The sequence below is a fragment of the Streptomyces sp. NPDC093018 genome (assembly GCF_040684035.1).
Classification (GTDB): Bacteria; Actinomycetota; Actinomycetes; order Streptomycetales; family Streptomycetaceae; genus Streptomyces; species Streptomyces murinus.
Genome location: NZ_JBFBFF010000004.1, coordinates 448,903 through 563,135, shown reverse-complemented (window position 1 = coordinate 563,135; position 114,233 = coordinate 448,903). Strand labels below are relative to the sequence as shown.

Sequence of the window (114,233 nt, the reverse complement as noted above, 5' to 3'; positions counted from 1 at the left end):
CGAGGTCGCCCGCGCCTTCCCCCCGGCCCGCCCCCTGGAGGGCACCGCCCCGACCCGCTGGGGCCTCGCCTTCACCGCGCCCGACCGGGACGGCGTGCCCCACGACATGGTCGCCGAGTTCACCTGGGGCCTGCTCCAGCGCACCGCGCGCGTCAGCTGAGGCGCCGCGCCCGGGTCGGATCGGGTCGGGTCGGATCGGATCGGATCGGATCGGATCGGGAGGGCGTGCCCCGGCGGTCTCTAGGCCGTCGCCTCGGTGAGGATCGCGGCTGCCGTCCGGGGCAGGGAGTCCGGGTGCAGGAAGAGGAAGAGGTTCGGTTCGACCAGTTCGAGTTCCATCAGCCGGGGGGTGCCGTCCGGGCCGTCGGCGAGGTCCACGCGGGCGTACAGGAGGGGCGCGGCGGAGCCGGGTACGGCCGCCAACGCCTTTTCCGCCACGGCGAGTTCGGCGTCCGTCGGCTGCCAGGGGGTGAGATCGGGGTGGGCGACCTTGTCGGCGTCGTACGGGGTTCCGGGAGAGAGGACGGCGCCCTTGCGGCTCGCGTGCAGCAGGCGGCCGCCGAAGAACTGGAGGGCGCGTTCGCCGGTGACGTCGATGCCCTGGAGGTAGGGCTGCACCATCGCGGTGAAGCCCTCGGCGTGCATCCGCGCGAGGTGCCGTACGGCCGTCTCGTGCTCGGCGGGCGTGTAGCGGGCGGCGAAGCGGGCGCCCGCGCCGGAGGTCGGCTTGATGACGTAGTCGTGGTCCGTGGGCAGGACCTTGGCGCCGTCCTCGCCCGGGGCGAGATAGCTGGTCGGGACGGTGGGGACACCGGCGGCGGCCAGCTCGCCCAGGTAGCGCTTGTCGAGGTTCCAGCGGATGACCTCGGCGGGGTTGGCGATCCGGGTCGCGCGGGCCACCCGCTCCAGCCAGGCCGTGAACTCCGCCGCGCGCCAGCTGTAGTCCCAGGTGGAGCGGACGACCACGAGGTCGTACGCCGACCAGTCGATCTCGGGGTCGTCCCAGTAGGGGGCGTCGGCCTGAGCGCCGGCGTCGTTCAGCGCCCGCACCAGCACCGGCAGGTCCGCGTCCCTGCTCGGGGCGGTGCCGGGGTCGTAGGTGGCGAGGGCTATGCGGGGCACGGCGGGACTCCCTGTCGTACGACATTCGAACACCCGCGAGGCTAACAAGCGGCCGGAACCGGGACAGGGGGTTTGACCTTCACCTTTGGTGAAGCCCCAGCATCGGTGGTGGACGACGAGAGACGGGGGAGCGATGGAACTGCTGACGATCGGGGCGTTCGCCAGGGTGAGCCGGCTGTCGCCGAAGGCACTTCGGCTGTACGACGAGCTGGCCCTGCTGCGACCCGCCCGGGTCGACCCCGAGACCGGCTACCGGTACTACGCCGTCGGGCAGTTGGGGCGGGCACGGCTCGTGGCCTGGCTGCGGCGGCTCGGGATGCCGCTCGCCGAGATACGCGCCGTGTGCGCGCTGGAACCGGGCGCGGCCGCGCGGGAGATCGGCGCGTACTGGGCGCGGGTCGAGGCGGAGACGGCGGCACGGCGGGATCTCGCGGCGTTTCTCGTCGACCAGCTGACCGGCACGATCGACACATCGGGAAGGGAACCCATGACGATGCTGGAACTGAGGCACTCCGCGGGCACCGACCGCGGGCTCGTCCGCCCCGCCAACCAGGACACCCTCTACGCGGGCCGCAGGCTGCTCGCGGTCGCCGACGGGTTCGGGCCCGCGGGTCTCGCGGCGAGCGGGGCGGCGGTGGCGGCGCTGCGATACCTGGACGAGGCGGAGACGCTGCCCCTGGACGGGGAACTCGGGGAGCTGGGGGTGCTCGGGGCGCTGGAGGACGCGGTGCGGTCCGCGGGGCTGGCGGTGGCGGATCTCGCGGGCGGTGCGAACGGCACCACGCTCACGGCGCTGCTGTGGACGGGGTCCCGGCTGGCGCTCGCGCACATCGGGGACTCGCGGGCGTATCTGCTACGGGACGGGGAGCTGCACCGGATCACCCAGGACCACCGGGTCACGCCCCGGGACCTGCTGCTGTCCAAGGCGCTGGGCGGTGGCGTGGATACCGTGCCGGACCTGCGCCTTCAGGAGCCGCTGGAGGGGGACCGGTATCTGCTGTGCTCCGACGGTCTCACGGAGGCGGTGCCCGATGCGCTTATCAGGGAGCTGCTGGTGGCGGGGTCCGGGCCGCGGGAGCTGGTGGCGGCGGCGTTGGCGGCGGGCGCGCCGGACAATGTGACGTGCGTCGTCGCCGACGTGGCCGTCGCGGCGGGGTGAGGGGGGCCGGCCTTTTTCCCACCCGCCCGCCCGACTCGGTCGGCTGAGGGGCCGGGCACGGGGACGGCGTACCCCCGCATCGGCGCTCGGTGCTGGCGTCGGCCCTCTTCTCCCGCCCGCCCACCCGACTCGGTCGGCTGAGGGGTGGGCCACGGGACCGCACGCCCTCGCATCGGCACCCGGCGCCGCCCCCGACCACCTTTTCCCACCCACCCGCCCGAAACAGTCGGCTGAGGGGTGGGCCTCCGGGGGTGGGGTGGGCCTCCGGGGGTGCGCCGTCAGCCGCGACCGTGCCCGGCGTCTCCGCCCACCATGCCTACATCCACATCCACATCCACGCCCACGCCCACGCCCACGCCGACATCCACACCCGTGCCCACATCCACGCCCGTGCCCACATCCACGCCCGCACCCGCGCACACACGCCCACCCGGCTCCGCACCCACTCGTAACCGGGTGGGCGAACCTCGCACCCGCGCCCACCCGGGCACGCGCACGCGGACCCACGCCCACATCCACACCTACGTCCACACCCTCACCCGCACACGCCCGCACCCCCACCTCCCCACCTCGCCCCCACCCCCCGCCGAGGCACAGTCGTCCGCCGGTCGATCCTGGTGTAGGAAGGGGCTGAATGGTCGCGAGCGTGAAGGGGTGCGTGGGGTGTCGTCACTTTTTCCTGGGCTGGTCGGGGGGTCGCGGGAGCGGGCCGCGGTGGGGTTCGACGGACGTTCGCTGACGTACGGCGGGCTCGCGGGCGCCGCCGGGGCGGTGGCGCGGCGGATCCGTCGGGGCGACCGCGTGGCCGTGTGGGCGACGCCCGAGCTGGAGACCGTGGTCGCCGTCGTCGGCGTACTGCTCGCCGGTGCCGCCGCCGTGCCGCTCAACCCCAAGTCCGGGGAGAAGGAGCTGGCCCATATCGTCTCCGACAGCGCCCCTTCCCTCATCCTCGCGCCTCCGGGTACTCAACTGCCGTCATCCCTGGGTGACTTGGAACGCGTCGATGTCGACGTCGACGCCCGCGCGGACCTCCCGCACGCGCACCCCGAACTCCCGGAGGACGCCCCTGCCCTCGTCGTCTACACCTCCGGCACCACCGGCCCACCCAAGGGCGCCGTACTCCCCCGCCGGGCCCTCACCTCCACCCTGGACGCGCTCGCCGACGCCTGGCAGTGGACCGAGGCCGATGTGCTGGTGCACGGACTGCCGCTCTTCCATGTGCACGGACTCGTGCTCGGCGTCCTCGGCCCGCTGCGCCGCGGCGGCTCCGTGCGGCACCTGGGAAGGTTCTCGACGGAGGGCGTGGCCCGCGCGCTGGCCGACGGCGCGACCATGCTGTTCGGGGTGCCGACGATGTACCACCGCATCGCCGAGGCCCTCCCCGGCGACCCCGAGCTGGCCAAGGCGCTCGGCGGGGCCCGGCTGCTGGTCTCCGGCTCGGCCGCGCTGCCGGTCCACGACCACGAGCGGATCGCGGCGGCCACCGGACGCCGGGTCATCGAGCGGTACGGCATGACCGAGACCCTGATGAACACCAGCGTCCGCGCGGACGGGGAGGCCCGCGCGGGAACGGTCGGCGTGCCGTTGCCCGGTGTCGAGCTGCGGCTCGTGGAGGAGGACGGCAGCGAGATCGGCGCCCACGACGGGGAGACCGTCGGGGAGATCCAGGTCCGCGGGCCCAATCTGTTCACCGAGTATCTGAACCGGCCGGACGCCACCGCCGCCGCGTTCACCGCCGACGGCTGGTTCCGTACCGGCGACATGGCCGTGCGCGAGCCGGACGGCTATGTGCGGATCGTCGGGCGCAAGGCCACCGACCTCATCAAGAGCGGCGGTTACAAGATCGGCGCGGGCGAGATCGAGAACGCGCTCCTGGAGCACCCGGGCGTCCGGGAGGCGGCGGTCACCGGGGAGCCGGACGCGGATCTGGGCGAGCGGATCGTCGCCTGGATCGTCCCGGCCGATCCGGAAAGCCCGCCGGGGGCGGCGGAGTTGGCCGACCATGTGGCCCGCCGGCTCGCCCCGCACAAGCGGCCCCGCGTCGTGCGCCATCTGGACGTCCTGCCCCGCAACGACATGGGGAAGATCATGAAGCGGGCCCTCACCTCTGCCGACACCGATACCGGCACCGCTACCGATGCCTGATCAGCGGCGCACCGCGCGCGAGGTGCTGGCCCTCGTCACGGACGACGGCAGCTTCACCGAACTCCCGCCCCCCGCGCGGGTGTCCAGGCCCGACGGCCCGCTCGGCTGGCAGGGGTACGACGCCTCGCGCGCCCGCGCCGCCGAGCGCACCGGTGAGGAGGAGTCCGTCGTCTGCGGCACCGCGACCGTCGGGGGCACCCGTGCCGTGCTGATCGCCTTCGAGTTCGGCTTCCTCGGCGGCTCCCTGGGCGAGCGCACCGGGGACCGGCTGGAGGGCGCGTACGCGCACGCCCGTGAACACCGGCTGCCCGTCGTGCCGTTGATCGCGACCGGGGGCAGCCGGATGCAGGAGGGCATGGTCGCGCTGACCCAACTCCAGCGGGTCGCCCGCCAGTCGGCGCTCACCCGGGCGGCGGGCCTGCCCCAGATCGCCGTGCTGCGCGACCCCACCACGGGCGGCGGCTGGGCCACCCTGGGCGCCGGTGCGGATGTCGTCCTGGCCCTCCCCGGTGTCCAGGTGGGCTTCGCCGGGTCCCGCGTCCGCCCGCCCGACGCCGACCCGGCCGCGTACACGGCCGAGGCCCAGCTCGCGGCGGGAGCGGCGGACGCGGTCGTACAGCCGGAGGACCTGAAGGGAACCCTGGGGCGGTGGCTGCGGCTGCTGTCCGGGACGGATGACCGGACCTCGCCCGCGCCCGTCCCCGCCCCCGTCCCCGCGGCCCTCGCCGCCACCGACCTGCCCGCCACCGGCTGGGCCGCCGTCCAGCGCGCCCGCTCCCCTAAACGCCCGCGCGCGGACGCCTACTTGGACGCCTACTTCACCACCCGCGTCCACATCGGCGGCGACCGGTGCGGCGGCACCGACCCCGACGGCATCCTCTGCGGATTCGGTGAACATCGCGGTCGTACCGTCGCGTTCGCCGCGCAGACCGGGACCGGGACGCGGCCCGCCGGGTACCGGACGGCGGCGCGGCTGATCCGGCTGGCGGACCGGCTCGGGGTGCCGGTGCTGACGCTGGTGGACACCCCCGGCGCCGCGAACGACGCGGAGGCCGAGCGGCAGGGGGCCGGTGCGGCCATCGCCGAGGTGTTCGGGGCGGTGGCCGGGGCGCGGGTGCCGGTGACCACCCTGGTGATCGGCGAGGGCGGCTCCGGCGGCGCCCTCGCCCTGGCCGCTCCGGACAACACCTGGGCCACGCCGGACAGTTACTTCTCGGTGATCGCCCCGGAGCTGGCGGCGGCCATCCTCAAACGCCCGAAAGAGGAGATCGAGAACACCGCCGACCAGCTCCGCATCCGCCCGCAGGACCTGGTGGAGCTGGGGGTCATCCGGGGCATCGTGCGGAACTCCGGGCAGCAAGGCGCCCCTTGAGGGGCTACCGCACCCCCACCGCCCTGATGGTCTCCTCCGACACCGACCCGCCCTTGTCGTCCCGGGCCGACGCCCGCAGGGAGACCGACGTGGCCGTGCCCGGCACCTCCAGCGTCCCGTGCCAGGACGCCCCGGCGCCCCGAAGAGCCACCGTCTTCCATGTCGTCCCCTCGTCGTACGACACCTCCAGCCGGCCCCCGCCGAGCGTGCCCGTCCCCGTGGCGCCCGCCATATAGCTCGCGGCCAGCGTCACCGGCAGCCGCCGTCCGCCGGGCACCGTGCCCGCGAGGTCGGTGTCCAGGCCGTAGGAGAGGTTGATCAGCGGCAGCGTCGTCGCATGGTCGTCCGGTGTCCGGGCCGACCGGAACGTCCACTCGGTGTGCCCCCGTGTCGTGAGCGTCCAGTGGTCCGCGTCGAGGGCGGTGTCGGTCACCACCCGGTACGTGTGCTCGTCGGCCGGGGCGTCCCAGACGAACGCGGTCGAGCCGGACTCGCTGTCGGCGAGGGTGCCGTCCTGGTAGACGGAGGTGGTCTGGGTCATACCGCTGTCGCCCCACACATCGCCGAACCCGGTGTGGTCGGGTCCCGAGTCGCCCCAGCCGGGCGTGTTCAGCTGGATCTGGTTCCCGGTGCGCTGCTCGCCCCAGCCGAGGCCGGTGCCGAGCCAGGGGTGCCACACCGGCTGGAACCAGTGCAGCTGGGACCGGCTGCCGCCCTGGTAGCGGACCAGGCCGCTGCGCTCCTCCAGGGTGCCCATGCCGATCGTGACGGACTCGGACCACAGCTGGCCGGGGCCGGTGGAGACGTAGTCCGTGCGCTCGGCGGGCAGATCGATGTTCTCCTGGAAGCCGATGCCGACGGGGAACGTGTCGGTGACGGAGTAGCGGAACTCTCCGCCGCTCGCCGGCCGTGCCGCGTGGAACGAGACGTGCAGGGCGGCCAGTTGGCGCGGCGAGGGCCGGTAGGTGAGGTCGTGGTCGGGGATCGACCCCGTGTGGCCCTCGGACAGGTCGTACACGTAGGGGGAGTCGGGGGTGCCGGTCATGTCGACCGTCGAGGACGCCCGCAGCCGGGCCGCGTCCGCCCGGTTCACCGTGGCGATCAGCAGCGGGCGATCGGTGTTGTCGTCGTTGCCCCACCAGTCCGTCAGCCGCCCCGGTGCGTCGTCCGTGACGAACAGCGCCTCGGCGCCCGCGTCCTGCGCGGCGCGGGCGAGGGCCTGCGGGTCCGCGCCGTCGGCGAGGTGGGCCAGCACCGCCTTGCCCGCGGCGGAGGCGGGCACGGGGCCGTCGCCGACGTCCACCAGCGGGAGTCTGCGCCGTCCGGAGGTCAGGGTGCCGCCCGACTGGACCGTCGCCTCGCCGATCCCCTTGACCTCCAGCTGCGGCTTCGCCAGCCGCCACACCGTGCGGTACTCGAAGCTGCCCCGGGTGACCCGGGGTGTGGGTGCGGCGAAGACGCTGTCGTAGGTGAGGGGCACCTGCACCGCGCCGGTCAGGTCGGCGCCGTTCGCGGCGCGGTCGTACTCCATCAGGAGCTGGTGGGTCTCGGTGCGGCGCGGGACCGCCGCCCTGATCTCGCGCAACTTCGTGCCGTCGAGGGTGACTTCGCTGTCGTGGTCGAGGGTGACCTCGGGCGCGGAGAGGAAGCCGAGGCCGAGCGAGTCGGCGCCGTGGCTGCCGTGCACGTCGAGGAAGGAGGTGAGGGCGTAGGTGCCGGGCTTGAGGCGGAGCTTGAGGGTGCCGGAGTCGCCGACGTGGTCGGACTCGGGGTCGGCGTTCGCCGCGAGTCGCTGCACGGTGAGGTCGGCGGCCGTGGGAGCGCCCGTGCGGTCCTTGACATGGACCGTGAGGGTGTACCGCTCGTCCTCCTTGACCAGCCCGAACACGGTGTGCGCGCGCACCGCTCCGGTGTCGTCGGTGGCCACGATCTGCCCGCTGGTGGTGCCGACCGGCGCCTTGGAGCCGTCGCCGGTGACGGTGGTGGTCGCGGTGCCGTGCGCGGGGACGGTGAGGGCGGAGTCGGCGAGGGTGGCGACGCCGTCCGGGGCGCCCTGGGCCGCGAGGGTCAAGTGGACCGGCCGGTCGGCCGAGTTGGTGTAGGTCAGGGTCCGGGTGACCGGCTTGTCCGCGGGGTAGGGCCAGCTGTAGAAGCCGAGGTCGGCGCTGCCGGTGGCGGTCACCGTGGCCTGTACGGCGTCCGGGACGCTCACCCGTCCGGCGCCCACCGTGTAGGCGGAGAAACCGAGTTGCCGGGACGTCGACATCAGCGCGTCCTTCAACCGCGCGCCGGTCCAGTCGGGATGCTCCTGCGCGAGCAGCGCGGCCACCCCGGCGACATGCGGTGTCGCCATCGACGTACCGCTCATGGTCGTGTAGTAGCCGCTGCCGTCGGTGAGTTGGGAGCGGGCGGCGAGGATGTCGACGCCGGGGGCGGACAGATCGGGCTTGAGGGCGTCGTCGCCCGTGCGGGGGCCCGCGCTGGTGAAGTAGGCGGGCTGGTCGCCGGAGTCGACCGCGCCGACGGTCAGGGCGGCGTCGGCGGCGCCGGGCGAGCTGATGGAGGAGGGCGCGCCGGTGTTCCCGGCGGCCACGACGAAGAGCGCCCCGGTCTCCTGGGAGAGGCTGTCGAGGGCCTGGGACATCGGGTCGGTGCCGTCGCTCGGGTCGCTGGAGCCGAGGCTCATCGAGACGATCCGGGCGTGCACGTCCCGCGCGGCCCACTCCATCCCGGCGATGATCTGCGACTCGCTGCCCGAGCCCTCGTCGCTGAGCACCTTGCCGACCGCGAGGGTGGCGTCCGGTGCCACGCCCTTCTCCTTGCCGTCGGAGGCGGCGCCGCTGCCGCCGACGGTGGAGGTGACATGGGTGCCGTGGCCGTCGCGGTCGGCGACCTCCTCGCCGTCGATGAAACTCCTGGACTGACTGATCCGGTCGACCAGGTCGGGGTGGGTCAGGTCGGCGCCGGAGTCGAGCACGGCGACGGTGACGCCCTTGCCGGTCAGCCCCGCGTCCCAGGCGGCCGGTGTGCCGATCTGGGCGTTGCTCTCGGCCATGTCGGCCTTCACCCGTCCGTCCAGCCACACCTTGTCGACGCCGTCACCGCGCGTGAACGACCGCCAGAACGTACGCCCCTTGCCCGCCTCGACGGCCGCGCCGCGCAGGCTGGGCAGGCTCCGGGTGCGGGTGGTGCCGGCCGGGGCGGCGGCGGGGACGCGGGTGTCCTTGCCGTAGCCGACGATCAGCGGCAGGGAGGCGGCGCGGGTGTCGGCGAGGCCCTGCCGGATCAGCGCGCTCACGTCGAACAGCCGCCGGTCCAGCTTCCCGGAGCGCAGATACGGCAGCGCCTCGTCCGGTACGACGGTCAGATCGCCGTCGCTCGTCTGTGTCCGTACGGCCCCGGTGGCGCCGGGCGGCCGCTCGACGGTCGCGGTCTCCTTGCCGTGTCCGAGGTCGGTGACGGTCACCTTGTCGCCGGTGACCAGGGTGACGGTCTTCGGGGCGGGCCCGGTCCGCTTCCCCGGCGCGGCCTGCACCACCGGTGCCGCCCCCTGCGCGGCGACCGCCCCGGGTACCGGCACCGCGGCCAGCACGAGCCCTGCCGACAGCAGCGCCGCCCGGCGTCCGACTGGTCCTCTGCTCATCCACGCCCTCTTCCACGTGCTCGTTCAGCTGCTCGCTCAGGTGCTGGTTCAGGTGCTCGCTCAGGTGCTCGTTCAGGTCCGGATCGCGCGCCGGGACGGCCCGCCGGCGCTGTCGTGTACATGCTCTGCGTGCAGAGAAGAGTGTGGTGTGCGCGCCGGGAGCGCACAGGGGGCCGGGCGTGGCGGGTTGTCACAGTGGCGGGTTCTCGCCACGCCGCACCGATTGACCCGCCGGTGCGTCATGGGTGGGACGGGCGAAGCACCGTCCGTACCATGGGGGTTGCTCATGGACCTGCTACGGGACAGGTCCTCTACGAGGGGGAGCGGGCGGCGGCATGGACCAGTTGGTGGAGTTCACGACCGAGGACGGCGCGCTCGTCGTGGTGGAGGGGGCCGGTGCCACCTCCCGGCCCGGCACCCGGCTGGTCTCGCGCGGCGACGAAGTGGTGCGGGCGGCCCGCACCTTCGAGGGCGCGCTGGACGGCGTGCGGGCGGCGGCGGAGGCCGCGCTGCGGGTCTTCCGGGACGGCGCCCTGCGGCCCGACGCGGTGGAGATCGAGTTCGGCGTGAAGATGTCCGCGGAGGCCGGCGCGATCATCGCCAAGGGCTCCGCGGAGGGCCAGCTGGTCGTCAAGCTCCACTGGACACCGGGGAGTTCGGCAGGGGACGCGCTGCCCGCCGTACCGGGCCAGGCCGCCGCCGGGCCGGAGTCCGCCGAGCGCCCATGAACAGTGCCGCCTGGCATGCCCGGGTCCACTGCGGCGATGAGGTGGGCGCGGGCTTCCTGATCACCGCCCGCCGGGTGCTCACCTGCGCCCATGTCGTCCGCGCCGCCGGACCGGACGCGGTGACCGTGGTGTTCCCGCACGCCAGGGAGCTGGGCGAGGTGTCCGCGTCGGTCGTCGCGCACGGCGGCTGGGCGGGCGGCCTCACCGACCCCGGCGATGTGGCCGTGCTCGAACTCGACCGGGACATCCCCCTCGCACCGGCCGGCTTCGCACCACCGGAGGCCGCCTACACCGAGCCCCGCCCCCGGCTGGTCGCCTATGGCTTCCCGGCGGGCTACGACGAGGGCACGCTCGCCGAATACCGCGCCGTCTCCGGGCAGTTGATCGCGGGCGAGTGGCTGGAGCTGGTGGCCTGGCAGGGGCACGGGCAGCCGATCGTGGCCGGGTTCAGCGGGGCGGCGGCGACCCTGCCGGACGGCCGCGTGGTCGGCATGGTCACCTCCGCCGCGGAGGCGCCGGACGTGCGCAAGGGCCGGATGCTGCCGCTGGACGTACTGGCCCGCCACTGGCCGGAGCTGGGCGAGCTGGTGCCCACCCCGGGTCATCGCACCGACGTCCTGCGGGAGTTGTACGAGCTGCTGCGGCACGCCCCGGGCGTCCCGGACTGCGATCCCGACCGGCTGTACGTGGACGCGGTGGGCGCCTTCGGGCCGCCGCTGCCCGAGGGCGGGTTCGCGACGCTCCAGGCGGCCGCCGCGTATGTGCAGTGGGAGGTGCCCGACCCGGCGGCGATGGACCGGCTCGCGGGGCGGCTTCGGGAACTGGTGGGCGCGGGGCCGGCGGTCGCGCCCGCCCCGCCGCTCGCCAAGGCCTCGACGGCCGCACAGCTCGCGCAGGGCACTCAGGGCACGCAGAGCACGCAGGGCTCGGAGATCGCGCAGGTCACGAAGGTCGCGCGGGTGTCGCCGCCCTGGGCACCGGTCGTCGTGGAGATCGACCACAGCGGCGCCGGTCCCGACCAGGTGACCGTGGAGGTGTCGGCGTACCGCGACGGGCAGCGCCGCCCGGTGGGCACCCGGCGGCTGCCGCGCTCGGGCGTACGGTCGTACGTCCAGCACCGCATCGACGAGGCCGTCGCCCATCTCGACCCGGACGCCGAGGAACTGGTGACCTTCGTGCTGCCGCGCGAGTGGCTCAACGAGGCGGTGGCGCACTGGGAGTGCGGCGCGGACGACAGCACCCCGCTCGGCTGCGCCTACCCCCTGGTGGTGACCGACCGCGCCCGGCACCGCAGCAACCGGCTGCGGCACCAGTTGCGCAAGAAGTGGCAGAAGCTGGACGCCGGGCGCGCGGCGCCGGTGCACCGTGTGGAGTGCGGCAGCCAGGAGCGGCCGCCGAGCCTGCGCAAGCGGCTGTGGGACGGCGACGCGGGGCTCGCCGGGTTCGCGGTCCCGCCGACGGCGGCGCGGGCGTACTTCGAGATCGGCCTCACCGTCCCGGTCCCGGTCCTGCTGTGGTCCCGTACGGGCTGCCCCGCCGGGGAACACGACGAGCCGCGGTGCGCCGGGGCGGGGCGCGGCCGGGGCGGGTCCGAGGATCCGCCCCGGGCCTGGAGCGGCCCCCGGGACCCGGCCGCCGGTACCGCGACCGCCGCCCGGCCCCGCGCCGAGGCCGCCGCCCCCTGCCCCGGGACCGCGTTCCTCGATCAGCTCGCCGCCGCCGTCGCCGAGGTACCGCCCGCCGAACTCCCGCGCCACATCATGTCGTTACGGGTGACCGCGGACGCCGCCGACGAACCCGACCGGCACTGGGCCCGGGACCTCCAGCTGCTCTGGGACGACCCCCGCTGCTTCCCCGAGCCCGCCGCCAGCCTGCGCTCCCCCGTCGACTGACCGCCCGCACCCCCACCACGGAGAAGAAGAAGCCATGCCCCTGTGGCCCGTCTACACCGGTACGAGCGCACCGCACGACGGCATCGCGCAGCTGCCCCCGCCGCCGCCCTGGCGCGCCTTCGACGGCGGTCCCCTGCTGGATCCGCCGGAGGCGGCCGCCGACCGCTCGGCCGTCTCCCCCGACCGGGTGCACCGCGCCGAGACGTACCGGGCCACCGAGGACACGGTGCAACTGGTCAACGCGGCCCTGTATCTGCGCCGCCCGCTGCTGGTCACCGGCCCGCCCGGCACCGGCAAGTCCTCCCTGGTCTACGCCGTCGCGCGCGAGCTGCGGCTCGGCCCGGTGCTGCGCTGGAACATCACCAGCCGCAGCACGCTGCACGACGGGCTCTACAGCTACGACCCCCTGTCCCGCCTGTACGCGGCCCGGCAGCAGGCCGCGCAGCAGGCCGCACCTCAGGAGACCGGGCCCGAGGAGACCGGGCCCGGGACGCCGGACGAGACGGGCATCGAGCACCATCTGCGGCTCGGCCCGCTCGGCACCGCCCTGCTGCCCTACGCCCGCCCCCGCGCGCTGCTCATCGACGAGATCGACAAGAGCGACCTGGACCTGCCCAACGATCTGCTGAACGTGCTGGAGGAGGGCCAGTACCAGATCCCCGAGCTGGTGCGCGCGGCCCGGCTCTCCCCGGACGGCACCGCCCGGGTCCCGGCCGACGGCACCGGCGAGGCGGTCCCGGTGGTGCGCGGCCAGGTCCGCTGCCGTGCCTTCCCGTTCGTCGTCCTCACCAGCAACGGCGAGCGCGAGTTCCCGCCCGCCTTCCTGCGCCGCTGTGTCACGCTGCGTCTGCGCCGCCCGGACGACGGGCATCTCGCCGACATCGTCCGCGCCCATCTGGGCGAACCGGACGCCTACGCACAGGAGTTGATCGGCCGCTTCCTGGACCGCACCAGCGCCGGGGACCTGGCCACCGACCAGCTCCTGAACGCGATCTATCTGGCCCGCACCAGCAATCTGGACAGCGGGTCCCTGGACCGGCTGGCCGAGCAGTTGATGCCCCACCTGGGACAGGGCGCGGGGACCGATGTCTTCTGACACCCCGGCCTCCCGGGACTCCCCCGCCGCCCCGGACTCCCTGGCCCGCCTCGCCGCCGTACTGGCCGAGGCGGCCCAGGGCGTGCCCCCGACACCGCGCGAACTGGCCGAACTGCTGTGGCTGGCCGGACACATGGGCGCCAGGGACGCGACGGGGAGCCGGGACCACGGGAACACCGGGGACACAGCCGAGGAGAGCGGGGGCCCCGGCGACACCGACAGCACGGAGGACCCCGAGGACATCGAGGACCCCGAGGACTCCGGTGGCGGCGGGGCCGCGGAGCCGGGGCCTCCGCCCGGCCCCGCCCGCGACCCCCGGCCGCCCCGGGGCCCGCGCCCCACCCCGGACGCCCCCTCCCGCATCCCGCTGCACCTCCCCTCCCCCACCCCGTCCCCGGACCGCGCGCCCCACACCACCCTGATGGCCCCCGCGCCCCCGATGCTGCGCCACCCGCTCGCCCTCCAGCGCGCACTGCGCCCGCTGCGGCGCCGGGTGGACGCGCCGGTGGGCCAGGAGCTGGACGAGCGGGCGACCGCCGACCGTATCGCCCGCCTCGGCGCCGATCCCGGCCGCTGGCTCCCGGTGCTGCGGCCCGCCCGGGAGCGCTGGCTGAGCCTCAACCTGGTGTACGACGCCGGTCCCACGATGCCGGTCTGGCAGCCCCTGATCCATGAACTGCACACCACGCTGGCCCAGTCGGGCGCCTTCCGCACCGTCACCCGGTACCGCGCCGGCGCCGACGGCTCGGTTCACGGCCCCGACGGACAACTCCCCGCCGACGGCCGTACCGTCACCCTGCTGATCAGCGACTGCATGGGCCCGCAGTGGCGCCAGGGCCCCGCGGGCACCCTGTGGTACGCCACCCTGCACCGCTGGGCGCGCCGGATGCCGCTGGCCGTCATGCAGCCGCTGCCCGAACACCTGTGGCGGGAAACGGCGTTGCCCGCCACCCCCGGTCGGCTCTCGGCCCCGCATCCCGTTGCGCCGTCGGCCGCGCTCACCTTCGCGCCGTACGACACCCCGGAGTTCGACGCCGGGCCCGGCGCGGTGGTCCTCCCGGTGCTGGAGCCCGAGCCCCGCTGGCTGGCGAACTGGGCCGGGCTGATCAGCACGCCCGGCGGTACCCGGTTCCCGGCCGCCGCGGCCCGGTTGACGCGTCCGGTGCCCATCGACGCGGAGGACCGTACGGACGTCGGCCGGTTGTCCGCCGAGGAGTTGGTGCTGCGGTTCCGGGCGACGGCGTCCCCGGAGGCGTTCCGGCTGGCCGGGCATCTCGCGGTGGGGCGGCCCGATCTGCCGGTGATGCGGCTGGTGCAGGCCGCGGTGGAACCGGAACCCCGGCCCCGGCACCTGGCCGAGGTGGTGCTCAGCGGCATGCTGACCGCGCTGCCGGGGGCACCGGCCGGGTCGTACGCCTTCCGGGAGGGCGTACGGGAACTCCTGCTCCTCGGACTGCCCCGCACCGAACGCAACCGCACGGTCGAACTCCTGGACCGCATGGGCGAGTTCATCGACGAGCTGGCGGGGCGGGCGCCGGGCGGGTTCCGGGCGGTGGTGCCGTCCTCGGGGGGCGCGCCCCTTCCGGTGGAGCGGGAGCCGGTCGCCACGCTCAGCGCGGAGAGCGTGCGCAGGCTGGCGGTGGCCGGTGCGGAGGGGCTGTTCGCGGGGCGGTACCGGCTGGTGCGCAGGTCCGAGGCGGGGGACCGGGGCTGGGTCGCCGTGGACACCCGGGACGGGGACGCGCCGGTCGTCGTGTGCCGGTACGCGCCGGGCGAGCTGCCGGCGCCCTTCGAGCCGCTCTGCCGGGACCTCATGGCGGTCACCGGCCCGGGGATCGCGCGGATTCTCGGCCATGGGACCGATGGCGAAACCGCTTATCTGGTGCGGGAGTTCGTCGAGGGACCCACGCTGTTCCAGTATCTGGCCGAGGCGACGGAGATGACGCCCCTCGACGAGGCGAAAGCCCTGGTGCGAAAGGTCGGCGACGCGATCTTCGCCCTGCACGCGCAGGAGGGGCCGCGCGGCGAGCTGAACACCCGTTCCGTGGTCCTCTCCCCGACCGGGCCGGTCCTGACCTGCCTGGACGGCGCGCCGGTCGTCCGGGGCAGCCGCGCCGAGGCCAGGGCGGTACTCGCGGACCTCCTGGACACCCTGGTGGGCCGCCCGGACGTGCTCTTCACCACCGGCGATCTCACCGGCCGCCCGGAGACCCGCATCACCCTCGAAGCCGCCGTGCACGAGGTCTTCTCGCGCTCGCTGCCCCCCGGCCGGTTCCGGGTGGAGGCCCGCCCGGACGGCTACCGGGTGCGCACCGCCCCCGACGCCTATCTGCTGCCGGTTCTCGTGGCCGTGCTGCGGGAACTCCCCGTCAAGCTGGCCGGTTCGCACGAGCCGATCCGGTTGCGGGTGGTGTTCAGGGCATCGAACGGCCGGCTGCCGGAGGCCGCCACCGGTGTCGACATCGCCGTACCGCCCGCGCTGTACGACGAGTTCGCCGCCAGCTCCGCCGCCGGGGACGCGCCGCCCTTCGAGCCGGTCTACCCGGACGACGCCCCGGACGCGCCGCCCGTGGCCTGGTACTGCCCGCTGACCGTCGCGCGTCCCGAACGCGAGCTGGTCCAGGGCCCGTTCATCACGAGGGACCTGCGCGAGCTGGGCCTGCCCACCCCGGGTCGTACGGCCGTCGTGCACACCCGTCCCGACGGGCCGCTCACCGTGCTCGACCCGATCCGGCCCTACAGCGGGCGGGCGCCGCGCGCCGAGACGTACTACCTGGTCGACCTCACCACGCAGCAGGCGCGGCGCGAGCTGTCCCTGCCCAGTGCCGGGAAGGCCGAGTTCACCGCCGCGGCGGAACTGAGCTGGCAGGTCACCGATCCGGTGGCCTTCGTACGGTCCGGCGCGGCCGAGGTCTCCGCGCCGCTGTCGGCGCATCTGCGCGAGGAGGCAGCCCGCATCACCGCCCGGCACCCGGCGCGCCGGACGACCGCCGCCGAGCGCGCGGTCAACGGCGGGGTGCGGGACTGGCCGGTGCCGGGGCTCACCGTGTCGTACACCGTGCGGCTGGGGCAGGTCGGCGCGCCCGGCCCCGGGGCCGCCGCCACCCCGTCTCCGGCGACCGTGCTCACCGCGGCCGACTGCGTCCTGATCGGCTACGACGGCCCGCTCGCCCGGCTGTTCACGGCGCACAGCGCGCGGGCCGCCGTCCTCGATCTGCTGACCGTCGTGGCCGAACACCGCGCTCCCGACGACGCGTTGGCGGGACGGCCGCCGGTCGCTGGGCCGGTGGGCCGGGAGGCCTTCCCGCACCCGCTGGATCTGCTGCGCGCGTTCTCCCACGACCGGCTCGGGCCGCTGCTGCGGGACCGGCTGGAGGAGCTGGAGCTGGCGGCCGTACCGGACGCGCCCATGACGCATCGTTCGCTGGCGCTGGTGCGGGCGCTGCACAAGTCGGGGCGGCGGGTGAGCGTGGTGTCGGACGTGAGTTCCCGGGCGGTGCAGCAGGGTGTGCAGTCGTACCGGCTGCCGCTCGCCGGGGTGCACGGGCGGCGCGAGGACCTCCGGCTGCTGACGCCGGACCCGCACTGCCTGCTGCGGGCCCTGGAGCACCTCGGCACACCGGCCGGGCGCGGGGTGCTGCTCGGTTCCTCGGTCGCCGAGCTGACCGCGGCCCAGCGCCTCGGCCTGCCCTTCGTCGGGTTCTCCGCCGCGGCCGCCGGGCGCCGGCTGCTGCGCGAGGGCGGCGCGAAGGCGGTCGTCTCCTCGCTGGAGCAGCTGCTGGAGGCCGTGCGGACCGGCTGACCGGGACCGCGCTGCGCCACGTGACCCGGAGGCCCGGCAGGCCACTTGACCCGGCGACACTCCGGGGACCCGGGTGATTACCCCCGTTCGGCGGCGCCCCGCCCGGCCCCCCAGAAAAGGCGGCCGGAGCCGCGTGCCGCGCAGGATACGGAGAGCAGGAAGAGCCGAATCCCGCGCCCGGAAGGAGCTGCCATGTCTGTCAGCCTGGAGCAGTTGCGCCGCTGTCACTTCGCCGTCGACCTGGGCGCGGCCCGTACCCGGGTGTATGTGAAGGGCGCGGGGCTCGTCGTGGACCAGCCCTCGGTCGCGGCCGTGAACGTCCGTTCCGGCTCGCTGATCGCGGTGGGCGACTTCGCGGAGCAGATGACCGGCCGCACCCCCGACTACATCAGGGTCGTACGGCCCATCTCCGGTGGCACGGTGGTCGACATCGACATGGCCCAGCGGATGCTGCGGCATCTGATGGGCGACAAGATGCGCCGGGCGCTGCGCCGCAAGGCCCGGCTGCGCGCCGCCGCGTGCACCCCGCACGACGCCGATCCGCTGGCCCAGCGGGCGACGATCGAGACGCTGCTCGGGCTCGGCGCACGCCGGGTGGAGCTGGTGGACACGCTGATCGCGGCGGCGGTGGGCTGCGGACTGCCGGTGGAGCGGCCCGAGGCCACCATGATCATGGTGTGCGGGGCGGCGGCCACCCAGGTCGCGGTGCTGTCGCTGGGCTCGATCGTCACGGCCGAGCGGATCCCGGTGGGCGGGGAGGCCGTGGACCACGCGATCGTGCAGTACCTGCGGCACACCCATGAACTGCTGCTGCCGAGCCAGTCGGTACGGCCGCTGCAACTGGCCCTGTCCGGCAACGGGCTGACCCCGCAGGGCCCGGACCAGACCGAGATCAACGGCCGGGACGTGGCCACCGGGCTGCCGCGCACGGTACGGGTGGACACCTCGGCGGTGCGGGAGGCGATCCAGACCCCGCTGACGGCCGTCCTGGACGGCATCGGCAAGGTGCTGCGCGAGTGCCCGCCGGATCTGGTGGCCGATCTCGCCGACCGCGGGATCATCATGGTCGGCGGTTCGGCGCTGCTGCCCGGCTTCGACCAGATGGTGCGCGAGGCCACCGGGATGCCGGTGCTCATCGCCGAGCGCCCGGACGTGTGCGCGGCCCGGGGGCTCGGCGAGATGCTGGAGGGCCGGATCGAACCGCTGATCCTGGACCCACTGGCCGCCTGAACCCCCCTTCCTTCCAAGGGCGTTCAGTAGGCGTGGTCGGCCGTGATGTCCGCCGACAGATCGAGATGGCGGCGCGCGATCTCGGGGCGCAGGCCCATCAGGAGGTGGGTCAGGGCGTCCACCGCGGCGAGGTGGGCGATCCGGCTGGCGGAGGTCTCCAGGCCGAACACGAGGTCCTGGCCACCGGCGACGAGCACCTGGCTGCTGGTCTCGCTCAGCGGTGAACGGGCGTAGCTGGTGAGCGTGACGACGGTGGCCCCGGCCCCCCGGGCGCGCCGGGCGGTGTCGACCGTGGTGCGGGTGGCCCCGGTGTGGCTGATCGCGAAACACACGCCGTCCGGCGGGAGTTGGGCGGCCGCGAGCTGCGCGGTGAGGGGGTCGGGCGGGGCGTCGACCTGGCAGCCGAGGGCGCGCAGCCGGTAGGCCACGTCGAGGGCGACCGCCCCGGAGAGCCCCGCGCCCACGACGACGACCCGCGACGCCGTGTGCAGGGCCTCGGCCGCCGCGGTGAGCGCGCCGGTGTCGAGGGTCGCGGCGACGCCGTCCAGGGCGTCGCGGGAGGCGTGCAGCGTGGCGGCGAGCGCGTGCGCGGCGGGCTCGTCCACCGGTGGCGGGGGCGGTTCGGGCGCCTGCCGGGCGGCCTCCAGCTTCAGCTCCTGGAACCCCCGGAAGCCGAGTCGCTGGCAGGTGCGTACGACGGTGGAGGACGCGGTGCCGGCCAGCGCGGCCACATCGCTGACGCTGAGGTGGACCAGCGCGGCGCCCTGGTCGAGCACCACCTGCGCCACCCGGGCCTCGGTCTCGCGCAGCTCGGGCAGACGGGCCCGGATCCGGGCGGAGAGGGCACCGGTGGAGCCACTGGGACCACTGGCGGAATTCTGTTCCATGGACATAGCGTACCGTGGAATCCAGTTCCACAATCAGCTCCACAGCCGCGTCCCCGACCCCTCACCGCCCCCTCCCCTCCCGCTCGCACCTCCCCGCCAGGAGTCGCTTCGCCATGCCAGGAACCATGTCCGCCCCCGTGCTCACCGCCGTCCTGACGGCCGCGGTGCTGCACGCCGTCTGGAACTCGATCGCCCACCGGATACCGGACAAGCTCATCGGATTCACGCTGATCAGCGCCGCGTGCACCGGCTGCGCGGCCGTCCTGGTCTGCCTCACCCCGCTGCCCCCCGCGGGCGCCTGGCCGTTCCTCGCGGCCTCGGCCGCGCTCCAGGTCACCTCGCAGCTGTTCCTGCTGCGCGCCTACCAGCTGGGCGACTTCGGGCAGATGTACCCGCTGGCCCGCGGCGTCGCCCCGCTGCTCGTGGCCATCGCCTCGGTGACCCTGCTCGGCGGCGCGCTCACCACGCTCCAGGCGGCCGGCGTACTGCTGGTCTCCGGGGGCCTCGCCACCCTGGCCCTGGCCTCCGGCCGCATCCGCCGCGCCCAGCTGCCGGCCCTCGGCGCCGCGCTCGGCTCGGGCACGATCATCGCGTCGTACACCCTGGTCGACAGCCTGGGCGTACGGCACTCACCCGACGCCCTCGCCTACACCGCGTGGCTCTTCCTGCTCCAGGGCCCGCTCATGCCGCTGATCGCGCTGACCAGGCGCCGCGGGCGGCTGCTCACCCAGGTACGTCCGGTCCTCGGCATCGGGCTGCTGGGCGGGGTGCTGTCCATGACGGCGTACGGCCTGGTCGTCTGGGCCCAGGCGCACGGCGAGGTCGCGGCGGTCGCGGCGCTGCGGGAGACGGGCATCCTGGTCGCCGCGATCATCGCGACGCTGCTGTTCCGGGAGCCGTTCGGACGGCTGCGGCTGGTGGCGGGGGCGGTGGTCCTGACCGGGATCGGGCTCATGCGCTGAGGCGGCGGACGTCGTCGTACGGCGGCTCACCGTACCGGCGGGACTCATGCGCCGAGGTGGCAGCGGATCGTCGTACCGGCCGGGCTCGTGTGCGTGCGCACCAGGTCGGACAGCAGATTGACCAGGAGCAGGCCGGGACGGCGCCCGGCCAGCGGATCGGTCAGCCGCCCCCGGTCGCGCACCTCACACCGCACCCGGCCGGCGTGAGGTTCTCCAGCGCCGCACCGGCGAGCCCGAGCCCCGCGCCGTGGCGCGTGGCCGAGTGCCGTACCGCGGACAGCCGTTCGGCGTCGAACGCGACATGGAGCACACCGGGACCGGCGGCGGGGGCGGGCGGCAGCGGCAGGTTGTGGCGGGCGACGGCGCCCTCCGGGTCGTAGGCCGCGCTGGGCCGCCGCTCGGCGCCCTCGATGACGACGGGATGGGTGGTCCGGGCGTCGGCCGGCGCCCGCGGATGCGGCGCGGCGGTGTCGTACGGGCACAGGACGGTGACCTCCCGGCCCAGGAACGCGGAGTTGATCAGCGCCTCGTGCTGGAAGCAGGCGGGGCATTCGGCCGGGCCCCGGCCCGGCCGGACCGGCTCGCCGATGATCCGGGTGCGCAGGCCGGGCGGCTGGGCGTCGGCGAAGGCGCACAGCACACCGGGGATGATGCGGCCGGGGTTGCGTCCGGCCTCCCGCATGTCGAGAAACCGCACCCCGTCCCGCTCGGCGCCCAGCGCGTCCTGGATCAGCGCCAGTTTCTCCCCCGGCACGGCGACCGGCTCCCCCGCGGCCGGCGCGGCACGGACGAAGGGGACGGTGCCGTCGAGGTAGGCCCGCCGGTCGCCGTAGAAGAGCGCGGGACGCGCGAAGGGCTCGCCGCTCATGAGACACCTCGCTTCCCGGCAGCGTGAACCACGCCCGCACCTTCCCTCGGCGGCACGAACCATGCGGCACCTTTTCCCCCGCGCGATTCGGCCATCCTTTCGACCACGGGGGGTGTAGGCGTCCATACGCAGGGCAGGCGACCGCATGGTGCCCAAGGACCGAGCGGGAGGGGAGACATGACCTCAGCGGGACTCGCAGCCCACACCATGCGACTGAACGCCCTGGTGATCGACGCCCGGCGGAAGGGACGGTGTGCCCTTCTGACGGCCCGTGGCGAACTGGTCCACGGAGGCACGGACACCCTGGGCGACGCCCTGGCCGCACTGCCGCCGGGCATCACCACGATCGAACTGGACCTGGCCGGCGTGTCCTTCCTGGACACGACGGGCCTGACCTGCCTGGATCTGCTCAGCGACTACGTCGGGCAGCACGGCGTACGGGTCACCACGCACGGTTGGCGGGGCCAGCCGCGCCGCGTCCTGGAACTGGTGGGCCTGGACACGACGGACCCGCTGCGCACCCGTGGGTCCGGAGCCGCCGGCCTCCCGGCCCGCACCGCCTCCGCGGTCGCACGGGAACGCGCCGAGCAACTGGACCTGCTGCGCCTGGAGATCGCGCAGCTGCGGCAGGCCCTGGACTCCCGGCCGGTGATCGACCAGGCCCGCGGCGTCCTGATGGCCGCCCATGGCTGCACCCCCGACCAGGCCTGGGAGATCCTGCGCGAGGCCTCCCAGCACTCCAACACCAAACTCCACCGCATCGCCGCCGCCGTCACCGCGAGCGCGACCCTCGACGGCCCGCCGCCACCGGAGCCCCTGCGCCGGGCCCTGCGCACGGCGGCGGCCCATCACGCCCCGTGAACGGCCCACGTGAGCGGGGTCCAGCCTTCGGGTGAACCTTCCCCGACGGCCCCGACCGGGGACGGGCGGCGCCCTGCCTTCGCAGCGTCCGGACACGACGTGGCCGGCGAGAGGAAACAGAAGGTTCGCCACGTTCCTGCCGCGTGCCGCCGCACCCTGCGCGATGGCGGCGGCGTCAGCCGTACCGCCCGCGTCGGCGCAGGCGGCGCCCGCCCGGCGGCCCGCTACCGGCCGCCGCCTTCCGGATCCAGAACAACGCCGGAAACTGCGTCGACATCACCCGGGACGCAGATCGCTTCGGTCGGCCGCCACCCTGCTCTTCCGGCTCCCGCCGGTCCAGCCGACCCGGGGCGCCGCCGCGGCCGTGCGGCCTCAGTACGGCAGCACACGCCCCGACGGCGTCCTGCGATCGATCTCCTGCTCCCGCGGCGCGACGGGCCGCCGGCTGACACGTACCCGGATCCGACGGTCCATGACGCCTCCTCCTGCCGACTTCGGTAGGAGGTCCGTGCCCACGAGAGGGATACTTCAAGCCCCTTGGGACGCCGCGCTTTCCGTCCCGGGCCGCATTCGGTGTCGCGCCCGCCGGTGAGCGGTGCGCACCGCGACAGGCAGCCGGCCACCGATGAGGCGGGCCGGACCCGGCTGTCACGCGGGCCCGAACCGGGAATTCGAACCGTAGCCGCTCGCCGATCACCGATGACGGATCCCTGCGCAGCCGCCAGTGCAGAACTGACCATTCCCGACCGCTATTAACCGGGGGATTGCGCAGGCGTTCGACGGCCCTGGGCCCGACCCGGGACGTTGTACGGTTCTGAGCAACGGCCCTTCTCCATCAAGGGGTTGCCCCACCCGGTGGTAGGACATCGGGCGGGGCGAGCGGGTCGATCACGGAAGATGAGGCGCATCCATGCATGACCGACCCTCCCTGGAACAGGCAGGCCTCCCCCAGGTGGTTTCCCACGCTAGCAGGGGCGGCAGCACCTTCACGGGATTTCGCCACCCGCGCGCCACCCCGATTCGGGCTCAACTCGGCATCCGGTAAACGCCGTTCGCACTCATCTGAGCAGTGCATGAGTTCTGGATCAGCCCCCTCCGAGCGGACCGATACCTTCCCCGCCCAAGCATTCGGCACCGGAACATCACACGCGGGGAAATGGCTGAACACCGGCCCCCGCTCAAGGCGTTCACCCCGCCCTGCGCTTTTTCGCCCCTCCACCATCTGATTGCCTTTCGCACACCCACAGCTCGACACCGCACGGGAGGCACGATGCCCAGTTCACCCAGGCCCTCGACGAGCCCCGTCGACTACATGGCGTTCGTCCAACTCCACCGCCGCGACTACGAGATGTACGCCGGCGCCCGCCTGGGCAACAGCAAGCTGGCCACGTCGGTCGTGGCGGAGGTCCTGCGCAGGGCCGAACTGAACTGGAACACGCTGATGCTCCGCGAGAACCCTCTCGCCCTCACCTGGCGGGCGCTCCACGACTCGGTCACGACGGCCCGGACCGAGGTGCACGACTCCCGAGCCGACGGCCTGCACCGCACCCTCCCCGGCCAGCCCGCCGATGCCGTGCTCTTACGCGAGGGGCTCGGCATGGACACCAAGGCCGCGGCAGCCCTCATGGGCATGGAAGAACCCGAACTGCACATGCAGTTCCAGGCCGCCCACAGGCTGCTGGCCCGCCTGGACCACGGTCGGTAAGGAGCCGCCGGCACTCCCACCCCTCGAACGCCGCCTTCAGCGTGGCGCACCCGCACGCCCCCGGGCGCAGGTGCGCCACAGTTTCGGCATGCCGTGTTACAGGTTCACCCGTCAGGGTAGTTTCAACCGAGAATCCTGCAACCTGGCGCATCCCCGACCACCACAATTGCGTGCTGGTAGGAGCTTTCGGCGAACGTAGGGGACGACGTGAACGACGAAACAGCCGATTCACAAGATCAAATTGACATGCACACGCCGAGCGCGGCGCGGATGTACGACTATCTCCTGGGCGGACACTATAACTATCCGTCCGACAGGAGCGCCTGTGACCAATTGCTGACGACCGCGCCCAGCACTCGGGAGCTCGCGGTCAACAACAGGGCGTTCCTCGTACGTGTGGTGCGGCACATCGCCAGCCACTACGGCATCAGGCAGTTCATCGACCACGGGTCCGGCCTCCCCACCCAGAGCAACGTGCACCAAGTCGCGCAAAGCGTCGATCCGAGCTGCCGAGTGGTCTACGTCGACAACGACCCGATGGTCCTCGGCTACGGCCGCGCGTTCCTGGAGGAGAACCAGAACGTCCTCATCCTGCCCTCGGACATGCGGAAGACCAAGAAGATCGCGGCCGACGCCGCACAGATCATCGATTTCAGCCAACCGGTGGCAGCCCTGTTCGTCTCCGTGCTGCACTGCGTCCCCGACGACAGCCTGGGTAATCCACGCAGGATGATCGAGGACACGGTAAGTCTGCTCGCCCCCGGCAGCGTCGTGGTGATCTGCCAGCTCGTCAGCGAGGAAGCCCGAATCCGCGACGAGGTGACGGAATTGATGCGGGAACAGACGGGCGACCGCTGGGGTCGCGTACGGACGAGGGCCGAGGTGAACGACTTCTTCACCGTGCCCCGCCTGCGTATCGAGGAAGAATTCGGCTTGTGCGACGTCACCGACTGGCGGCCGGACACCGACCTGGTCCGCCGCCAGGAGACCCAGGAATGGATCGAGTACGGCGGTTTGGCCACGGTCGGCTGAATACGCGAAGACGGATGCCCCTCCTGTCCGTTTCCGGGGAGGGGCATCGGTACCGGTATACGCTTGAACGAAATCAGAGACGGTCGAGGTGCCAATCGAGCGCATCGGCGATCAGCTTGCGGCTCTTCGCCAGTCCGGGAGCCTGTTTGATGACCGTGTCACTGAGATCCTGGTAGTCGAGATAGTCCGAGTCTGCTTCTTCACCGGCGAGCGGACCCCGGTGAAACTCGGCACGCGCACCGGCCTCGGTATAGATGACATCCGGCGCGGCGAACGAACCCTTCGCGAAGCTGAGCCGAATCAAGGCCGTGACCTGGATCGCGAGCGGATTCACCGCCTCGATGACACGGATGGCGACCGGAGACTCCTTGTCGTCCACATAGCGCAGCAAGAGCTTCAGCTGCTCGACCATCATCTCGGTCTGGCCGAAGTCGGCGTAAAGGGCGCCGCAGCGAATGAAGAAGGTGGACCTCGGCTGGGCGGCCGCGAACTGCTCAGCGCGCCGGCGTCGGACATCGATGATCCGATCGGCCAGCCTCCGCTGGCCGGCCAGCAGCGTCTTGGCCGTGACCACCTCGCGGTACCTCGGAGTCTGGAGCACTCCCGAGATCACGTTGGTGTCGATGACCAGCTGCCGCTCCGCCCATTCCTCCAGGCTCGTGAGGCGGAGCATCGAGTCCGACACGGCCTCGCGGTACGCGACGCCTGCGCGGGAGCGGACAGTGTTGGCCCAGCCTTCCGCAGAGGCGTCGTGGGCGAGCCGGAGAAGGTCCTGCCGCCGCGGTCCGGGGCGGACTCCGAGAGCGTCCAGCAGGACCTCGACCACAGCGGGCTTGTCGATCCGCGTCTCGCCGTTCTCGATCCGGCTGTAGACCGATGCGGATACCTTGACCCTGGCCTTCTGCAATACCTGGCGTTGTGTCAGACTGCCGCGCTCGATCTTCATCTCCGCGCCCAGCAGCAGAGCGGGCACGCCCCAGGAACCCGGAGGGTCGGCCGCCGGCCGCCCGAACTGCACCACACGATCTTCCACGGCCACAAGGCCCCCCTGGGCAAAACTCGAATCACCCGAATGGTCGGGTCAAGCATCACACAAAGGGGGCGCTGCGGTCACGCCACGCCGCTGGAGATGGGCGTTTAATCTACGTCTCAATTCGCCATGTGGTCGAATTCGCCGCCCTTGACCCCGGACAGGAGCGCCTCGACCTCCGGCACGGTGAAGATCAGGGCGGGCCCGTCCGGGAAACGGCTGTTCCGCACGGCCACCTGACCGTCGTTCAGCTTCCTCATCTCGACACAGGCACCGGCACCCTGGCTGACCCGGGCCTTCTGCCAGCACCCTGCGGCCTGAATCACGTCCGACCGCATCCCATTGAAGTACTGACTCATGATCGCCTACCTTCGTTGTCCGATTCCTGTACCCGCTCTCCCGATTGTCATACTTATAGAGAAACCTCCTGGTTGTGCGTCCAGGAAATCCCGTGCGGGAATTCTCAGAGCGGGCGAGTTGAATCATTCACCTTGGAAATCGAACAACACCACTCCCTGATCGAGTGATTACCACTCCGCTCCTGAACACTCGCGATCGAAATCTGATAACACCATCAGAAAGATTTGATCACCTGCTACCTGTCCGACCTGCCGCGCCGGGCCGGCGCCTGCGGGCCTGGCAGCAACTCGCCGCAGGCCCCACCGACGCCCCGTCCGGTACGGCGTGGACCTCGCCGCGGCACTCACCGGCACAGGTATCCCGCCGGGCTCAGCGCGAACGCGGTGATCCCGTGCGAGCCGATCGGCCCCCGGGACATTCGCCGAACGCGCCGCCGCCACCACGGCGGGCCGGCGTGTCCTTCGCCCGCCCGGAGCGGTTGAACATGCGCGTACCCCAGCCTCCGCAGGAGTGACCGTGCCCACCGAGGTCGTACCCGAGCGCCACTGCACCCGTCACGAGCAGCGGGCTGCCGCCCCGCACCGCTCCAACCCCCGTGCCGCTCACCGGGAGTTGGCCACTCTCGATGTGTGCGAGGGCATGGATGTGGTGAAGTTCGGCAACCGTCAGGAGGCGGCGTCAGGGGCGCTGAGTCTTGCTCTGAACGACTGAACGGGGGCCGCCCTGGTCGAGTGGCGGCCCCCGTTCCCACGCTGTCGCAGGTAGAAACGGTCCTGCGGTGACGTGCGGTGGTGGGGCGGGTGGGACTCGAACCCACGGCCGACGGATTATGAGTCCGCTGCTCTAACCGGCTGAGCTACCGCCCCATAGCGGCGTGTCGCGTACAAGTGTGCGCGCCGTCTGCCGCAGCATAGCCGCTCATACGATCTCCTGCTTCGGATGGTCGGCTTCCGCTCTGCTCACGTCGATGAGGACATCCGTGCAGGCTCGGCGGTTCCCGCGGACATGAAAAAGGACCCCTGAGGGGCCCTCGTTCAGCGTGCTCCCCCGACTGGACTCGAACCAGTAACCTGCCGGTTAACAGCCGGCTGCTCTGCCAATTGAGCTACGGAGGACCGAAGCTCCCCCGACTGGACTCGAACCAGTAACCTGCCGGTTAACAGCCGGCTGCTCTGCCAATTGAGCTACGGAGGATCGCCTCGATTGCATCGAACGCGCCTCCCTGGGTATTCGCCGGGGGGCGGTTGCTCGCTGCGACACATACATTAGCGCAAGCAGGGGGGTGCTCCGCCAATCGGTACCCTCCGGATCCTGCGCCGCACCAGACACCTACACACGGGAAGGGTGGCAGCCATGCGCTACCGGCTCACGTTCATCGCCGGACTGGCCCTCGGTTACGTACTCGGCACACGGGCCGGACGCGAGCGCTACGAGCAGCTGAAGAAGTCCGCTCGCCAGTTCGCCCAGAACCCGGCCGTCCGCAACACCGCCGAGACCGCCGCCCAACAGGGCCGCACCTACGCGGGCAAGGCCGTGCACACGGTCGCGGACAAGGTGGGCGACCATGTGCCCTCCTCCGTGGCCCAGCGGGTCCGTGACCTGCGTGACCGCACCGCGGGCGGCTCGGCGGGCGACGACTGGGGCACCAGCAACACCTAGCCCCTCGCGCATGCGGCAATATTCTCCGCATGGGGATAGTCGCCGGTTTGGACAGCTCACCTGATTTCACCCGCATCGTGGTCTGCGACACAGACACCGGTGCCGTACTCAGGCAGGGGTACGCCCCCCACCCGGTCGATCCCCCCGAGGGCGGCCGCCCGAGCGACATCGATCCCCAGGCCTGGCTGCTCTCCCTCGGGGAGGCGGCCGGTGGCGGCCTGCTGGAGGGCGTCCAGGCCATCGGCGTCTCCGCCCAGCAGCACGCGCTGATCCCCCTGGACGCCCACGGCAACACGGTGCGCCCGGCCCTCGTCGGCGGTGACCGGCGCGCACAGGTCGCCGCCGCCGATCTCGTGGACGCCCTGGGCTCCCGGGAGGCCTGGGCGCACGCCGTCGGCTGTGTGCCGGGGGCGGCGCAGCCGGTCACCAAGCTGCGCTGGCTCGCCAAGAACGAGCCCGAGAACGCCCAGCGCACCGCCGCCCTGCTCCAGGCCCACGACTGGCTGGTCTGGCAGCTGCTGGGGCGCCCGGCGCGCCGTACCACCGACCGCGGCGGGGCCTCCGGCACCGGGTACTGGTCGGCGACCACCGGCGTCTACCGCCCCGATCTGGTCGAGCTGGCGCTCGGCCACCAGGCGATGCTGCCGGAGGTGATCGGCCCCTCCGAGGCGGCCGGTACGACCCCCGAGGGGCTGCTGATCTCGGCCGGCACCGGGGAGACCATGGCGGCCGCGTTCGGGCTCGGGATCGGGCTCGGGGACGCGGTGGTGTCCCTCGGCGCCTCCGGCTCGGTGATGGCCGTGCACCCCGAGGCGCTGGCCGACCAGTCCGGGATGATCACCTCGCTCGCCGACGCCACCGGCATGCACCTGCCGGTCGTCACCACCCTGAACGCCGTACGCACCCTGCGCGGCACCGCCGAACTCCTCGGGCTGCCCGATCTGGAGAGCCTGTCCGAGCTGGCGATGAAGTCCACACCGGGCGCGCACGGCCTCGTCCTGCTCCCCTACCTGGAGGGTGAGCGCACCCCGAACCTGCCGCACGCCGCGGGCACCCTCACCGGGCTGCGGCGCGAGTCGATGAAGCCGGAGCACCTGGCGCGGGCCGCGTTCGAGGGCATGCTGTGCGGGCTCGCCGACGCGCTGGACGTGCTGCGCGGGCGGGGCGTGGAGGTACGGCGGATCTTCCTGCTGGGCCCGGCCGCCGAGCTGCCCGCCGTACAGGCCGCCGCGCCGTCGCTGTTCGGCGCGCAGGTCGTCGTACCGCAGCCCGCGGACTACACGGCGATCGGCGCGGCCCGGCAGGCGGCCTGGGCGCTGGGGGTCTCGGGGGGCACCCTGGACCCGCGCACTCCCCCGGCCTGGCGGGGCGCGGCGGCGCAGGTCCTGGAGCCGGGCGAGGAGCTGGCCGCGGGGCAGGCGGTACGACAGCAGTTCACGGCGGTGCGGGAGCAGACCCACCCGGGTGCGTTCCAGTGAGCCGTACCACCAGCAGGTCGTACAGAACGCCCCAAAACATCCCGCAATACCCGGCACCCAGAAGGCCGTACAAAAATCCGCTGTTGGGTTAATCAGTTGAGGTAACGCGGGTGGAGTGTCCGACGATAGGGGCCAAGGGCACACCGTCCTGCCCCTGCCGCCCACTCCGAGAGACGTAGCGTGCTCATACGACTTCTACGGACCTATCTCAGGCCCTACAAGAAACCCATAACCGTGCAGGTCCTGCTCCAGTTCCTGCAGACCTGCGCCACCCTGTACCTGCCCACCCTGAACGCCCACATCATCGACAACGGCGTCGTGAAGGGGGACACGGGTTACATCCTGTCCTTCGGCGCCCTGATGATCGGCATCTCGCTGGTGCAGGTCGTGTGCAACATCGGCGCCGTCTATCTGGGTGCCCGCACCGCCTCGGCGCTCGGCCGGGACATGCGGGCCGCCGTCTTCGACCGGGTGCAGTCCTTCTCCTCGCGTGAGGTGGGTCACTTCGGCGCGCCCTCCCTCATCACCCGCACCACGAACGACGTCCAGCAGATCCAGATGCTGGTCCTGATGACGTTCACGCTGATGGTGTCGGCGCCCATCATGTGCGTCGGCGGCATCGTGCTGGCGCTCGGCCTGGACGTGCCGCTGTCCGGGGTACTGATCGCGGTCGTACCGGTGCTGGCCATCTGTGTGACGCTGATCGTGCGCAAGCTGCGGCCGCTGTTCCGCACCATGCAGACCCGCCTGGACAAGGTGAACCAGGTGCTGCGCGAGCAGATCACCGGCAACCGGGTGATCCGCGCCTTCGTCCGCGACGAGTACGAGCAGGCCCGCTTCGGCCGGGTGAACGGCGAGCTGACCGAGATGCAGCTGGCCACCGGGCGGCTGCTGTCGCTGATGTTCCCGATGGTGATGACCGTGGTGAACGTGTCCTCCATCGCGGTGGTGTGGTTCGGCGCGCACCGCATCGACAGCGGCGGGATGCAGATCGGCGACCTGACGGCGTTCCTCGCCTATCTGATGCAGATCGTGATGTCCGTGATGATGGCCACCTTCATGTTCATGATGGTGCCGCGCGCCGAGGTGTGCGCCGAGCGCGTCCAGGAGGTCATGAACACCGGTTCCAGCGTGCTGCCGCCGCTCGCGCCGGTCACCGAGCTGCGCCGGCACGGGCATCTGGAGATCCGCGAGGCCGGCTTCCGCTATCCGGGCGCCGAGGAGCCGGTACTGCGCTCCGTCGCCCTGGAGGCCCGGCCCGGCGAGACCACGGCCGTGATCGGGTCCACCGGCAGCGGCAAGTCCACGCTGCTCGGGCTGGTCCCGCGGCTGTTCGACGCCACCGAGGGCGAGGTCCTGGTGAACGGCGTGGACGTCCGCGAGGTCGACCCGGTGCTGCTGGCACGGACGGTCGGACTCGTGCCGCAGAAGCCGTACCTCTTCGCGGGCACCGTCGCCACCAATCTGCGCTACGGCAATCCGGACGCCACCGACGAGGAGCTGTGGCACGCGCTGGAGGTGGCGCAGGCCAAGGAGTTCGTCTCCGAGCTGGAGGGCGGCCTGGACGCGCCGATCGCCCAGGGCGGCACCAATGTGTCGGGCGGTCAGCGCCAGCGGCTCGCGATCGCGCGCACGCTCGTGCAGCGCCCGGAGATCTATCTGTTCGACGACTCCTTCTCCGCGCTCGACTACGCCACCGACGCGGCCCTGCGCGCCGCGCTGGCGCAGGAGACCGCCGAGGCGACCGTCGTCATCGTCGCCCAGCGGGTGGCGACCATCCGGGACGCCGACCGGATCATCGTCCTCGACGAGGGCCGGGTGGTCGGCTCCGGCCGGCACCAGGAGCTGATGGCGGGCAACGACACCTACCGGGAGATCGTGCTCTCCCAGCTGACGGAAGCGGAGGCCGCCTGATGTCCGGGCCCATGGGACGCATGATGGCCGGGGGCGGCCCCGACCAGCGGTCGATGGACTTCAAGGGGTCGGGCAAACGGCTGCTCGCCCAGTTCAGGCCCGAACGGCTCACCGTGTACGGCCTGCTGGTCTGCGTGGTGGTCAGCGTGGCCCTCAGCGTGATCGGCCCGAAGATCCTCGGCCGCGCCACCGACCTGGTCTTCTCCGGCATCATCGGCCGGCAGCTGCCCGCCGGGACCACCAAGGCGCAGGTGCTGGAGCAGATGCGGGCGCACGGCAAGGGCGCCGTCGCGGACATGCTCCAGAGCACCGACTTCACCCCGGGCAAGGGCATCGACTTCGGCGCGGTCGGCGACGTACTGCTGCTCGCGCTCATCACCTTCACGGTCGCCGGACTGCTGATGGCCGTGGCGACACGGCTGGTCAACCGGTCGGTGAACCGCACGATGTACCGGCTGCGCGAGTCCGTGCAGACGAAGCTGTCGCGGCTGCCGCTGTCGTACTTCGACAAGCGTCAGCGCGGCGAGGTGCTCTCGCGGGCGACCAATGACATCGACAACATCGGGCAGACGCTCCAGCAGTCGATGGGCCAGCTGATCAACTCGGTGCTGACCATCGTCGGTGTGCTGGTGATGATGTTCTGGGTGTCCTGGATCCTGGCGCTGGTCGCGCTGGTCACGGTGCCGCTGTCGTTCTTCGTCGCCACCCGGGTCGGCAAGCGTTCGCAGCCGCACTTCGTGCAGCAGTGGCGCTCCACGGGCAAGCTCAACGCCCATGTGGAGGAGATGTACACCGGGCACACGCTGGTGAAGGTGTTCGGGCGGCAGGAGGAGTCGGCGAAGCAGTTCGCGGAGCAGAACGAGGCGCTGTACGAGGCCGCGTTCAAGGCGCAGTTCAACAGCGGTGTGATGCAGCCGCTGATGATGTTCGTGTCGAACCTGAACTATGTGCTGGTGGCGGTCGTCGGTGGCCTGCGGGTCGCGTCCGGCGCGCTGTCCATCGGCGATGTGCAGGCGTTCATCCAGTACTCGCGGCAGTTCTCCATGCCGCTGACGCAGGTGGCCTCCATGGCGAACCTGGTGCAGTCCGGTGTGGCCTCGGCGGAGCGGGTCTTCGAACTCCTGGACGCCGAGGAGCAGGAGGCGGACCCGGTGCCGGGCGAGCGGCCCGCGGAGCTGCGCGGGCGGGTGCGCCTTGAGCATGTGTCCTTCCGGTACGACCCGGAGAAGCCGCTGATCGAGGACCTCTCGCTCACGGTGGAGCCCGGTCACACGGTGGCCATCGTCGGCCCCACGGGCGCGGGCAAGACCACGCTGGTCAACCTGCTCATGCGGTTCTACGACGTCTCCGGCGGCCGGATCACCCTGGACGGGGTGGACGTACGGAAGATGACCCGGGACGAGCTGCGGTCCGGGATCGGCATGGTGCTCCAGGACACCTGGCTGTTCGGCGGCACCATCGCGGAGAACATCGCGTACGGCGCCTCGCGGGAGGTCACCCGGGGCGAGATCGAGGAGGCCGCGCGGGCCGCGCACGCCGACCGGTTCATCCGGACGCTGCCCGAGGGCTACGACACCGTGATCGACGACGAGGGCACCGGGGTGAGCGCCGGTGAGAAGCAGCTCATCACCATCGCGCGGGCGTTCCTGTCCGACCCGGTGATCCTGGTCCTGGACGAGGCGACGAGTTCCGTGGACACCCGGACCGAGGTGCTGATCCAGAAGGCCATGGCCAAACTCGCCACCGGGCGCACGTCGTTCGTGATCGCGCACCGGTTGTCGACCATCCGGGACGCGGACACGATCCTCGTCATGGAGAACGGCTCCATCGTCGAACAGGGCGCGCACACCGAGCTGTTGGCGGCGGACGGGGCGTACGCCCGGCTGTACAAGGCGCAGTTCGCGCAGGCGGTCGCCGAGGTGGACTAGCGGGGCCGCGGGACCGCGGGACTTGCGGGACAGAAAGGGGGGCCGCCTCCGGAGTTCTCCGGGCGGCCCCTTTTTCCTGCTCCGGCTTCAGTCGAGGTAGCCCCTCAACTGGTCGGCGTACGCGTGGTCCCTGAGCTTGTTCAGCGTCTTGGACTCGATCTGCCGTATCCGTTCGCGGGTGACGCCGAAGAGGCGGCCGATCTCCTCCAGGGTGCGGGGGCGGCCGTCCAGGAGGCCGTAGCGCAGCTGTACGACCTTGCGCTCGCGCTCGCCCAGCGTGGACAGCACGGCCTCCAGATGCTGCTTGAGCAGCAGGAACGCGGCGGACTCCACGGGGCTCGCGGCATCGCCGTCCTCGATGAGGTCGCCGAGCGCCACATCGTCCTCCTCGCCGACGGGGGCGTGCAGCGAGATGGGCTCCTGGGCGAGCCGCAGCACCTCCCCGACCCGCTCGGGCGGCAGGTCGAGATGGGCGGCGACCTCCTCGGGCGTCGGCTCGTACCCGCGTTCCTGGAGCATCCGGCGCTGCACCCGTACGACCCGGTTGATCAGCTCCACGACATGGACCGGGACGCGGATGGTGCGGGCCTGGTCGGCGAGGGCGCGGGACATGGCCTGGCGGATCCACCAGGTGGCGTACGTGGAGAACTTGTAGCCGCGCGCGTAGTCGAACTTCTCCACGGCGCGGATCAGCCCGAGGTTGCCCTCCTGCACGAGGTCGAGCATGGTGAGCCCGCGCCCGATGTACCGCTTGGCGACGGAGACGACGAGCCGCAGATTGGCCTCGATCAGTCTGCGCTTGGCCAGCCTCCCCATGACCACCAGCCGGTCCAGGTCGTGCGCCAACTCGCCGTCCAGATCAGGGGTGTTGCTCAGCTTCTCCTCCGCGAACAGCCCGGCCTCGACCCGGCGGGCCAGCTCGACCTCCTCGGCGGCGGTGAGCAGCGGGATGCGGCCGATCTCGCGCAGGTACTGCCGGAACAGATCGGCGGACGGCCCGCCGCTCTCGGTCCGCGGCGCGGCCGGCGCCTCCTCGGCGCCCGCCTCCGGATGCAGCGGGGCACGCCCCTGCGGCGGCACGGCCGCGACGCCGTCGGGCTCCGCGTCCGTCTCGTCCACGCCGGCACCGGTGCTCTGGGCAGTAGGGGTGAGGGTCTGGGTCTGCACGAGGGCGACCTCCAGGATGTACGCCGGACTCGGCATCCCCCACAGTGTGGAGTACGACACATCACCGCCACGAGGGGTGTGCGGTGACTTTTTGCGTCCGATCCGTGACCCGCTGCTGACCGCGCCCGCCCGAGGAGCCCCTGAAGGCTCCTAGAGCGCCGCCGCGCCCCGTTCGCGCAGGGACTGGTCGTACTGCTGGAGGATCCACATCTCGTTCTGGACGGCGGCCAGTTGGCCCGGGTCGCCGCCGGCGGAGAGGCGGGTCATCTGGAACTCGATGTCGCGGATGCGGCGTTCGACGGCGCGGCGGCGGATCTGGACCAGGACGGTACCGGCGTAGGTCTCGTCGACCGTGCGGCGCAGGATCGGTTCGACGGCGAGTTCGGTGACCATGGCGCGCGCGGCGTCGTCCGGCGCGGCCTCGCGGACCCGGACCAGGTACTCCTGCGGATCGGACACGCCGAACTCCGCGCCGCCCGCCTCCGCGATGGTCTGCCGTACGGCGGCGTAGGGCGGGGCGGTGAACTCGTCCACCCCGTACGCGTCGAAGGCGGGCGAGACCAACTCGGGCCGCTGGAGGGCGAGTTTGAGGAGTTCGCGTTCGGCGGCGTACACCGGGTTGCGTAGCGTGAGGGCGGGTCCGACATGCGTGGGGCGCGGGGCAGCGGCGTATTCCGGCATACGACTGCGCGACCGAGCCTGATTCGCCTGTCCGCCATCCCCATTTCGGCGGACTAGATAGCCGACGCGATCCACAACGAACTCTTGGTCCAAGATTCCGACCAGGCCTGCCAGTTGCACCGCGACCTCACGCCGCACACTGCGATCCTTGATCTTGGCCACCACCGGTGCTGCCTCGTCCAACGCCGCCGCGCGTCCACCCGCAGTATCTAGATCGTATCGGTCCACAATCTGCCGCAGCGCGAACTCGAAGAGCGGGGTGCGGGGTTCGGCCAGGTCGGCGACCGCCGCGTCGCCCTTGGCGAGCCGCAGCTCGCAGGGGTCCATACCGTCAGGCGCGATCGCGATGTATGTCTCGGCGGCGAACTTCTGATCGTCCTCGAACGCCCGCAGCGCCGCCTTCTGGCCCGCCGCGTCACCGTCGAAGGTGAAGATCACCCGGGCCGAGCCGTTGTCCATCAGCAGCCGGCGCAGGATCTTGATGTGCTCGCCGCCGAAGGCCGTACCGCAGGTCGCGATGGCCGTCTTCACTCCGGCCAGATGGCAGGCCATGACATCGGTGTAGCCCTCGACCACGACCGCCCGGCTGGACTTCGCGATCTCCTTCTTGGCCAGGTCGATGCCGTAGAGGACCTGCGACTTCTTGTAGATCGCGGTCTCGGGGGTGTTGAGGTACTTGGGCCCGTTGTCGGACTCGTACAGCTTGCGGGCGCCGAAGCCGACGACCTCGCCGCCGATGTCCCGGATCGGCCACATCAGCCGGCCCCGGAAGCGGTCGATCGGTCCGCGCCGGCCGTCCTGGGAGAGGCCGGAGAGGATCAGTTCCTTGTCGCTGAAGCCCTTGCCGCGCAGATAGCGGGTGAGGTGGTCCCAGCCCTGGGGGCTGTAGCCGACGCCGAAGTGCACCGCGGCGCCCTGGTCGAAGCCGCGCTCGGCGAGGAAGACCCGGCCGGTCTCCGCCTCCGCGCTGTCCGCCAGCTGCTCGGCGTACCACTGCGCGGCGATCTTGTGCGCCTCGACCAGCCGGATGCGTTCGCCGCGCTGGTGGGCCGGGTTGTACCCGCCCTCCTCGTACCGCAGCGTGATCCCGGCCTGGGCGGCGAGCCGCTCCACCGCCTCCGAGAAGGAGAGGTGGTCCACCTTCATCACGAAGGTGATGGTGTCGCCGCCCTCCTGGCACCCGAAGCAGTGGAAGAGTCCCTTGCCGGGGCTGACCTGGAAGGACGGCGACTTCTCGTCATGGAACGGGCACAGTCCCTTGAGGTTGCCGCCGCCCGCGTTGCGCAGCTGGAGGTACTCGGAGACCACGGCGTCGATCGGGACCGCGTCCCGTACCGCCTTCACGTCCTCGTCGTTGATCCGTCCTGCCACGGATGAATTCTACGGTGGCGGAAGGAGCGCTCCGTGGCTTCGGGGGTTCAGGGGGCGAGACGGTCCAGCGGCACATGCGGGTCGGCCAGCGCGTCCGCGTCCACCTGGGCCCGGGACCGGATGAGGCGCTGGATCTGTTCCGTGACGTTCCACACATTCACGTTCATGCCCGCGAGCACCCGCCCCTCGCGCACCCAGAACGCGATGAACTCCCGCTTGCCCATGTCGCCCCGGATGACCACCTGGTCGTACGACCCCGGCGGCGCCCACCCGCTGTATTCCATCCCCAGGTCGTACTGGTCGGTGAAGAAGTACGGCACCCGGTCGTACACGGCGTCCTGGCCGAGCATCGAGCGCGCCGCCGCCGGTCCCCCGTTGAGCGCGTTGGCCCAGTGCTCGACCCGGACCCGGGTGCCGAACAGCTCCAGCGGGAACGCGGCCACGTCACCGGCGGCGTAGATGTCGGGGTCGGACGTCCGCAGCCGCTCGTCCACCACGATCCCGCCGCCGTGCGCCCGGTCGGCGATCTCCAGGCCCGCCGCCTCCGCGAGCGCGACCCGCGGCACCGCGCCGATCGCCGCGAGGACGTCGTGCGCCGGGTGCTCCTCGCCGTCGTCGGTGCGCACCGCGAGGACCATGCCGTCCTGGCCGATGATCTCGGTGAGCCGCCGCCCGAACTGGAAGCGCACTCCGTGCCCGCTGTGCAGCTGGGCGAAGACATTGCCCAGCTCGGGGCCGAGCACGCCGTGCAGCGGGGTCGGCTCCGGCTCGATCACGGTGACCTCCGCGCCGTACTCGCGCGCCGCCGCCGCGATCTCCAGGCCGATCCAGCCGGCGCCGGCGATCACGAGATGCCCGTTGTCCCTGCCGAGGGAGGCCAGCACGCCCTTGAGCCGCTCGGCGTGCGCGAGCCGGCGCAGATGGTGGACGCCCGCGAGGTCGGTGCCGGGGATGTCCAGGCGGCGCGGCTCGGCGCCGGTGCACAGCAGCAGCTTGTCGTACCGGACAAGGGTGCCGTCGTCGCCGTAGCGCACGGTCTTGGCCCTGCGGTCGATGCGGTCGACGCTCTGGCCGAGGTGCAGCTCGATGTCGTTGCGCGCGTACCAGGCGGGCTCGTGCACGAAGACGCTGTCGCGCTCCTCCTTGCCGAGCAGGAAGCCCTTGGACAGCGGCGGTCGCTCGTACGGGTGGTCGCGTTCGTCGCAGATCAGTATCACCCTGCCGGTGAAGCCCTCCGCGCGGAGCGTCTCCGCCGCCTTCGCGCCGGCGAGGCCGCCTCCGACGATGACGAATGTCTGATCCGCGTCGACCACTTGTATGCCTCCTCGTAAGGGTGCCGCCACCCGCGAGCGTCCCGCACACGGCGTGCCGCGGGAAGGGGGAGTGACCCGATCAGGCCACCCGGTGCACGTTCCTCTCACATATGCCCGGTCAGTCTCGCGTGCAGCGAGAGCGCGGAGGCGTCGGTGAGGGATGCGATCTGGTCGACGATCACCCGCTTGCGCGCGTGGTCGTCGGATGCCCCGTCGAACAGGGCCCGAAACTGCGGATCCAGGCCGTCCGGCGCGCGGGCGGTGAGCGCCTCGGCCAGCTCCGCCACGATCACCCGCTGATCGGCCCGCAGCCGCTCCTGCTCGGCACGCTGCATCACATACCGGTCGGCGACCGCCTTGAGCACCGCGCACTCCATCCGCGCCGCCCGGGGTACGACGAGACGGGCGTCGTAGCGGGTGAGCCGGCCGGTTCCGTGGGCGGCGCGGGTGGCGCCCTCGGCGGCCAGACAGAACCGTCCGATGAGCTGGCTGGTGGCGTCCTTCAGACGGGCCTGGGCGACCGCGGTGCCGTCGTAGCCGTGCGGCCACCACTCGGCGTCCTGGAGGCGGTCGAGGGCGTCCGCGAGTTCGGCCGGGTCGGTGTCGGCGGGGACGTAGCGGCCGATGGCCACCTCGAACACGGCCGCCCGTTCGGGCTCGGCGTGCAGGCAGTTGGGGTCGATGTGGCCGGCGTGCAGGCCGTCCTCGACGTCGTGCACCGAGTAGGCCACGTCGTCGGCCCAGTCCATGACCTGGGCCTCGAAGCAGGTACGGGTGCCGGGGGCGCCGGCCCTGACCCAGTCGAAGACCGGGCGGTCGTCCTCGTACACACCGAACTTCCCTGACCCGGGGTCGCTGGGGTGGGCGCCGCGCGGCCAGGGGTACTTGGTGGCGGCGTCGAGCGCGGCCCGGGTGAGGTTGAGGCCGACGGAGCCCTGCTCGGTGAACCGCTTGGGCTCGATGCGGGTGAGCAGCCGCAGCGACTGGGCGTTGCCCTCGAAGCCGCCGCAGTCGTCCGCGAACGCGTTGAGCGCCTGTTCGCCGTTGTGGCCGAAGGGCGGATGGCCCAGGTCGTGGGAGAGGCAGGCGGCCTCCACGAGGTCGGGGTCGCAGCCGAGGGCCGCGCCCAGTTCCCGGCCGACCTGGGCGCACTCCAGGGAGTGGGTGAGCCGGGTGCGGGGGCTGGCGTCCCAGACCTGGCTGTGACTGCCGGGCGTCACGACCTGCGTCTTGCCCGCGAGGCGGCGCAGCGCGGCGGAGTGCAGGATGCGGGCGCGGTCGCGCTGGAAGGCGGTGCGGCCGGGGCGTTTGTCGGGCTCGGGCGCGAAGCGCTCCAGGTCCGCGGGGCCATAGGGATCGGGGCCGCAGGGGCCGGGGGGTGCGCTGCCTTCCATGATTTCGACAGTAGACGCAAGGGGTGACGAATGGGGGGTGCCGGGTGGCCCAGTCGGATGGCGGGAGCGGGAATTCGGCCGTCCCGGCGGGGCGGATTCGCACACCGAGGCGAACCGGACGGCCGCTGGTGGCGTCCTCGCCGGGGGGAGCCGTGTTCCGTGCCGAAGGGGGCCATGTTTCGTGCCGAGGGGGGCCGTGTTCGTGCCGAGGGGGGCCGTATGAGGATGCGAAGACCGCGGTTGCCGCGCACCCGTACCGGGCAGCGGCGGCTGGTGTGGGTCGTGGTGGCCGGCTGCGCGCTGGCGCTGCTGCCGGGGGCCTGGCTGTTCACGTCCACGGCGGACCGGCTGCGCACGGTCGCGGACGTGCCGCCCGCGCCGGTCGCGGTGGTGTTCGGGGCCGGGCTGTGGAACGGGGAGCCGTCGCCCTACCTCGCGCACCGCTTGGACGCGACTGCGGCGCTGTACCGCGCGGGCCGGGTCAAGGTCGTCCTGGTCACCGGCGACAACAGCCGCAAGGACTACGACGAGCCGGACGCCATGCGCACCTACCTCACCCGGCACGGCGTGCCGGGCGGCAGGATCGTGCGCGACTACGCCGGCTTCGACACCTGGGACTCCTGCGTACGGGCCAAGAAGATCTTCGGCGTGGACCGTGCCGTCCTGGTCAGCCAGGGCTTTCACATCCGGCGGGCGGTCGCGCTGTGCGAGGCGGCGGGCATCGACTCGTACGGCGTCGGGGTCGACGAGCCGCACGACGCCACCTGGTACTACGGCGGCACGCGCGAGGTGTTCGCGGCGGACAAGGCGCTGCTGGACACGGTCTTCCACCCGGACCCGACGTTCCTGGGCCCCCGGGACAAGGGGGTCGCCGACGCCCTGGCCGGGGCGGGAAGCCCGAGTCCGACCCGGCGCGAGAAGGGCTGAGCCGCATGGACCTCACCGAGCTGACGCCCGCCGAGCGCCGGGTCCGTGACGCCTTCCCGCTCGGCGAGGGGGTCGACTTCCGGGAGGGCGACGACGACGATCCCGGGCGGGGCGCGGACTGGGGGCCGCAGCGGTCCCTACGGGCGGAATTCCTGCGGGAGTTGCTGCTGACGGGCCCGGTGGCGGAGGGCCGTACCGCGGGCCTGAAGGTGGCGGGCGCGCGCGTCACCGGGCGGCTCGACCTGAAGTACGGCACCGTCACCTGCGCCGTCCGGCTGCGCGCCTGCCACTTCGAGCAGGCGCCCGACCTGTACGGGGCGCGGGTCGGTGCCCTGGTCCTCACCGACTCGGTGCTGCCGGGGCTGACGGCCGGGACGCTGCGCGCCGACGGGGTGGTACGGATCACCTGCTGCCGCGTCGCGGGCCCGGTACGGCTCCAGGGCGCCAGGCTGACCGGGGCGTTCTTCGCCAACGGGGCGCGGCTCGGGACGCCCGGGGCGGACCCGGAGGAGGCCGTGCTCCAGCTCAACCATGCCGAGGTGGCCACGGACGTCTGGGCGCCCGGGCTGGTCGCGCACGGCACGGTGCAGCTGAACGGGGCCGTCGTCGGCGGGCAGGTGAATCTCAACGACGCGGTGCTCGACGCCCCCGGCGGCACCGCGCTGCACGCCGAGGTGCTCGCGGTCGGCACCGATCTGCACGCGATGCGGCTGCGCGCGCGGGGCCGGGTGAACCTCGGCGGCGCCCGCATCCCCCGGCAACTCAACCTGGCCTACGCCCGGTTGACGAACCCCGGCGGTCACGCCCTGCGCGCCAGCAGCGCGGTGATCGGCGAGCTGTGGCTGCGCTCGGCCGCGCCGATCGAGGGCACGGTCAATCTGCGCCGCGCCCAGCTCGACCTGCTGCATGTGGCACCCGAGGTATGGCCCGAGCGGGTCCAACTCGACGGGCTGGCCTACCGCGTGCTGACCCCGCACCTGCCCGCCGAACAGCGGCTGCCGCTGCTGGAACGCGAACCGGACGGCTACCTGCCGTACCCCTACGAGCAGTTGACGACCGCCTACCGCACGGTGGGCGACGACGGTGCCGCCCGCACCGTCCAGCTCGCCAAGCTCCGCCGCCACCGCGGCACCCTGCCGGCGTACGCCCGGCTGTGGGGCTACCTCCAGGACGCCGCCGTCGGCTACGGCTTCCGTCCGATGCGCGCCGGGCTCTGGCTCCTTCTGCTGCTGTGCACGGGCACCCTCGTCTTCGCCCTGCACCATCCGCCCGCCCTCAAGCCGTCCGAGGCCCCCGCCTTCAACCCGCTCTTCTACACCCTGGACCTGCTCCTGCCGATCATCGACTTCGGCCAGGAGAGCGCGTACGCCCCGCGCGGCGGCTTCCAGTGGCTGTCGTACCTGCTGATCGCGCTGGGCTGGGTGCTGGCCACGACGATCGCGGCGGGCATCACCCGCTCCCTGAACCGGCAGTAAGGGACGGGTAGTCGAAACAGGCCGGACAAGGTCCCCTTCTCCCCTTCCTGTGAACTCCCTATGGACATTAATTGTCATGCCCCCTTAAATCTCAGGGGCGTCCAGCGTCATCCCCCCATGCCTGGATGGCGCCCTTTCCGAGGAGACAGATGAGCCGAATACGGCAGCACGTCCGAGGATCCCGTCGTCTCGCCACCACCGGTGTCGCCGTCAGCAGCGCGGCCCTGCTGGCCGTCACCCTCTCCCCCGCCGCCCATGCCGCCCCCGGACCCACCCGGGCCGCCGCCGTGCAGCACGCGGCCTCGGCGCTCCTCGCGCACGCGTCGAGCCTGGGGCTGGACTCCGCGCAGGCCACGAGCGTCCGGGACGTGATCGTGGACAAGGACGGCAGCCAGCACGTCCGCTACGACCGTACGTATCACCAACTTCCCATACTGGGCGGCGACTTCGTCGTCCACATCGGCCCGGACGGCGGCTACCGGGGCGCCGACCGGGCGAGCCGCGCCGCGCTCGCGCTGCCCTCGACCACACCCGAGGTGTCCGCGCCCGAGGCCGCCGGCCTCGCGACGAACGCGCTGCGCGCGGCCCACCTCGGGAACCGGCTGCGGCAGGTGAAGGCCAAGCCGCAGCTGATCGTGGACGCGCTGCACGGGACCCCCAGGCTGGCCTGGCGGACCGACGCGGTCGCCCTGGACTCGCTCGGCAACCCGGTCGCCCGCACCGTGCTGACCGACGCCCGCACCGGCGCCCGGATCGACGCCTGGGACAGCATCGAGACCGCCACCGGCGACGGCCGGTCGCTGTACAGCGGCACGGTGCCGCTGGAGACGACCCAGTCCGGATCGTCGTACCAGCTCAAGGACCCGACCCGGGGCAACACCTACACCGGGGACGCCGCGAACAAGACCGATCTGTGCATCTTCGGCATCTGCATCAGCCGGGCGCCCTCGACCGTGTTCACGGACGCCGACAACCACTGGGGCACGGGTGCCACCGGCGACCGCTCCTCGGCCGCGGTCGACGCCCAGTACGGCACCGACGAGACCTGGGACTACTACAAGAACGTCCACGGCCGCAACGGCATCGCGGGCGACGGCAAGGGCTCGTACAACCGCGTCCACTACGGCAGCAACTACAACAACGCGTTCTGGGACGACAGTTGCTTCTGCATGACGTACGGCGACGGCGACGGGACCACCTTCGGACCGCTGGTCGCGCTGGACGTCGCCGGGCACGAGATGTCGCACGGGGTCACCTCCAAGACGGCCGGCCTGACCTACTCGGGCGAGTCCGGCGGCCTGAACGAGGCCACCTCCGACATCCTCGGCACGATGGTCGAGTGGTACGCGAACAACCCCTCGGATCCCGGTGATTACCTCATCGGCGAGCAGATCGTCCGGTCCGGCTTCGGCGGCACCGCCCTGCGCTACATGGACAAGCCCTCCAGGGACGGCAGTTCGGCCGACTACTGGAGCAGTTCGGTGGGCAACCTCGACGTCCACTACTCCTCCGGCGTCGCCAACCACTTCGCCTACCTCCTCGCGGAGGGCAGCGGCGCCAAGGTCATCAACGGCGTCAGCTACAACTCGCCCACGTACAACGGCTCCACGGTCACCGGGATCGGCCACGACAAGGTCGGCAAGATCTGGTACCGGGCGCTGACGGTCTACATGACGTCCTCCACCAACTACGCGGGCGCCCGCACGGCCACCCTCAACGCGGCCAAGGACCTCTACGGCGCGGGCAGCGCGGAGTACAGCGCGGTGGCGGCGGCCTGGAGCGCGGTCAACGTGAACTGACCGGACCGGACAGGACCGGATCGGCGGTACGGGCCCGGGGCGCCACCTCCCCCGGGCCCGGCTGACGTCCCGTCACCACCCGGTTCACCCGGTCACCCGTTCAACGGCCCCTCGTCGCTCCATTCGTGTGTTCTTCGTACTTTCTTCTTGTGCTCCCCGGCACACCACCCCTGACCTGCCCCGACTCCGCCCTGCCTCAGCCGTATGGCCGCCGCGGCCGCCACCCGTTCACCGCAGTCCGGCCGATCTCTCGGCAAGCGGATCCCGGCGCGAGCCCTTTACCTCGGAAGGGCAGAGGACACACCAGTCGGACAAGCTCGACAAGCTTCGGGGAGCACCATGCGCCGCACCGCCCGTCTGCTGACCGGTACCGCGCTCGCCGTGGGAACGGCGGCGCTCGCCGCCGCGCCCGCCTACGGCGGCGCCGCGGCCACGCGCCCCCTGCGCGCGCCCACCGGCACCCTGGAGGTGTACCCGTCCACCGCGATCCCCGGCGGACAGGTCACGGTGAACACCGCCGCCTGCGGGGACAAGAGCGGCGCGACCGGGGACGCGGGCGCGGTCGGCGCCGGCGTCTTCACCCTGGCGCCCACCACGCACCAGGGCGAGGCGATCGGTCAGTTCCAGGTGCCGCCGAGCGCGCAGCCGGGGACGTACGAGATCGTCGCGAAGTGTGCGGAGGGCAGCAGACAGGTGACGGGCGACCTGGTGGTGGCCCTCGGTGCGGCGCACGAGCAGGTGCAGCCGCGGGGCAGCCTGAAGACGGGGGTCGGCGGCGCGCTCGGTCCCGACCCCGTGCAGACCGCGGCGGGCGTGACGGCGCTGGCCGTCGCCGCCGCGGGCGGTACCTGGCTCCTGCATCGCCGGGCGAGAGGCGACGGGATCTGACGGACACCCTCCGCTGTCCGTCCGCCGGTACCGCAAGTCCCGCCCCCTCCGGGTCCGATGCCCCTCGCGGCCCGGAGGGGGAGGGGGTCCGCCCCGGGTCCAGTTCGGGGGCCCGCCCCAGGCCCAGTTCGGGGGTCCGCCCAGCACCAGTTAGAGGATCCGCCCCAGGTCCAGTTCGGGGGTCCGCTCCCGGGAGAGGGGTTCGTATGCGCAGCACACGTCCGGCCGGGAGCCGTACCCGTGGCATCCGCAAAGTCCGCGGGCGCGGCTCGCGGCGGCTCGGGGACACCGCGATAGCCGCGGTCACCGTCATGGCCCTCGCCTCGGGGGTCTGGCTGCTGGGCGGCCAGTCGCACACTCCCCCGCAGCCGGCGGCCGCCGAGGGCCGCCCCGACCCCGGCGAGGAGCGCCTGTCCGCGCCCTCGCTGCCGCCGTCCCCGCCGCTGCGCATCCGCATCCCGGCCATCCGCGTGAACGCCCCGCTGATGGGCCTCGCCCTCACCTCCTCGGGCAGCCTGGACGTGCCGCCCGCGCAGAACAAGAACCTGGCCGGCTGGTACGAGGCGGGGACCACGCCCGGCGAGCGGGGGACCGCGATCGTCGCCGGGCATGTGGACAACACGGAGGGACCGGCCGTCTTCTACGACCTGGGCGCGCTCAAGCGGGGCGCCCGGATCGAGGTGGACCGCCGGGACGGCACGGTGGCCGAGTTCACCGTGGACGCCGTCGAGGTCTACGCCGCCAGCGGCTTCCCCGACCAGAAGGTCTACGGCGCCGCACCGCGCCCCGAGCTGCGGGTGATCACCTGCGGCGGCGGCTACTCGAAGACCACCGGCTATCAGGGCAATGTGGTCGTCTTCGCCCATCTGACCGGCAGCCACTGAGCCGCCGTCCCGCCCCCCTTCGGTCTCGGCCTCGGTCTTCGGTCTCCGTCTCGGCCTCAGTCGATGCCGGAGCGCTCCACCCCCGCCACGATCCACCGCTGGAAGCACAGGAACACCACCAGCAGCGGGAGGATCGAGGCGGCCGCCGCGACGAACAGCTCGTGCAGGCGCACGACTTGGGCGGTGGTGAAGGAGGACAGCGCCACCTGGACCGTCCAGGCGCTCTGGTCCTGCCCGATCACCAGCGGCCACAGGAAGGAGTTCCAGGCGCCGAGGAAGACGATGGTGCCGACCGCCGCGAACACCGGGCGCGCGTTGGGCACGACCACCAGCCAGTACGTCCGCCAGTAGCCGAGCCCGTCGACCTGGGCCGCGTCCTCCAACTCCCGCGGGAAGCCCAGGAAGTACTGCCGGAAGACGAAGCAGGCGAACGCCGAGAACAGGGTCGGCACGATCAGCCCGCGCAGCGTGGAGACCCAGCCGAGGGAGGACACCAGCACGAAGGTCGGTACGAAGGTGACGGCGGCCGGGACCAGCAGGGTGCCGAGGATGCCGTAGAACACCTTGTTCGCGTGCCGGTAGGGGATGCGGGCGAGGCCGTACCCCGCGAGGGAGGCGAGCAGCAGGGTGCCGAGGGTGGTGGCGACGGCGATCAGGGCGGAGTTGAGCAGCGAGCGGGCGAACGGTACGGAGGGGTCGTCGAACAGCTCCCGTACGTTCCCCCATCTCAACTCGGCCGGGAAGAAGGTCCATTCGGGCGAGGTGATGTCCCGCTCGCTGGACAGTCCGTTGCGCACCAGCAGATAGAAGGGGATGAGGAAGAGCAGCGCGAGCACGACGAGCACCACGGCCCGCAGCGCCCGCCCGACCCTCGCCAGAGCATCATCCATCGCCTTCACTCCTCTCCCCTCCCCCTCATTCCCCCTCATTCCTCCTCACTCCTCCCCGCTTTTCCCGAGCTTGAGCCAGCGCGCCTGTCCCACCGTGACGATCGCGATGATCAGCGCGAGGATCACGGCGCCCGCGCTGCCGAGCCCCAGGTTCTGCCCCTGGCCGAGGGCGGTGTAGTAGAGGTAGACGAGCGGCGGACGGGCGTACGGCGGATAACCCCGCGCGTCCGACAGCAGGTTGTAGAACTCGTCGAAGGCCTGGAAGGCGTTGACGACGAGCAGCAGCACCACCGCGACGGAGGTGGCGCGCAGTTGGGGCAGGGTGATGTGCCGCAGCACCGTCCAGCCGGGCCGGGCCCCGTCCACGGCGGCGGCCTCGTACAGCACCGGGTCGATCCGCTGGAGCCCGGCGAGGAACAGGATCATGTAGAACCCGGCCTGGAGCCACAGCCGTACGGTCACGATGACCAGCCAGTACCAGGGCGGATGGGTGGTCGACAGCCAGGCCACCGGATCGGTGCCGAACCAGCCGAGAACGGTGTTGGCGAGTCCGAAGCGCACCCCGTTGAAGATCGACATCTTCCAGATCAGGGCGGCCACGACGTAACTGCACGCGGCCGGGAGGAAGAACACCGAGCGGAAGAACGCCTGGGCCCGCCGCACCCGGTTGACCATCAGCGCGAGGGCCAGGGAGAGGGCGAAGGTGACGGGCACGATGACGGCGGTGAACACGAGGAAGGTGCGCAGGCTCCCGGTGAACGCGCTGTCCTCCAGCATCGCCGTGTAGTTGTCCAGGCCGACGAAGTCCGTGGGCGTCACGGTGTTGTGCGCGTCGAAGAAGCTCAGCCCGACGCTCCACAGCAGCGGAATGTACGTGAACAGCGCGAGCCCGGCCGCGAAGGGCCCGACGAACACCCAGAACCAGAGAGCCCTGCGGCGCCTCACGAGGTGTGCTTGACCCGGTCGAGTTCCGCGGACACCTTCCGTACGACACCGCGCAGTTCACTCTCCGGGTTCGCACCGTCCTTGATGATCCGGCTCAGGGCGTCCTGGTAGGCGGTCTGGGAGGCGGGGGTCCACAGCAGCGGCTGGGCGTATCCGTGCTCGGTGGCGAACCGTACGGCGTCGGCGGCCGCGCCGGTCCGCAGCTTGCCGGCCTTCTTCGCGAGCGAGATCCGCGCGGGGATGTGGAAGCCGTACCCGAGCGCGAAGTCCTCCTGGTAGTCGGTCCGTTCCACCCAGAGCCACTTCACATACTCTTTCGCCGCCTCCTTGTGCCTGCTCCGCGCACTGACGGCGGCCCCGTACGCCCCGACGGGAACGGTCGGCTTCCCCTGATTCCCGTCCCCCGGAAACGGCAACACCCCGAAATCGTCCCCGAGTTCCTTCTGCACCTGCGGCAGCGCCCACAGCCCGGACCACTGCATCGCGGTGAGCCCCTGGAGGAAGGCCGACGGATCCGACCAGTCGGTGGGTGCGCCGAGGAGCAGTGCCTTACCGGCGTACAGCTCCCTCAGCTTCCCGAGCACCCGCGCCGCCGCCGGGTCGTCGAACCCGACCTTCCCGTCCCCGGTGACCAGCTGAAGTCCGGCCGCGTACAGGGGCGTTCCGCCGAGCACTCCGGCTCCCCCGTCGTTCCCGAGAAACAGCCCCTTTACCTTGCTGCTGCTCAACTTCTTCGCGGCGTCGACCAGTTCATCAAGCGTCCGCGGCGGCTGGACTCCCGCGTCCCGCAGCATGCTCTTGCGGTAGTAGAGCATCTGCATATCAACGGTCTGCGGAATGCCGTAGACCTTCCCCTGATACGTCTTCGGCGCCAGCACCGCGGGATTGAAGTCGCTCTTGACCCCGTCAAGCAACGCGGTCAGATCCTCGACCTGTCCGCCCTGGATCTGGTCGAGCGAGGGCCCGTTGACCTCGAACACATCGGGCCCGGAATCGGTGAGCAGCGCCGCGGCCGTCTGCTGATCGTAATTCCCGGGCCGCCACTGCACGGTGACCTGCGCCTTCTTGTAGGCCCCGGCATACCGCTTCACCGCCTGCTCGGTCCCGGCCTCCCCGTACTGGTGATACCACTGCGCAAGCCGCACCCCACCGGAACTCCCGCCCCCACGCCCGGTATTGGACCCACAGCCACTCACCACCCCCACACCGATCCCGGCACCCGCGCCCAGCAGCGTCCTACGGCTGATCGTCATGCACTCCCCCTGACGTCGGTCCTCAACGCACGGCCCAACGATCAACCATGCGGGACGATTACGAAAGGGGGGTTGCGGCGGTGTGTCACTGGGCGCGGACGGTGGGTGAGGGGTACCTGGCCATCCGGAACGGCCCCCATCGGGCCCGGACCGTGGTCACCGCTCCTGGCCCCGTGGTGCTGCGACTCTCCGAAGGTGAGCGACGTGCCGCCGGGCAGCGCGAGTCGACGGCGTCGAGGGCCGACCTGCTGCGCGACTGCCGCCGCAGGAGCACGCGCGACCCCGAGTTGGTGGTTGGCGATGGCGCGATGGGCCTGTGGAAGGCCCTGGCGATGCTCTTCAAGCTTGTCGCGTCCGCCCCGGCCCACTGGCGCGCGATCACCGGCGCCCAGTTGGGCCTCCGGTTCGCGTGGAGCCCCGTTCGAGGACGGCGTCCTGGTCGAGCGGGAGACCGAAGCGGCATATATTCCGGTGGCGAGCCTGCCGCGACCTTCGAGATCATCCGCCCATGTCGCATGACGATGCAGAGCCGGACGAGGTGCCGGCCAGCTTCAGCGAGCCCAGTGGTCTTGAAATGTCCGGCCAGAGGCCGGGCGGGCTGATCATCTTCCTGAACGGGACATCGAGTTCCGGTAAGACGAGCATCGCCCGGGAGCTTCTCCAGATCCTGGACGAATCATTTTTTCACATGCCGGTGGACGCCTTCCATGCCATGCGGTCTGACCGGGACATTCCCGACGAGCACCTGCAGGCCGAGATCGACCGAACCGCCAGGGGCTTCCACCGCGCGGTAGCCGGGATGGCCGCAGCCGGCAATCACATCGTGGTGGACCATCTGCTGAGCCGGCGCTGGCGCCTCCTCGACTGCCTCGACCTGTTCCCCGCCGAGAACGTCGTCCTCGTCGGCGTTCACTGCCCGCTGCCGGAACTGGAGCGACGGGAACGGATCCGCGGCGACCGGACCCCAGGTCTTGCCGCGCGACAGTTCGACCAGGTCCACGCGCACGGCATCTACGACATCGAATGCGACACGAGCAAGAACACGCCGGAGGAGATCGCCCAACAGATCAAGAACACCCTGCCACGACGGCGGACTCCCACAGCCTTCACACGAATGAAGCTCGCCCTACGCACCGGTGATCCGAGCTGAGCCTCGATCACAGGTTCTGGCAATTGCTCGGGTCTATCCCGGCGCCCGCACCCCCTCGTACAGACCGGCGAGCCGCGCCGCCTCCTCCTCTCGGAACTCGCGGACTTCCGCGCAGCGCCTGCTCATCACGAACTCTCCGAGCGTCAGGCACAGATCCATGCGCTGAATGCACACGCCGACCATGAAGGGGCCGTTCCGTGCCCGGTACATTCGCACGCCGTAGTACCCCTCCTGGCAGTCCCGCTCATTGTTGAACCGGCAGCCCGCACAGGTGTCCGGGAGCCGGACAGGCCGGATGCTCTTGGCGAAAAGGGTCCGGCCGTCGGGGAGCCGGTAGCGGACGCGCTGATCGGAGGCGCCGGCGGTGACGACACGGCGCACCGGAACCGCTCCGAGCCGGTCCACGACCTCCTGCATGGCGGCGAGCGACGCCCCGTCGCCCTCCAGGTTCACGAGCATCCGCACCGTGACGACCCGCCCGTATTCCTCCATGACGCGGAGTACCCGCACCACGTGATCACGGTCCGGGATCACGATGTTCGCCGAAACCTTCACGCCGTGGCGGGCCGCGGTCTCGATCGTGGCGGCGAGGGCGTCGAGCTTGCGCGCAGCCAGTTTCGGCGAGGCGAGACGCGTCGCCTGGACCGCGGCAAGTTCCTCGGGAGTCGTACCGAATACGGACAGGTTGATCCGGTCGAGGCCGGCCGCCGCACATTCGGGAAGTACGGCGGCTCCGTTCTCGCCGTTGCTGGTGAGGCCCACCGTCAGACCGAGTCGGCGCGCGATACGCACAAGGGCCGGCAGCTCGGGGTGCAAGGTGGGCTCCCCGCCCGTGAAATGCACCTCGTTCGTCGGAAGACTGCCGCGCACGGCCGCCAGGGCGAGGGCGAAGTCCGCATCGGCCTTGATCCGCTCCGGCAGGAAGCCCGCGCCGTTGTTCGCCAGGTAGATCGAGACCCGACCGGAGCGGCCCGGACTCCCGGTGAAATCCCCGGCCGCGCGGCCGAGGTTGTCGGTGGTGACCGGTGTGCCTTCGTTGTGACAGAAAGTGCAGGCGAGCCCACACGCATCAATGATCTTGACGCGCAGGGTCCGGTCGGGCACCACCGTGACGGGTAAGTCCTTCGTGTCCGCGCCGGTGTCGATTCCGGTGTTGGTCATGATCACCTCCTGGCCGACGGGTTTCGGGGCGGAGCCCGTCGGCACGCGGTCGAGAGGTCTAGCCGAAGCGCAGATCATCGATCGAGTCGAGGTCGATCCCGTACCGGGCGAACACCTTCGTCGTGTTCTCGCTGGTCAGGTCGGCCCGGAGGATGGCAAGCCGCTCAGCAGCCGCCCACACCTGGTCCTCGTCGTCCCCCTCGATCTCCAGATAGGGCGGGATGCCCGGCCACGCGTCGATCTCCAGCCGCACGCCGCCCAGCAGCCAGGACGAGCGCCGGTTCTCCTGGTAACTGCGGTGCGTGAGCCCCATGAGCCCGAGCAGCGCATGCGTGTCGTCGAACGACCCGACGGTCGTCTCGGTCTCCCGGGTCCCGTCGATCTCGTCCGAGCTGATCGTCTTCACACAGAGGGTCACCGCGCCACCGGAATCCCGCAGCCGCACCCAACGCCCGGGCACCGGGGGGACCGTGTCGTACACATACCGCCGCATGAGCCGCTCGCCCTGGAAGATTCCCCCGGCGGCCTTGATGCGCCCGGCCATGGCATCCGGGTCGATGCCGAGCACCTTGGCCTCGTACTCGATGGTGTGCATGGAGCTCCTTTTCTCAGCACTTGGCTCGATGTGCCCTCAGCATGGCCGTTGTGCGCGAAACGTTGAACTTCGCACACGTACGAGTGGGGCACGACTTTCGCTACGGTGAAGCCGTCCCAAGTCGTCCCGGCGGGGGGGGAGAGTACGGCGTGGCGAACGAGCGGTTGCGCGGCGCGATCACCGAGAGCGGTCTGTCGCGCGATCAAGTCGCGGAAGCGCTGGGCGTCTCCGCGAAGACGGTCGAACGCTGGATCAATGAGCCGAGACGGCAGCCGTACCGGCGTTTCAAGTACGCGGCGGCCTCGCTTCTGCGATGCGAGATGTCCTATCTATGGCCGGACGAGCGAACCTCGGCAGAGGTCATCGAGGCCGGGAACGCCGAGTTGGTCAGGCTCTACCCCCACCGCTCCGTGGTTCCGAACCACCTCTGGCCACAGCTCTACGCCCGAGCCTCGCGGCACTTCGATGTACTCGTCTACTCGGGCTTCTGGCTCACCGAGGACGCGGCATTCCACCAGGTCGTCAAGGAGAGGTCGGCAGCCGGCGTCCGAATCCGGTTCATGCTCGGGGACCCCGAGTCCGCGGCGGTCGCCGTGCGCGGCGAGGACGAGGGAATCGGCGGCGCGATGGCCGGCAAGATTCGAAACGCCCTGGTCAACTACGCCCCGCTGTTCGGGCTTCCGGGGGTGGAGTTCCGGCTTCACTCCTCCACTCTCTACAACTCGATCTACCGGGCCGACGACGAGATGCTCGCCAACGGCCACCTGTACGGCGTGGGCGCGTACATGGCGCCGGTGCTGCACATCCAGCGCGTCCCCGGGGGTGAGCTGTTCGACGCCTACGCTGAGAGTGTCGAACGGGTTTGGGAGGCCGCGCGGCCCATCTCCTCGCCCATCGACCTGGGAGGTCTAGACGTATGAGTCGAATCGATCACTTCCGTGATCCCAACGCCCCAGCGGCCAACTCTGTCGTGCCGTCAGTCACAGCTGTTGTGCGTGACGACGCTGGCAGACTCCTGATCATCCACAAGACCGATAACAACCTGTGGGCGCTGCCCGGCGGTGGCCACGACATCGGCGAGCGCATCGGCGAGACGGTCGTGCGCGAGGTCGAGGAGGAAACTGGGATCAAGGTCAAGGTGGACGGCATCATCGGGCTCTACACCGATCCCGAGCACGTGCTCGCCTACGACGACGGCGAGGTGCGACAGCAGTTCTCCATCTGCTTTCGGGCCCACCCGGTGGGCGGTTCCCTCTGCACGAGCAGCGAATCCAAAGAGGTCCGCTGGATCGACCCGACGGACCTCGGCTCCCTGGACATTCACCCGTCCATGCGGCTGCGGATCCAGCATGGTCTGGACGAGACGCGCCGCGAGCCCTACATCGGCTGAATGCCCGCCTCGGCATCAGCCATCCGACTCTCCACCCGCTCCACAGCGGCGTAGATCTCCGGCGCCGCCCGCTGGATGAATCGGCCCACGATCGTGTCCGGCCCGTACCGCTGCACGATCTCGCTCAACCGGGCCGCCGGCGTCGTGTACTCGCCGTCCGGGGTAGTCGTCATGTCCGCCACGATGAGCGCGTCCACCAACTCCGGCCGCTCCATCTCGAACTCGGTCTCCAGCTCCTGCCGGAGCCCCCTCTCCTCTGCCTCCAGGACCGCACAGGAGTGGTGCGCCACGAGCCGTACGACCCTCTCGTCAGCCCCCTCCTGATCCCGAAGGAACCGGGCTCCGTCCAGCGGGTGGAAGCCGGTGACGGCGATGGAGGGCGAGTAACCGACATCGTGCAGGACGGCGGCGGCCTCAAGCAGCTCGACGTCGCGGCCGAGGATCGAGCTCAGAGAACGTGCCCGCTCGGCCGCTCCGAGCGAATGCGCCCAACGACGCGGCAGCGCTTCGGCCAGCATCGATTCGGCGAGGGAGTACGCCCACTTGGTAAGCCCCATGGACGGCAAGGCTATGGCTCCTCTTGGGCGGTCGAAAGCCGGCAGCGAGGGTTTGAGGTTCCGCTGGGGAGCCAAAATGGGAGGCATGAGCAGCTGGGGGGATCTGGCGAGTCAGACGGCCACTGCGCTCATAGGGACTTTGGCCGGCGGAGGAATCGCGGTGTATGTGGCACGCTGGCAAACCGCAAGGACCATCGAGTCCCAAGTAGAACTCGCCGCTTCCCAAGAAGCGGCCACCGGCGCATTAGCACGTCAGCAGTGGAAGCAGCAGCGCGCCGCCGAGGCTGCGCAGCGGCTCTTGGAGCGCCTCGCAGAGCTCTATACATGGCTGCCATCGTTGCCAGACCTTGCGCAGGACGAGCCTCAGTTGAGCGCACAGGCTCGCGCGTATTGCGCAGCGGCTGTCAGCGCGGTCCGACGAGGCATGCAAACCGACCTTCTCTCCATTGGAGACGACCGTGTACGTGCCCGGTACAGGGTCCTGGTGCGGCTGTGCTTCGACGTCGGGTGGCGAGGCATCGGCCAAGGCCATCGCGAGCGGCAGATTCGCGACGTACGTGGGTACCTGCGCTATGTCCAATTCACGCTTGAGGCCGTGATCGACGGCGGCCCCTTGCCGGATGACTGCACGGCACCGGAGCTTGAGCGGAGTGACAGCGCTCCCTGGCTGCCGCCGGCGGTGCCCTGGCACTGGCAGGACCCAGCCGACGGCAGTTGATAGACCAGCCCCCGATAAACCCGCGCTCATGCCTCCCCTATCCGCTTATCCGCCTCGGCCAGAGCTTTGAACGGTGACAGCCGCCCCACCGACCGTTGGGACGAAGAGTTGCGTGCCACGGCCGTGCCAGAAGCAGGGTCAGCCACGATTAACCAGGGCGACTGCTGAGAGAGAACAGGCCCGTTGCCTCGTCGGCCGGAGCAGCGAGTCACGAGCACGTCGCCCTACCCGCTCTCCTAAAGCGGTGCTCTCCGCCAGGAGAAACCCCGAGAGGCGGCACCCCCGCACAGGGTGTATGGACAACGCTCCAACCAGGGAGAACGACCCTTCGCTCCCCGACCGGGTCACTCTCGGGGCACTTAGGTAAGCCTCACCCGAGAACCGATTCCATCATGTCGGCGGTCTGGTCTTCCTCCGCTTCCCACAGATGGGTGTACACGTTCAGCGTGATCGACGGCTTAGCGTGACCGAGCCTCTTCTGCACCTGCTTCGGCGTCGCCCCGTTCTTGATCAGCACCGAGGCGTAGAAGTGCCGCAGATCGTGAAGCGTCGTCCCCTCCGGGACGCGGACCTTGCTGCCGGTCCTCTCCAAGTAGGCGTTCGCCCTGCGGACGTTACGCGCCCACACTTTCGCCCAGCTCCCCCGCCGGATCGCCCCGCCCGTCTCGCTCGTGTACAGGAGCCGGGCATGACGCCACACCGGCTTACGCGGGTTCGTCCGGTCCTCGATCCACACGGTCTGCGGCGGGAACTCCACACGGTGCCTCGCGATCTCATCGACCACCGACTGCCCCTGAGGCACGCCCCGGTGGCTCTGCTTCGTCTTCGGCTCGCCGAGGTACGGCACCCCCTTGTCCGGGCCTATCATCTGCTGCTTGACCGTGACGAGCCCGGATGGCTCCTCATCTTCCTGCCCGAACAGCTCCCCCTGCCTCAGGCCCGTCGATGCAGCCTGCCTCACCAGGGCGCGGTACCGGCGAGACGCGGTGACGATGAGTGCCTTCACCGCGTCCGGATGGAGCGGGTGGATCTCCGGGTAGAAGACCTCCGGCGGCTTCAGCCCTTCCCACGGGTATTTCGGGATGATGCCTTCCTGGTGGGCCATCTTCAGGATGCTGGTGCAGACGTTCCAGGGCGTCGCGAAGCTCGACGGTGCGATGACTGCCGACCGCTCTTTGATCCACTTCTGGCCGTCCGTCCGCTGGATACGGCCGATCTCCCGGTTTCCGAACGTCGGGTAGATGTGCAGCCGTAGGGCCCGCTCCACGTTCGTCTCGGTCCGCTCGCGGTGTACGGCTGTCTCCTGCCAGCGTTCAGCGACGTCCTTGAACTTCTGCTTGCCGAGCTCCCGGTTCACGAAGGTGCCGCTGTCGAGCTCGGCCTTCACCTTCGCGACGCGGGATTCCGCGGCGGTCTTCTTCTCGAAGCTCTCCTTGCACCCCTTGCCGGATAGATCCCGGTAGCGCACGAGCCAGCGATCCCCGCGACCATGCTCGCCGCTCGCGTACACGACGTTCGTCTTCGTGCTGTGCTCCACACACGGCACCGCGGCCGCCGGCGGCCGGGATAGGTGCCAGCGGTCGTACACCTTCGCCATCACGCCTCCTGAGGCGGTACGGGACGCTCCTCGCCACTCCAGGCGCGCAGTTCGGCAAGAGGCACCTCTGTGTGGAAGATGCGGCTATCTGATCCAGGAAGCGGCACAATGCCGCGCGCCCACGGGCGAACGCGGTGCGCTGGGAGCGCTTCATTGGGCGTCACCTGAAACAGCGCCCTGTCTTCCAGGGGGATCAGCAGATGGACTGGAGCTACGTCCAAGGCCCGCGCCAAGGCAAGCCATTCAGTCACCGAGACGCCCTGCCGGCGGCCAGTCTCCAGTTTCGTGACCGTCCCCCTGTCCCAGGGGACGCCACTGGCCCTCAGCTTGTCCGCCAGTTCCTGAGCGGTCATGCCCTTGCGACTCCGGGCCTCTCGAACGCGACGAGAGATGGCTTCAACCGGGGTAGTCGACTCATGTTCCATGAGAGAACACTATGGGTTCCTTGCGGTACATGGCAACCATGGGGCATCATCGGGCCCATCCGGTCACTCGCGTGACCAAATGTTCATCCATAGAACATCATGCTCCGAAGTGACTCCATCAGGAGGAGAGAATGGCACGGCCCTCTCTGCCGCGTGTGAAAGTCTCCGAGTCCGCAGGCTCCCGCCAGCCCCCCTTGGCCACGGTCCCCGACCTGGCCGAGCACTACGGCGTTCCCCCTAAGACGATCCACTACTGGCACCAGACGCAGACCGGCCCCGGAACCCTGATGTTCCGAGTCGGGAAGTACCTGCGAGCGCGCTGGGACGACATCGACCAGTACGACACCGAGCAGGTGGGTGGAGGTCAGCGCGCAGCATGACCCGGAATGCAGAGAAGGCGCCGGTCATAACGGCGCCTTCTCAGAAGAACCTCGCGGGCGGCGAAGCTGAAGCCATCGTGGCACAGATCCGGCGCCGCCGTGAAGCATCTGCCCGCTGCGAGCCGCTGCCCTGCGGCCACCGAGACCCCCTCGACTGCCTCGCTGCACCGGCCGGGCCCGGCACGTTCGGGCTCACCGACGCCGAGCTCCGCGCCGAAGCCAACCGGCTCATCAACCTCGGCTGGCAGTTCTGGGAAGTTGTCGCCCGGCTCGCCATCACACCGCGCCAGCAGCAGGCGCAGCCGAGCGCCACCAGGAGGGCCGCCGCGTGACCTACGTCGACCTCACACACTTCTGCGTCTACCCGGTGAACGGACGCGCGTGTGACGCCGTCGCGGCCCGTCACGAAGGCGGCCAGCTAGGGCATCCGTTCACCTCTCCCGCCAACGGGTGGACGCCGGGGGCTATGGTCCCGGAAGCGCGTCCCATAAATCCCAGAAACCCGATCGGTGACCACACTGTGGGACCGGTCTCCACTTCTGGGATTTATGGGACGCGAAACCCGGATACAGGCTGGGATGAGCCGATACCGGTGTCGGCGCCGGTGCTGCCATCCTTTCCGTCCGAGTTGCTCGGGGCACTCGGGAAGTTCGTCACGGCCACGGCTGCCTCGTTGCAGACGCCCGAGGACCTAGTGGCGTTCGCGGCTCTCGCGAGCATCTCGACGGCGACTGGCGGGCGCATCCGTGTCCAAGTCAAATCTGACTGGCATGAGTCCACCGCCCTCTACATGGCTGCGCTCGCCGACTCCTCCGAGAAGAAGACGCCCGCGCTCAACGCTGCGGCGGCCCCGATCCGGGAGATCGAGGACGAGCTGATCGAGGAACACCGGCCCGAGGTCGAGGCAACCGCCCAAGAGGTCAGGATCACCACCGCCCGGATGACGAAGGCCGAACAGGCGGCGGTCGGCGACAACGCCGACAAGCGCGCTGCGGCCGAAGCAGACGCCGAGGCTGCCCGTACCCGACTCGCCGAACTCGGCGAGGCCCCCGAGCTGCCCCGGCTCCTCGTCCGCGACATCACCCTCGAAGCACTCGGCAAGCGCATGTACGAGCAGAACGGCCGCATCGGATCGCTCGCCTCCGAGGGCGGTCTCTTCAAGGTCGCGGCGGGCCTATACGGCACCAACGGCAAAGCCAACACCGATCTGCTCCTGGAGGCGTACACAGGCGGCCCGTACACCATCGACCGCACCGGGCGCTCCTCGTCCCGCATGGCGTCCACGTTCCTCGCACTCGGGCTTGTCGTCCAGCCCGGCATCGTTGCCGGGTTGGAGAAACAGAACCCCGAGTTCCGGCAGTCTGGTCTCCTCGGCCGCTTCCTGTACGCCCGCCCCGCGCCGACCGCCGAGGACACCTTCGACTCCCCGGCCGTCCCCCTGGCTCTCGTCGAGGACTACCGGAGCCGCATCCGCGCGCTCGTGACGCAACTGTGGGACAGCCCCGCCACCTACACCATGACCCTCTCGGCAGGCGCCCGTCAGACGTTCGCCGACTACTACAACGCCTTCGCCAGACGAAGGAAGCCCGGTGGCGACCTGTACGACCTCGCGGATTGGGCGGGGAAGCTACGCGGCCAGCTCATCCGCATCGCCGCATGCCTCACGCTCTTCGAGGACCCCCGGGCCCGAGAGATCAGCACTGAGCGCATGAACGACGTGCTTGGCATGGCGCCGTACTTCATCGCCCACGCCCGCGCCGTCTTCGACCTGATGGGGCGCAACCGAGAAGGCAAGCTCAAGCCGTTGCGCGATGTCCTCGGCTGGCTCTCCGCCCGCAGGGACGCGGGGGCCGACTTCTCCGCCCGCGACGCGTGGCAAGCCCTCAAGGGTCGTGAGTGGGCTGAGGACATGGACGCGATGAACGACACGCTCCTTCAGCTCGAAGAACACGGCTGGATCGCCCTCATCCCTCCGCCTGACACGCAGGGGCGGCGAGGGCGTAAGCCCTCCCCCAGGTTTGCCGTGCACCCCTGGATCGCCAACCCGAAGGAGACATCGTGATCTCCCAACTTGCGTCCCACAAATCCCAGAACTCCCACGTCGACCAGCAGGTGGAGGCCCGGATAGCCGCAGCCCGCAACAAGACGCAGCAACAGCGGGAACAGCGTGCGGCGTTCGCCGAGCGCCGCACAGCCGGCCTGGAGACCCGCAAGCGCACCAAGCTCCGCCGCCGCTGCACCGTCTGCGACCGGCCCCTCGGAAAAGGCCGCGGCCGGCCCTGCATCCGCGACTGCGGCATGTGGCTCTGCCGGGCACCACACCAGCCGCCCTGCAACGACGTCCACGGCGGCCAGTGCCCCAACCGGCCCACCGAGGAGACATCGTGAGCGACACCGGCCTCATGGCCTGCGGCGCCATCATCCACGCCCTGCGCGGCAACACCGACGCCCTCCACCTCATCCTCGACAGCCTCACCCCCGACGAACTCCGCACCGTCACCTTCCACGGCATGAGCGGCCTCGCCGAAGCAGTCCGGGCCGTCGACGCAACCCACACCGCCGAACAGATCGCCCTCGGCATCCAAACCCACGCGTACCAGCAGAAAGGCAACACCCCATGAGCACCGCAGACGACGTCCGTAACCAGCTCAACGCCAAGGCCGAACGCATCAACAGCCAGCGCAACCTGGCCCCACACATCAAGCAGACGATGATCGCCCGCGCCTACCTCGACGCCCACCGGCAACTCGGCGAACTCAAGGACGCCGAGACCCGCTCTGTACAGCGGCAGCGACAGCAGTTGGAACGCAAGCTGTTCGGCAGCAACGGCATCAGCCTCGACCCGCAAGCCGCGGTCAGCCGGCGTGACGCGGCCGACCGGGCAGCCCGTGTCGAGAGCGCCGACGAGGCACTGCGCATGATGCAGCGGGCTGACCGCGACGGCGACACCACGCTGGCGAAGGCCATCGCGTCGCGGGCCGCCGACTACAGCGGCGATCCGGTGTGGGCCAGGGTCGTGCACGCCTACGTCGCCGACCGTCCCTCGGACGCTGACACACTGGCCGAGATGCAGCAGCTGCCCAACACCGAGGACGGAGTGTGGCGGTTGCAGCAGGCCATGCGGTACGGGGTGCTGCCGCCGGCCGGGGTCGAGGGCATGGACCACTACCAGCTGGAGGCAGCGGCCTCACGACCGCTCGATGGCGATCAGCCGAGCAACGCAGCCTGACAGGACATCTGATCTTCGGCGTCAAAGGCACTCGATGATCGCTGGCATGACGGCCGTCGAGACCCATGGTGCGGAGCCGGCTACCTCACGAGCCGCACCAGCGCCGAAGGCCCGCGCCAGAGGGAAGCCGAGGGTGGGGGGTGCCACCCCCGCCCCCGGTTCTCCCGGATCGGGGCCGTATAGCACCTGACTGCCGCTGACCCCTGAAACGATCCCATGCACCCCGCTGACCTGCGGGTTTATCCGATCCCCTGACAGGCTGTCAGGACGTTAGGAGGTACCCACCATGACCCATCTCAGCGTCGCCGCAGGTCAAGCGGCTGTAGCCGTAACGCCCGTGCCGGGCGGCCTGGACGAGTCCGGCACCCGGCTGTGGGAGTCGGTGGCCGATCCGTTCGACCTGGACGTGCACGAGCAGCTGCTGCTGCTGCAGGCGTGCCGTACCGCGGACCTGCTGGACCGGTTGTCGGCCGCAGCCGGCCGCGGCCGGCTGACCGTGACGAACGCGAAGGGCGAGGAGGTGACCAACCCGGTGATCACGGAGCACCGGCAGCAGTCCCTGGTGCTAGCCCGGCTGCTCGCCTCCCTGCGGATGCCGTCCGGCGAGGAGGACGAGCGTCCCCAGCGTCGCGGCGCTGCTCGCGGCTCCTACGGTGTGCGGCCGGCCTCGTGAGGCGCCGTAGGCCGAATCCGGAGACGGCGGGCTATCCGCCGCCGCTGGACGTCTTCGACCCCGCGGACTGGTGGGTGAGCGACCTTGAGGACCCCTTGGAAGTCGGGTACGCCCGTATCCGCTGGCAGGTGGCCCGCAGGGCGTACACCGAGGGCCGTGATTGGGAGGCCCACCTGCAGCCGCCCGCCTGGGTGGACACGCAACACAACTGATCTTCGCTAGACCCTTTCAGAGGCCCGCGCCACGGACTGCCAGAGAGGGGCAGCCATGGCTATCAATGTGGGCTCCGTCGAGGTCGACGTCGTCCCCAACACGCAGGGCATCTACAACAACCTGCGCGACGCCCTCGTGCCCGCAGCGACACGCGCCGGTGAGGACGCGGGCAAGGCCGCGGGCCGCGCGTTCGGCCCTGCGATGCAGGGCGCCGTCAGCAACGCGACGGCGGTGCGGATCGGCGAGCGCCTGGGCGCGCAGATCGGCCGGCAGATCGCTTCCCAGGTGGCCACGTCCTTGCGGGACGGCGTCACGTTGGGCGGTCAGCAGTCCCGGGCGCCGGCGACTCGTCAGGGTGACGCGACTGGTTCCGCGTTCGTCCGGAGTTTCAAGGCGCGCCTGGAGGCGGCGCTGGCGAACCTGCCGGACGTCCGTCTGAACGCGAACTCCACGGACGCCGAGCGGGAGTTGGCGAACCTGCGGGCGCAGATGGAGTCCTTGCGGGACGTCCGGATCGGTATCGACATCTCGTCGGCGGAGGCGGCGGCCATCATCGACCGCTTGCAGGAGCGTCTGCACCAGCTGTCGACAGAGAGCCCGGACGTCTCGGTGCGTGTGGACGCGGGCGCGGCCTCAGCTCAGTTGGCGGCGTTCCAGGCCGAGGTGAACCGGCTGGATGGCCAGACGGCCGACGTGGACGTGGACACGCATGCGGCGACGTCGAGTCTGAACGTGATGACGGCTGCGGCGGTGGCGTTCGGTCCCGCGCTGATCCCGGTCTTGCCGGTGGTGGCGGCTGGTCTCGGCGCGATCGCGGCTGCTGCTGTCGCTGCTGGTGCCGGGATCGGTGGTATCGCGCTGGTCGCGGTGCCTGCGTTCAAGCAGATCAGTACCGTGTTGCAGGCGCAGAAGGCGGCTCAGGATGCTGCGGCGTCGGCGACAGCGAATGGTGGTCAGGCGGCGGCTCAGGCGTCGTCTCGTGCGCTTCAGTTGGCGTCGGCGCAGCAGGCTGTGGCGACGGCGGAGCGCAATGGTGCCCGTCAGATCGCGCAGGCGGAGCAGCAGGTGTCGCAGGCCCGGCAGAGCGCGGCTCAGACGGCGCAGCAGGCTGCCCTGCAAAACCAGCAGGCGGCCCGCGCGGTCGCATCGGCTGAGAAGGATCTCACGGACGCGCAGACGGCTGCGGTGCAGGCTCAGAAGAACCTGACGGCGGCGCGGCAGCAGGCCGTGCAGGAACTTCAGGATCTCAACAACCAGCTCACCGATTCGACGTTGGCGCAGAAGCAGGCCGAGTTCGATCTCGCGGACGCGAAGAAGCAGCGGGACGCGGTGTTCGCGAACACGGCGTCGACCGACGATCAGAGGGCTCGCGCACAGCTCGCCTACGACCAGGCCGTGCAGGCGCTGAAGGAGCAGCAGCTCCAGACCCAGCGACTGAAGACGCAGACCGACGCCGCGAACAAGGCCGGGGTCAAGGGCAGCCAGACCTACAAGAACGCCCAGGACCAGCTGACGCAGGCCCAGCAGGCCGTCGCGGACAAGACGCAGGCCCTGAAGGATGCGCAGGACGCGCAGGCCCGCACCGCCACGCAGAACGCGCAGCAGATCGCGCAGGCGCAGCAGCGGATCGCCGACGCACAGAGCAATGTGGCGAACGCCCAGCAGCAGGCCGCCGACCAGGCGGCGTCGGCGCAACGCCAGTTGCAGCAGGCGCAGTTGTCAGCGGCGGGTGGAGCGGATGCGGCGGCTACGGCGCAGGCGAAGTACAAGGCGGAGCTGGCGAAACTGACACCGAGCGCGCGGACGACGTACAACGCGTTCATCGGCCTGCGGACCGCGTTCTCGTCATGGTCGCGGAGCTTGCAGCCCGCTGTCATGCCGATCTTCACGAGGGCGCTCAACGGGCTGAAGGCCGCCCTGCCGGGGCTGACCCCGTTCGTCCTTAATGCAGCCGATGCGATCACGGACTTGCAGGACCGGGCTTCGAGGCAGATCAAGACGCCGTTCTGGCAGGGGTTCAAGAAGGATTTGCAGGGCTCGGTGAAGCCTGCGATCAAGGGCTTGGGGATCGCCTTCGGGAACGTCCTCAAAGGTATGGCCGGGATCGTTGACGGCTTCCTGCCGCACATGAACGGCATCTCATCTACGCTGCAGCGGATCACCGGAAGGTTCGCCAAGTGGGGTGCCGGCCTGAAGGGGTCGCCGCAATTCCAGAACTTCCTCAGCTACGCCGCGGACAAGGGCCCGTTGGTGGCGGCGACCCTGGGGAAGATCGTGGGTGCGATCATCAACATCGGGAAGGCATTGGCCCCTGTCTCCGGTCCCTTGCTCAAGATGATCGGCGGTCTGGCGCAGGGAATCGGCTGGCTCGCGGTCCACGTTCCGGGGCTCATCCCGATGGTCTATGGCCTGTACGTCGCGACGAAGCTGTGGATAGCCGCCCAGCTGCTGCTGAATGGGGTCATGGCAGCCTTCCAACTGATCAGCGAGGCTGGTCCGTGGGGTTGGATCGTTCTCGGCATCGCCGCGGTGGTCATCGCGGTCACGGTTCTGTGGACGAAGTGCGCCTGGTTCCGGGATGCCATCAAGGGCACGTGGGAACTGATCAAGGTGGCTGCCCAGGTTCTGATCACCTGGTTCAAGGGTCCGTTTGTTGACTTCTTCACGAAGACGATTCCGGCCGCTTTCCGTGTGGTGATCGACTGGGTGAAGAAGAACTGGCCGTGGATCCTCGGCGCCCTGACCGGGCCTATCGGATTGGCCGTCGTCTACATCATCAAGCATTGGGGGCAGATCAAGTCCGGCTTCTCCGATGTCTGGGACTGGCTGAAGAAGTGGGTCTTCTACCCGATCCGGGACTTCTTCACGAAGACGATCCCGGGCTGGGGTGTCACCCTGACGAACAAGATCGTAGGGTCGTTCGAGGCCGCGCAGGCCGGGATCAAGACCGCCTGGGACAAAATCAAGGACATCGCGAAAACACCCGTCAAGTATGTGGTCGACGTGGTGTACAACAACGGCATCCGCAAGGTGTGGAACCTCGTCACCGACGCGTTCGGTGGCAAGCACCTCGGCGTCATGAAGTTTGCCACCGGCGGCATCATGCCCGGGTACACGCCCGGCCGGGACGTCCACCTCGTGCCGTCCACAGCAGGCCCTGTCGCTCTCTCCGGCGGCGAGGCCATCATGCGGCCGGAGTGGACCCGCGCGGTCGGCCCTGGCTACGTGAACGCCATGAACGCCGCGGCCCGCGCCGGCGGAGTGTCCGGGGTGCGGAATCAGCTCGGGTTCGCGGGCGGTGGCATCTTCGACGGTATCGGCAACGTGCTGAGCAGCGGCTGGGACAAGGTGAAGAAGGGCGCATCCTGGCTGAAGGACACGTTCGGGAGCGCCATCCAGGCGGGCGTGAAGAGCGTCGTCACCCCGCTCATCAACAAGATCCCCGGCGGGAACATCGGTGTCGTCGGCCTGCTGAAGGACCTGATGAAGGGCGCCGTGACCAAGCTGGTCGGCGCCGGGAAGAAGGGTGACGATGCCGCGGCGCCGAACGTGAAGTACAGCCCCACCAAGGGTGTTGAGCAGTGGCGTGGTGTGGTCCAGCAGGCGTTGCGGCAGGTGGGGCAGCCGCAGTCCTACGCCAACATCACGCTGCGCCGCATGCAGCAGGAGTCCGGCGGCAACCCGACGGTCGTCAACAAGTGGGACTCCAACTGGAAAGCGGGCCACCCGTCGGTCGGGCTGATGCAGGTGATCCGAGGTACCTTCCGGTCCTTCGCAGGGAAGTACCGGAACACCGGCCCGTTCTTGTACGGGGTGTCGGTCAACCCGCTCGCGAACGTGTACTCCTCGATGAAGTACGCGCTCGGCGCCTACGGCAGCCTGCCCGCGGCGTACAACCGGGCTGGCGGCTACGACTCGGGCGGCTGGATGCCTCCGGGGATGAACCTGATGTACAACGGGTTGGGTCAGCCGGAGGCGGTGTTGACGCCGTCGCAGTGGTCTGCGATTCAGGGTGCGGCCGTGCGCGGCAGCGACGGTCCCACCTATGTGGGGCTCCAGTCGGGCGACCAGATGCAGCTGGTGGTGGACGATCAGTCGTTCACCGCCTACGTCGACGGCCGCGCCCACGGCCAGGTCGCCAGCAACAACCGGCAGCTCATGACGGCGCTCGGCGCTCGGCCCAGGTGATAGGAGAGGCCCGGCCGGCTATCTCATCCGGCCGGGCCTCACTTGCGGCCTCCCCACGAGGGGGTCGGCGAGGCCGCGGTCTGGGGGTTAGGGCCAGCGCCCGTCAGGTGTGGTCTGCTGACGGGCTCGGTCGCAGGGCTCGGCATGGATCTCAATGTCGGCGCCCGCGGCAGTGGCGCCTGGGTTGACGATTGTCTCGGCCTTCTCGCTGGGCTCGATCAGCTTGTTGCAGCGGGCGCAGATCATCGGCTCGCGGTCCTTTCAACCAGGCAGTGGGCGTGGCCGTAGCCAAGGTGGGAATGGGCGGAGCCCTCGACGAGGACGGGCATCGCGGCCTCGGCCGCCTCCACGGTGCGTCCGCACTGCGCGCAGGACAGGGGCTCCTTGCCCGCGGGCACGATCGTGAGTTCGTGCTGGACGCGGCGGCCGCGGCCGACGTGGCAGGTGCGCCGTTGCTGGCAGGGCGTGCAGCCGAGCACGTGCTGCTGCCAGTCGTACCAGGTGACGAGCCACAGGAGTTGGGCCAGGTAGCAGTCGGGGCAGCCGCGGTGATCGGGGTATTCAAGGCCGACAGCGTCGGGCCCGACTGGACTCCCGCACCAGACGCAGGCCGTGCCGGCGTGCTGCGTCTCGGAGAGGCTCGGGGGCACGTGGTAGTAGGCGATGAGGTAGTGCAGGCGCTGCGACTCCTCGGGGATCAGGGTCATTGGCGGCGTAGCTCCAGGGCGAGGGCGCGGAGACCGCGCTGGATGTCACAGAGGGTCTCGTCGTCCACGCACTGCTCGCAGGTCGCCCAGTGCGTCTTGTAGGCGGCCAGCACTTGGTCCAGCGTGCAGGGGGCGCAGCCGCGGGGGAACCAGCGGCCGGCGACGCCGAGGATCGGCGGCTCGGACCGCGGCCCGAGGTCGAGGGCGGTGGCTCCCGACAGTCGCGTGTCGCACCAGACGCAGGTGGCGCCCCGGACCTGCGGCGGCAGGAGCAGCGCCGGGTCCGGTAGCACCAGGCCGGCGAGCAAGACGCTTGGTGGACTGCTCACGGTGTCACTCGTCACGAGGTCTCCACTTCACTGTGGTAGCCACCAGGTCCGAAGGCAGCGGCGAGCAGCGTCGGGTCTGTGAGTCGCCCGGAGCCATCCGGGCGTTCCAGCCAGCCACGGCCGCCGACGGAGTACAGGACCGGCGGGCACTTGAGGGCCCAGCCCGCTGGGCGAACGAGCAGCTGCCGCATGTCGTCCAGCTCGTCGCTGAGGCTTGGCGCCACGAGCCACCAGGCGCGGTTAGCTTCCACATCAACGAGGACCGGGCCAAGGCGTGGGGAGCCGATGCGCTTCATCGCATGAACGGATGGGAGAAGAGCCGCTTCGACTACTCGCCACTGGGTTCCAGTGGGCATGGGGAACAGCTGCTCCTGCTCCCATGCACGCCGGGCGGCGGTGGGGTGCGGCGTGCAGGACAGGAGCCAGTCCTGCCCTGCTTGCCGAAGCCTGCTGACGGAGGCTTTTGATGCCATGCCGTGACCGTAGGTAGGGCGGGAACGGCCCTGTGCGCCGATTGCGCCGGATTGCGCGTCTGCCTGCCGAGTTGGGGCGGGTTGCTCAACTGAGGTCGAGCGACGCCCTTGCACGGCCGATCAGACGGCGCGCCTGCTGCCCTTGTACGGCGGACTCGCCGAGCCTGTCCCATACCCTTCCGTACAGGGCGAGGTCGTCCGTGGATTCCAGCGTGAACTCGGTGTTGATGGTCTCGACGACCACCCGATGTTCATCGAAGATCCAAAAGCCGTGCTTCGGGGAGAGCTTGAGCCGAGCGCCGAACGGCACGATGCCGATCTCGATCTGCGGCAGGCCAATCAGTCCGATAAGCCGGTCGAGTTGGCCGGCCATCACCTCAGTGGGCCCGACTAGGGCGTGCAGCGCGCCCTCCCAGATGAGGACGCGGAACAGCTTGTCACTCTCGTACAGCACCTCTTGGCGGCGCATGCGGGCGTTCACGGCCTCGTCAGTATCGCGGGGCGACTGTCTCAGCTCGGCGTTCATGATGAGCAGATGACGGGCGTAGCCGGGCGTCTGGAACAGCCCAGGGACGACAGTGGCCTCATAGCCGCGGACGGTGGTAGTGCGCCGGTACTCGGCCACGTATCGGTCTTGCACAGCGCGGTGACCGGTGGCGAGTTGACGGCGCCAGGAGCGCTGCTGGGACTCCAGACCGCGCAGCCGGCTGTGCAGGTCCGCCACCTCACCGGGAACGCCCAAGGCGGTCGCCCACGCTTCAAGGTCGGCGGCTGTGGCGGTCTGCTTGCCGTTCTCCAGCCGTGACACCTTGGAGCGCTGCCAGCCCAGCCGCTCGGCGAGGTCTTTGCCCTGCAAGCCAGCCTCGGTGCGCAGCTCGCGTAGCCGCACACCGAGCGCCTCACGGCCGGACTGGTAGTCGGTGCTCACGTGGCAGACGGTACCTGGGCCTGGAACTGCCTGGTAGGGACTGCGAAGTGCCATGCCGCATCACGGACTTGACACGCCTGGACGATGGTCTCGCTGTCTTCGTGCACGGTTACCCCGAGGGTCACGCCGTCGCCGTCGATGGCGAACCGGACGACCGTGCGCGAGTCGAACAGCCAGAAGTCGTACTCCGGCAGCCCGAGTCCCTCCGCGTCCGTCCGGAACAGGTTGCGGATGTCCTCGCCAGCGGCCACGTTGCCGAGCCCCGTGGCGAGGAGGAACCGCTGCCCATCGGTGGGCGGACTGTCGACCAGGCGCACACGTTCGATCCGCTTTCCGGCCTTGGTCTGCTCGCGGACGTTGGCCTGCCAGGGACTGGCCGGGTCATAGCCGAACGTCTCGCCGCTCTGGAAGCGCGCCCAGTTCGGACTCACGCGGTCGGTGGCGTACCCGCGCTGGGTCTCCAGCCGCCAGGCCGTGTGCTCGAACTCGCTGAACAGGTGAGTGATCTCATCGAAGGGGATCAGGTCGGGCACGCGGTCTACTCCTTGTCTCGGGGCGCGAAGCGGGTGAGCAGTTCGCGTGGGATGCGGACGAACGACTCGCTGTCGAGGACATCGCGGAGCTGGGCGATGTCGCTGGGGTCGGTGACGGTGTAGCCCTGCACGACGATGTCGCCGGTGTCGAGGTCCTCGTACAGGGTGGGGCAGTTACCGTCCTCCGACGTGGTGCCGATGAACCTGAGCTGCATGATGCTCTCCGTTCTGGCCGTTGGTTGGTCCAGCATGCTGTGCGTTGCGGCGAGGCGCCGGGTGATTGCGCGGGATTGCATGAGTGTTCAGGGCTGTGTCCAGTTGCTGGCAACGTGGCCAGCCTGGTGCGTCCGACCGTCCGTATGACGCAGCGTCTGGGCGGTCGGACGATCGGCTACGGCGTCGGACCGGCGGTCGGACGCTCCCGGTACGGCGTCGGAACAGTGGTCTGCACCGACCCCCGCACAGGCTTCTGACCCGCGTCATACGCCTCGATGAAGTACCGGGTGATCGTCGGACGGACCCCGTCCGGACAACGCCCGGTCTCCCACGCTGCACGGTAGGTCCCGGCCACGATCGCCGCGGCGGTACGCACAGCATCGGACACGGTCATACCGGTGCGGAGCAGCGTTTCCAGATCGGCGTACAGTCGCGCGTCGACCTTCACCGAGGCGGACTTGCCGATCGCGGGCGGAGTCTTCATCGGCCCTCACCGCCAAGAACCCGGGCGAGCCGGTCGGCCAGGTCGCGCAGCCGGTCGGCGTACCCGTCAAGGACAGCGGCCAGGGAGTACAGCTGGACCGGATCAAGGGTCTTGCCCAGCGGGTCCACCGAGACGCCCGCGGTCTGGCCGCCCAGCAAGGATCGGTCGACAGCCGCAAAGGGGGACTGCACGATCTCGGCGCAGAACAGAGGCACACCGAGGAACGCGCACTCGACCGTCGGCCCGGCGTGGATCAGATCAGCCCGCAGGGACTCGGGGTCGTGGTGGGCGTGACCGGCACACCAGGAGGGTTCGGGCAGGGTGATGTCCCCGTGGTCGCTGGTGGGCAACATGACCATGCGCGGCTGCTCGGCGCTCACCGGCGGACCCCCTTACGGATGACGCCGGTGACACCGGCCTCGGTGATACGGACGTCGATACGGCCGCTGATGACCCCGGCGGCGATGAGACGCCGGCCGGGCACGGCCCGCGCCGGGCGGGCCGTCTCGGTCTGGTTCGTCACCAGGCACCACCCTGCTGGAGGCGCTCGGTGATGGCGCGAATCCGGCGGTCATCGGCCTCACGGTCGGCCGCCGCGATCTCCGGGTCACCGTCGAAATCAGCGGCGGCGATCACCTCGGCCGAGTCGACAACGGCCTCGAACTCGGCGGCGAAGCCACGGATCGCGGTCAACGCCTCACGAGCCTCAGCGACCGTCAGGGTGCCGGTAGTGGTGCCGAGGTGAAGCCACACGCTGGTGTGGCGGCCGTATGCCTGGGACCGCTCGTTACTCACGACGATCTGCGCGCCGAGAAGGGGGAGCGCCTGGTTCTCGGCGGCGCTGTGGTTGTCGTCGATGCTGCGGTGCTCGGTCTCGATCGGCGCGGTGGAGTGCCAGCCGGGTTCCCCGTCGGCGCCGGCGTGGTCGAGCTGGCACTCGGGGTTGCAGCCGTAGCGGGTGATCCAGGCGGGGCCGCGCTGGGCCGCGGTGAGCGGCTGCTGCTGCTGCCAGGCCCGTATACGGCGGATGGCGCCCGCGGCGATCTGCGCGGCGAGCTCGGGCGTGTACTGGTCGGGCAGCGCCTTCTTCATGGCCACGTCTACCGCCTCGGGCAGGGCGGCGATGACCTTGCTGACGTCGAAGGTCTCGGCCTGGACGGGGGCGGGCTTGCTGGTGAGTTGTTCGCGCTCGGCGGCCGTGGGCTGCGGGGGGATGCCGGACAGAGCGGCAACGTGCTGGCTGATGACAGACTGAGCCATAGCGGTTCTCCTGTACGTGCAGGTGATCCGTCAGGCCCTATCTCCGTGTTAGCGCACGCAGGTAGGGCCGTTGACGTTCCGGGAAACCCCCGGTGTCATGACACCCACCGTAGGCCCTGGTGTCATGACACCGCAAGGGCTAGTCTCGGGGCATGCCAAACGTAGAGAAGACCCCACGGCAGACCGTCAGGGTCGAGAAGGAGCTTTGGGACAAGGCTGGCGCCACCGTGGGGACGCGGCAGCGAGGCCAGTACATCCGGGACTTCCTGCGGTGGCTCACCGGAGAGACCGACGACATGCCTAAGCGGCCGAACACGGACCATGCAAGCGGCGACGGAAAGTAACGTGCCCCCGGTCGGGGCACCGGGGGCACAACGGGGGCACAGTTCAACGGGGCATGACCGGGCACAGTCAGGGGTGACCGGTTCCATTTCCGCAGGTCAAGGCCGCAGTTGACACAACTGGGCAGATCATGCGCCGAGAGGCGGCACCCCCGCACAGGGTGCCGCCTCTTTCGTGCGCCGGGGCCGTCGTCGATCGGGTGAGGGTCGGGGACCGACGACGGGCCCGGGGTTCGGGGGCCGGTAGGGGTCAGCGGTGGTCGCTGCCCGTGGACTGGGTTGCCGCGCGGCCCGCTTCGAGGCGGGCGACCGGGATGCGGAACGGGGAGCAGGAGACGTAGTCCAGGCCGACCTCGTGGAAGAAGTGGACCGACTCCGGGTCGCCGCCGTGCTCGCCGCAGACGCCGAGCTTGAGGTCGGGGCGAGTGCGGCGGCCGGCCTCCGCGGCCAGCTTCACCAGGGAGCCCACGCCGTCCTTGTCGATCGTCTCGAAGGGGGAGACTCCGAAGATGCCCTTCTCCAGGTAGGCCGTGAAGAAGGATGCCTCCACGTCGTCCCGGCTGAAGCCCCAGACCGTCTGCGTGAGGTCGTTCGTGCCGAAGGAGAAGAACTCCGCCGCCTCCGCGATCTGACCGGCGGTCAGCGCGGCGCGCGGCAGTTCGATCATCGTGCCGATCGCCAGCTTCAGCTCGGTGCCCGTCGCCGCCTGCACCTCCGCGATGACCCTGTCGGCCTCCTCGCGGACGATCTCCAGCTCCTGGACGGTGCCGACGAGCGGGATCATCACCTCGGCGCGCGGGTCGCCCTTCGCCGCCTTGCGCTCCGCGGCCGCCTCGGCGATCGCGCGGACCTGCATCGCGAACAGACCGGGGATGACCAGACCGAGGCGGACGCCGCGCAGGCCCAGCATGGGGTTCTGCTCGTGCAGCCGGTGCACGGCCTGGAGCAGGCGCAGGTCGTTCTCGTGCGGCTCCTGCCGGGACTCGGCGAGGGCCACGCGGACCGACAGCTCCGTGATGTCGGGCAGGAACTCGTGCAGCGGCGGGTCGAGGAGGCGGATGGTGACGGGCAGGCCGTCCATCGCCTCGAAGAGCTCGACGAAGTCCTTCTTCTGGAGCGGGAGCAGCTCGGTGAGGGCCGCTTCGCGCTCCTCGCCCGTGTCCGCGAGGATCAGCTTCTCGACCATCTCGCGGCGCTCGCCGAGGAACATGTGCTCGGTGCGGCACAGGCCGATGCCCTGGGCGCCGAAGCGGCGGGCGCGCAGCGCGTCCTCGGCGTTGTCCGCGTTGGCGCGCACCCGCAGCCGGCGCTTGCGGTCGGCGAAGGCCATCATCCGGTGCACGGCCTCGACCAGTTCGTCCGCGTCGTCCGCGCCCGGGTGCATCCGGCCCTCGAAGTACTCCACGACCGGGGAGGGGACCACCGGGACCTCGCCCAGGTAGACCTTGCCGGTGGAGCCGTCGATGGAGATGACGTCGCCCTCCTCGACCACATGGCCGCCGGGGACCGTCATACGGCGCCGCTTGGTGTCGACCTCCAGCTCCTCCGCGCCGCAGACACAGGTCTTGCCCATGCCGCGCGCAACCACGGCCGCGTGGGAGGTCTTGCCGCCGCGCGAGGTCAGAATGCCCTCGGCCGCGATCATGCCGTCGAGGTCGTCGGGGTTGGTCTCCCGGCGGACCAGGATGACCTTCTCACCCGAGCGCGACCACTTGACGGCCGTGTACGAGTCGAAGACCGCCTTGCCGACCGCCGCGCCCGGGGAGGCCGCGATACCGCGCCCGACCTGCTCGACCTTCGCCTGCTCGTCGAAGCGCGGGAACATCAGCTGGGCCAGCTGGGCGCCGGTGACGCGCTGGAGCGCCTCGGTCTCGTCGATCAGGCCCTGGTCGACCAGCTGGGTGGCGATGCGGAACGCGGCGCCCGCGGTGCGCTTGCCGACCCGGGTCTGGAGCATCCACAGCTGACCGCGCTCGATCGTGAACTCGATGTCGCAGAGGTCCTTGTAGTGGTTCTCCAGCGTCTCCATGATCTGCATCAGCTGGTCGTACGACTTCTTGTCGATCCGCTCCAGCTCCGCCAGCGGGACGGTGTTGCGGATGCCCGCCACCACGTCCTCGCCCTGGGCGTTCTGGAGGTAGTCGCCGTAGACGCCCTGGTGGCCGGAGGCGGGGTCGCGGGTGAAGGCGACGCCGGTGCCGGAGTCGGGGCCGAGGTTGCCGAAGACCATCGAGCAGATGTTGACGGCCGTGCCCAGGTCGTGCGGGATGCGCTCCTGGCGGCGGTAGAGCTTGGCGCGGTCGCCGTTCCAGGACTCGAAGACGGCCTTGATGGCGAGGTCCATCTGCTCCCGCGGGTCCTGCGGGAAGTCCCGGCCGGCCTCCTTCTTGACGATCTTCTTGAAGGCGGTGACCAGCTTCTTGAGGTCGGCGGCCTCCAGGTCGGTGTCGACCTTGACCTTCTTGGCGTCCTTGGCCTTCTCCAGGGCCTCCTCGAAGAGGTCGCCCTCGACGCCGAGGACGGTCTTGCCGAACATCTGGATGAGGCGGCGGTAGGAGTCCCACGCGAAGCGCTCGTCGCCGGCCTGCTTGGCCAGGCCCTGGACCGACTTGTCCGACAGGCCGATGTTCAAGACCGTGTCCATCATGCCGGGCATGGAGAACTTGGCGCCCGAGCGCACCGACACCAGCAGCGGGTCGTCCGCCTGGCCGAGCTTCTTGCCCATGCGGGCCTCAAGGGCGTCGAGGTGCGCACTCACCTCGTCACGCAGTGCCGCCGGCTCCTCGCCGTTCTCCAGGTAGCCCTTGCAGGCCTCCGTGGTGATGGTGAAACCGGGAGGAACCGGAAGACCCAGGTTGGTCATCTCGGCGAGGTTCGCGCCCTTGCCGCCGAGGAGGTCTTTGAGGTCCTTGTTTCCCTCGGTGAAGTCGTAAACGAACTTCGCTACGTGGGGTGCTTTGTTTTCCGACACGGGACTCGACTCCTTGAGGCCACGGTGGCTGCCCTGATGGCCAGGAACATACCCAGATCGAAGGCACATGGGTACGTCCACTTGCGGGTCATGTGCATGTAACCACCCGTCCGCCAGCGGATCGAAAGTCAAAGCTTGGCAAGGCGACACGCGACCATTCGTTCACTTCTTGAAGGCAAACCCATCGAATGAGTGGGTTTATCGCTCACATGAGCGTCACATGCCACGCCTGAGTTCGATCGATGAATGATCAAAGGGTGGCACCCAGTGCCACCCTTTGGAGAAGTGCAGCCACCTCCCAAACGCTCATATGAGCGCAACCCTTATCAGGGGTGGCGAGAATCACGCTGTCACAGAGCCCGTGATTTCACCATCCGGACCCGTCCCGGACCCGTCCGGACCCCGCTCCGGCGCACCGTCACACCCCCAGCGCCCGCAGCCGCTCCTCCACCCGCTCCGGCGCATACAGGTGTTCCACCACCAACGCCCCCGCTCCGATGAGCGCGGCCCGCTCCCCCAGCCGGGAGGTGACCACGTCCAGGTGCGCCGTGGAGCGCGGCAGCGCCCGCTGATAGAGCAGCTCCCGTACGCCGGTGAGGAAGGGTGTTCCGGCCAGATCTCCGGCGATCATCAGCACGCCCGGATTGAGCAGCGTGACGACGGTGGCCAGGACGTCCCCGACCCGGCGCCCCGCCTCCCGGGCCAGCGCCGCCGCCTCCGGGTGCCCCGCTGCCAGCAGGTCCCGTACGTCCGAGCCGGAGGCGGCCGGCACCCCGGAGGCCGCAAGGCGCCGGGCCACCGCGCCACCGCTGGCGACGGCGGCGAGACAGCCGTACGAACCGCACCGGCACAGCGCGTCCGCGCCCACCCTTATGTGCCCGATGTCGCCCGCGCCGCCGTCGATCCCCCGGTATATGGAGCCGTCGACCACGACGCCCGCGCCTATGCCGGTGGACACCTTGACCAGGACGAAGGCCGCGCAGTCCGGGTGCCCGGCGCGCTGTTCGCCGTACGCCATGAGATTGGCGTCGTTGTCCACCAGGACCGGCACCGGCGGCGCCCCGGTGTGTTCGGTGAGGGCGCGGGAGAGGCGGCCCGTTATGTCGTAGCCGTCCCAGCCGGGCATCATCGGGGGCTGCACCACCCGGCCGGTCGCGCTGTCCACCGGGCCCGGGACCGCGAGCCCGATGCCGCACACCTCTCCCGGCCGCTGTCCGGCCTTCTCCAGCAACTCGCCGAACCAGCGCCCGAGTTCGGCGAGCACCGGGTCCGGGCCCTCCTCGATCACCAGGGTGCCGGAGTGCTCGGCCAGGATCTCGCCGGTCAGGGAGAGCACGGCGGCGCGCGCATGCCGGGTGTCGAGGTCGGCGACGAGGACGACCGCGTGGTCGCCGTCGAACTCCAGGGTGATGGAGGGGCGTCCGCCGAGCGGCGAGTCGACCGGCCCGCCGGCGCCCTCGCGCAGCCAGCCGGCCCGGAACAGCCGGTCCAGGCGCTGGCCGACGGTGGCCCGGGACAGCCCGGTCGCCTGCTGGAGCGCGCCCCTGGTCACCGCCCGTCCGCTGCGCACCAGTTCGAGCAGATCCCCGGCGCCTGCCTGACTGCCGCTCCTGGAGTTCATCCCGTTCCTCCCCGGACGTCCGATCATGCGCACCCCCTTGTGTTTCCCAAGCGTGCATTACATAGTGGGTTTTGCGTGTTAAATAGACGTAACTCTACGGCGGCCGATGCCGAACCTCGTCGGCCGTGCGTCCGGACGTCGTCGTCTTGGGGGAGCTCCGAGTGGACCGCACCGCCCAACTCACCGCCCACGCACTGTCGTACGCGCCTCCGGACGCCCTGCCGGTACGGGCCGCGCGGGTGCTCGACGCCAACTGGACGGGCGCCTCGACGGTCCCCTCCCGGAGTCTGTATCCGCACCAGTGGTCCTGGGACTCGGCGTTCATCGCGATCGGGCTGCGGCATCTGTCGCCGCTGCGCGCCCAGACCGAGCTGGAGACGCTGCTGGCCGCGCAGTGGACGGACGGGCGTGTGCCGCACATCGTCTTCAACCCCTCCGTCCCCCTCGACGCCTACTTCCCCGGCCCCGACTTCTGGCGCTCCACCACCGCCGGACGCGCGGCGGGCGCCCCGCGCACCGTACAGACGTCCGGCATCGTGCAGCCACCGGTGCACGCGCTGGCGGCCTGGCTGGTGCACCGCGCCGACCCCGGACTCTCGCACGCCCGGGGTTTCCTGGCCCGGGTCTACCCGAGGCTGGCGGCCTGGCACCGCTATCTGCTGCGGCGCCGGGACCTGGGCGGCGGCGGTCTGGTGTCCGTCGTACACCCCTGGGAGCAGGGGATGGACAACAGCCCCTGCTGGGACGCGCCGCTCGCGCGGATCGACCCGGCGCCGGCCCGCTCCTTCCGCCGGGCCGACCTGGACCACGGCGCGCCGGAGGACCGGCCGACGGATCTGGACTACGGGCGGTATGTACGGCTGGCCGTCGAGTACCGGGATCACCGATACGAGGACGGCCACGGGGAGTTCGCGGTGGAGGACCCGTCCTTCAACGCGCTGCTGATCGCCTCCGAGCACGCCCTCGCCCATATCGCGGCCGAGTTGGGCGCCGGTTCGGCCGCCCGGCACGCGCGGGCCGAGCGGCTGACGTCGGCGCTGGTGGAGCGGCTGTGGAGCGCGGAGTCCGGGATGTTCCTGTGCCGGGACGTGAGCGGCGGCGAACTGATCCCCGAACGCGGGGTGTCCGGCCTGATCCCGCTCCTTCTGCCCACACTCCCCGGCGAGTTGGTCACCGCGCTGGTGCGCACCCTGACCGGCCCGCACTTCGGGCTCGGCGGCGCGACCCGGCTCGTACCCAGTTACGACCTGCTCGGCGAGGCGTTCGATCCGCACCGCTACTGGCGGGGTCCGGCCTGGTTCAACACCAGTTGGCTGGTGGAGCGGGGGCTGCGGCTGCACGGCGAGCGGGCGCCGGCCGAGGCGCTCGCGGCGGCCCTGCCGGCGCTGGCCGAGGCGTCCGGATTCGCCGAGTACGTCGATCCGTTCACGGGCGAGGCGTGCGGCGCGAGGGGCTTCGGCTGGACCGCGGCGCTCGCGCTCGATCTGCACCAGAGGCTTCTCGACCGGCCCGGCTGACGGGCCACTTCCGCGCACGGAGGGCGTCTCAGGCGGCTAAAGGGCGTCTCAAGCGACCTGCATGAAGAGCTCAAACGCCCGTCGCGAGGCGTGTCCAAGGCGGGCACCGGCACGTTCGATGAGGAGTGACGAGGGAAGGGACCGGGGATGACCGACCGGCATCATCTGCTCGTGCACGGCGCGACGTTCGCCGCCGTGGGCGATCGGGGCGACATCAGCGGGGTCCGGGGCGGCGGCTCCCCGGACGGGTTGTTCGTGCGCGACGCCCGGCATCTCAGCCGCTGGCAGCTCACCGCGGACGGCGCGGTGCCCGAGGTGCTCACACCGGTCGCGGACGGCGGCACCGCGCGCTGTGTCCTCGTACCGCGCGGGGCGCGTCCGGAGCCGCCCGCACACACGCTCTTCCGTGAACAGGCGGTCGGGGACAGCTCGTTCGTGGAGACGGTCCGGGTGACGAGCAATCGCCCGGTGCCGACGACGATCCGGCTGGCGATCACCGCGGACGCGGACTTCGCCGACCAGTTCGAGCTGCGCCCCGATCACCGTACGTACGTCAAGGCGGGTGCCCTGCGCTCGCGGATCGTGCTGGACGACGGGATCGAGTTCGCCTACCGGCGCGCGGAATGGCGTTCGTGTACGACGATCACGGCCGATCCGGCGCCGGAGGCGGTGGAGGAGACGGGTACGGGCGCCCGCCGGCTGGTGTGGACGCTGGAACTGCCCCCGGGCGGCACCCGGGAACTGGTCCTGCGGGTGATGGCCCGGCCGCACGGCGACCGGCGGGCGCTGCGGGTGCCCCGGGACCCGTCCGCCATGGCGGCCCAACTCGCGGCCTCCGAGGCCGAGTTCGTGGAGGGCGTGGCCTTCCCGACCGGCTGGCCGGAGCTGGCGGCGGCCTGTGCGCGGGGGCTCACGGATCTGGCGGCGCTCCAGATCCCGGCGACGGGTCCGGACGGCGAGGAGCTGCGGGTGCCGGCCGGTGGGGCGCCCTGGTATCTGACACTGCTCGCCCGGGACGCGCTGCTCACCTCCCTGTTCGCGCTTCCCTACCGGCCCCGCCCGGCCGCCGCGACGCTCCTCGCGCTGGCCGCGACCCAGGCGGGCGGGTCCGGGGGCGCGCGGGGCGCGGAGCCGGGGAAGATCGTGCACGAGGTACGGCACGGGGAGCTGGCGCACTTCGGGCAGGTGCCGTACGCGCGGTACTACGGCTCGGTCGACGCGACCCCGCTCTTCCTCGTGCTGCTCGGGGCGTACACCGAGCAGACCGGTGATCTGGCGCCGGCCCGCCGCCTTGAGGGGCACGCGCGGGCCGCGGTCGGCTGGATGCTGGACCACGGCGGGCTGACCTCGCGCGGCTATCTCGTCTACCGCGCCGACGAGGGCGGTCTGGCCAACCAGAACTGGAAGGACTCGCCCGGCGCGATCTGCCGTGCCGACGGTACGCGGCCGAGCGGGCCGGTGATGGCGGCGGGCGCGCAGGGCTATGCGTACGACGCGCTGCGGCGGACGGCGTGGGTGGCGCGGGCGGTGTGGGCCGACGAGACGTACGCGGCGCTGCTGGAGCAGGCGGCGGCCGATCTGCGCGACCGCTTCCAGCGGGACTTCTGGATGCGGGAGGCGTCCTTCCCGGCGCTGGCCCTGGACGGCGAGGGCCGCAGGATCGACGCGCTGGCCTCCGACGCGGGGCATCTGCTGTGGACCGGTCTGCTGGACAAGGAGTACGGCGAGGTGGTGGGGCGGCGGCTGCTGGAGCCCGACTTCTTCTCCGGCTGGGGCGTGCGCACGCTGGCCGCCGGCCAGGGGGCCTACCATCCCCTCTCCCCGCACCGCGGTTCCGTCTGGCCCCATGACAACGCGCTGATCGCCCTGGGCCTGGCCCGCTACGGCCTGCACGACGAGGCCCGAGCGGTGGCGCACGCGCTGGTCGACGCGGCGTCCCTCGCCCCCGCCCACCGCCTTCCTGAGGTCCTGGCCGGCTACCCCCGCACCACCCACCCCGAACCGGTCCCCTACCCCCACGCCTGCACCCGCGAATCCCGCTCCGCGGCGGCCCCGCTGGCGCTGCTGACGGCGGTGGGGGGAGCGTAGAGGGGCATCGAGGAGGTGCCGGGCACCGCGCGGGGCACCGGGGTTCGAAGCGTCATCAGGCCCCGCATGAGTACCCTGCCGATGCCCGGCGCCGGATACCCTGAGGGCGCACCCTGGAGGACACCATGAGCACTCAGGCCGACCACGGGCACGAGCTGATCCCCCGTCCCGAGCCGACTCCCGACGCCCTCCGTGCCGCGCTCGCCGTCGTCGCGCCCGGCCGTCTGACCGAGATGCAGGCCGGCAAGGACGAGGCCTTCGCCAAGGCGGTCCAGTGGCAGTCCCTCAGCCCCGTGCAGAGCTGGGTCCTGCTGTGGGCCCGGGACATCGAGATCGCCCGCCGCCCCGACCTCTCCACCCGCTACGCCCACGCCCGGGCCGACCTGGAACACAAGGACCCACTCATCGCGGAGTCGGCCCTGCGCGATCTCGGAGCGGTGCTGGACGAGGCCATGAACGTCTGAACCGAGCTCCCGGAGCCGGACCCGCGCCTCCGGCCGACTGCTTCGCGGCCGGTCCAGCAGCCAGGCCCTCCAGCTGGGGTCCGGTGATGGGCCGCTGAATCTGCTCAGCTCTCCAGCCGACGGTTTCGGGTGGCGAGTGGGCGAGGCGAGTGGGCGGGGACGGTTCAGCCGCCCGACGTGTCCAGTTCCGCGTCTTCCGTCACGCCCGCGCAGTCGTACGGGTCCTTCAGCCAGCCGTCCGGGAGGACGACCCGGTTGTTGCCGGAGGTGCGGCCGCGGGGGCCGTCGGCGCCGGTGGGCCAGGGCTGGGAGAGGTCCAGTTCGTCCAGGCCCGCGCGCAGTTCGGCCAGGGAGGAGGTGATCGCGAGGCGCTTGCGCATCTCGGAGCCGACCGCGAAGCCCTTCAGGTACCAGGCGACATGCTTGCGGAAGTCGATCACGCCCTTGGACTCGTCGCCGAGCCACTCGCCGAGCAGCCGGGCATGCCGGACCATCACGTCGGCGACCTCCCGCAGCGCGGGCCGGTGGAAGTCGTCGCGGCCCTCGAACGCGGCCACGAGATCCGCGAAGAGCCAGGGGCGGCCCAGGCAGCCGCGGCCCACGACCACACCGTCGCACCCGGTCTCCCGGACCATCCGCAGCGCGTCCTGCGCCGACCAGATGTCCCCGTTGCCGAGCACCGGGATCTCCGGCACGTGCTCCTTCAGCCGCGCGATCGCGGACCAGTCGGCGGTGCCGCCGTAGTGCTGCGCCGCCGTACGGCCGTGCAGCGCGATCGCCGTGACGCCCTCCTCGACGGCGATCCGCCCGGCGTCGAGGTAGGTGATGTGGTCGTCGTCGATGCCCTTGCGCATCTTCATCGTCACCGGCAGGTCGCCCGCCCCGGACACCGCCTCGCGCAGGATCGCCCGCAGCAGGTTCCGCTTGTACGGCAGCGCCGAGCCGCCGCCCTTGCGGGTCACCTTGGGGACCGGGCAGCCGAAGTTCAGGTCGATGTGATCGGCCAGGCCCTCCTCCGCGATCATGCGGACGGCCTTTCCGACGGTCGCGGGGTCGACGCCGTACAGCTGGATCGACCGCGGTGTCTCGCTCGCGTCGAACCTGATCAGCTGCATGGTCTTCTCATTGCGCTCGACCAGTGCCCGGGTCGTGATCATCTCGCTGACGTACAGCCCCTTGCCCCCGCTGAACTCACGGCACAGCGTGCGGAAGGGCGCGTTCGTGATCCCCGCCATGGGTGCGAGCACGACGGGAGGGGTCACGGTGTGCGGGCCGATGGAGAGCGGGTGGGTCATCAGACGGCTCCGGGACGGATGTACGGGCGGACGTACGGACGGATGTACAACGGAAGGGGCAAGGAACCATTGTCCCTCACCGGCCGAGGTGCCCGGATCCCGTGTAATAGTCATTAGTTAGACGCACTATCGAAGTCGGCGTACGATGACGCGCATGCCAGAGTTGAGTCCCCGCAGGCGCATGCTCGTGCTCGCGATCTGCTGCATGAGCCTGCTGATCGTGAGCCTCGACAACACCGTGCTGAATGTGGCACTGCCCTCGATGCAGCGCGATCTGCACGCCACCACGTCCGGTCTGCAGTGGACCATCGACGCCTACACCCTGGTCCTGGCCTCGCTGCTGATGCTCGCCGGATCCACCGCCGACCGGATCGGCCGCAAGCGCGTCTTCATGGCCGGACTCGTGGTGTTCACCGTCGGCTCGGTGCTGTGCTCGCTCGCCCCCAGCCTGTCCCTGCTCGTCGTCTTCCGCATGGTCCAGGCGATCGGCGGCTCGATGCTCAACCCGGTCGCCATGTCGATCATCACCAACACCTTCACCGACGCCCGTGAGCGCGCCCGCGCCATCGGCGTCTGGGGCGCGGTGGTCGGCATATCCATGGCGCTCGGCCCGCTGGTCGGCGGCCTGCTGGTGCAGTCCGTGAGCTGGCGCGCGATCTTCTGGGTCAACCTCCCGATCGGCCTCGCGGCCCTGCTGCTGACCCTGCGCTTCGTCCCGGAGTCCCGCGCCCCCAAGGGCCGCCGCCCGGACCCGGTGGGCCAGGTGCTGGTCATCGCCCTGTTCGGCGCGCTGACGTACGGCATCATCCAGGCGCCCGACTCCGGCCTCGCCTCGGTCGCGCCGTACTTCGTGATCGCCGTCGCCGCCCTGGCCGCCCTGCTCCGGTACGAGCCCCGGCGTGACGAACCCCTCATCGACCTGCGCTTCTTCCGCTCCGCGCCGTTCAGCGGTGCGACCGTGATCGCGATCAGCGCGTTCGCCGCGCTCGGCGGCTTCCTGTTCATGTCGACGCTGTACCTCCAGAACGTCCGGGGCCTCGACGCCCTGCACGCGGGCCTGTGGATGCTCCCCATGGCCGCGCCGACCTTCCTGTGCGCCCCGCTGTCCGGCCGGCTGGTCGGCACCCGCGGCCCCCGGCTGCCGCTCCTGATCGCCGGTACGGCCATGACGGTCAGCGGCCTCATGTTCGCGCTGTTCGAGGCCGAGACCTCGGACAGCACCCTGTTCATCGGGTACGTGCTGTTCGGCATCGGCTTCGGCTTCGTCAACGCGCCGATCACCAACACGGCGGTCTCCGGCATGCCCCGCGCCCAGGCCGGGGTCGCCGCCGCCGTGGCCTCCACCAGCCGGCAACTGGGGCAGACCCTGGGCGTCGCGGTGATCGGCGCGGTCCTCGCCGCGGGCATCGGCTCGTCGTCGTACCGCAGCACCTTCGTGGACGCCGCCCGGCCCGGCTGGTGGATCCTCACCGTCTGCGGTCTCGCGGTGCTCGCCCTGGGCCTGCTCACCAGCGGCCGCTGGGCCCGCCGTACGGCCGAGCACGCGGCGGAGCGGCTGGAGACCGCGGAGATCCGCCAGGCGGTGGGCGCTCCCGGCCGCGTCTGACGGCGCACGGATCAAGAAGGAGCCGGCCCGGGTACGACACCCGGGCCGGCTCTTTTTCGTGCGGTGCTCCGCTCAGCGGCGCGCGGCCTTCGCCAGCGACTTCACGAAGCTCGGCGCGTCCAGGGTGCCGACGCCGGTGGCCATGTCGTAGCCGTCGACGGCCTTGTAGCCGGTGACTCCGCCGTAGGTGTTGTCCGTGCCGTCGTTGACGTCCACGATGCCGGTGCCCTTGTGCTTGGCGAGGCTGTAGAGCGCGGCGTTGACATTGCCCAGGCGGTGCCCGGCGACCTGGTCGGCGAGCGCGACGATGCCCGAGAAGAGCGGGCTGGACTCGCTGGTGCCGCCGTAGACGTCCCAGCCGACGGCCGTCGGGTCGTAGCTGGAGTAGACCCAGGCACCGCCGTTGACGGCGGCGGACATCGAGATGTCCGGGGTGCCGCGGTGGTTGCCGACGATCTTCTTCACGCCGTTCTGGAAGGACGGCCGGGAGAACACGTGGGAGACACCGCCGCCGCCCGCGCCGTAGTCGTTGTACACGCTGTCGGGCTTGATCCGGTTGCCCTGGTCGTCCAGGTGCAGCTGGGTGCCGCCGACGGAGGTGACCAACGGGTCGGCGGAGGGCCAGGAGTTGACCTGCTTGGTGTAGTCGCCCGAGTCGTCCAGCGTGCCGTTGGTGGGGCCGTCGTCACCGGAGGAGGCGAGGACGGTCACGCCCTTGCGGGCCGCGTCCTTGAACGCGTACCGCAGCTTCTGGATGCTGGAGGAGTCGCCCTGGTCGACGCCAGGGAAGGTGTTCTCGGTCGCGTCGAAGCTCTGTGTGATGACATCGCCGACCCCGTGGTCGATCAGGGACTTCTCGGCGCTCATCATCTCCGGCAGACCGGTGACGCCCTCGGTCTCCGCGACCCCCGTCTCGACCAGTACGATCCTGGCGCCGGGCGCGGCGGCGTGGGCCATCTCGACGTCCAGGGTGGTCTCGCCCGCCCAGCCCGTCATGTCGCTGTTCTTCGGGTCGAAGGGGGGCACCTTGCCCCACTTGACGACCGAGACCTTGGTGCTCGCCATGCCGAACTGCTTGCTGTACACGTCGAGGTCGTGCTGGATCGTCGGGGAGCCGAACGAGTCCACGATGACGATCGTGCGCCCCTTGCCCGTGATGCCCTTGCGGTACAGCGAGTTGAGGTTGTACGCGGTGCGGTACTGGAGCGGGGTGTAGCAGTTGATGTGCCACTTGGCCTGGCACTGGGCGATGGAGATCGGGCTGTCCACGTCGTGGGCGAGGGTGTGCCCGGCGATGGCCGGAGCCGCGAAGGTGTGCGGCACGGCCGCGGGGGTCGCGGTGGCGACACTCGCGGGGGCGGCGGTCGCCAGCGCGGCGGCGACGAGAGCGGCAGCCCCGGTGGTGGCGGCCGCGATGCCTCGCCCGGTACGGGATATGTGCATGAAATCCCCTGAGAGGTCTGGTGTCGACCGAAGTGGTCTCGCGCATCCCATCGGGGGAGTCATGCACAGGACAACCCTGTTGAACTGTAGATTTCGAATCTTTTACCGAAACCGCACCCGTACCCGGCGGACTGATCAGCTCCCCTGGGCCGGACTCCCTTGCGCCAGCCGGTGGAGCCGCTCCAGACGCTCGCGCGTCTCCTCGTTCTTCGGCGTGTACGTCACCATCCGGCCGCCCAGTTCGGGGGCCAGCCACAGATCGGTGTGCTCCAACGTCAGCAGTCCCACCTGGGGGTTGACGAACTCCTTGGTCTTGGAGCGGTGCCCGACCACCTCGTAGCGCTCCCAGTTCTCCCGGAACTCCGGTGATTCCTCAAGGCGTTTGAGCAGCATCTTCCAGGCGGGCTCGCCGAGGTGACCGGCGAGGGCCGCGCGCAGCCGGGCCGCCATCAGCCGCTGGCTCTCCTCCAGATGCACGATCGCGGCCCGCCAGTGCGGGTCGGTGTAGGCGAGCAGGACGCAGTTGCGGTCCTCGGGCGGGATCTCGTCCAGATCGGCGCCCATGAGGAGGGCGTAGGTGCGGTTGTAGGCGACGATGTCGTACCGGCTGTTCTGCACGGCGGCGGGGATCGGCCCGAGCCGGTCCAGCATCTCCCGCAGCGCGGGCGTCACGCTCGGGCAACGGGCCCCCGGCGCCGGGTCGTTGGCACCGGCCAGCTGGAACAGATGGGCGCGCTCGCTGGCGTCGAGCCGCAGGGTGCGCGCGAGGGCGTCCAGGACCTGTACGGAGACCTGGATGGCACGCGCCTGTTCAAGCCACGTGTACCAAGTGACGCCGACGGCGGACAGATGCGCCACCTCCTCGCGGCGCAGTCCCGGCGTACGGCGGCGGGGGCCGCGCGGCAGGCCGACCTGCTCGGGGGCGATGCGCTCGCGCCGGCTGCGCAGGAAGGCGGCCAGTTCGTGCCGCCGGATCTCCGCGCCGCCCGCGGCGCTCCCCCGGTCCGTCGCGGTGGTCGTCATGGTGGCCATGCCCTCCAGGGTGCCGCGTCGGTCAGCCTGTTTCCAGGTACTCCTGGTACCAGGATGAGGACACTCTGGTACCCGTCTGGGCCGCGGCGCAGGCTCGGTGTCATGAGTGAGACCGTCACCGTCCACGCCGTCCGCCGGGCGGCCGCCGCAGCGCCCGTGCTCGGCGGCCCCGGGCTGTTCACCGTTCTGCTGGCCGCGGCGCTGCCGCTGGTCGACTTCTTCATCGTCAATGTCGCCCTGCCGACCATGGGCTCCGATCTGCACGCGGGCGAGGCCGTGCTGGAGCTGGTGGTCGCGGGGTACGGCGTCGCCTACGCCGTGCTGCTCGTGCTCGGCGGCCGGCTCGGGGACCTGTTCGGACGCCGCCGGCTGTTCCTCGGCGGCATGGCGGCCTTCGGGCTGACCTCGCTGGCCTGCGGGCTCGCGCCGGACGCGTGGAGCCTGGTGGCCGCGCGGGTGGCGCAGGGCGCCGCGGCCGCCGCGATGCTGCCGCAGGTGCTCGCCACCATCCAGTCCGCCACCGAGGGCGCGCGCCGCGCCAAGGCGATGAGCCTGTACGGCGCCACGGCCGGTCTTTCCATGGTGGCCGGGCAGGTGCTCGGCGGGGTCCTGGTCGCCGCCGACATCGCCGGCAGCGGCTGGCGGGCGGTGTTCCTCGTCAATGTGCCGGTGGTCGCGCTGGGCCTGGTGCTGGCCGTACGACTCGTACCCGAGACCCGCTCGCAGCACCCGGAGCCCGTCGACGGCCCCGGCACCGCGCTGCTCGCGGCGTCCCTGCTGACGCTGCTTGCGCCGCTCACCGAGGGCCGGGCGGCGGGCTGGCCGCTGTGGACCTGGCTGTCGCTGGCCGCGTTCCCGTTCGCGGCGGCCGGGTTCTGGCTGGTGGAGCGGCGGGCGGACCGGGCGGGGCGCACCCCCCTGGTGCCGCCGAGCCTGCTGCGGCTCGCCTCGCTGCGGCGCGGGCTGGTGCTGATCGTGCCGTTCTCGGTCGGCTTCAGCGGGTTCATGTTCGTGATCGCGCTGGCGCTCCAGCAGGGGGCGCATCTGGGCCCGGTGTCGGCGGGGCTGGCGCTCGCGCCGATGGCCGTGGTGTTCCTGTTCGTGTCGCTGGCCGGCCCGCGGCTGATGGGGCGGTTCGGCACCCGGGTGATACCGGCGGGGTCCCTCGTGCAGGGCGTGGGTGTGCTGCTGATCGCGGCGGCCGTCTGGCGGGACTGGCCGCAGGTGAGTGTCGCCGCGCTGCTGCCGGGGGTGGCGGTGGCCGGTGCGGGGCAGGCGCTCCAACTCCCCAATGTGATGCGGCTGGTGCTGTCCGAGGTACCGGGGGCGCGCGCCGGTGTGGGCGGCGGGGTGCTGGTCACCACGCAGCAGTCGGGGCTGGCGCTCGGGGTGGCGACGCTGGGCACGCTGTTCCTCACGCTGGTGCCGCACGTGGGCATGCGGGAGGCGCTGGTCATCACGCTGCTCGCGCAGCTGGGCGGGATCGTGCTGACGGGGGCGCTGGGGCTGCGGCTGCCGAGGAAGGTGGGCTGAGGTCCGCGGCGTCCAGGAAACTGCCGTACAAGGCCGTTGACCTGCACTTTCATGGATCCCGAACGCCGGTTACGCAGCGCTTCGAGTGGCCGACGGAGCGAAGTCGGGTCAGCCTGGGTTACGTCCGATCGAGCGAACGATCGAGCGACAGGAGAGAACCATGACCTCCGTACTCCGCCACCACCGCTACGGCCGTGCTCTGGGCGCCGGTGTACTGTCCGTGGCGCTGCTTTCCGGCGGTACGGCCGGAGCCTTCGCCGCCACGAGCACCCCCAGCCCGAAGGTGACCACGACCAAGAAGCCGATGCCCACGCGCACGGCGACGATGAAGCCGAAACCGATGCCGACGCGCTCGGCGACCAAGAAGGCGATGCCGAAGACCGCGGCGGCGACCACCGCGGCGGGCTCCATCACCGTCGCGGCCTCCCACAAGACCGTCAAGCACGGCGAGGCCGTGGCCTTCGCCGGTCGCGTCAAGGGTGTGAAGGCCGGCACGGTGCTGGTCCTCCAGCACCGGATGAACGGCAAGTGGACCACGCTGCGGTCCACGACCGCCGTCAACCGGAACGGCACCTTCACCATCCGCCGCGCGTTCACCGCCAAGGGCAACGAGACGGTGCGTGTGGTGACGAAGGACGGCAAGGTCATGTCCTCGCCGGTCAGCGTGAAGGTCAGCTGACGCCGCCTGCCGACATCAGCGAAGACCCCGCACCAACAGGTCCACGACGGCCGTGAACTCCTCGCCGACGCCGGGCTGGGTCCACTCCCTGGCATAACAGGGATCGTGGAACCGGCCGGTGGCCTGGAAGACGGCTCGGGCCGCGGCGGCCGGGTCGGGCACCGAGAAGGTGCCCGACCCGGCCCCTTGCGTGATGATCCCGGTCAGCTGCGCGGTCAGCTCGGCTATGTGCTCGCCGACGACCACGCCGTTCTCGTCCGTCAGCACGGTGTACGTGGCGAACAGCTCCGGGTCGTCGCCCGCCTTGTGCCGCTTGGCCTCGAACAGCGCGGCGAGCCAGTCCCGCAGCCGGGCCTCGGGGTCCCGCTCGCTCGCGGCGGCGATCACGGCGAGCTTCTGCGAGGTCCGGTCCAGCCAGCGCTTGGTGACCGCCTCGCGCAGCGCGGCCTTGGTACGGAAGTGCCGGTAGACACTGCCGTGGCTGACGCCGAGCGCGCGGGCCACGTCCACCACGGTGGCCTTGGCCGGGCCGTGCCGGCGCAGCACTTCCTCGGTCGCCGCCAGAATGCGCTCGGCGGTCAGGATCTCGCTGGTCGATGCCATGCCTAGACCGTACCCGGCATCAGGATCAGCGCTCGCTGTCGAGGTGTGCCATCTGCGCGCTCGGGTAGCGGTCACCGGCCGCGGCGTCCGCCGGTACGGCCTTCTCGATCGCCGCCAGGTCGGCCGCGTCCAGCGTCACATCGAGGGCGCCGAGCGACTCGGTCAGCCGCTCCCGGGTGCGGGCGCCGACCAGCGGCACGATGTCCTCGCCGCGGGAGAGCACCCAGGCGATGGCGGTCTGCGCCACGGTGGCACCCTTGCGCTCGGCGATCTCGCGCAGCGCGTCGACCAGGTTCAGGTTGTGCTGGAGGTTCTCGCCCTGGAAGCGGGGCGAGTGGGCCCGGAAGTCGGTGGCGGCGAGCTGCCGGTCCCGGGTGAAGTGGCCGGAGATCAGGCCCCGGGAGAGCACGCCGTACGCGGTGATGCCGATGCCCAGCTCACGGGTGGTGGGCAGGATCTCCCGCTCGATGCCCCGGGAGATCAGCGAGTACTCGATCTGGAGGTCGGAGACCGGCGCGGTGGCGGCGGCCCGGCGGATCGTCTCGGCGCCGACCTCGCTGAGGCCGACATGGCGGACGTACCCCTTCTCGATCAGTTCGGCGATGGCGCCGACGGTCTCCTCGATCGGGACGTCCGGGTCGAGGCGGGCGATCCGGTAGACGTCGATGTGGTCGACGCCCAGGCGCTGGAGGGAGTAGGCGGCGAAGTTCTTCACGGCGGCGGGCCGGCCGTCGTAGCCGCTCCAGTTGCCCTCCGGGTCGCGCAGGGCGCCGAACTTCACGCTGACCAGGGCCTGTTCGCGCAGCGCGGCGGGCGCGGTGCGCAGGGCCTCGCCGAGCAGCATCTCGTTGTGCCCCATGGCGTAGAAGTCGCCGGTGTCCAGCAGGGTCACGCCCGCCTCCAGGGCGGCGTGGACGGTCGCGACGGACTCGGCGCGGTCGGCGTCTCCGTACAGCGCGGACATGCCCATGCAGCCGAGGCCGAGGGCGGAGACCTGGGGGCCGGTGGTGCCGAGGTTTCGGGTGTGCGGGGTCTTCGTCATGGATCCAGCATGGCATGACAGCTGACAGATTTCAATATTTGTCATCTGTCAGTCACCCGCCCCCTTTCGCGCCCCCTCGCGACCCCCTCCCCGTACCTCTCTTTGGTCCAGACCTATTGACGAATGGTCTGGACCAGAGCACCGTCATGTACAGGACATGCCAGGACATGACCCGGGAGGCCCCATGCTCCGCCGCACGCTGCCCCTGCTCGCCGCCGCCCTCACGACCGCCGCTCTCACCCAGCTCCCCGCCGCGCATCCCGCCTCGGCCGCCGACACCTGCGCGGTGAAGTCCCGCCCGGCGGGCAAGGTGCTCCAGGGCTACTGGGAGAACTGGGACGGCGCCGCCAACGGGGTCCATCCGCCCTTCGGCTGGACCCCGATCACCGACTCCCGTATCCCCGCGCACGGTTACAACGTCATCAACGCGGCCTTCCCGGTGATCCGTTCCGACGGCACGGCACTGTGGGAGGACGGCATGGACACCGGGGTGAAGGTGCCCACGCCCGCGGAGATGTGCGCGGCGAAGGCGTCCGGCGAGACGATCCTGCTCTCCATCGGGGGTGCGACGGCCGGTATCGACCTCAACTCCACGGCGGTCGCGGACAAGTTCGTCTCGACCGTCGTACCGATCCTGAAGCAGTACAACTTCGACGGCATCGACATCGACATCGAGACCGGCCTGACGGGCAGCGGGAACATCAACCAACTGTCCACGTCCCAGGCCAACTTGATCCGCATCATCGACGGCATCCTCGCGCAGATGCCGGCCGGCTTCGGGCTGACGATGGCCCCGGAGACGGCGTACGTCACCGGGGGCAGCATCACCTACGGCTCGATCTGGGGCGCGTATCTGCCGGTCATCAAGAAGTACGCGGACAACGGCCGTCTGTGGTGGCTGAACATGCAGTACTACAACGGCAGCATGTACGGCTGCTCCGGCGACTCCTACGAGGCCGGCACGGTGGCGGGCTTCACCGCCCAGACCGACTGCCTGAACAAGGGCCTGGTGGTGCAGGGCACGACCGTCAAGGTCCCCTACGACAAGCAGGTCCCGGGGCTGCCCGCGCAGCCCGGCGCGGGCGGCGGCTACATGTCCCCGTCCCTGGTCTCCCAGTCCTGGGGGCACTACGGCACATCGCTCAAGGGCCTGATGGACTGGTCCCTCAACTGGGACGGCTCGAAGAACTGGACCTTCGGCGACAACGTCAAGGCGCTGCAAGGACGTTGAGCAAAGCGCCCCGAAGGGGCGCGGGGAACCGCGCGACAAGCCAGGGGGGCGCCGCTGACGGACGACCATCCGTCGGCGGCGCCCCCCGGCGGAGCACCTACGCGCCGATGAGGCGCTGCGCCAGGTAGCCCTCGATCTGGTCGAGGGAGACCCGCTCCTGCTTCATCGTGTCGCGCTCGCGCACGGTGACCGCGTTGTCCTCAAGGGTGTCGAAGTCGACGGTCACACAGAACGGCGTACCGATCTCGTCCTGACGGCGGTAGCGGCGGCCGATGGCGCCCGCGTCGTCGAAGTCGATGTTCCAGTTCTGCCGCAGCGCCTGCGCGAGGCCCTTGGCCTTCGGCGACAGCTCCGGGTTGCGGGACAGCGGCAGCACGGCCACCTTCACCGGGGCGAGCCGGTGGTCGAGGCGCAGCACCGTGCGCTTCTCCATCTTGCCCTTGGCGTTGGGCGCCTCGTCCTCGACGTACGCGTCGAGCAGGAAGGCCAGCATGGTGCGGCCGACACCCGCCGCCGGCTCGATGACGTACGGCGTCCAGCGCTCCCCGGCCTCCTGGTCGAAGTAGGAGAGGTCCTGGCCGGAGGCCTTGGCGTGCGCGCCGAGGTCGTAGTCCGTGCGGTTGGCGACACCCTCCAGCTCGCCCCACTCACTGCCACCGAACTGGAAGCGGTACTCGATGTCCGCGGTCCGCTTCGAGTAGTGGGAGAGCTTCTCCTTCGGGTGCTCGTACCAGCGCATGTTCTCGGTGCGCAGGCCGAGGCCCGTGTACCAGTTCCAGCGCTGCTCCATCCAGTATTCCTGCCACTGCTCGTCCTCGCCGGGCTTGACGAAGAACTCCATCTCCATCTGCTCGAACTCGCGGGTGCGGAAGATGAAGTTGCCCGGCGTGATCTCGTTGCGGAACGACTTGCCCATCTGGGCGATGCCGAACGGCGGCTTGCGGCGCGAGGTGGTCTGCACCTGGGCGAAGTTGGTGAAGATGCCCTGGGCGGTCTCGGGGCGCAGATAGGCGACCGAACCGGAGTCCTGGGTCGGGCCGAGGTGCGTGGAGAGCAGGCCGGAGAACTGCTTGGGCTCGGTGAACTGGCCCTTGTTGCCGCAGTTCGGGCAGTTGATGTCGGCCAGGCCGTTCGCCGGGGCGTGGCCCTTCTTCTCCTCGTAGGACTCTTCGAGGTGGTCGGCACGGAACCGCTTGTGGCACGCGGTGCACTCGGTCAGCGGGTCCGTGAAGGTGGCGACGTGGCCGGACGCGACCCAGACCTCGGGGGCCAGGATGACGGACGAGTCGATACCGACCACGTCCTCGCGGGACGTCACCATGTAGCGCCACCACTGGCGCTTGATGTTCTCCTTGAGCTCGACACCCAGCGGTCCGTAGTCCCAGGCGGCACGCTGACCGCCGTAGATCTCACTGCAGGGGAAAACGAAGCCACGGCGCTTGCTCAGGCTGACGATGGTGTCGATCTTGTCGGCGGCCACGGTGCTCTCTTCATTACGACGACGGGCGTTGAAGCGAGATGCTTCCAGCGAATGCTTCAGGTTACCGGCGCAGGCTCCCCCACGACCAAATCGGCCCCGGTATACGGGCACCTCAGAGGGCTTGTTGACAACGGTTTCCATTTTTGTTGAAAATGACTGTCATGAACATACGTGGACGCCTCATACCCGCCGCCGCCCTGACCGCCGTCACCGCCCTCGGCCTGGGCACTCTCTCCGGCTGCTCCGGGAGCAGCACGGCGGCGACCGGTGACGGCAGGCTCGACGTCATCGCGTCCTTCTATCCGATGTCCTTCCTCGCCGAGCGGATCGGCGGCGACCACGTCCATGTCACCAGTCTCACCACGCCCGGCCAGGAGCCGCACGACCTGGAGATCAGCCCCAAGCAGATCGCCGCGATCGACGACGCCGACGCCGTCCTCTACCTCAAGAACCTCCAGCCCTCCGTGGACGCCGCGGTCGCGCAGTCCTCGGTGAAGACGAAGGTCGACGCCGCCTCCCTGGTCGCCATGGAGGCGCACGGCAACGAGGTCGGCGGGCACGCGGCCGAGCACGACACCAGCAAGGGCGAGGACTCCGCGGGCGAGGACCCGCACATCTGGCTGGACCCGGTGCGCTACGCCCAGGTCGCCAAGGGCGTCGGCACGGCCCTGGAGAAGGCCGACCCCAAGCACGCGGCCGACTACAAGAAGAACACCGCGGCCCTGGTCAAGCAGCTCGGCGACCTGGACCAGCGGTTCCGCACCGGTCTCGCGCACACCGAGTCCAAGGTCTTCATCACCACGCACGCCGCCTTCGGCTACCTCGCCGAGCGCTACGGGCTCACCGAGGAGGCGATCAACGGCCTCGACCCCGACTCGGAGCCGAGCGCCGCGCGCGTGCGGGACCTGGAGCGGATGGCGAAGGCCGACCATGTCTCGACCGTCTTCTACGAGACGCTCGTCAGCGACAAGACCGCGAAGACCATCGCGCACGACGCGAACCTGAAGACCGACGTCCTCGACCCGATCGAGGGGATCACGGGCAAGTCCCGCGGCAAGGACTACTTCTCCGTCCAGAACGCCAACCTCAAGGCGCTCCAGAAGGCGCTGGGCACCAAGTGACAGGAGTCAGCATGGAGACCCACGGCGAACCCGTCATATCCCTGCGCGGCGTGCGCGCCGACCTCGGCGGCCGCCCGGTGCTGCGCGGCATCGACCTGACCGTCGCGCGCGGCGAGGTCGTCGCCCTCCTCGGCGCCAACGGCTCCGGCAAGTCCACCGCGATCCGTACGATCATCGGCCAGGTCCCCCTCGCCGACGGCACCATCGAGCTGTTCGGCACCCCCCGGCGGGCCTTCCGCGACTGGGCCCGCGTGGGCTACGTACCGCAGCGCACCACGGCCGCGGGCGGCGTACCGGCGACGGTCACCGAGATCGTCTCCTCCGGCCGCCTCGCCCGCACCCGCTTCGGCCCCTTCCGCAGGGACGACCGGGACGCCGTGCGCGAGGCCCTGGAGCGGGTCGGTATGGCGGACCGCGCCAAGGACTCGGTGAACGCCCTGTCCGGGGGCCAGCACCAGCGGGTGCTGATCGCCCGCGCGCTCGTCGCCCGCCCCGAACTGCTGATCATGGACGAGCCGATGGCCGGCGTCGACCTGGCCAGCCAGGAGATCCTGGCCCGGACGCTGAAGACCCAGGTGGAGGCCGGTACGACGGTCCTGCTCGTGCTGCATGAACTGGGCCCCCTGGAACCGCTGATCGACCGCGCGGTCGTCCTGCGCGACGGCTGCGTCCTGCACGACGGCCCGCCCCCGAGAGCCGTCGGCCAGCATGCGCTGCCGGGTCACGACCACGTACACCCGCACGCACCCGCGGGCGCCGAACCGATCCGGACGGGACTGCTGAGCTGATGGACTTCCTCAACTACGCCTTCATGCAGCGGGCCCTGCTCGCCGCCGTCCTGGTCGGCATCACCGCCCCCGCCATCGGCATCTACCTGGTCCAGCGCCGCCAGGCCCTGATGGGCGACGGCATCGGACATGTCGCCATGACCGGCGTCGGCCTCGGCTTTCTGCTGTCCACCTCCCCGGTCTGGATGGCGACGGCGGTCTCCGTGCTCGGCGCCCTCCTGATGGAGCTGATCCGCTGGTACGGCAGGACGCGCGGCGACATCGCGCTGGCCATGCTCTTCTACGGCGGCATGGCGGGCGGCGTGATGTTCATCAACATGGCGCCGACGGGCTCCAACGCCAACCTGACGACCTACCTCTTCGGCTCCCTGTCCACGGTCTCCCCCTCCGACGTCAACGCGATCTGCCTGCTGGCCGCGTTCGTGGTGCTGGTCACCCTCGGCCTGCGCCGCCAGCTGTTCGCGGTCAGCCAGGACGAGGAGTTCGCGCGGGTCACCGGGCTGCCGGTGCGCGCCCTGAACCTGCTGACGGCGGTCACGGCGGCGGTGACGGTGACGGTCGCCATGCGCGTCGTCGGGCTGCTGCTGGTCTCCGCGCTGATGGTGGTGCCGGTGGCGGCGGCCCAGCAGCTCACCCGGAGCTTCGCCATGACGTTCGCGATCGCGGTGGCGCTCGGCATCACGGTGACCGTCAGCGGCACGATCGCGTCGTTCTACCAGGACGTCCCGCCCGGCGCGACGATCGTCCTGCTCACCATCGCCGCGTTCGTCGTCCTGACCGGGCTGGCGGCCCCGCTGGCCCGCCGACGCGCCCGCGCCGCCACGGCGGCGGGGCCCGGCGGAGATCCGGCGGAGTGCCTGATTCCGGCCGCGCGCGGCACGGGAGAGGAGATCAACGCCTGACCTCCGGGGCGCCGGGCTGGCACAATGGCCCGGGTCAGGGGTGAGACGTGAGGAGGCAGCAGTGACGACCGCTGGACCGCCCGTGAAGGGCCGCGCGACCCGTCAGCGGGCAGCAGTGGCGGCCGCGCTGGACGAGGTCGACGAGTTCCGCAGCGCGCAGGAGCTCCACGACATGCTCAAGCACAAGGGCGACTCCGTCGGGCTCACCACCGTCTACCGCACGCTCCAGTCCCTCGCCGACGCCGGCGAGGTCGACGTGCTGCGTACGTCCGAGGGCGAGTCCGTCTACCGCCGCTGCTCCACCGGCGAGCACCACCACCATCTCGTCTGCCGCGGCTGCGGCAAGGCGGTCGAGGTGGAGGGCCCGGCGGTGGAGAAGTGGGCGGAGGCGATCGCCGCGGAGCACGGGTATGTGAACGTGGCGCACACCGTGGAGATCTTCGGCACCTGCGCGGAGTGCGCCACGCGGAACAACTGAGGGGGGAGGCGGCTCAGCCGTCGCCCTCCATCGCCAGCAGCTCCTCGTTCGGGATCGCGCCGCCGAACCGCCGGTCGCGGGAGGCGAATTCCAGACACGCCCGCCACAGGTCGCGCCGGTCGAAGTCCGGCCACAGCACGTCCTGGAAGACCAGCTCGGCGTAAGCGCTCTGCCAGAGCAGGTAGTTGGACGTCCGCTGCTCGCCGCTGGGCCGCAGGAACATGTCGACGTCCGGCATGTCCGGGTAGTACAGATACTTCTGGATCGTCTTCTCGGACACCTTCGACGGATCCAGCCGCCCGGCCCGTACATCCTCCGCCAACGCCTTGGCCGCGTCGGCGAGTTCGGCCCGGCCGCCGTAGTTCATGCAGAAGTACAGGGTGAGCTTGTCGTTGTCCTTGGTCTGCTCCTGCGCGACCTGCAGCTCCTTGGCGACCGACTTCCACAGCCGGGGCATCCGCCCGGCCCAGCGCACCCGCACACCCAGCCCGTCCAGCTGGTCGCGGCTCTTGCGGATGAAGTCGCGGTTGAAGTTCATGAGGAAGCGCACCTCCTCGGGCGAGCGCTTCCAGTTCTCGGTGGAGAAGGCGTACAGCGAGATGTTGCCCACACCCATCTCGATCGCGCCCTGGAGTACATCGAGCACCTGCTCGGCGCCGACCTTGTGCCCCTCGGTCCGCGGCAGCCCCCGCTCCTTGGCCCACCGCCCGTTGCCGTCCATGACGATCGCCACGTGGTTCGGGACCAGCTCACCGGGGAGCTTCGGCGGACGGGCGCCGGAGGGGTGCGGCTCCGGCGCCGTGTACTCGCGCCGCTGGCGCCCCAGGATCCCGCGTACCACCATGTGCTCCGACTCCCTCTACGACTTCTCCGGGCCGGCTTCTCAGGGCCCGGCTAGGACTTTTCCACGTACCGCAGCGACCGCAGCCCGCGTTCCAGATGCCAGTGCAGATAGGCGGAGACCAGCCCACTGCCCTCGCGGACGAACCGTGCCTCGCAGGCGTCCGCGGTCTCCCAGTCTCCCGTAAGCAGCGCGCCCAGCAGTACCAGGGTCCCCGGGGACGGTACGACGCTGCCGGGCACCCGGCAGTCGACGCACACGGAGCCGCCGGAGGCGACGGAGAAGAACCGGTTGGGGCCCGGCATCCCGCACCGCGCGCAGTCGCCGAAGCTGGGCGCGTACCCGTTGACGGCGAGCGAGCGCAGCAGGAACGCGTCCAGCACCAGATGCGGGGCGTGCTCCCCCCGGGCCAGCGTCCGCAGGGCGCCGACCAGCAGCAGGTACTGCTGTACGGCCGGCTCGCCCTCATGGTCGGTGAACCGCTCGGCGGTCTCCAGCATGGCCGTACCGGCGGTGTAGCGCGCGTAGTCGGTCACGATTCCGCCACCGTACGGCGCGATGGTCTCACTCTGGGTGCACAGCGGCAGCCCGCGGCCGATCAGTTCGCTGCCGCGCGCGAAGAACTGCACATCCACATGGGAGAAGGGTTCGAGGCGGGCGCCGAACTTCGACTTGGTGCGCCGCACCCCCCGCGCCACCGCCCGGACCCGGCCGTGGCCCCGGGTGAGCAGGGTGATGATCCGGTCCGCCTCGCCCAGCTTCTGGGTGCGCAGCACGATGCCGTCGTCGCGGAACAGACTCATGCCCCCCATTCTCCCCCATGGGGCCGACGGCCCTTCGCTACCCGTCCGGTGCGGCGGGCTCGGCGGCGAGCCGCCCGGCGAGTTCGGTGCGCCGCCGCACCCCGAGCTTGCGGAAGCTGTTCGTCAGATGGGTCTCCACGGTGCGCAGCGCCAGATGCAGCAGGGCCGCGATCTCCGGGTTGGAGTGGCCCTGCGCGGCCAGTGCGCAGATCCGCCGTTCGCTGCCGGTGAGGGCGGGCGCGCCGGTCTGGGAGGCGGTGGCCCGGCGGGCTCCGGCGGCGGCGAGCAGTGCGGCGACCACCGCGCACCAGCGTCCGGCGCCGATCCGCTCGGCGTGCCGGGCGGCCTCCCGCAGGGCGCCGCGGGCGGCGGTGAGATGTCCGGCGGCGGCGAGCAGCCGGCCGTGGGCGGCGAGCGCGGCGATCAGCTCGGGGTCGGTGCCGGCGGTGCGCAGCAGGGCGACGGCCTGTTCGACGGTGGCGAGCCCGGCCCGGCCGCCGGTGGCGGTGCCGAGGGCCCGCAGGGCCCGGCCGACGCACCGGGGGGTGCCCCAGCGGCGGGCCGCCGCCAGTTCCTCGGTGGCGAGCGCGACGGCCGCCGCGGGCCGGCCGAGGAGCAGCTGGCAGTCGGCCGCAGCGGAGCGCCAGGGGGTGACGACCGGGCTGGTCACCTGGCGGGCGACCTGTCCGCGACCGCACTCCGAGAGATCGTCCAGGGCGCCGGCCGGGTCACCCTCGGCGAGGCTCAACAGCCCTCGGGCGTACAGGAATTCGTTCCATTCCCAGGACCCGTGGGAGCCGTCGACGGCGACCGAGTCGGCCAGTCGGCGGGCCTCGGCGGCGCGGCCCGTCTCGGTGAGCGCGATGACGGCCTGGGCCACGAGATGTGCGTTGCCGACGCCGGAGGGCGCGGGGCGGGCGGGCGGACCGACCAGGACACCCCAGCCGTGGCACGCCTCCAGCAGGTCCCGGTAGCGGCCGCGCATCACCAGGCTCTCCGCGTGCACGCTGAGCAGACTCTGGTAGCCGGGGTCGACCAGCGGGCCGCGGTGTCCGGTCAGGCCCTCGGTGACCAGGCGGTCGGCGAGCGCGAGTTCGTCGGCCCACTGGGCGAGGGTGGCGGCGGAGGCCAGGACGTACGTCCGGGAGAACGGGTCCAGTGGCTCCACGGTCACCTCGCGGGCGACGGCGGCGGCCTCGGCGGCGGACAACCGGCCGCTGGTGGAGTCGAATTCGGCGAGCAGCACCCGTACGGCGGGTGCCGGGCGCGCGGGTGTGGTGGCGGCGAGCCGGCGCAGCCGGTCCACCGTCTCCAGCCAGCTGTGCCCGTCGTGCGAGGCGATCAGGGCGGCGGCGACCTGGACGGCCCAGGCGAGTTCGGGATGGCCGGTGAACCGTTCGGCCAGCTCCTCCATCACCTCCAGCGCGACCGAGGTCTGGCCGCGGGCCGCGAGGGCGGTGCCCAGGGCGTTGGCCGCCTTGAACACGCTCACATCGGACTGCTCCAGGCGCACCGACTCGGCCAGGTGCCGTACCCCGAGGGCGCGGTCGGCGGGGCCCAAGGTGACTTCCAGGCTGCCGAGTTCGGTCAGTACGCCGCCGCGCCGGGCGGGCGGCAGCGGTTCGGCGAGCGCCCGGCGCAGGAAGTCCACCGCCTGTTCCGGCCGTCCTTCGCGGCGTGCGGTGCGGGCGGCGCACAGCAGTGTCTCGACGGCCCAGCCGGGTCCGTTGCCGCCCGCCGCGACCAGGTGTGCGGCGACCACCTCGTCGGACGCGCCATGGTGGTGCAGCAGTTCGGCGCTGGCCCGGTGCGGCTCGTCCGGCGCGGGAGCAGCGGGAGCCGAGGGGGCTGCGGGAGCCGAGGGGGCTGCGGGAGCCGAGGGCGGTGCCTGCCCGCCCTCGGTACGCCAGCGCGCGAGCGGCGCCCACGCGATCTCCCAGCGGTTGCCCTCGGGGTCGGCGACGCACGCCGACCGGCCGCCCTCGGGGTGGTCCGCCGGCTCGGCCAGCACGGTGGCGCCGGCGGCCGTCGCGGCCACGCACGCGCTGTCCACCTGGCGGGGCCCGGTCACGGTGCAGGTCAGCATGGCGCCCCCGGCGGCGCCGTCCGTCCCGGCCGCGGGGCGCAGCACGAGCAGCACCCCCGCGAGCAGGAAGCCCACCCGGCCGTCGTCGCTGCCGGGTAACTCCGCCCAGCCCAGGGCCCGGTAGAACCGGCGCAGCCCCGGTACGTCACGCGCCCCGAGCGTCACCATGCAAAGACGAGAAGGCATGTCAGACATGGACATGATCTTGCAGTCAAGGCCGACAACCTGACAACAAAGGGACACACATCAGTCGGTTATGGACACTCCGGCCGGGCTTAGGTTCGTGGACTTCCACGATGCACCAACGGCGGTGCCCGCGTGCAGAGTTGCCCCCGTGGACGACGACTACCTTCGGTACTGTCAGCCCGGCTCGGACTTCTACGACCGCCCGGCCACCGACGCGCGGGAGCGCTTCGGACTCACCGGGCGCCCGGCCCCCGAGGGCTGGACCCTGTCCCATGACGACGTCTGGAGCCACTTCGCCCCCGAGGGCCATGAACTCCCGGAGCAGGGCTGGAAGGTGCACGTCTCGGTCGTCCCCCGGGAGGCCGCCGAGGCCGTCGAGATCGCGGCCGCGTACTGCTTCGAGCGCCGGATCGCCTTCAAGGTGCTGCTCGGACCCGCGGCCCACCGGAGGCTGAACAGCAAGTACGCGCCCCGTGGCGGCAGCGGCAAGCTGATTACCGTCTACCCCTTGGACGACACCGAACTCAAGGGTGTCCTCGATGAGTTGTCGGTGCTGCTGGAGGGTCGCGAGGGCCCGTACGTCCTCAGCGACCTGCGCTGGCGCCGGGGCCCGCTGTATGTGCGCTTCGGCGGGTTCCGGCGGATGCACACGACGGATGGCAAGGGGCGGCGGGTCCTCGCGGTGCGGATGCCGGACGGCACCCTGGTACCGGATCTGCGGGGCCCCGGCTTCCGGCCGCCCGAGTGGGTGGAGATCCCCGCCTTCCTGCGGGGCCAGATGACGGCGGCGGCCGTCGCGGGACAGGCTGGGCCCCCGATGCCGTACACGGTGCGCAAGGCGCTCCACTTCTCCAACGGCGGCGGCATCTACCTCGCCGAGGACCCCGCGACGGGCGGCCGGGTGGTCCTGCGCGAGGCCCGGCCGCACGCCGGGATCGACGGCAGGGGCGACGACGCGGTCACCCGTCTGTACCGCGAGGCGCGGACCCTGGAGGCGCTCGATGACCTCGACTTCGTACCGGACCTCAAGGGGACGTTCACCGTCTGGGAGCACCACTATCTCGCCCAGGAGTACATCGAGGGCACGACCCTGTGGGAGTTCCTGGCCGCCCGCAACCCGGCGGCCCGGGGCGCGGCCGACCGCGCCGCCTTCGCCGACTACACGCGCACCGCGCTCGGCATCCTCGACCGGCTGGAGGCGGCGCTGGCCGCGCTGCACGCACGGGGATATGTGTTCGGCGATCTCCATCCGCGCAATGTCATGGTGCGGCCCGACGGCCGTATCGCCCTGGTGGACTTCGAGATCGCCCACCGCCCCGGCCTCGACCCGGCCCCGGCCATCGCCTGCCCCGGCTATGTCGCCGAGCACGCCCGGTCGGGCACCGACCGGGACACGTACGCCCTCGACTGTGTGCGCATGGCGCTGTTCCTGCCGCTCACCCTGATGCTCGACCTCGATCCGGGCAAGACGGGCGAGTTGGCCGACGCGGTCGCTGAACTCTTCCCCGTACCGGTCGAGTCGACCCGGCGGATCCGTACGGGTCTGACCCGGCCCGGCGCCCTCGAACGCACCGGCCCCGAACGCATCGGCCCTGAGCGGGACTTCACGGCGGCGGCGGGAGATCTCGGCGGACCGGCGATGCGGGCGCTGATGGCCTCGCTGGCGCGGGCGATCCACGCCGGTGCGACACCGGAGCGCACCGACCGGCTCTTCCCCGGCGACCCCAAGGGCCTGGAGGACGGCGGCTACAACCTCGCGTACGGCGCCGCCGGTGTCCTGTACGCCCTGTGCGGCGCGGGCCTGGCGACCGACCCGGAGCACGCCGGCTGGCTGGCGGACGCGCTCCGCCGGGCCCCCGCCCGCCCCGGGCTGCACACCGGCTTCCACGGCGCCGCCCTCGTCCTGCACGGCCTGGGCCATGAGCAGGAGGCGTACGACGCCCTGGACCGCGCGGCATCCGGGACCGCCGCGACCCGGTCGCCCGGTCTGGAGTCCGGCCTCGCCGGGATCGCCCTGGTGCTGCGCCATTTGGCCCGGACCACCGGCGAGACGCACTGGCGGGACGAACTGGACAGCGTCTCCACCAGACTCGCCGATCTCGTGGGCGACGCGGCGGACGACCTCAGGCCGGGACTGCTGCACGGCTTCACCGGTGCCGCCCTGTTCTTCCTGCGGCGCTACGCGGACACGGGCGACGAGACCTTCCTGGACCACGCCGGGCGCGCCCTCGACCTCGATCTGGCGCACTGCCGTACCGACGACGCGGGCGAGGTCCAACTCGCCGACGGCGCGCGCCTGTTGCCGTACCTGGGACTCGGCAGCGCCGGTCTGGCGGAGGCCGTGGCCCTGTACCACCGCCACCGGCCCGACGAACGGCTCGCGGCGCTGCACCGGGGCATCCTGCGCGCCTGCCACGCCCCGTTCACCGTGGAGCCCGGCCTGTTCATGGGGCGCGCCGGGCTGATCACGGCGCTGGCCGGGGCGGAGGCCCGCCCGGTACCGCTCGCCGGGCTCGCCCGGCACGTCCGGCGGCTGTCCTGGCACGCGGTGACCCGCGACGGCGGCCCGGCCGGACCGCCCGGCATCGCCTTCCCCGGACACCGGCTCCTGCGCCTGTCCATGGACTTGAGCAACGGCACGGCGGGCGTGCTGCTCGCCCTGCGCGCCTGCGCACGCGCGGCCGGAGCGCCACCCGCGCCCGTACGGCCGACGGTGACGGAGTCGGCATGGGCCGAGGCCGCCGGACTGCCGTACCGCGCGTCCCGCCCGCCCGAGGGCGCCCAAGGTTTCCGGGGCCGTCCGGCTCCGGATCGTCACACCCACGAGGAGGACAGCAGATGAACACGATTCTCGAGCTCCAGGAACTGCCCGTCGACCAGATCGACGGCGAGGGCGAAGTGGCCCTCATGAGCACCGCCAGCAACCACTGCATGACGATCGACTAAGACGCGGGCCCCGTGGCCCCGGGCGGCACAGCGAGCGGTGCCGCCCGGGGCCCGGCACCCCGCGGCAGAGGGACGACGATGACGGCGCCCGCGCTGTACCGCAACCAGACCTATGTACGGCTGTGGATCGCGTACACGCTGTCCTCCCTCGGCACCTTCGCCTCCCTGGTCTCCCTCCCCCTGGTCGTCATGGCGTCCTCGGGCGGCCCGCTCGGCGTCGGCCTGATCAGCTTCGCCGGCGCCTCCTGCATGCTGCTCGCGCTGCCCTGGGCGGGCCTGCTGGTCGACCGCGTGGGCTGGCGCCCGGTGATGGTGCGGGCCGACCTGGTCCGGGGCATCGCCTTCGGCGTCCTGACGTACACGGTCGCCACCCACCAGGTCTCCGTCGGGGTCGTCCTCGCCGTCACGGCCGTCAGCGGAGCGCTCGGCGTGCCCTTCGCCTCGGCCACGGCCACCGCGCTGCGGTCGGCGGTCCCCGCCGCGCAGCGGCCCGCGGCCCTGTCGGCCAACCAGAGCCGCACCGCGCTCCTCACCCTGCTCGGCCCGCTGGCCGGCGGCGCGCTCTACGGTGTCTCGCCCGCCCTGCCGTTCGCCGTGGACGCGGTGTCCTTCCTCGTCTCCGCCACGCTCGTGGCGACCCTGCCGGCCACCACCGCCGCCCCGGCGGACCGGCCGGCCGCGCGCTGGACGGACATCACAGCAGGCTGGCGCTTCCTGCGCCGCCACCCCTTCCTGCGGAACATGACGCTCACCGTGCTCGTCGCCGACTTCGGGATCCAGGGCGTCATCGTGGTCCTCGTCGTCACCGCGGCCGCCTCGAAGGACGCCCTGGGCACCGGTCTGATCACCGCCTGCACCGGCGCCGGGAACCTGCTGGGCTCCGCGATCACCCTGCCCGCCGTACGGCGCGCCCGCCCCCGCACCCTGGTCCTCGCCACCACCTGGACCGGGGCGCTCGCCGTGTCCGCGATCGCGGGCACGGACCGGGTGCTGTGCGGCGCCCTGCTCGCCGGCTGCTTCTGCGTGGCCACCCCGGTCATCGGGGTGCTCACCAACAGGACGCTCCTGGACGATGTGCCACCGGAGATCCTCGGCCGGGTCCAGAGCGTCTTCCAGACCGTCCCGCGGCTCGTCGCCTCCACCGGCCCGGTGCTCGCGGGCCTGCTCCTCGGGGTGCTGCCCACCCGCGCCGTGGTGCTGCTGTTCGCGCTGCCGCTGGCGGCCCTCGCCCTGTACGGCACCCTGTCCGCCACTCTCGATCGGAACGACCTTTGAAGACAAGCGAGTTGACGACACGCGAGGTGGAACGCGCCGCGATCCGGGACGCGTTCGACCTCTTCCGCGGCTCCCTGCACCAGCCGCCCGTATCCGACCGTGACTGGTCCCAGCTGTCCGCCTCCTTCGAACCGGGCGCCGTACGGGGCGCGTTCGACGGCTACGGCCGGCTGATCGCCATGCACCAGTCCATGCCCACGGACATCGTCGTACCCGGCGGCGAGCGTGCACCCCTCAGCGTCCAGTTCCGGTTCGGGGTCGGCGCCGGACACACCCGCAGGGGCGTGGGCGGGGCGCTGATGGCGGCCGCGCTGCGGGCCACACCGGAACCGCTCGCCATGGTCCGGCCCAGCGAGGGCGGGATCTACGGCCGGTTCGGCTTCGGCGTCGCGACCCGCTGCCGGGACCTGGTGGTCGACCGCCGCCGGGCCGTCCTCACCGCCGACGTCCCCGCGGGCGGGGACACCCGCCTCGCGGACCCGGCCGACAGTGCCGGGCTGTGCCGCGACGTGTACGACCGGACCCGCGCCCGCCCCGGCGCGATCGGCCGCTGGCCCTGGTACGAGCAGCTGCTGAACCACGAGCTGACGGGCGCCGGCCTGTTCTCCCGGGTCGCGGTGCACACCGGCGCCGACGGTCCCGACGGCACCGCGGGCCCTGACGGCTTCGCCCGCTACAGCGTCCGCGGTACGACCCTCGACGTGGACGAACTGCACTGCCGCACCCCGGAGTCCTGGGCGGGGCTGTGGCGGTTCCTGCTCGGCGTCGAACTGGTCGACGAGATACGGCTGCGGGGGCGCCCGCTGGACGAGCCGGTCGAGTGGCTGTTCACCGACCCCCGGGTCTGCCGGGTCACCGCCGTCCGCGACGAGCTGTGGCTGCGCCCGGTCGACGCCCTCGCGGCCCTGCGCGCCCGCGCGTACGGCGACGGCGACCCGGTGGTGCTCGGCGTCCACGATCCCCTGCTGCCCGCCAATTCCGGCCACTATCTGGTGGGCCCCGCCGAGGTGCGCCGCACCCGCAAGGCCGCCCAGCTCACCTTGTCCGCCGCGTCCCTGGCGTCCCTCTACCTGGGCGGCGTACGCCCCTTGGCGCTGGCGGTGGCCGGGGCCGTGACCGTGCACGACCCCAAGGCCCTCCCCGCGGCCGACCGGCTGTTCCGCGCGGACGGCGAGCCCTGGTGCGGCACGGCTGTGTGACGACCTGTGACGACCCGACGTACGGGCAGGGGCTTCGAAACTTTCGGTCAGATATCCATCTGCCGATGCGTCAGGTTCGCAACTTTCGATCCGGCTCAACAGACGGCAGCGAATGGATCGTCAGAATCATCCCATGACCAGGAGTTATGTTCTCGGAGAAGAAACCCGCCGGACGGAAAGTTTTCGAAACTTCCACCGAAACTGTTGACTCTCGCCGGCCGCCGTCCAGACTGTTCGCCATCGCCGGTGCCCGTCGCCGACGTGTCATGCCCCTGTCATCACGGGCAGGCCCTCCACACCCGCACAAGGAGGAAACACCCATGAGTACGCTGACCCGCGTGCTGCGCCGCAGACGCGGCCTCGTGGCTGCGGTCCAAGGGCTCATCGCCGCCGCGGTGGCGGTCGTGGTCGCCTTCGCGCTGACCGGCCCGGTCCAGGCCGCCACGACCATCACCTCGAACAGCACCGGCACCAACAACGGCTACTTCTACTCCTTCTGGGAGCAGTCCAGCGGCGCCACCATGACCCTGGGCTCGGGCAGCAACTACAGCCTGACCTGGAACACGGCCTCACAGAACGTCGTGGCCGGCACCGGCTGGAACCCGGGCACGACCAACACCGTCTCGTACTCGGGCACATGGAACTGCAACGGCAACTGCTACCTGTCGCTGTACGGCTGGACCACCAACCCGCTGATCGAGTGGTACATCGTCGACAACTACGGCAACTACAACCCGAGTTCGGGCGCGACCAAGCTGGGCTCGGTCAGCAGTGACGGCAGCACGTACGACCTGTACAAGACGACCCGCGTGGACGCGCCGTCCATCGAGGGCACCGCGACATTCGACCAGTACTGGGCGGTCCGCCAGTCGAAGCGCACCGGCGGCACCATCACCGTGTCGAACATCTTCAACGCCTGGAAGGGCCTCGGCCTGAACCTCGGCACCCCGAACTACGAGATCCTGGCCACCGAGGGCTACCAGAGCAGCGGCAGCTCCAACATCACCGTCACCAGCGGTGGCGGCGGCACCACGCCGCCGCCCACCACCCCGCCGCCCACCACTCCCCCGCCGAGCGGCAGCGGCTGCTCCGCGACCTTCACCAACTCCTCGGACTGGGGCTCCGGCTTCACCGGCTCGGTGGCGGTCAAGAACAACGGCTCCTCCAGCATCAACGGCTGGACCGTCAAGCTGACCTTCCCCGGCAACCAGACGGTCAGCAGCCTCTGGAACGGCAGCTACACCCAGTCCGGCAACACGGTCACGGTGAAGAACGCGAGCAACAACGGCTCACTCGCCGCCGGAGCGGCCACCTCCTTCGGCTTCAACGCCAACTACTCGGGCGGCAACGGCGCCCCGACGGCGACCTGCACCACAAGCTGACACGGCGTTCGACGGTGTCGCGCCGCCTGTCGGCGACGGCGTCGAACCCGTCCGGGCCGGCCGCCGCCCCGGCCTCGCCGCGGCGGCGGTCGACCGGTCCTGCGGTCGGCCTGTCCAGCGGTCGGCCCGGACGACGCCACGAACGCGTTCGTTACGATCGCGGTATGACAGCGAGAAGAGAGCCGGCCAGCCGCAGGGAGCGTCCCGCGAAACCCGCGCTGACCCGGCAGGGCATCGTGGACACCGCCGTACGGCTCATGCGTGCCGAAGGGCTGGAGAAGGTCACCATGCGCCGCCTGGCGCAGGAGCTGGACACCGGCCCGGCCTCGCTGTACGTGTACGTGGCCAACACCGCCGAGCTGCACGCTGCCGTACTGGACGCGCTGCTCGGCGAGGTCGACCTGGCGGCCGAGGGCGCCGGGGAGGACTGGCGGGAGCGGCTTCGGGCCGTCCTCGCGTCGTACACCCGTGTCCTGTTCACGCATCCGCAGCTCGCCCGGTCGGCCCTCGTCGCACGGCCCAGCGGCGAGAACTATCTGCGGCTGGTGGAGCGGATCCTGGACCTGCTCTCCCGCAGCGGCGCCGCGCGCGAGCAGGTCGCCTGGGGCGTCGACAAGCTGCTCCAGGACGCCACGGCCGCCGCCGCCGAGCATGCGACACAGGCGCACGACCCGGCGAACGCGGACGACTGGGACGCCCTCGCCCGCGCCCTGCACGCGGTGAGCGGGACGACGCATCCGGCGATCGCGGCGCACATGCCGATGCTGCTCGGCGGCGCGGTGCGGGACCGGATGCGCTGGAGCTTCGACGTGCTGGTCAACGGCATCACATGGACACCGGTCCCGCCCACGACGGACTGAGCGAACGCGACCCCCGCACCTCCCTCGGCCTTCTCCCACCCCCTTCCGAACTTGTTCGTTACGAACACGTTCGTTAAGGTGAAGGCGTTCGTCAGAGACCCCTTGGCCGATTCGGGAGGCCCCCTGTGACACATGACAACCACGTCCCCATCGCGATCATCGGCGCGGGACTCGGCGGTCTGACCACCGCCCGGGTGCTGCGGGTGCACGGGATCGAGGCGACGGTCTTCGAGGCGGAGGCGTCCGCAGCGGCCCGTACCCAGGGCGGCATGCTCGACATCCACGAGGAGAACGGGCAGCGGGCGCTGCGCGCCGCGGGTCTGCACGACGCGTTCCGGGAGCTGATCCACGAGGGCGGCCAGGCGATGCGGCTGGTCGGCCCCGACGGCACGGTGCTGGTGTCCCGGGAGGACGACGGCGAGGGCGGCCGCCCGGAGGTGGACCGCGGTGATCTGCGCGATCTGCTGCTGGACTCGCTGCCGGAGGGCACGATCCGCTGGGGCGCCAAGGTGACCGGGGCGCGGGGGCTGGGCGGGGGCCGGCACGAGGTGGCGTTCGCGGACGGTTCGACCGTCACGACCGATCTGCTGATCGGGGCGGACGGCGCGTGGTCGCGGATCCGGCCGCTGGTGTCGTCCGCGCGGCCCGCGTACACCGGGATCTCCTTCGTGGAGACGGATCTGCTGGACGCCGAGGCCCGTCATCCGCGCAGCGCGGCACTGATCGGCGGCGGGTTCTTCATCAGCCTGGGCGGCGACCGCGGCTTCCTGGCCCACCGGGAGACCGACGGGAGCCTGCACGTCTACACGGCGGTGAAGGCGGACGAGGGCTGGCTCGGCACGATCGACTTCGCCGACACCGCGGCGGCGAAGGCGGCGGTCCTCGCGGGCTTCGAGGGCTGGGACGAGGGCCTGCGGGGGCTGGTCGCGGACGCCGACGGCACGCTCACGCCGCGCCGTATCCACGCCCTGCCCGCCGACCACCGCTGGGACCGGGTCCCGGGGGTGACCCTGCTGGGCGACGCCGCCCACCTGATGTCCCCCTTCGCCGGCGAGGGCGCCAACCTGGCCATGTACGACGGCGCGCTGCTCGCCGAGGCCGTCGCCGCCCACCCGAACGACCCCGAACTCGCCCTGACCGCCTACGAGTCCGCCCTCTTCCCCCGGAGCGAAGCCTCCGCCACCGAGTCCGCGGCCAACCTGGACACGATGTTCAGCGAGAACGGCCTGGCCGAAATGGTCGCCTTCTTCAGCGCCGACCCGACGACTGCGTGACGCCTCTCGGCAGGTTCACATGACGGGAGCCGAGGACCGGGGCCGCACCGCACCGTCCGCGGGCGGCCCCGCTCGCCCCGGTTCTCATCCGACCTTGCGCAACTCCCCGTCCGCGAACACCGCCACCATCACCAGGTCTCCGCCCAGCGCCTCGACGTACCGGCGACGACCTCCGTCCCGGACACCTGCCCACTCTCGATCTGCGAGACCCGCCCCCTGCTCGCGCAGGCCCGGGTCTGGCGGTTGGTGGAGATGAGGCAGGAGCGGGGCTTCACCCAAGAGCGCGGTGCCGTTCCCCCTTTGGTTCGACCTCTGGCAACTGGTCCATTCGTGTGTGCCCCCTTGACCGCCCACATGGGTGCTTTTATGGTCACGCTGATCGAACCGGACGTAGGACGTCGTACCTCTTCCCGCCTCCCCGACCTTGCTGGAGGACCCGTGCGTGACGACGTGATCCGTGATGTGGCGGCTCCGGGCCGGCGGGCCCTGCTCAGAGGGGTCGGGGTGTTCGGGGTGGCCGCCGCGCTGCCCGGCCTCGGCGCCTGCTCCGCGGGGCCGCAGTCCACGAACGACACCGGGAACGGCGGCAGCGGCAAGGACCGGACGCTCACCGCGGTGATCGGGTACGGCAATGACGGCAGCTGGGATCCGACGCAGACGGCGTCGGCGTTCTCCATGGCGGCCAACAACCATGTCTACGAAGGGCTGTTGGACACCGATCCGATCACCCGGGTGCCGTATCCCGCGCTCGGCACCGAGGTGCCGAAGGATCCCGGCGCCACCACCTGGCGGTTCCGGCTGCGGCCCGGTGCCACCTTTCACGACGGGAAACCCGTCACCGCCGACGACGTCGTCTTCGTGTTCGACAGGATCCTCGACCCGAAGACCCAGACCCTCGCCAAAGGGTTCTTCGAGAGCTGGCTGGAGGGAGTCAGGAAGACCGGCAGCGACAGTGTCGAGCTCATGCTCAAGTTCCCTTTCCCCGACGGGCTTTCGCGGCTCACGCTCGCCAAGATCATGCCCAAGCACGTGTTCGGGCGGCCCGGTGCGTGGGACGACGCGATCAAGGGCCTTGCGGTGGGGTCGGGGCCGTACCGGCAGACCGCCCATCACCCGAAGTCCAACACGACGTTCGAGGCGTACGACCGCTACAACGGCCCCCGCAGGCCCGCGTTCAGGAAGATGAACTGGCTGACCATCGTGGACGCCGCCTCCCGCGTCGCCAAGATCTCCGGAACCGACGCGGGCGCGCAGATCGCGGACAACATCCCGTACGCCAACATCGGCAGGCTCGAACAGGGCGGTCTGAAGGTCGCCGGCGGGGCCGGGATGAACAACCTGTTCCTGATGTTCGACACCCAACACAAGCCCTTCGACGACATCCGGGTGCGCCAGGCCCTGCACTACGCCATCGACAAGGAGAAGATGGTCAAGGTCGCGCTCAAGGGGCACGGCAGGGCCGCCTCCTCCTTCCTCGACCAGGGAAACCCCTCGTACCGGCGGGCCAGGACCGTCTACGACCACGACCCGGACAAGGCGAAGGCGCTGCTGAAGGCCGCCGGGGTCACGGGCCTGGACATCAACATCCTCGCCGTCAACGTCAGTTGGATCGTGGACTGCCTGCCGACCATCAAGGCGTCCTGGGACGCGATCGGCGTCCGCACCACCCTGGCACCGCAGGAGACCACCGCCGTCTTCACCAAGATGGACCAGCGGCAGGACTACCAGGTCGTCGCCGCGGCCTCCAACCCGAACCAGTTCGGGCTCGACGCCGACCTGATCATGCACTACAACTACGGGCCCCAGAACCTCTGGATGCGATACACCCGCTGGGCCGACCACCCCGTCGCCAAGCAGCTCTTCAAGGACATGGACCGGGCCACCCGGGAGCCGGACCCCGGGCGCAAGAAGGCGATGGTCCAGGACTACATCGACGTCGTCGCCGAACAGGCCGTGCTCTACCCGGTCGTCCACAACGAGCTGATGACCGCCTGGGACCCGCGCCTGCTCACCGGGATAAGGGCGCAGCCGTACCCCGGGATCAACGTGCTCCAGGCCGCGTGGGTCTGACCGGATGACGGCCGTCGTCCGCGTCCTGCTGCGCCGGATCGCCCTGCTGGTGCCGCTGATGCTGGGGATCGTGCTCTTCGTATTCCTGGTGATGCGGTTCTCGGACGTCGACCCGGCCTCCGCGTTCTTCCAGGGCGCCAACCCGACCCCCCAGCAGCTGCACCGATTCCGGGAGCGCAACGGCCTGTTGGACCCGCTGCCCCTGCGGTACGTCCACTTCGTCGGCGCCCTGCTGCACGGCGACCTCGGCACCAGCGCCCTGACCCGCGCCCCCGTCGCCGAGCAGGTCACCACCGCGCTCCCGCTCACCCTCCAACTGACCTTCCTGGGGCTCGCGTTCGCGGTCGTCCTGGCGCTCGCGGGCGGGGTGACCGCGGCCGTGTACCGGGACCGGTTCCCCGACCAGGCCATCCGGGTCGTCTCGCTGATCGGGGTCGCCGCGCCCGGCTTCTGGCTGGCGCTGCTGATGATCCAGTACCTGGCGGTGGACCGGGGCTGGTTCCCGACCGGCGGCTACATCAACCCGGCCGACTCCGTCACCGGCTGGCTGCGGACCATGGCGCTGCCCGCCGTCGCACTGTCCCTGCCGGTGGCCGCCCAGCTGACCCGGATCGTGCGCACCTCGGTGGTGGAGGAGCTGGACAAGGACTATGTGCGCACCGCGATCGGCGGCGGGCTGCCGCCCTGGGTCGTCGTCGGGCGCAACGTCCTCAGGAACGCCCTGGTCAACCCGCTGACCGTGCTCGGCCTGCGGGTCGGCTATCTGCTGGGCGGTGCCGTCGTGATCGAGACGATCTTCTCGCTGCCGGGGATGGGGAAGCTGATGATCGACGCCGTGCAGAACGGCGATCCCGCGGTGGTCCAGGGCGTCGTCCTGACCACGGCCACCGGGTTCGTCGTCGTCAATCTCGTCATCGACATCCTGTATCTGCTGGTCAACCCCCGGCTGCGGGCGGCCTGATGAGCACCCGCGCCGAACTCGCCGAACGGCTCTGCGGCCCCCGGGTGACACCGCGCGCCCTGCGCCGGCTGCCACCGCTGTCCAAGCTCGCCGTCTGCTTCCTCGCCCTTGTCGTCCTCGTCGCCCTCCTCGCGCCCCTGCTCGCCCCCGACGACCCGCTCGACCAGCAGGACCCGGTGGGCGGCACCGGGCATCCGTCCGCCGCGCACTGGATGGGACAGGACAGCCTCGGCCGGGACATCCTCAGCAGGCTGATGTACGGCGCCCGGTGGTCGCTGGCGATCGGGCTCGGCGCGACCGGGCTCGCCCTGGTCGTCGGGGCGGTCCTCGGCGCGGTCGCGGCGACCTCGCGCAAGGCCGTCGACGAGACGCTGATGCGTTGCCTGGACGTGGTGATGGCGTTCCCGGGGATCGCGCTGGCCGCCGTGCTCGTGGCGGTGTTCGGCGGCGGGATCGGCGTGCTGATCTGCGCCATCGCCTTCCTGTTCACCCCGCCGGTGGCACGCGTCGTACGGGCCAATGTGCTCGATCAGTACGGCGAGGACTACGTCACCGCGGAACGGGTGATCGGCGCCCGCACCCCGCACATCGTGCTCCGCCATGTGGCCGTCAACTGCGCAGCCCCGATCCTGGTGTTCTGCACCGTGCAGGTCGCCGAGGCGATCGTGTTCGAGGCGTCGCTGTCCTTCATCGGGGCGGGGGTGCGGCCCCCGGACCCGTCGTGGGGCAGTGTCATCGCGGACGGCAAGAACATGGTGCTGACCGGGGGTTGGTGGGCGACCGTCTTCCCCGGGCTGCTGATCCTGCTGACCGTGCTCTCGCTGAACATCCTCTCCGAGGGCGTCTCGGACGCGTGGGCCGCTCCGGTGCCCCGGGAGGTCGAGGTCGAGGTCGAGGTCGAGGCGGCCGACGAGCCCGTGGAGCAGGTGGGTTCGGGTGAGGTGCTGAAGCTGCCCGGTCTCGCCGAGGCGGCCCGGGGGCTGCGCTCCCGCGCCCGGCCGCTCCCGGACCGCACCGGGCCGCCGGTGCTCGCCGTGGAGGACCTGGCCATCGGATTCCCCGGCCGGCACCGGAGCGTGGACATCGTCGCCGGGGTCGGCTTCGAGGTGTACCCCGGTGAAGTGCTGGGCCTGGTCGGCGAGTCGGGGTGCGGGAAGTCACTGACCGCGCTGACCGTCATGGGGCTGCAGCCGCCCGGCGCCCGGGTGCGCGGCCGGATCTGCTTCCGGCAGCGCGACCTGCTCGCCGAACCCGCCCGCGTCCGGCGGAAGTTGCTGGGCCATGAGATGGCGATGGTCTACCAGGACGCGCTGTCCTCCCTGAACCCGGCGATGACCGTCCGTGCCCAGCTGGGGCAGCTGGTACGACGCGGCGGGCGCCGGAGCCCGGCCGAACTGCTGGGCCTCGTCGGCCTCGATCCCGAGCGCACCCTGCGCAGCTATCCGCACGAGCTGTCCGGCGGGCAGCGGCAGCGGGTGCTGATCGCCATGGCGCTGTCCCGCGATCCGAGCCTGATCATCGCCGACGAGCCGACGACCGCGCTGGACGTCACCGTGCAGGCCCAGGTGATGGAGCTGCTGCTGCGGCTGCGCGCGGAGCTGGGCTTCGCGCTCGTCCTGGTCTCGCACGATCTGGCGCTGGTCGCGGATGTCACCGACCGGGTGGTGGTGATGTACGGCGGGCAGATCGTGGAGAGCGCGGTGACCGCCGAGCTGGTGGCGGCCCCGGCCCACCACTACTCGCGCGGGCTGCTCGGCAGCGTGCTCTCGCTGGAGTCCGCCGCGGCCCGGCTGACCCAGATCCGGGGCGTCGTGCCGGCCCCCGCCGACTTCCCGCCGGGCTGCCGCTTCGCCGGCCGCTGCCCACGGGCGACCGAGGTGTGCCGCGCGCAGGCTCCGCTCCTCACGGGCCCCACGACCCACACGGTCGCCTGCCATCACCCGGCCCCGGCCGCCGGCGAGGAGACCGTCCGGTGACCGTCGTACCGGAAAGCGACCATCCAGTGAACCCCCCGACGGAAACCACACCCCGCGGCAACGCCGCCGGTCACGCACCGCAAGCCCGCTCCCACCGCACCGGGCACACCCGCCCACCGACAAAACACACCCCGCACACACACCGGCCCACACCCACCCCACCCGACACACGGCCACCCACCAACACCCCACCCCGGCCCACAGCGAGGGAGCCGTCCGGTGACCGTCGTACCGGAAAGCGACCATCCAGTGAACCCCCCGACAGAAACCACACCCCCGTGGCAACGCCGCCGGTCACGCACCGCAAGCCTGCTCCCACCGGACCAAGCACACCCGCCCACCGACAAAACACACCCCGCACACACACCGGCCCACACCCACCCCACCCGACACACGGCCACCCACCAACACCCCACCCCGGCCCACAGCGAGGAGGCCGTTCAGTGAGCGTCGTACCGGAGAGGGACCGGCCGGTGAACCCCCTGGCGGAAACCCCCCTCGTGGAGGTGCGGGGGGCGCACGTGGTGCACAAGGCGCGTACCGGGGGGCTGTTCGCCCGGGACCGGGTGTACGCGCTGACCGGCGCCGATCTCGCGGTGGCGGCCGGTGAGACGGTGGGGGTCGTCGGCGAGTCGGGGTGCGGGAAGTCGACGCTGGCGAAGGTGCTGGTCGGGGTGGAGCGGCCGGTCGCGGGGACGGTGGCGTTCCGGGGGCGGGACCTGTGGGCGATGCCGGGCCCCGAGCGGCGGGCCGCGGTCGGCGCGGGCACCGGCATGGTCTTCCAGGACCCCGCGACCGCCCTGAACCGGCGGCTCACCGTCCGCCGTATCCTGCGCGATCCGCTGGATGTGCACGAGCGCGGCAGCCGGAAGCAACGGGAGGCGCGGGTAAGGGAGTTGATGGGCCTGGTCGGGCTGCCCCGGGGGCTCGCGGAGGCGCTGCCCGGGCAGTTGTCCGGCGGGCAGCGGCAGCGCGTCGCCATCGCCCGCGCGCTCGCCCTGGACCCGGCGCTGGTCGTCGCCGACGAACCGACCAGCGCGCTGGACGTGTCGGTGCGCGCGCAGATCCTCAATCTGCTGCTCGATCTGAAGGACCGGCTCGGGCTCGCGCTGGTGTTCGTCTCGCACGACATCCAGACGGTACGGCGGATGAGCGACCGGGTGGTCACCATGTACCTGGGGCGGATCGTGGAGGAGACCCCGGCGGACCGGGTGACCGACCGGGCCCGGCACCCGTACACCCGCGCCCTGTTCTCGGCCACCCCCGGGCTGCTGCACCCCATCGAGCCGATCCCGCTGGCCGGCCCGGTGCCGTCGGCGACCCGCCCGCCGAGCGGCTGCCCCTTCCGCACCCGGTGCTGGAAAGCGGACGCGGTGTGCGCACAGGTGATGCCGGACTTCTCGGCCGCGTCGCACCCGGCACATCGCTACCGCTGTCACCATCCTGTGGAGGAGGACCTGTCGACCCGCGACCTCACCCGCAGGAGCCGTGAATGACCTTCCCCGCCCCGCTCACCGGAGTCGTCCCGCCCGTCTGCACGCCCCTGACGCCCGAGCGCGAGGTCGATGTGCCCTCGCTGCTGCGGCTGGTGGACCATCTCGTGGGCGCGGGGGTGCACGGACTGTTCGTGCTCGGCTCGACCTCGGAGGCGGCCTTCCTCACGGATGCCCAGCGGCGCCGGGTGGTGGAGGCGGTCGCGGGGCATGTCGGCGGCCAACTGCCGGTGCTGGCCGGGGTGATCGACATGACGACGCCGAGGGTCCTGGACCATGTCCGGGCGGTCACGGCGGCGGGCGCGGAGGCGGTCGTGGTCACCGCGCCGTTCTACGCCCGCACCCACCCCTCGGAGATCGTCCACCACTACCGCGGGATCGCGGCCCTGAGCCCGGTGCCGGTGATCGCCTACGACATCCCGGTCGCCGTGCACACCAAGCTGCCCCCCGAGCTGGTGCTGGGGCTCGCCGGGGACGGGGTGCTGGCCGGGGTGAAGGACTCCAGCGGGGATCTGGCGGCCTTCCGCGAGCTGGTCACCGGGGCCCGCGCCCACCCCGGTTTCGCCGTGCTGACCGGCTCCGAGCTGATCGCCGACGCCGCGCTCGCGCTGGGCGCGGACGGGGCGGTGCCGGGACTGGCCAACGTCGATCCGCACGGGTACGTACGGCTCTACCGGCAGTGCCGGGCGGGCGACTGGGAGGGGGCGCGGGCCGAACAGGACCGGCTGTGCGCGCTGTTCGGGCTGACCGGGGCGGGTGATCCGGCGCGGATGGGCGGCAGCTCCTCGGCGCTGGGCGCGTTCAAGGCGGCCCTGCATCTGCGGGGCGTGATCGACTGCCCGGTCACCGCGGAGCCGCAGGTGCCGCTGTCGGGCGAGGAGACGGAGAAGGTCGCCAAGTTCCTCGCCTCGGCGGGGCTGTTGTAGCCGGCTCGCGCCGGGGATCCGTCCGGCGCGGACCCACTTCCGCCCGCTCCGGCTCGGTCCGGTTCGGATCCGCACCCGCCCGCTCCGGCTCGGTCCCCCGTCCGCCCGGTCCGGCTCAGTCCGGTTCCGGGCCTCCGGTGACGCGGGTCTCCGCCCAGCTGAGCAGCTCCGGTTCGTGCAGCGTCGGCAGCCACAGGTCGGCCCGCTTCGCGCCGTCCCCGGCGGGGCGGGGGCCGACCCCGAGCACCCGCAGTCCGGCGCGGTGGGCGGACTCCACCCCGGTCAGGGAGTCCTCGACGGCGAGCGCCTTGAGCGGGGGCACACCGCACAGCCGGGCCGCCAGCAGGTACACGTCGGGCCAGGGCTTGGGCCGTACGGAGTCCCCGGTCTCGGGGACGACGATGTGCTGGAAGTGCGTGCGCAGCCCGGCCCGTTCGAGGCTGCCCTCGACCACCACCATCGGGCAGTTGCTGGCCACCGCCAGCGGCAGCCGCCCGGACAGGGTCCGTACGAGCTGGACGGCGCCCGGCATGGTGACCGGGTCGTCGGTGACCAGCTCCAGGAAGTGGTCGAGGAGCGCTCCGGTGAGGCCGGCCGCCAGCTCGGGTTTGTGCACCGAGTCCGCCATCAGGCGGCCGCACTCCTCGTAGTGCA

The 114,233-nt window shown here is 71.1% G+C and carries 98 protein-coding genes, 3 tRNA genes and 2 pseudogenes (2 of these 103 only partly in view); 61 read left to right on the top strand and 42 right to left on the bottom strand.

Annotated features, from left to right (window positions below; translation table 11 throughout):
- Positions 1–160: the 3' end of a hypothetical protein gene (locus AB0N90_RS13140; protein ID WP_365195719.1), read on the top strand. It extends 407 nt beyond the left edge of the window; 160 of the gene's 567 nt are visible here — the last part of the coding sequence; its start codon lies beyond the left edge, outside the window; the stop codon is at positions 158–160.
- An 80-nt stretch (positions 161–240) separates the two neighbouring features.
- Here the strand turns inward: AB0N90_RS13140 and AB0N90_RS13135 are convergent, their stop codons facing one another.
- Positions 241–1,122 carry a hypothetical protein gene (locus AB0N90_RS13135; RefSeq protein ID WP_365195716.1) on the bottom strand — a complete coding sequence of 294 codons (882 nt, stop codon included), beginning with the start codon at positions 1,120–1,122 and terminating at the stop codon, positions 241–243.
- Positions 1,123–1,255: 133 nt separating this feature from the next.
- On the opposite strand from AB0N90_RS13135, the gene AB0N90_RS13130 reads away from it, so the two are divergent.
- From AB0N90_RS13130 to AB0N90_RS13115, 4 genes are all read left to right on the top strand, one after another.
- Positions 1,256–2,281, top strand: a complete 1,026-nt coding sequence (locus tag AB0N90_RS13130) for a MerR family transcriptional regulator (RefSeq protein WP_365195713.1) — start codon at positions 1,256–1,258, stop codon at positions 2,279–2,281.
- A gap of 290 nt (positions 2,282–2,571) precedes the next feature.
- The gene (locus AB0N90_RS13125; protein WP_365195711.1) at positions 2,572–2,733 is read left to right on the top strand and encodes a hypothetical protein; all 162 of its coding nucleotides are present in this window, start codon (positions 2,572–2,574) and stop codon (positions 2,731–2,733) included.
- Between the two features lie 211 nt (positions 2,734–2,944).
- On the top strand, positions 2,945–4,426 hold the full coding sequence (locus AB0N90_RS13120; RefSeq protein WP_365195708.1) for an acyl-CoA synthetase: 1,482 nt from the start codon (positions 2,945–2,947) through the stop codon (positions 4,424–4,426).
- Positions 4,419–5,798 (top strand): carboxyl transferase domain-containing protein, encoded by a 1,380-nt coding sequence (locus AB0N90_RS13115; RefSeq protein WP_365195705.1) that lies wholly within the window; start codon positions 4,419–4,421, stop codon positions 5,796–5,798. The genes AB0N90_RS13120 and AB0N90_RS13115 overlap by 8 nt, the downstream gene beginning before the upstream one ends.
- Positions 5,799–5,802: 4 nt before the next feature.
- On the opposite strand, the gene AB0N90_RS13110 is transcribed toward AB0N90_RS13115, so the two are convergent.
- Entirely contained in the window at positions 5,803–9,441 is a 3,639-nt protein-coding gene (locus tag AB0N90_RS13110; protein ID WP_365195703.1) for a S8 family serine peptidase, read from the bottom strand.
- 335 nt (positions 9,442–9,776) lie between these two features.
- On the opposite strand from AB0N90_RS13110, the gene AB0N90_RS13105 reads away from it, so the two are divergent.
- The 5 genes from AB0N90_RS13105 (at position 9,777) to AB0N90_RS13085 (ending at position 18,189) form a co-directional block, all read left to right on the top strand.
- A complete protein-coding gene (locus AB0N90_RS13105) occupies positions 9,777–10,169 on the top strand; it encodes a CU044_2847 family protein (protein WP_365195701.1) in 393 nt (130 codons plus the stop codon).
- On the top strand, positions 10,166–12,061 hold the full coding sequence (locus AB0N90_RS13100) for a trypsin-like peptidase domain-containing protein (protein ID WP_365195699.1): 1,896 nt from the start codon (positions 10,166–10,168) through the stop codon (positions 12,059–12,061). Before AB0N90_RS13105 ends, AB0N90_RS13100 begins: the two co-directional genes overlap by 4 nt.
- A 34-nt stretch (positions 12,062–12,095) precedes the next feature.
- Positions 12,096–13,157 (top strand): MoxR family ATPase, encoded by a 1,062-nt coding sequence (locus AB0N90_RS13095; protein ID WP_365195696.1) that lies wholly within the window; start codon positions 12,096–12,098, stop codon positions 13,155–13,157.
- Entirely contained in the window at positions 13,147–16,959 is a 3,813-nt protein-coding gene (locus AB0N90_RS13090; RefSeq protein WP_365195693.1) for an SAV_2336 N-terminal domain-related protein, read from the top strand. Before AB0N90_RS13095 ends, AB0N90_RS13090 begins: the two co-directional genes overlap by 11 nt.
- A gap of 192 nt (positions 16,960–17,151) precedes the next feature.
- Positions 17,152–18,189: a rod shape-determining protein gene (locus AB0N90_RS13085; RefSeq protein WP_361667784.1), complete on the top strand. Its 1,038-nt coding sequence runs from the start codon at positions 17,152–17,154 to the stop codon at positions 18,187–18,189.
- Between the two features lie 23 nt (positions 18,190–18,212).
- Here AB0N90_RS13085 and AB0N90_RS13080 read toward each other — a convergent pair whose 3' ends face one another.
- Entirely contained in the window at positions 18,213–19,076 is an 864-nt protein-coding gene (locus AB0N90_RS13080) for a MurR/RpiR family transcriptional regulator (RefSeq protein ID WP_365195690.1), read from the bottom strand.
- A gap of 125 nt (positions 19,077–19,201) precedes the next feature.
- Between AB0N90_RS13080 and AB0N90_RS13075 the strand changes: the two genes are divergently transcribed.
- Positions 19,202–20,038: an EamA family transporter gene (locus tag AB0N90_RS13075; RefSeq protein WP_365195823.1), complete on the top strand. Its 837-nt coding sequence runs from the start codon at positions 19,202–19,204 to the stop codon at positions 20,036–20,038.
- A gap of 44 nt (positions 20,039–20,082) precedes the next feature.
- Here AB0N90_RS13075 and AB0N90_RS13070 read toward each other — a convergent pair.
- Positions 20,083–20,906: pseudogene (locus AB0N90_RS13070) on the bottom strand (MEDS domain-containing protein).
- Positions 20,907–21,083: 177 nt separating this feature from the next.
- Here AB0N90_RS13070 and AB0N90_RS13065 point away from each other — a divergent pair.
- The 3 genes from AB0N90_RS13065 (at position 21,084) to AB0N90_RS13055 (ending at position 24,504) form a co-directional block, all read left to right on the top strand.
- Positions 21,084–21,767, top strand: a complete 684-nt coding sequence (locus AB0N90_RS13065; RefSeq protein ID WP_365195687.1) for an ANTAR domain-containing protein — start codon at positions 21,084–21,086, stop codon at positions 21,765–21,767.
- A 1,270-nt stretch (positions 21,768–23,037) separates the two neighbouring features.
- Entirely contained in the window at positions 23,038–23,472 is a 435-nt protein-coding gene (locus AB0N90_RS13060) for a hypothetical protein (protein WP_365195684.1), read from the top strand.
- A gap of 207 nt (positions 23,473–23,679) precedes the next feature.
- Entirely contained in the window at positions 23,680–24,504 is an 825-nt protein-coding gene (locus tag AB0N90_RS13055) for an SAM-dependent methyltransferase (protein ID WP_365195681.1), read from the top strand.
- A gap of 73 nt (positions 24,505–24,577) precedes the next feature.
- Here AB0N90_RS13055 and AB0N90_RS13050 read toward each other — a convergent pair whose 3' ends face one another.
- Both AB0N90_RS13050 and AB0N90_RS13045 read right to left on the bottom strand, forming a co-directional pair.
- A complete protein-coding gene (locus AB0N90_RS13050; protein WP_365195678.1) occupies positions 24,578–25,543 on the bottom strand; it encodes a Scr1 family TA system antitoxin-like transcriptional regulator in 966 nt (321 codons plus the stop codon).
- 110 nt (positions 25,544–25,653) lie between these two features.
- Positions 25,654–25,893 (bottom strand): DUF397 domain-containing protein, encoded by a 240-nt coding sequence (locus tag AB0N90_RS13045; RefSeq protein WP_361667803.1) that lies wholly within the window; start codon positions 25,891–25,893, stop codon positions 25,654–25,656.
- Between the two features lie 517 nt (positions 25,894–26,410).
- Here AB0N90_RS13045 and AB0N90_RS13040 point away from each other — a divergent pair.
- Positions 26,411–26,605, top strand: a complete 195-nt coding sequence (locus tag AB0N90_RS13040) for a hypothetical protein (protein ID WP_365195675.1) — start codon at positions 26,411–26,413, stop codon at positions 26,603–26,605.
- Positions 26,606–26,683: 78 nt separating this feature from the next.
- Here the strand turns inward: AB0N90_RS13040 and AB0N90_RS13035 are convergent.
- The 3 genes from AB0N90_RS13035 to AB0N90_RS13025 all read right to left on the bottom strand — a co-directional run bounded on the left by AB0N90_RS13035 (position 26,684) and on the right by AB0N90_RS13025 (position 27,088).
- Positions 26,684–26,760: transfer RNA gene (locus tag AB0N90_RS13035), tRNA-Ile, on the bottom strand.
- A gap of 176 nt (positions 26,761–26,936) precedes the next feature.
- A tRNA-Asn gene (locus tag AB0N90_RS13030) sits at positions 26,937–27,009 on the bottom strand.
- A 6-nt stretch (positions 27,010–27,015) separates the two neighbouring features.
- Positions 27,016–27,088: transfer RNA gene (locus tag AB0N90_RS13025), tRNA-Asn, on the bottom strand.
- Between the two features lie 159 nt (positions 27,089–27,247).
- Here AB0N90_RS13025 and AB0N90_RS13020 point away from each other — a divergent pair.
- The 4 genes from AB0N90_RS13020 (at position 27,248) to AB0N90_RS13005 (ending at position 32,873) form a co-directional block, all read left to right on the top strand.
- Entirely contained in the window at positions 27,248–27,553 is a 306-nt protein-coding gene (locus AB0N90_RS13020) for a YtxH domain-containing protein (protein WP_361667808.1), read from the top strand.
- Positions 27,554–27,582: 29 nt separating this feature from the next.
- Entirely contained in the window at positions 27,583–29,031 is a 1,449-nt protein-coding gene (locus tag AB0N90_RS13015; RefSeq protein WP_361667810.1) for an FGGY family carbohydrate kinase, read from the top strand.
- A 180-nt stretch (positions 29,032–29,211) separates the two neighbouring features.
- A complete protein-coding gene (locus AB0N90_RS13010; RefSeq protein WP_361667813.1) occupies positions 29,212–30,945 on the top strand; it encodes an ABC transporter ATP-binding protein in 1,734 nt (577 codons plus the stop codon).
- Positions 30,945–32,873, top strand: coding sequence for an ABC transporter ATP-binding protein (locus AB0N90_RS13005; protein WP_365195671.1), 1,929 nt, complete (start codon positions 30,945–30,947; stop codon positions 32,871–32,873). Before AB0N90_RS13010 ends, AB0N90_RS13005 begins: the two co-directional genes overlap by 1 nt.
- 87 nt (positions 32,874–32,960) lie before the next feature.
- Here the strand turns inward: AB0N90_RS13005 and AB0N90_RS13000 are convergent, their stop codons facing one another.
- The 4 genes from AB0N90_RS13000 to AB0N90_RS12985 form a co-directional block, all read right to left on the bottom strand.
- The gene (locus AB0N90_RS13000) at positions 32,961–34,076 is read right to left on the bottom strand and encodes an RNA polymerase sigma factor (protein ID WP_361667818.1); all 1,116 of its coding nucleotides are present in this window, start codon (positions 34,074–34,076) and stop codon (positions 32,961–32,963) included.
- Between the two features lie 114 nt (positions 34,077–34,190).
- The gene (gene dnaG, locus AB0N90_RS12995; RefSeq protein ID WP_365195667.1) at positions 34,191–36,092 is read right to left on the bottom strand and encodes a DNA primase; all 1,902 of its coding nucleotides are present in this window, start codon (positions 36,090–36,092) and stop codon (positions 34,191–34,193) included.
- A 47-nt stretch (positions 36,093–36,139) separates the two neighbouring features.
- On the bottom strand, positions 36,140–37,405 hold the full coding sequence (locus AB0N90_RS12990; RefSeq protein ID WP_365195665.1) for an FAD-dependent oxidoreductase: 1,266 nt from the start codon (positions 37,403–37,405) through the stop codon (positions 36,140–36,142).
- Between the two features lie 104 nt (positions 37,406–37,509).
- Positions 37,510–38,799 carry a deoxyguanosinetriphosphate triphosphohydrolase gene (locus AB0N90_RS12985; protein WP_365195662.1) on the bottom strand — a complete coding sequence of 430 codons (1,290 nt, stop codon included), beginning with the start codon at positions 38,797–38,799 and terminating at the stop codon, positions 37,510–37,512.
- 219 nt (positions 38,800–39,018) lie between these two features.
- Here AB0N90_RS12985 and AB0N90_RS12980 point away from each other — a divergent pair, with 219 nt between their 5' ends.
- From AB0N90_RS12980 to AB0N90_RS12960, 5 genes are all read left to right on the top strand, one after another.
- A complete protein-coding gene (locus tag AB0N90_RS12980) occupies positions 39,019–39,726 on the top strand; it encodes an ElyC/SanA/YdcF family protein (protein WP_365195659.1) in 708 nt (235 codons plus the stop codon).
- Between the two features lie 5 nt (positions 39,727–39,731).
- Positions 39,732–41,201: a membrane-associated oxidoreductase gene (locus AB0N90_RS12975; protein ID WP_365195656.1), complete on the top strand. Its 1,470-nt coding sequence runs from the start codon at positions 39,732–39,734 to the stop codon at positions 41,199–41,201.
- Positions 41,202–41,350: 149 nt separating this feature from the next.
- Positions 41,351–43,000, top strand: a complete 1,650-nt coding sequence (locus AB0N90_RS12970) for a M4 family metallopeptidase (RefSeq protein ID WP_365195654.1) — start codon at positions 41,351–41,353, stop codon at positions 42,998–43,000.
- A 339-nt stretch (positions 43,001–43,339) separates the two neighbouring features.
- Positions 43,340–43,888, top strand: coding sequence for a hypothetical protein (locus AB0N90_RS12965; RefSeq protein ID WP_361667836.1), 549 nt, complete (start codon positions 43,340–43,342; stop codon positions 43,886–43,888).
- A gap of 311 nt (positions 43,889–44,199) precedes the next feature.
- Positions 44,200–44,772, top strand: coding sequence for a class F sortase (locus tag AB0N90_RS12960; RefSeq protein ID WP_365195820.1), 573 nt, complete (start codon positions 44,200–44,202; stop codon positions 44,770–44,772).
- Positions 44,773–44,828: 56 nt separating this feature from the next.
- Here AB0N90_RS12960 and AB0N90_RS12955 read toward each other — a convergent pair whose 3' ends face one another.
- The 3 genes from AB0N90_RS12955 to AB0N90_RS12945 are packed head-to-tail and all read right to left on the bottom strand — an operon-like array spanning position 44,829 to position 47,860.
- Positions 44,829–45,662 carry a carbohydrate ABC transporter permease gene (locus AB0N90_RS12955; protein WP_365195651.1) on the bottom strand — a complete coding sequence of 278 codons (834 nt, stop codon included), beginning with the start codon at positions 45,660–45,662 and terminating at the stop codon, positions 44,829–44,831.
- Between the two features lie 45 nt (positions 45,663–45,707).
- Positions 45,708–46,607, bottom strand: a complete 900-nt coding sequence (locus tag AB0N90_RS12950) for a sugar ABC transporter permease (protein WP_365195648.1) — start codon at positions 46,605–46,607, stop codon at positions 45,708–45,710.
- Positions 46,604–47,860 carry a sugar ABC transporter substrate-binding protein gene (locus AB0N90_RS12945; RefSeq protein WP_365195646.1) on the bottom strand — a complete coding sequence of 419 codons (1,257 nt, stop codon included), beginning with the start codon at positions 47,858–47,860 and terminating at the stop codon, positions 46,604–46,606. Before AB0N90_RS12945 ends, AB0N90_RS12950 begins: the two co-directional genes overlap by 4 nt.
- 212 nt (positions 47,861–48,072) lie before the next feature.
- Between AB0N90_RS12945 and AB0N90_RS12940 the strand changes: the two are divergent.
- Both AB0N90_RS12940 and AB0N90_RS12935 read left to right on the top strand, forming a co-directional pair.
- Positions 48,073–48,201 (top strand): annotated as a pseudogene (locus tag AB0N90_RS12940) (IS256 family transposase); the annotation flags it as partial.
- Between the two features lie 233 nt (positions 48,202–48,434).
- Positions 48,435–49,010 (top strand): AAA family ATPase, encoded by a 576-nt coding sequence (locus AB0N90_RS12935; protein ID WP_365195818.1) that lies wholly within the window; start codon positions 48,435–48,437, stop codon positions 49,008–49,010.
- 33 nt (positions 49,011–49,043) lie between these two features.
- Here AB0N90_RS12935 and AB0N90_RS12930 read toward each other — a convergent pair whose 3' ends face one another.
- Both AB0N90_RS12930 and AB0N90_RS12925 read right to left on the bottom strand, forming a co-directional pair.
- Complete coding sequence (locus tag AB0N90_RS12930) at positions 49,044–50,171, bottom strand: radical SAM protein (RefSeq protein WP_365195816.1); 1,128 nt, start codon at positions 50,169–50,171, stop codon at positions 49,044–49,046.
- Positions 50,172–50,229: 58 nt separating this feature from the next.
- Positions 50,230–50,766 (bottom strand): class IV adenylate cyclase, encoded by a 537-nt coding sequence (locus AB0N90_RS12925; RefSeq protein ID WP_365195643.1) that lies wholly within the window; start codon positions 50,764–50,766, stop codon positions 50,230–50,232.
- Positions 50,767–50,915: 149 nt separating this feature from the next.
- On the opposite strand from AB0N90_RS12925, the gene AB0N90_RS12920 reads away from it, so the two are divergent.
- Together AB0N90_RS12920 and AB0N90_RS12915 are read left to right on the top strand one after the other, a co-directional pair.
- Positions 50,916–51,686, top strand: a complete 771-nt coding sequence (locus tag AB0N90_RS12920; RefSeq protein ID WP_365195640.1) for a helix-turn-helix transcriptional regulator — start codon at positions 50,916–50,918, stop codon at positions 51,684–51,686.
- Positions 51,683–52,156 carry an NUDIX domain-containing protein gene (locus AB0N90_RS12915; RefSeq protein WP_365195637.1) on the top strand — a complete coding sequence of 158 codons (474 nt, stop codon included), beginning with the start codon at positions 51,683–51,685 and terminating at the stop codon, positions 52,154–52,156. Before AB0N90_RS12920 ends, AB0N90_RS12915 begins: the two co-directional genes overlap by 4 nt.
- Here AB0N90_RS12915 and AB0N90_RS12910 read toward each other — a convergent pair.
- Complete coding sequence (locus AB0N90_RS12910) at positions 52,144–52,713, bottom strand: HD domain-containing protein (protein WP_365195634.1); 570 nt, start codon at positions 52,711–52,713, stop codon at positions 52,144–52,146. The two genes, AB0N90_RS12915 and AB0N90_RS12910, sit on opposite strands and share 13 nt — an antisense overlap.
- 85 nt (positions 52,714–52,798) lie before the next feature.
- Here AB0N90_RS12910 and AB0N90_RS12905 point away from each other — a divergent pair, with 85 nt between their 5' ends.
- Positions 52,799–53,431, top strand: coding sequence for a hypothetical protein (locus tag AB0N90_RS12905; RefSeq protein WP_365195631.1), 633 nt, complete (start codon positions 52,799–52,801; stop codon positions 53,429–53,431).
- Between the two features lie 370 nt (positions 53,432–53,801).
- On the opposite strand, the gene AB0N90_RS12900 is transcribed toward AB0N90_RS12905, so the two are convergent.
- Complete coding sequence (locus tag AB0N90_RS12900; RefSeq protein WP_365195628.1) at positions 53,802–55,028, bottom strand: tyrosine-type recombinase/integrase; 1,227 nt, start codon at positions 55,026–55,028, stop codon at positions 53,802–53,804.
- Positions 55,028–55,453 carry a helix-turn-helix transcriptional regulator gene (locus AB0N90_RS12895; protein ID WP_365195625.1) on the bottom strand — a complete coding sequence of 142 codons (426 nt, stop codon included), beginning with the start codon at positions 55,451–55,453 and terminating at the stop codon, positions 55,028–55,030. The genes AB0N90_RS12900 and AB0N90_RS12895 overlap by 1 nt, the downstream gene beginning before the upstream one ends.
- Before the next feature lie 131 nt (positions 55,454–55,584).
- Between AB0N90_RS12895 and AB0N90_RS12890 the strand changes: the two genes are divergently transcribed.
- The 9 genes from AB0N90_RS12890 (at position 55,585) to AB0N90_RS12850 (ending at position 64,136) form a co-directional block, all read left to right on the top strand.
- A complete protein-coding gene (locus tag AB0N90_RS12890; RefSeq protein ID WP_365195622.1) occupies positions 55,585–55,833 on the top strand; it encodes a hypothetical protein in 249 nt (82 codons plus the stop codon).
- On the top strand, positions 55,830–56,165 hold the full coding sequence (locus tag AB0N90_RS12885) for a hypothetical protein (protein ID WP_365195619.1): 336 nt from the start codon (positions 55,830–55,832) through the stop codon (positions 56,163–56,165). Before AB0N90_RS12890 ends, AB0N90_RS12885 begins: the two co-directional genes overlap by 4 nt.
- Positions 56,162–57,895 carry a YfjI family protein gene (locus tag AB0N90_RS12880; RefSeq protein ID WP_365195616.1) on the top strand — a complete coding sequence of 578 codons (1,734 nt, stop codon included), beginning with the start codon at positions 56,162–56,164 and terminating at the stop codon, positions 57,893–57,895. The genes AB0N90_RS12885 and AB0N90_RS12880 overlap by 4 nt, the downstream gene beginning before the upstream one ends.
- Positions 57,892–58,221: a hypothetical protein gene (locus AB0N90_RS12875; RefSeq protein ID WP_365195614.1), complete on the top strand. Its 330-nt coding sequence runs from the start codon at positions 57,892–57,894 to the stop codon at positions 58,219–58,221. The genes AB0N90_RS12880 and AB0N90_RS12875 overlap by 4 nt, the downstream gene beginning before the upstream one ends.
- A complete protein-coding gene (locus AB0N90_RS12870; protein WP_365195611.1) occupies positions 58,218–58,454 on the top strand; it encodes a hypothetical protein in 237 nt (78 codons plus the stop codon). Before AB0N90_RS12875 ends, AB0N90_RS12870 begins: the two co-directional genes overlap by 4 nt.
- Positions 58,451–59,062 carry a hypothetical protein gene (locus tag AB0N90_RS12865; RefSeq protein ID WP_365195609.1) on the top strand — a complete coding sequence of 204 codons (612 nt, stop codon included), beginning with the start codon at positions 58,451–58,453 and terminating at the stop codon, positions 59,060–59,062. The genes AB0N90_RS12870 and AB0N90_RS12865 overlap by 4 nt, the downstream gene beginning before the upstream one ends.
- A 286-nt stretch (positions 59,063–59,348) precedes the next feature.
- Positions 59,349–59,735 (top strand): hypothetical protein, encoded by a 387-nt coding sequence (locus tag AB0N90_RS12860; RefSeq protein ID WP_365195606.1) that lies wholly within the window; start codon positions 59,349–59,351, stop codon positions 59,733–59,735.
- Positions 59,732–59,947: a hypothetical protein gene (locus tag AB0N90_RS12855; protein ID WP_365195604.1), complete on the top strand. Its 216-nt coding sequence runs from the start codon at positions 59,732–59,734 to the stop codon at positions 59,945–59,947. The genes AB0N90_RS12860 and AB0N90_RS12855 overlap by 4 nt, the downstream gene beginning before the upstream one ends.
- Positions 59,948–60,002: 55 nt before the next feature.
- Positions 60,003–64,136, top strand: a complete 4,134-nt coding sequence (locus tag AB0N90_RS12850) for a hypothetical protein (RefSeq protein ID WP_365195601.1) — start codon at positions 60,003–60,005, stop codon at positions 64,134–64,136.
- Positions 64,137–64,378: 242 nt separating this feature from the next.
- Here the strand turns inward: AB0N90_RS12850 and AB0N90_RS12845 are convergent, their stop codons facing one another.
- The 11 genes from AB0N90_RS12845 to AB0N90_RS12795 all read right to left on the bottom strand — a co-directional run bounded on the left by AB0N90_RS12845 (position 64,379) and on the right by AB0N90_RS12795 (position 74,026).
- A complete protein-coding gene (locus AB0N90_RS12845) occupies positions 64,379–64,843 on the bottom strand; it encodes a hypothetical protein (RefSeq protein WP_365195599.1) in 465 nt (154 codons plus the stop codon).
- A complete protein-coding gene (locus AB0N90_RS12840; protein WP_365195596.1) occupies positions 64,840–65,172 on the bottom strand; it encodes a hypothetical protein in 333 nt (110 codons plus the stop codon). Before AB0N90_RS12840 ends, AB0N90_RS12845 begins: the two co-directional genes overlap by 4 nt.
- A 558-nt stretch (positions 65,173–65,730) precedes the next feature.
- Positions 65,731–66,573: a helix-turn-helix transcriptional regulator gene (locus AB0N90_RS12835; RefSeq protein WP_365195593.1), complete on the bottom strand. Its 843-nt coding sequence runs from the start codon at positions 66,571–66,573 to the stop codon at positions 65,731–65,733.
- The gene (locus AB0N90_RS12830; RefSeq protein WP_365195590.1) at positions 66,570–67,106 is read right to left on the bottom strand and encodes a DUF6879 family protein; all 537 of its coding nucleotides are present in this window, start codon (positions 67,104–67,106) and stop codon (positions 66,570–66,572) included. Before AB0N90_RS12830 ends, AB0N90_RS12835 begins: the two co-directional genes overlap by 4 nt.
- 5 nt (positions 67,107–67,111) lie before the next feature.
- Positions 67,112–67,321, bottom strand: coding sequence for a hypothetical protein (locus AB0N90_RS12825; RefSeq protein WP_365195588.1), 210 nt, complete (start codon positions 67,319–67,321; stop codon positions 67,112–67,114).
- Between the two features lie 176 nt (positions 67,322–67,497).
- Complete coding sequence (locus AB0N90_RS12820; protein WP_365195585.1) at positions 67,498–67,806, bottom strand: hypothetical protein; 309 nt, start codon at positions 67,804–67,806, stop codon at positions 67,498–67,500.
- Entirely contained in the window at positions 67,803–68,186 is a 384-nt protein-coding gene (locus AB0N90_RS12815; RefSeq protein WP_365195583.1) for a hypothetical protein, read from the bottom strand. Before AB0N90_RS12815 ends, AB0N90_RS12820 begins: the two co-directional genes overlap by 4 nt.
- A complete protein-coding gene (locus AB0N90_RS12810; protein WP_365195580.1) occupies positions 68,183–68,329 on the bottom strand; it encodes a hypothetical protein in 147 nt (48 codons plus the stop codon). The genes AB0N90_RS12815 and AB0N90_RS12810 overlap by 4 nt, the downstream gene beginning before the upstream one ends.
- The gene (locus tag AB0N90_RS12805; RefSeq protein ID WP_365195577.1) at positions 68,326–69,066 is read right to left on the bottom strand and encodes a hypothetical protein; all 741 of its coding nucleotides are present in this window, start codon (positions 69,064–69,066) and stop codon (positions 68,326–68,328) included. The genes AB0N90_RS12810 and AB0N90_RS12805 overlap by 4 nt, the downstream gene beginning before the upstream one ends.
- Positions 69,067–69,657: 591 nt before the next feature.
- Positions 69,658–72,378: a pyruvate, phosphate dikinase gene (gene ppdK / locus AB0N90_RS12800; protein WP_361667878.1), complete on the bottom strand. Its 2,721-nt coding sequence runs from the start codon at positions 72,376–72,378 to the stop codon at positions 69,658–69,660.
- Between the two features lie 418 nt (positions 72,379–72,796).
- Complete coding sequence (locus tag AB0N90_RS12795; RefSeq protein WP_365195574.1) at positions 72,797–74,026, bottom strand: ROK family protein; 1,230 nt, start codon at positions 74,024–74,026, stop codon at positions 72,797–72,799.
- 134 nt (positions 74,027–74,160) lie between these two features.
- Here AB0N90_RS12795 and AB0N90_RS12790 point away from each other — a divergent pair, with 134 nt between their 5' ends.
- The 3 genes from AB0N90_RS12790 to AB0N90_RS12780 all read left to right on the top strand — a co-directional run bounded on the left by AB0N90_RS12790 (position 74,161) and on the right by AB0N90_RS12780 (position 78,068).
- The gene (locus tag AB0N90_RS12790; RefSeq protein WP_365195571.1) at positions 74,161–75,516 is read left to right on the top strand and encodes a hypothetical protein; all 1,356 of its coding nucleotides are present in this window, start codon (positions 74,161–74,163) and stop codon (positions 75,514–75,516) included.
- A gap of 147 nt (positions 75,517–75,663) precedes the next feature.
- Positions 75,664–77,604 (top strand): glycogen debranching N-terminal domain-containing protein, encoded by a 1,941-nt coding sequence (locus AB0N90_RS12785; RefSeq protein ID WP_365195568.1) that lies wholly within the window; start codon positions 75,664–75,666, stop codon positions 77,602–77,604.
- 125 nt (positions 77,605–77,729) lie between these two features.
- A complete protein-coding gene (locus tag AB0N90_RS12780; protein WP_365195566.1) occupies positions 77,730–78,068 on the top strand; it encodes a hypothetical protein in 339 nt (112 codons plus the stop codon).
- A gap of 164 nt (positions 78,069–78,232) precedes the next feature.
- Here the strand turns inward: AB0N90_RS12780 and dusB are convergent, their stop codons facing one another.
- Positions 78,233–79,363, bottom strand: coding sequence for a tRNA dihydrouridine synthase DusB (dusB, locus tag AB0N90_RS12775; RefSeq protein WP_358670614.1), 1,131 nt, complete (start codon positions 79,361–79,363; stop codon positions 78,233–78,235).
- A 154-nt stretch (positions 79,364–79,517) separates the two neighbouring features.
- On the opposite strand from dusB, the gene AB0N90_RS12770 reads away from it, so the two are divergent.
- Positions 79,518–80,969, top strand: coding sequence for an MFS transporter (locus AB0N90_RS12770; RefSeq protein WP_365195563.1), 1,452 nt, complete (start codon positions 79,518–79,520; stop codon positions 80,967–80,969).
- Positions 80,970–81,041: 72 nt separating this feature from the next.
- Here AB0N90_RS12770 and AB0N90_RS12765 read toward each other — a convergent pair whose 3' ends face one another.
- A complete protein-coding gene (locus AB0N90_RS12765; RefSeq protein WP_361667890.1) occupies positions 81,042–82,412 on the bottom strand; it encodes a S53 family peptidase in 1,371 nt (456 codons plus the stop codon).
- A gap of 135 nt (positions 82,413–82,547) precedes the next feature.
- Complete coding sequence (locus AB0N90_RS12760) at positions 82,548–83,444, bottom strand: helix-turn-helix transcriptional regulator (protein WP_365195559.1); 897 nt, start codon at positions 83,442–83,444, stop codon at positions 82,548–82,550.
- A gap of 102 nt (positions 83,445–83,546) precedes the next feature.
- Here AB0N90_RS12760 and AB0N90_RS12755 point away from each other — a divergent pair, with 102 nt between their 5' ends.
- Entirely contained in the window at positions 83,547–84,977 is a 1,431-nt protein-coding gene (locus tag AB0N90_RS12755; RefSeq protein WP_365195556.1) for an MFS transporter, read from the top strand.
- A 160-nt stretch (positions 84,978–85,137) separates the two neighbouring features.
- Positions 85,138–85,656: a hypothetical protein gene (locus tag AB0N90_RS12750; protein ID WP_365195553.1), complete on the top strand. Its 519-nt coding sequence runs from the start codon at positions 85,138–85,140 to the stop codon at positions 85,654–85,656.
- Between the two features lie 15 nt (positions 85,657–85,671).
- Here AB0N90_RS12750 and AB0N90_RS12745 read toward each other — a convergent pair whose 3' ends face one another.
- Entirely contained in the window at positions 85,672–86,259 is a 588-nt protein-coding gene (locus AB0N90_RS12745) for a TetR family transcriptional regulator (RefSeq protein ID WP_365195550.1), read from the bottom strand.
- A 25-nt stretch (positions 86,260–86,284) separates the two neighbouring features.
- On the bottom strand, positions 86,285–87,301 hold the full coding sequence (locus tag AB0N90_RS12740) for an aldo/keto reductase (protein ID WP_365195547.1): 1,017 nt from the start codon (positions 87,299–87,301) through the stop codon (positions 86,285–86,287).
- Positions 87,302–87,485: 184 nt separating this feature from the next.
- Between AB0N90_RS12740 and AB0N90_RS12735 the strand changes: the two genes are divergently transcribed.
- The gene (locus AB0N90_RS12735; protein WP_365195545.1) at positions 87,486–88,532 is read left to right on the top strand and encodes a chitinase; all 1,047 of its coding nucleotides are present in this window, start codon (positions 87,486–87,488) and stop codon (positions 88,530–88,532) included.
- A gap of 97 nt (positions 88,533–88,629) precedes the next feature.
- Here AB0N90_RS12735 and AB0N90_RS12730 read toward each other — a convergent pair whose 3' ends face one another.
- Entirely contained in the window at positions 88,630–90,012 is a 1,383-nt protein-coding gene (locus AB0N90_RS12730) for a glycine--tRNA ligase (protein ID WP_037655153.1), read from the bottom strand.
- A 161-nt stretch (positions 90,013–90,173) separates the two neighbouring features.
- Here AB0N90_RS12730 and AB0N90_RS12725 point away from each other — a divergent pair, with 161 nt between their 5' ends.
- The 4 genes from AB0N90_RS12725 to AB0N90_RS12710 all read left to right on the top strand — a co-directional run bounded on the left by AB0N90_RS12725 (position 90,174) and on the right by AB0N90_RS12710 (position 93,301).
- Positions 90,174–91,133 carry a metal ABC transporter substrate-binding protein gene (locus tag AB0N90_RS12725; protein WP_085564644.1) on the top strand — a complete coding sequence of 320 codons (960 nt, stop codon included), beginning with the start codon at positions 90,174–90,176 and terminating at the stop codon, positions 91,131–91,133.
- 11 nt (positions 91,134–91,144) lie between these two features.
- Positions 91,145–91,921: a metal ABC transporter ATP-binding protein gene (locus AB0N90_RS12720; protein WP_365195541.1), complete on the top strand. Its 777-nt coding sequence runs from the start codon at positions 91,145–91,147 to the stop codon at positions 91,919–91,921.
- Positions 91,921–92,823 (top strand): metal ABC transporter permease, encoded by a 903-nt coding sequence (locus tag AB0N90_RS12715; protein WP_365195538.1) that lies wholly within the window; start codon positions 91,921–91,923, stop codon positions 92,821–92,823. The genes AB0N90_RS12720 and AB0N90_RS12715 overlap by 1 nt, the downstream gene beginning before the upstream one ends.
- A gap of 61 nt (positions 92,824–92,884) precedes the next feature.
- A complete protein-coding gene (locus AB0N90_RS12710; RefSeq protein ID WP_136101344.1) occupies positions 92,885–93,301 on the top strand; it encodes a transcriptional repressor in 417 nt (138 codons plus the stop codon).
- 13 nt (positions 93,302–93,314) lie between these two features.
- Here the strand turns inward: AB0N90_RS12710 and AB0N90_RS12705 are convergent, their stop codons facing one another.
- From AB0N90_RS12705 to AB0N90_RS12695, 3 genes are read right to left on the bottom strand one after another with little or no spacing between them, the layout of a single operon-like run.
- Positions 93,315–94,145, bottom strand: coding sequence for an isoprenyl transferase (locus AB0N90_RS12705; protein WP_093681303.1), 831 nt, complete (start codon positions 94,143–94,145; stop codon positions 93,315–93,317).
- Between the two features lie 50 nt (positions 94,146–94,195).
- Positions 94,196–94,945, bottom strand: coding sequence for a DNA repair protein RecO (gene recO, locus AB0N90_RS12700; RefSeq protein WP_365195534.1), 750 nt, complete (start codon positions 94,943–94,945; stop codon positions 94,196–94,198).
- 37 nt (positions 94,946–94,982) lie between these two features.
- Entirely contained in the window at positions 94,983–97,217 is a 2,235-nt protein-coding gene (locus AB0N90_RS12695; RefSeq protein WP_365195531.1) for a LuxR C-terminal-related transcriptional regulator, read from the bottom strand.
- A gap of 148 nt (positions 97,218–97,365) precedes the next feature.
- Between AB0N90_RS12695 and lanKC the strand changes: the two genes are divergently transcribed.
- From lanKC to AB0N90_RS12635, 12 genes are all read left to right on the top strand, one after another.
- Entirely contained in the window at positions 97,366–100,059 is a 2,694-nt protein-coding gene (lanKC, locus tag AB0N90_RS12690; protein WP_365195528.1) for a class III lanthionine synthetase LanKC, read from the top strand.
- Positions 100,056–100,163: a class III lanthipeptide gene (locus AB0N90_RS12685; protein ID WP_197697386.1), complete on the top strand. Its 108-nt coding sequence runs from the start codon at positions 100,056–100,058 to the stop codon at positions 100,161–100,163. The genes lanKC and AB0N90_RS12685 overlap by 4 nt, the downstream gene beginning before the upstream one ends.
- Before the next feature lie 78 nt (positions 100,164–100,241).
- The gene (locus AB0N90_RS12680; protein WP_365195525.1) at positions 100,242–101,438 is read left to right on the top strand and encodes an MFS transporter; all 1,197 of its coding nucleotides are present in this window, start codon (positions 100,242–100,244) and stop codon (positions 101,436–101,438) included.
- Positions 101,439–101,449: 11 nt separating this feature from the next.
- The gene (locus tag AB0N90_RS12675; RefSeq protein WP_365195522.1) at positions 101,450–102,637 is read left to right on the top strand and encodes a GNAT family N-acetyltransferase; all 1,188 of its coding nucleotides are present in this window, start codon (positions 101,450–101,452) and stop codon (positions 102,635–102,637) included.
- 320 nt (positions 102,638–102,957) lie between these two features.
- On the top strand, positions 102,958–104,019 hold the full coding sequence (locus AB0N90_RS12670) for a glycoside hydrolase family 11 protein (protein ID WP_365195519.1): 1,062 nt from the start codon (positions 102,958–102,960) through the stop codon (positions 104,017–104,019).
- A 164-nt stretch (positions 104,020–104,183) separates the two neighbouring features.
- Complete coding sequence (locus AB0N90_RS12665) at positions 104,184–104,879, top strand: TetR/AcrR family transcriptional regulator C-terminal domain-containing protein (RefSeq protein ID WP_365195516.1); 696 nt, start codon at positions 104,184–104,186, stop codon at positions 104,877–104,879.
- Positions 104,880–105,004: 125 nt separating this feature from the next.
- The gene (locus tag AB0N90_RS12660) at positions 105,005–106,153 is read left to right on the top strand and encodes an NAD(P)/FAD-dependent oxidoreductase (RefSeq protein WP_365195513.1); all 1,149 of its coding nucleotides are present in this window, start codon (positions 105,005–105,007) and stop codon (positions 106,151–106,153) included.
- Between the two features lie 438 nt (positions 106,154–106,591).
- Positions 106,592–108,223 carry an ABC transporter substrate-binding protein gene (locus AB0N90_RS12655; RefSeq protein WP_365195511.1) on the top strand — a complete coding sequence of 544 codons (1,632 nt, stop codon included), beginning with the start codon at positions 106,592–106,594 and terminating at the stop codon, positions 108,221–108,223.
- Positions 108,224–108,227: 4 nt separating this feature from the next.
- Positions 108,228–109,184, top strand: coding sequence for an ABC transporter permease (locus AB0N90_RS12650; protein WP_365195508.1), 957 nt, complete (start codon positions 108,228–108,230; stop codon positions 109,182–109,184).
- Positions 109,184–111,160, top strand: coding sequence for a dipeptide/oligopeptide/nickel ABC transporter permease/ATP-binding protein (locus AB0N90_RS12645; protein WP_365195505.1), 1,977 nt, complete (start codon positions 109,184–109,186; stop codon positions 111,158–111,160). Before AB0N90_RS12650 ends, AB0N90_RS12645 begins: the two co-directional genes overlap by 1 nt.
- A 443-nt stretch (positions 111,161–111,603) precedes the next feature.
- Positions 111,604–112,656: an ABC transporter ATP-binding protein gene (locus tag AB0N90_RS12640; RefSeq protein ID WP_365195503.1), complete on the top strand. Its 1,053-nt coding sequence runs from the start codon at positions 111,604–111,606 to the stop codon at positions 112,654–112,656.
- Complete coding sequence (locus AB0N90_RS12635) at positions 112,653–113,579, top strand: dihydrodipicolinate synthase family protein (RefSeq protein WP_365195500.1); 927 nt, start codon at positions 112,653–112,655, stop codon at positions 113,577–113,579. Before AB0N90_RS12640 ends, AB0N90_RS12635 begins: the two co-directional genes overlap by 4 nt.
- A 115-nt stretch (positions 113,580–113,694) precedes the next feature.
- Here AB0N90_RS12635 and AB0N90_RS12630 read toward each other — a convergent pair whose 3' ends face one another.
- Positions 113,695–114,233, bottom strand: partial view of an HAD family phosphatase gene (locus AB0N90_RS12630; RefSeq protein ID WP_361667947.1) — the 3' portion only. Its footprint extends 169 nt past the window's final position; only the last 539 of its 708 coding nucleotides appear in the window; the start codon falls outside the window, past its right edge; it ends in the stop codon at positions 113,695–113,697.

Excerpts from the sequence above, each read along its gene's own strand:
- AB0N90_RS12720 (WP_365195541.1), top strand. The coding sequence starts at position 91,145 with ATGGAGACCCACGGCGAACCCGTCATATCCCTGCGCGGCGTGCGCGCC.
- AB0N90_RS13075 (WP_365195823.1), top strand. The coding sequence starts at position 19,202 with ATGTCCGCCCCCGTGCTCACCGCCGTCCTGACGGCCGCGGTGCTGCAC.
- AB0N90_RS12795 (WP_365195574.1), bottom strand. The coding sequence starts at position 74,026 with ATGATCGGACGTCCGGGGAGGAACGGGATGAACTCCAGGAGCGGCAGT.
- AB0N90_RS13130 (WP_365195713.1), top strand. The coding sequence starts at position 1,256 with ATGGAACTGCTGACGATCGGGGCGTTCGCCAGGGTGAGCCGGCTGTCG.
- AB0N90_RS12770 (WP_365195563.1), top strand. The coding sequence starts at position 79,518 with ATGCCAGAGTTGAGTCCCCGCAGGCGCATGCTCGTGCTCGCGATCTGC.
- AB0N90_RS12900 (WP_365195628.1), bottom strand. The coding sequence starts at position 55,028 with ATGGCGAAGGTGTACGACCGCTGGCACCTATCCCGGCCGCCGGCGGCC.
- AB0N90_RS12695 (WP_365195531.1), bottom strand. The coding sequence starts at position 97,217 with ATGCCTTCTCGTCTTTGCATGGTGACGCTCGGGGCGCGTGACGTACCG.
- AB0N90_RS12635 (WP_365195500.1), top strand. The coding sequence starts at position 112,653 with ATGACCTTCCCCGCCCCGCTCACCGGAGTCGTCCCGCCCGTCTGCACG.
- AB0N90_RS13080 (WP_365195690.1), bottom strand. The coding sequence starts at position 19,076 with ATGGAACAGAATTCCGCCAGTGGTCCCAGTGGCTCCACCGGTGCCCTC.
- AB0N90_RS13000 (WP_361667818.1), bottom strand. The coding sequence starts at position 34,076 with ATGCCGAGTCCGGCGTACATCCTGGAGGTCGCCCTCGTGCAGACCCAG.
- AB0N90_RS12745 (WP_365195550.1), bottom strand. The coding sequence starts at position 86,259 with ATGGCATCGACCAGCGAGATCCTGACCGCCGAGCGCATTCTGGCGGCG.
- AB0N90_RS12930 (WP_365195816.1), bottom strand. The coding sequence starts at position 50,171 with ATGACCAACACCGGAATCGACACCGGCGCGGACACGAAGGACTTACCC.
- recO (WP_365195534.1), bottom strand. The coding sequence starts at position 94,945 with ATGAGTCTGTTCCGCGACGACGGCATCGTGCTGCGCACCCAGAAGCTG.
- AB0N90_RS12890 (WP_365195622.1), top strand. The coding sequence starts at position 55,585 with ATGGCACGGCCCTCTCTGCCGCGTGTGAAAGTCTCCGAGTCCGCAGGC.
- AB0N90_RS12645 (WP_365195505.1), top strand. The coding sequence starts at position 109,184 with ATGAGCACCCGCGCCGAACTCGCCGAACGGCTCTGCGGCCCCCGGGTG.
- AB0N90_RS12805 (WP_365195577.1), bottom strand. The coding sequence starts at position 69,066 with ATGGCTCAGTCTGTCATCAGCCAGCACGTTGCCGCTCTGTCCGGCATC.
- AB0N90_RS13045 (WP_361667803.1), bottom strand. The coding sequence starts at position 25,893 with ATGAGTCAGTACTTCAATGGGATGCGGTCGGACGTGATTCAGGCCGCA.
- AB0N90_RS13105 (WP_365195701.1), top strand. The coding sequence starts at position 9,777 with ATGGACCAGTTGGTGGAGTTCACGACCGAGGACGGCGCGCTCGTCGTG.
- AB0N90_RS12865 (WP_365195609.1), top strand. The coding sequence starts at position 58,451 with ATGAGCACCGCAGACGACGTCCGTAACCAGCTCAACGCCAAGGCCGAA.
- AB0N90_RS12670 (WP_365195519.1), top strand. The coding sequence starts at position 102,958 with ATGAGTACGCTGACCCGCGTGCTGCGCCGCAGACGCGGCCTCGTGGCT.
- AB0N90_RS12725 (WP_085564644.1), top strand. The coding sequence starts at position 90,174 with ATGAACATACGTGGACGCCTCATACCCGCCGCCGCCCTGACCGCCGTC.
- AB0N90_RS12885 (WP_365195619.1), top strand. The coding sequence starts at position 55,830 with ATGACCCGGAATGCAGAGAAGGCGCCGGTCATAACGGCGCCTTCTCAG.
- AB0N90_RS12780 (WP_365195566.1), top strand. The coding sequence starts at position 77,730 with ATGAGCACTCAGGCCGACCACGGGCACGAGCTGATCCCCCGTCCCGAG.
- AB0N90_RS12910 (WP_365195634.1), bottom strand. The coding sequence starts at position 52,713 with ATGGGGCTTACCAAGTGGGCGTACTCCCTCGCCGAATCGATGCTGGCC.
- AB0N90_RS12685 (WP_197697386.1), top strand. The coding sequence starts at position 100,056 with ATGAACACGATTCTCGAGCTCCAGGAACTGCCCGTCGACCAGATCGAC.
- AB0N90_RS12905 (WP_365195631.1), top strand. The coding sequence starts at position 52,799 with ATGAGCAGCTGGGGGGATCTGGCGAGTCAGACGGCCACTGCGCTCATA.
- AB0N90_RS13110 (WP_365195703.1), bottom strand. The coding sequence starts at position 9,441 with ATGAGCAGAGGACCAGTCGGACGCCGGGCGGCGCTGCTGTCGGCAGGG.
- AB0N90_RS12925 (WP_365195643.1), bottom strand. The coding sequence starts at position 50,766 with ATGCACACCATCGAGTACGAGGCCAAGGTGCTCGGCATCGACCCGGAT.
- AB0N90_RS12965 (WP_361667836.1), top strand. The coding sequence starts at position 43,340 with ATGCGCCGCACCGCCCGTCTGCTGACCGGTACCGCGCTCGCCGTGGGA.
- AB0N90_RS12735 (WP_365195545.1), top strand. The coding sequence starts at position 87,486 with ATGCTCCGCCGCACGCTGCCCCTGCTCGCCGCCGCCCTCACGACCGCC.
- AB0N90_RS12760 (WP_365195559.1), bottom strand. The coding sequence starts at position 83,444 with ATGGCCACCATGACGACCACCGCGACGGACCGGGGGAGCGCCGCGGGC.
- AB0N90_RS12740 (WP_365195547.1), bottom strand. The coding sequence starts at position 87,301 with ATGACGAAGACCCCGCACACCCGAAACCTCGGCACCACCGGCCCCCAG.
- AB0N90_RS12650 (WP_365195508.1), top strand. The coding sequence starts at position 108,228 with ATGACGGCCGTCGTCCGCGTCCTGCTGCGCCGGATCGCCCTGCTGGTG.
- AB0N90_RS12820 (WP_365195585.1), bottom strand. The coding sequence starts at position 67,806 with ATGAAGACTCCGCCCGCGATCGGCAAGTCCGCCTCGGTGAAGGTCGAC.
- AB0N90_RS12750 (WP_365195553.1), top strand. The coding sequence starts at position 85,138 with ATGACCTCCGTACTCCGCCACCACCGCTACGGCCGTGCTCTGGGCGCC.
- AB0N90_RS13065 (WP_365195687.1), top strand. The coding sequence starts at position 21,084 with ATGACCTCAGCGGGACTCGCAGCCCACACCATGCGACTGAACGCCCTG.
- AB0N90_RS12970 (WP_365195654.1), top strand. The coding sequence starts at position 41,351 with ATGAGCCGAATACGGCAGCACGTCCGAGGATCCCGTCGTCTCGCCACC.
- AB0N90_RS12845 (WP_365195599.1), bottom strand. The coding sequence starts at position 64,843 with ATGACCCTGATCCCCGAGGAGTCGCAGCGCCTGCACTACCTCATCGCC.
- AB0N90_RS12680 (WP_365195525.1), top strand. The coding sequence starts at position 100,242 with ATGACGGCGCCCGCGCTGTACCGCAACCAGACCTATGTACGGCTGTGG.
- AB0N90_RS12825 (WP_365195588.1), bottom strand. The coding sequence starts at position 67,321 with ATGCAGCTCAGGTTCATCGGCACCACGTCGGAGGACGGTAACTGCCCC.
- AB0N90_RS12945 (WP_365195646.1), bottom strand. The coding sequence starts at position 47,860 with ATGACGATCAGCCGTAGGACGCTGCTGGGCGCGGGTGCCGGGATCGGT.
- AB0N90_RS12785 (WP_365195568.1), top strand. The coding sequence starts at position 75,664 with ATGACCGACCGGCATCATCTGCTCGTGCACGGCGCGACGTTCGCCGCC.
- AB0N90_RS12715 (WP_365195538.1), top strand. The coding sequence starts at position 91,921 with ATGGACTTCCTCAACTACGCCTTCATGCAGCGGGCCCTGCTCGCCGCC.
- AB0N90_RS12755 (WP_365195556.1), top strand. The coding sequence starts at position 83,547 with ATGAGTGAGACCGTCACCGTCCACGCCGTCCGCCGGGCGGCCGCCGCA.
- AB0N90_RS13060 (WP_365195684.1), top strand. The coding sequence starts at position 23,038 with ATGCCCAGTTCACCCAGGCCCTCGACGAGCCCCGTCGACTACATGGCG.
- AB0N90_RS13020 (WP_361667808.1), top strand. The coding sequence starts at position 27,248 with ATGCGCTACCGGCTCACGTTCATCGCCGGACTGGCCCTCGGTTACGTA.
- AB0N90_RS13015 (WP_361667810.1), top strand. The coding sequence starts at position 27,583 with ATGGGGATAGTCGCCGGTTTGGACAGCTCACCTGATTTCACCCGCATC.
- AB0N90_RS13100 (WP_365195699.1), top strand. The coding sequence starts at position 10,166 with ATGAACAGTGCCGCCTGGCATGCCCGGGTCCACTGCGGCGATGAGGTG.
- AB0N90_RS12705 (WP_093681303.1), bottom strand. The coding sequence starts at position 94,145 with ATGGTGGTACGCGGGATCCTGGGGCGCCAGCGGCGCGAGTACACGGCG.
- AB0N90_RS12975 (WP_365195656.1), top strand. The coding sequence starts at position 39,732 with ATGGACCTCACCGAGCTGACGCCCGCCGAGCGCCGGGTCCGTGACGCC.
- AB0N90_RS13090 (WP_365195693.1), top strand. The coding sequence starts at position 13,147 with ATGTCTTCTGACACCCCGGCCTCCCGGGACTCCCCCGCCGCCCCGGAC.
- AB0N90_RS13095 (WP_365195696.1), top strand. The coding sequence starts at position 12,096 with ATGCCCCTGTGGCCCGTCTACACCGGTACGAGCGCACCGCACGACGGC.
- AB0N90_RS12955 (WP_365195651.1), bottom strand. The coding sequence starts at position 45,662 with ATGGATGATGCTCTGGCGAGGGTCGGGCGGGCGCTGCGGGCCGTGGTG.
- AB0N90_RS12935 (WP_365195818.1), top strand. The coding sequence starts at position 48,435 with ATGTCCGGCCAGAGGCCGGGCGGGCTGATCATCTTCCTGAACGGGACA.
- AB0N90_RS13115 (WP_365195705.1), top strand. The coding sequence starts at position 4,419 with ATGCCTGATCAGCGGCGCACCGCGCGCGAGGTGCTGGCCCTCGTCACG.
- AB0N90_RS12980 (WP_365195659.1), top strand. The coding sequence starts at position 39,019 with ATGAGGATGCGAAGACCGCGGTTGCCGCGCACCCGTACCGGGCAGCGG.
- AB0N90_RS12915 (WP_365195637.1), top strand. The coding sequence starts at position 51,683 with ATGAGTCGAATCGATCACTTCCGTGATCCCAACGCCCCAGCGGCCAAC.
- dusB (WP_358670614.1), bottom strand. The coding sequence starts at position 79,363 with ATGACCCACCCGCTCTCCATCGGCCCGCACACCGTGACCCCTCCCGTC.
- AB0N90_RS12960 (WP_365195820.1), top strand. The coding sequence starts at position 44,200 with ATGGCCCTCGCCTCGGGGGTCTGGCTGCTGGGCGGCCAGTCGCACACT.
- AB0N90_RS12985 (WP_365195662.1), bottom strand. The coding sequence starts at position 38,799 with ATGGAAGGCAGCGCACCCCCCGGCCCCTGCGGCCCCGATCCCTATGGC.
- AB0N90_RS13005 (WP_365195671.1), top strand. The coding sequence starts at position 30,945 with ATGTCCGGGCCCATGGGACGCATGATGGCCGGGGGCGGCCCCGACCAG.
- AB0N90_RS12895 (WP_365195625.1), bottom strand. The coding sequence starts at position 55,453 with ATGGAACATGAGTCGACTACCCCGGTTGAAGCCATCTCTCGTCGCGTT.
- AB0N90_RS12850 (WP_365195601.1), top strand. The coding sequence starts at position 60,003 with ATGGCTATCAATGTGGGCTCCGTCGAGGTCGACGTCGTCCCCAACACG.
- AB0N90_RS12765 (WP_361667890.1), bottom strand. The coding sequence starts at position 82,412 with ATGCACATATCCCGTACCGGGCGAGGCATCGCGGCCGCCACCACCGGG.
- AB0N90_RS12665 (WP_365195516.1), top strand. The coding sequence starts at position 104,184 with ATGACAGCGAGAAGAGAGCCGGCCAGCCGCAGGGAGCGTCCCGCGAAA.
- AB0N90_RS13085 (WP_361667784.1), top strand. The coding sequence starts at position 17,152 with ATGTCTGTCAGCCTGGAGCAGTTGCGCCGCTGTCACTTCGCCGTCGAC.
- AB0N90_RS12860 (WP_365195606.1), top strand. The coding sequence starts at position 59,349 with ATGACCCATCTCAGCGTCGCCGCAGGTCAAGCGGCTGTAGCCGTAACG.